This is a genomic window from Paucisalibacillus globulus (assembly GCF_900184735.1).
GTDB classification, from domain to species: domain Bacteria; phylum Bacillota; class Bacilli; order Bacillales; family Amphibacillaceae; genus Ornithinibacillus; species Ornithinibacillus globulus_B.
In genome coordinates this window covers 115,343-230,685 of sequence record NZ_LT855399.1, presented here as the reverse complement: position 1 = coordinate 230,685, position 115,343 = coordinate 115,343, and the positions used below count along the sequence as shown (strand labels likewise).

General features: G+C 36.9%; 130 protein-coding genes, 1 tRNA gene, 1 other RNA gene, 2 pseudogenes and 2 riboswitches (2 of these 136 running past the window's edge). Of the genes and pseudogenes, 35 read left to right on the top strand and 99 right to left on the bottom strand.

Going from position 1 to position 115,343, the window contains the following annotated elements; genetic code table 11:
• Window positions 1-2,271 carry the 5' portion of a 2-oxoglutarate dehydrogenase E1 component gene (locus BN999_RS17785; protein WP_096273658.1) on the bottom strand. 585 nt of this gene lie to the left of the window's left edge, so the window shows 2,271 of its 2,856 coding nt (coding positions 1-2,271); it begins with the start codon at window positions 2,269-2,271; the stop codon falls past the left edge of the window.
• A 466-nt stretch (window positions 2,272-2,737) separates the two neighbouring features.
• Between BN999_RS17785 and BN999_RS17780 the strand changes: the two genes are divergently transcribed.
• Complete coding sequence (locus BN999_RS17780) at window positions 2,738-3,400, top strand: hypothetical protein (RefSeq protein ID WP_096273656.1); 663 nt, start codon at window positions 2,738-2,740, stop codon at window positions 3,398-3,400.
• 17 nt (window positions 3,401-3,417) lie between these two features.
• On the opposite strand, the gene BN999_RS17775 is transcribed toward BN999_RS17780, so the two are convergent.
• The 5 genes from BN999_RS17775 to BN999_RS17755 all read right to left on the bottom strand — a co-directional run bounded on the left by BN999_RS17775 (window position 3,418) and on the right by BN999_RS17755 (window position 6,732).
• Window positions 3,418-3,891, bottom strand: a complete 474-nt coding sequence (locus BN999_RS17775) for a tRNA (cytidine(34)-2'-O)-methyltransferase (RefSeq protein ID WP_096273654.1) — start codon at window positions 3,889-3,891, stop codon at window positions 3,418-3,420.
• Window positions 3,892-3,948: 57 nt separating this feature from the next.
• Entirely contained in the window at window positions 3,949-4,791 is an 843-nt protein-coding gene (locus BN999_RS17770; RefSeq protein ID WP_096273652.1) for an amidase domain-containing protein, read from the bottom strand.
• 40 nt (window positions 4,792-4,831) lie between these two features.
• Window positions 4,832-5,344, bottom strand: a complete 513-nt coding sequence (locus tag BN999_RS17765; protein ID WP_096273651.1) for a methylated-DNA--[protein]-cysteine S-methyltransferase — start codon at window positions 5,342-5,344, stop codon at window positions 4,832-4,834.
• Window positions 5,345-5,355: 11 nt separating this feature from the next.
• Window positions 5,356-6,507, bottom strand: coding sequence for a tRNA epoxyqueuosine(34) reductase QueG (gene queG, locus BN999_RS17760; protein WP_096273649.1), 1,152 nt, complete (start codon window positions 6,505-6,507; stop codon window positions 5,356-5,358).
• 151 nt (window positions 6,508-6,658) lie between these two features.
• Window positions 6,659-6,732, bottom strand: a tRNA-Gly gene (locus BN999_RS17755).
• 255 nt (window positions 6,733-6,987) lie between these two features.
• On the opposite strand from BN999_RS17755, the gene dat reads away from it, so the two are divergent.
• The 3 genes from dat to BN999_RS17740 all read left to right on the top strand — a co-directional run bounded on the left by dat (window position 6,988) and on the right by BN999_RS17740 (window position 10,549).
• Window positions 6,988-7,860 (top strand): D-amino-acid transaminase, encoded by an 873-nt coding sequence (gene dat / locus BN999_RS17750; RefSeq protein ID WP_096273647.1) that lies wholly within the window; start codon window positions 6,988-6,990, stop codon window positions 7,858-7,860.
• A gap of 86 nt (window positions 7,861-7,946) precedes the next feature.
• On the top strand, window positions 7,947-8,465 hold the full coding sequence (locus tag BN999_RS17745) for an AAA family ATPase (protein ID WP_096273645.1): 519 nt from the start codon (window positions 7,947-7,949) through the stop codon (window positions 8,463-8,465).
• Window positions 8,466-8,551: 86 nt separating this feature from the next.
• Window positions 8,552-10,549, top strand: coding sequence for a S9 family peptidase (locus BN999_RS17740; RefSeq protein ID WP_096273643.1), 1,998 nt, complete (start codon window positions 8,552-8,554; stop codon window positions 10,547-10,549).
• Window positions 10,550-10,597: 48 nt separating this feature from the next.
• Here the strand turns inward: BN999_RS17740 and BN999_RS17735 are convergent, their stop codons facing one another.
• The 6 genes from BN999_RS17735 to BN999_RS17710 form a co-directional block, all read right to left on the bottom strand.
• A complete protein-coding gene (locus tag BN999_RS17735) occupies window positions 10,598-10,813 on the bottom strand; it encodes a hypothetical protein (RefSeq protein WP_096273641.1) in 216 nt (71 codons plus the stop codon).
• A gap of 130 nt (window positions 10,814-10,943) precedes the next feature.
• On the bottom strand, window positions 10,944-11,897 hold the full coding sequence (locus BN999_RS17730) for an alpha/beta hydrolase (protein WP_096273639.1): 954 nt from the start codon (window positions 11,895-11,897) through the stop codon (window positions 10,944-10,946).
• Between the two features lie 139 nt (window positions 11,898-12,036).
• Window positions 12,037-13,143: an ABC transporter permease gene (locus BN999_RS17725; protein ID WP_096273637.1), complete on the bottom strand. Its 1,107-nt coding sequence runs from the start codon at window positions 13,141-13,143 to the stop codon at window positions 12,037-12,039.
• Complete coding sequence (locus tag BN999_RS17720) at window positions 13,140-14,396, bottom strand: ABC transporter permease (protein WP_096273635.1); 1,257 nt, start codon at window positions 14,394-14,396, stop codon at window positions 13,140-13,142. Before BN999_RS17720 ends, BN999_RS17725 begins: the two co-directional genes overlap by 4 nt.
• A gap of 10 nt (window positions 14,397-14,406) precedes the next feature.
• Window positions 14,407-15,339, bottom strand: a complete 933-nt coding sequence (locus tag BN999_RS17715) for an ABC transporter ATP-binding protein (RefSeq protein WP_096273633.1) — start codon at window positions 15,337-15,339, stop codon at window positions 14,407-14,409.
• Between the two features lie 219 nt (window positions 15,340-15,558).
• Entirely contained in the window at window positions 15,559-16,365 is an 807-nt protein-coding gene (locus BN999_RS17710) for a cytochrome c oxidase assembly protein (RefSeq protein ID WP_096273631.1), read from the bottom strand.
• A gap of 607 nt (window positions 16,366-16,972) precedes the next feature.
• Between BN999_RS17710 and BN999_RS17705 the strand changes: the two genes are divergently transcribed.
• Window positions 16,973-17,794, top strand: a complete 822-nt coding sequence (locus BN999_RS17705; RefSeq protein WP_096273629.1) for an SDR family NAD(P)-dependent oxidoreductase — start codon at window positions 16,973-16,975, stop codon at window positions 17,792-17,794.
• 21 nt (window positions 17,795-17,815) lie between these two features.
• Here the strand turns inward: BN999_RS17705 and BN999_RS17700 are convergent, their stop codons facing one another.
• Both BN999_RS17700 and BN999_RS17695 read right to left on the bottom strand, forming a co-directional pair.
• A complete protein-coding gene (locus BN999_RS17700; protein ID WP_096273627.1) occupies window positions 17,816-18,445 on the bottom strand; it encodes a response regulator transcription factor in 630 nt (209 codons plus the stop codon).
• Window positions 18,446-18,447: 2 nt separating this feature from the next.
• Window positions 18,448-19,542: a sensor histidine kinase gene (locus BN999_RS17695; protein ID WP_096273625.1), complete on the bottom strand. Its 1,095-nt coding sequence runs from the start codon at window positions 19,540-19,542 to the stop codon at window positions 18,448-18,450.
• A 141-nt stretch (window positions 19,543-19,683) separates the two neighbouring features.
• On the opposite strand from BN999_RS17695, the gene BN999_RS17690 reads away from it, so the two are divergent.
• On the top strand, window positions 19,684-20,784 hold the full coding sequence (locus tag BN999_RS17690) for an SDR family oxidoreductase (protein ID WP_096273623.1): 1,101 nt from the start codon (window positions 19,684-19,686) through the stop codon (window positions 20,782-20,784).
• Window positions 20,785-21,895: 1,111 nt separating this feature from the next.
• Here BN999_RS17690 and BN999_RS17685 read toward each other — a convergent pair.
• Genes BN999_RS17685 through BN999_RS17675 form a run of 3 tightly spaced genes read right to left on the bottom strand, consistent with a single transcriptional unit; the run spans window position 21,896 to window position 23,657 of the window.
• The gene (locus BN999_RS17685) at window positions 21,896-22,399 is read right to left on the bottom strand and encodes a DNA-deoxyinosine glycosylase (RefSeq protein WP_096273621.1); all 504 of its coding nucleotides are present in this window, start codon (window positions 22,397-22,399) and stop codon (window positions 21,896-21,898) included.
• Between the two features lie 4 nt (window positions 22,400-22,403).
• On the bottom strand, window positions 22,404-22,967 hold the full coding sequence (locus BN999_RS17680; RefSeq protein ID WP_096273619.1) for a DJ-1/PfpI family protein: 564 nt from the start codon (window positions 22,965-22,967) through the stop codon (window positions 22,404-22,406).
• Window positions 22,968-22,982: 15 nt separating this feature from the next.
• Window positions 22,983-23,657, bottom strand: a complete 675-nt coding sequence (locus BN999_RS17675) for a RibD family protein (protein ID WP_096273617.1) — start codon at window positions 23,655-23,657, stop codon at window positions 22,983-22,985.
• 163 nt (window positions 23,658-23,820) lie between these two features.
• Between BN999_RS17675 and BN999_RS17670 the strand changes: the two genes are divergently transcribed.
• Window positions 23,821-25,875: a hypothetical protein gene (locus BN999_RS17670; protein ID WP_096273615.1), complete on the top strand. Its 2,055-nt coding sequence runs from the start codon at window positions 23,821-23,823 to the stop codon at window positions 25,873-25,875.
• Between the two features lie 43 nt (window positions 25,876-25,918).
• Here the strand turns inward: BN999_RS17670 and BN999_RS17665 are convergent, their stop codons facing one another.
• Complete coding sequence (locus BN999_RS17665; RefSeq protein WP_255247516.1) at window positions 25,919-26,194, bottom strand: DUF4190 domain-containing protein; 276 nt, start codon at window positions 26,192-26,194, stop codon at window positions 25,919-25,921.
• Window positions 26,195-26,370: 176 nt separating this feature from the next.
• Between BN999_RS17665 and BN999_RS17660 the strand changes: the two genes are divergently transcribed.
• Window positions 26,371-26,958, top strand: a complete 588-nt coding sequence (locus BN999_RS17660; protein ID WP_096273779.1) for a Maf family protein — start codon at window positions 26,371-26,373, stop codon at window positions 26,956-26,958.
• A gap of 23 nt (window positions 26,959-26,981) precedes the next feature.
• Here the strand turns inward: BN999_RS17660 and BN999_RS17655 are convergent, their stop codons facing one another.
• Complete coding sequence (locus BN999_RS17655; RefSeq protein WP_096273611.1) at window positions 26,982-27,350, bottom strand: cytochrome-c oxidase; 369 nt, start codon at window positions 27,348-27,350, stop codon at window positions 26,982-26,984.
• Window positions 27,351-27,529: 179 nt separating this feature from the next.
• Here BN999_RS17655 and BN999_RS17650 point away from each other — a divergent pair, with 179 nt between their 5' ends.
• Both BN999_RS17650 and BN999_RS17645 read left to right on the top strand, forming a co-directional pair.
• Window positions 27,530-28,099, top strand: coding sequence for a nucleotidyltransferase family protein (locus BN999_RS17650; protein WP_255247515.1), 570 nt, complete (start codon window positions 27,530-27,532; stop codon window positions 28,097-28,099).
• A 12-nt stretch (window positions 28,100-28,111) separates the two neighbouring features.
• Window positions 28,112-28,564 carry a GNAT family N-acetyltransferase gene (locus BN999_RS17645; protein ID WP_096273609.1) on the top strand — a complete coding sequence of 151 codons (453 nt, stop codon included), beginning with the start codon at window positions 28,112-28,114 and terminating at the stop codon, window positions 28,562-28,564.
• An 80-nt stretch (window positions 28,565-28,644) separates the two neighbouring features.
• Here BN999_RS17645 and BN999_RS20795 read toward each other — a convergent pair whose 3' ends face one another.
• The 8 genes from BN999_RS20795 to BN999_RS17605 form a co-directional block, all read right to left on the bottom strand.
• Window positions 28,645-29,109: a hypothetical protein gene (locus tag BN999_RS20795; protein ID WP_176482026.1), complete on the bottom strand. Its 465-nt coding sequence runs from the start codon at window positions 29,107-29,109 to the stop codon at window positions 28,645-28,647.
• An 88-nt stretch (window positions 29,110-29,197) separates the two neighbouring features.
• Window positions 29,198-30,487 carry a hypothetical protein gene (locus tag BN999_RS17635; protein ID WP_096273607.1) on the bottom strand — a complete coding sequence of 430 codons (1,290 nt, stop codon included), beginning with the start codon at window positions 30,485-30,487 and terminating at the stop codon, window positions 29,198-29,200.
• Window positions 30,488-30,570: 83 nt separating this feature from the next.
• A complete protein-coding gene (locus BN999_RS17630; protein WP_096273605.1) occupies window positions 30,571-31,524 on the bottom strand; it encodes an alpha/beta hydrolase in 954 nt (317 codons plus the stop codon).
• Window positions 31,525-31,618: 94 nt separating this feature from the next.
• On the bottom strand, window positions 31,619-31,987 hold the full coding sequence (locus BN999_RS17625; protein ID WP_096273603.1) for a VOC family protein: 369 nt from the start codon (window positions 31,985-31,987) through the stop codon (window positions 31,619-31,621).
• A gap of 199 nt (window positions 31,988-32,186) precedes the next feature.
• Window positions 32,187-32,373, bottom strand: a non-coding RNA gene (ssrS, locus tag BN999_RS17615) — 6S RNA.
• Window positions 32,374-32,454: 81 nt separating this feature from the next.
• A complete protein-coding gene (locus BN999_RS17610; protein WP_373453640.1) occupies window positions 32,455-32,712 on the bottom strand; it encodes a sporulation protein in 258 nt (85 codons plus the stop codon).
• A gap of 5 nt (window positions 32,713-32,717) precedes the next feature.
• Complete coding sequence (locus tag BN999_RS20370) at window positions 32,718-32,858, bottom strand: small, acid-soluble spore protein L (RefSeq protein ID WP_141249089.1); 141 nt, start codon at window positions 32,856-32,858, stop codon at window positions 32,718-32,720.
• A gap of 167 nt (window positions 32,859-33,025) precedes the next feature.
• Complete coding sequence (locus BN999_RS17605) at window positions 33,026-34,636, bottom strand: acyl-CoA synthetase (RefSeq protein ID WP_096273600.1); 1,611 nt, start codon at window positions 34,634-34,636, stop codon at window positions 33,026-33,028.
• A gap of 192 nt (window positions 34,637-34,828) precedes the next feature.
• On the opposite strand from BN999_RS17605, the gene BN999_RS17600 reads away from it, so the two are divergent.
• Window positions 34,829-35,329 carry a spore coat protein gene (locus BN999_RS17600; protein WP_096273598.1) on the top strand — a complete coding sequence of 167 codons (501 nt, stop codon included), beginning with the start codon at window positions 34,829-34,831 and terminating at the stop codon, window positions 35,327-35,329.
• Window positions 35,330-35,921: 592 nt separating this feature from the next.
• On the opposite strand, the gene BN999_RS17595 is transcribed toward BN999_RS17600, so the two are convergent.
• The 5 genes from BN999_RS17595 to BN999_RS17575 form a co-directional block, all read right to left on the bottom strand.
• Window positions 35,922-36,386, bottom strand: a complete 465-nt coding sequence (locus tag BN999_RS17595; protein ID WP_096273596.1) for an RDD family protein — start codon at window positions 36,384-36,386, stop codon at window positions 35,922-35,924.
• Window positions 36,387-36,398: 12 nt separating this feature from the next.
• Window positions 36,399-37,391: a signal peptide peptidase SppA gene (sppA, locus tag BN999_RS17590; RefSeq protein WP_096273594.1), complete on the bottom strand. Its 993-nt coding sequence runs from the start codon at window positions 37,389-37,391 to the stop codon at window positions 36,399-36,401.
• 201 nt (window positions 37,392-37,592) lie between these two features.
• Complete coding sequence (locus tag BN999_RS17585) at window positions 37,593-38,204, bottom strand: 3'-5' exonuclease (RefSeq protein ID WP_096273592.1); 612 nt, start codon at window positions 38,202-38,204, stop codon at window positions 37,593-37,595.
• A 215-nt stretch (window positions 38,205-38,419) separates the two neighbouring features.
• Complete coding sequence (locus BN999_RS17580; protein ID WP_096273590.1) at window positions 38,420-39,196, bottom strand: Cof-type HAD-IIB family hydrolase; 777 nt, start codon at window positions 39,194-39,196, stop codon at window positions 38,420-38,422.
• 110 nt (window positions 39,197-39,306) lie between these two features.
• Window positions 39,307-42,777 carry a hypothetical protein gene (locus BN999_RS17575; protein WP_096273588.1) on the bottom strand — a complete coding sequence of 1,157 codons (3,471 nt, stop codon included), beginning with the start codon at window positions 42,775-42,777 and terminating at the stop codon, window positions 39,307-39,309.
• Between the two features lie 147 nt (window positions 42,778-42,924).
• Window positions 42,925-43,026: riboswitch (SAM riboswitch) on the top strand.
• A 91-nt stretch (window positions 43,027-43,117) separates the two neighbouring features.
• Between BN999_RS17575 and BN999_RS17570 the strand changes: the two genes are divergently transcribed.
• From BN999_RS17570 to BN999_RS17550, 6 genes are all read left to right on the top strand, one after another.
• The gene (locus BN999_RS17570) at window positions 43,118-43,876 is read left to right on the top strand and encodes a cyclase family protein (RefSeq protein WP_096273586.1); all 759 of its coding nucleotides are present in this window, start codon (window positions 43,118-43,120) and stop codon (window positions 43,874-43,876) included.
• A gap of 23 nt (window positions 43,877-43,899) precedes the next feature.
• Complete coding sequence (locus tag BN999_RS17565; protein ID WP_096273584.1) at window positions 43,900-45,003, top strand: 5-methyltetrahydropteroyltriglutamate--homocysteine S-methyltransferase; 1,104 nt, start codon at window positions 43,900-43,902, stop codon at window positions 45,001-45,003.
• A 241-nt stretch (window positions 45,004-45,244) separates the two neighbouring features.
• Entirely contained in the window at window positions 45,245-45,418 is a 174-nt protein-coding gene (locus BN999_RS20790; protein WP_176482025.1) for a hypothetical protein, read from the top strand.
• A 105-nt stretch (window positions 45,419-45,523) separates the two neighbouring features.
• Entirely contained in the window at window positions 45,524-46,681 is a 1,158-nt protein-coding gene (locus BN999_RS17560) for a pyridoxal-phosphate-dependent aminotransferase family protein (RefSeq protein ID WP_096273582.1), read from the top strand.
• A complete protein-coding gene (gene serA / locus BN999_RS17555; protein WP_096273580.1) occupies window positions 46,678-48,264 on the top strand; it encodes a phosphoglycerate dehydrogenase in 1,587 nt (528 codons plus the stop codon). The genes BN999_RS17560 and serA overlap by 4 nt, the downstream gene beginning before the upstream one ends.
• A gap of 21 nt (window positions 48,265-48,285) precedes the next feature.
• Complete coding sequence (locus BN999_RS17550; protein ID WP_096273578.1) at window positions 48,286-48,882, top strand: hypothetical protein; 597 nt, start codon at window positions 48,286-48,288, stop codon at window positions 48,880-48,882.
• 34 nt (window positions 48,883-48,916) lie between these two features.
• Here BN999_RS17550 and BN999_RS17545 read toward each other — a convergent pair whose 3' ends face one another.
• The 5 genes from BN999_RS17545 to BN999_RS17520 all read right to left on the bottom strand — a co-directional run bounded on the left by BN999_RS17545 (window position 48,917) and on the right by BN999_RS17520 (window position 53,823).
• On the bottom strand, window positions 48,917-49,696 hold the full coding sequence (locus BN999_RS17545; protein WP_096273576.1) for an HAD family hydrolase: 780 nt from the start codon (window positions 49,694-49,696) through the stop codon (window positions 48,917-48,919).
• 9 nt (window positions 49,697-49,705) lie between these two features.
• Window positions 49,706-50,242: a nitroreductase family protein gene (locus BN999_RS17540; protein WP_096273574.1), complete on the bottom strand. Its 537-nt coding sequence runs from the start codon at window positions 50,240-50,242 to the stop codon at window positions 49,706-49,708.
• A gap of 385 nt (window positions 50,243-50,627) precedes the next feature.
• On the bottom strand, window positions 50,628-51,224 hold the full coding sequence (locus BN999_RS17530) for a short chain dehydrogenase (protein ID WP_096273570.1): 597 nt from the start codon (window positions 51,222-51,224) through the stop codon (window positions 50,628-50,630).
• Between the two features lie 63 nt (window positions 51,225-51,287).
• Window positions 51,288-52,325: a S66 family peptidase gene (locus BN999_RS17525; RefSeq protein ID WP_373453639.1), complete on the bottom strand. Its 1,038-nt coding sequence runs from the start codon at window positions 52,323-52,325 to the stop codon at window positions 51,288-51,290.
• Window positions 52,326-52,413: 88 nt separating this feature from the next.
• Complete coding sequence (locus BN999_RS17520; RefSeq protein WP_096273567.1) at window positions 52,414-53,823, bottom strand: DHA2 family efflux MFS transporter permease subunit; 1,410 nt, start codon at window positions 53,821-53,823, stop codon at window positions 52,414-52,416.
• Between the two features lie 222 nt (window positions 53,824-54,045).
• Here BN999_RS17520 and BN999_RS17515 point away from each other — a divergent pair, with 222 nt between their 5' ends.
• A complete protein-coding gene (locus BN999_RS17515) occupies window positions 54,046-54,813 on the top strand; it encodes an NRDE family protein (protein WP_096273565.1) in 768 nt (255 codons plus the stop codon).
• A 373-nt stretch (window positions 54,814-55,186) separates the two neighbouring features.
• Here the strand turns inward: BN999_RS17515 and BN999_RS17510 are convergent, their stop codons facing one another.
• Window positions 55,187-55,876: a CBS domain-containing protein gene (locus BN999_RS17510; protein WP_096273563.1), complete on the bottom strand. Its 690-nt coding sequence runs from the start codon at window positions 55,874-55,876 to the stop codon at window positions 55,187-55,189.
• A gap of 51 nt (window positions 55,877-55,927) precedes the next feature.
• A complete protein-coding gene (gene csaA, locus BN999_RS17505) occupies window positions 55,928-56,257 on the bottom strand; it encodes a chaperone CsaA (protein ID WP_096273561.1) in 330 nt (109 codons plus the stop codon).
• A 232-nt stretch (window positions 56,258-56,489) separates the two neighbouring features.
• Between csaA and pdxK the strand changes: the two genes are divergently transcribed.
• The gene (gene pdxK, locus BN999_RS17500; RefSeq protein WP_096273559.1) at window positions 56,490-57,308 is read left to right on the top strand and encodes a pyridoxine/pyridoxal/pyridoxamine kinase; all 819 of its coding nucleotides are present in this window, start codon (window positions 56,490-56,492) and stop codon (window positions 57,306-57,308) included.
• 246 nt (window positions 57,309-57,554) lie between these two features.
• Here the strand turns inward: pdxK and BN999_RS17495 are convergent, their stop codons facing one another.
• The 8 genes from BN999_RS17495 to BN999_RS17460 form a co-directional block, all read right to left on the bottom strand.
• Entirely contained in the window at window positions 57,555-58,316 is a 762-nt protein-coding gene (locus BN999_RS17495; protein ID WP_096273557.1) for an alpha/beta fold hydrolase, read from the bottom strand.
• A 179-nt stretch (window positions 58,317-58,495) separates the two neighbouring features.
• A complete protein-coding gene (locus tag BN999_RS17490) occupies window positions 58,496-59,782 on the bottom strand; it encodes a nucleobase:cation symporter-2 family protein (RefSeq protein ID WP_096273555.1) in 1,287 nt (428 codons plus the stop codon).
• A 3-nt stretch (window positions 59,783-59,785) separates the two neighbouring features.
• The gene (locus tag BN999_RS17485) at window positions 59,786-60,361 is read right to left on the bottom strand and encodes a xanthine phosphoribosyltransferase (protein WP_096273553.1); all 576 of its coding nucleotides are present in this window, start codon (window positions 60,359-60,361) and stop codon (window positions 59,786-59,788) included.
• A gap of 169 nt (window positions 60,362-60,530) precedes the next feature.
• A riboswitch (purine riboswitch) is annotated at window positions 60,531-60,632 on the bottom strand.
• Window positions 60,633-60,748: 116 nt separating this feature from the next.
• Entirely contained in the window at window positions 60,749-61,615 is an 867-nt protein-coding gene (gene sigJ, locus BN999_RS17480; RefSeq protein WP_255247520.1) for an RNA polymerase sigma factor SigJ, read from the bottom strand.
• A 31-nt stretch (window positions 61,616-61,646) separates the two neighbouring features.
• Complete coding sequence (locus tag BN999_RS17475; protein ID WP_096273551.1) at window positions 61,647-62,822, bottom strand: NAD(P)/FAD-dependent oxidoreductase; 1,176 nt, start codon at window positions 62,820-62,822, stop codon at window positions 61,647-61,649.
• A gap of 189 nt (window positions 62,823-63,011) precedes the next feature.
• Window positions 63,012-64,415 carry a S8 family serine peptidase gene (locus BN999_RS17470; protein ID WP_096273549.1) on the bottom strand — a complete coding sequence of 468 codons (1,404 nt, stop codon included), beginning with the start codon at window positions 64,413-64,415 and terminating at the stop codon, window positions 63,012-63,014.
• A gap of 167 nt (window positions 64,416-64,582) precedes the next feature.
• Window positions 64,583-65,281, bottom strand: coding sequence for an SRPBCC domain-containing protein (locus BN999_RS17465; RefSeq protein ID WP_176482024.1), 699 nt, complete (start codon window positions 65,279-65,281; stop codon window positions 64,583-64,585).
• Window positions 65,268-65,594, bottom strand: a complete 327-nt coding sequence (locus BN999_RS17460; protein WP_096273545.1) for a metalloregulator ArsR/SmtB family transcription factor — start codon at window positions 65,592-65,594, stop codon at window positions 65,268-65,270. The genes BN999_RS17465 and BN999_RS17460 overlap by 14 nt, the downstream gene beginning before the upstream one ends.
• A 167-nt stretch (window positions 65,595-65,761) precedes the next feature.
• On the opposite strand from BN999_RS17460, the gene BN999_RS17455 reads away from it, so the two are divergent.
• Both BN999_RS17455 and BN999_RS17450 read left to right on the top strand, forming a co-directional pair.
• A complete protein-coding gene (locus BN999_RS17455) occupies window positions 65,762-66,196 on the top strand; it encodes a DUF6376 family protein (RefSeq protein ID WP_096273543.1) in 435 nt (144 codons plus the stop codon).
• A 271-nt stretch (window positions 66,197-66,467) separates the two neighbouring features.
• A complete protein-coding gene (locus tag BN999_RS17450) occupies window positions 66,468-67,031 on the top strand; it encodes a DUF6241 domain-containing protein (protein WP_096273541.1) in 564 nt (187 codons plus the stop codon).
• 43 nt (window positions 67,032-67,074) lie between these two features.
• Here BN999_RS17450 and BN999_RS17445 read toward each other — a convergent pair whose 3' ends face one another.
• Window positions 67,075-67,527 carry a DinB family protein gene (locus tag BN999_RS17445; protein WP_096273540.1) on the bottom strand — a complete coding sequence of 151 codons (453 nt, stop codon included), beginning with the start codon at window positions 67,525-67,527 and terminating at the stop codon, window positions 67,075-67,077.
• A gap of 109 nt (window positions 67,528-67,636) precedes the next feature.
• Here BN999_RS17445 and BN999_RS17440 point away from each other — a divergent pair.
• Window positions 67,637-68,081: pseudogene (locus BN999_RS17440) on the top strand (GNAT family N-acetyltransferase).
• A 50-nt stretch (window positions 68,082-68,131) separates the two neighbouring features.
• Here the strand turns inward: BN999_RS17440 and fosB are convergent.
• The 5 genes from fosB to BN999_RS17415 form a co-directional block, all read right to left on the bottom strand.
• Window positions 68,132-68,554 carry a metallothiol transferase FosB gene (fosB, locus tag BN999_RS17435; protein WP_096273538.1) on the bottom strand — a complete coding sequence of 141 codons (423 nt, stop codon included), beginning with the start codon at window positions 68,552-68,554 and terminating at the stop codon, window positions 68,132-68,134.
• Window position 68,555: 1 nt separating this feature from the next.
• Window positions 68,556-69,023, bottom strand: coding sequence for a GNAT family N-acetyltransferase (locus tag BN999_RS17430; protein ID WP_255247514.1), 468 nt, complete (start codon window positions 69,021-69,023; stop codon window positions 68,556-68,558).
• Between the two features lie 14 nt (window positions 69,024-69,037).
• Window positions 69,038-69,544, bottom strand: coding sequence for a GNAT family N-acetyltransferase (locus BN999_RS17425; RefSeq protein WP_096273536.1), 507 nt, complete (start codon window positions 69,542-69,544; stop codon window positions 69,038-69,040).
• A 173-nt stretch (window positions 69,545-69,717) separates the two neighbouring features.
• Window positions 69,718-70,086 carry a YybH family protein gene (locus BN999_RS17420; RefSeq protein ID WP_096273534.1) on the bottom strand — a complete coding sequence of 123 codons (369 nt, stop codon included), beginning with the start codon at window positions 70,084-70,086 and terminating at the stop codon, window positions 69,718-69,720.
• Between the two features lie 16 nt (window positions 70,087-70,102).
• Window positions 70,103-70,975, bottom strand: a complete 873-nt coding sequence (locus BN999_RS17415) for a TetR/AcrR family transcriptional regulator (protein ID WP_096273532.1) — start codon at window positions 70,973-70,975, stop codon at window positions 70,103-70,105.
• A gap of 164 nt (window positions 70,976-71,139) precedes the next feature.
• Here BN999_RS17415 and BN999_RS17410 point away from each other — a divergent pair, with 164 nt between their 5' ends.
• Window positions 71,140-72,645, top strand: a complete 1,506-nt coding sequence (locus BN999_RS17410; protein WP_096273530.1) for a DHA2 family efflux MFS transporter permease subunit — start codon at window positions 71,140-71,142, stop codon at window positions 72,643-72,645.
• Between the two features lie 84 nt (window positions 72,646-72,729).
• On the opposite strand, the gene BN999_RS17405 is transcribed toward BN999_RS17410, so the two are convergent.
• The 9 genes from BN999_RS17405 to BN999_RS17365 all read right to left on the bottom strand — a co-directional run bounded on the left by BN999_RS17405 (window position 72,730) and on the right by BN999_RS17365 (window position 78,144).
• Complete coding sequence (locus BN999_RS17405; RefSeq protein WP_096273528.1) at window positions 72,730-73,275, bottom strand: hypothetical protein; 546 nt, start codon at window positions 73,273-73,275, stop codon at window positions 72,730-72,732.
• A gap of 279 nt (window positions 73,276-73,554) precedes the next feature.
• Window positions 73,555-74,478 carry a phosphotransferase gene (locus BN999_RS17400; RefSeq protein WP_096273526.1) on the bottom strand — a complete coding sequence of 308 codons (924 nt, stop codon included), beginning with the start codon at window positions 74,476-74,478 and terminating at the stop codon, window positions 73,555-73,557.
• Window positions 74,479-74,541: 63 nt separating this feature from the next.
• Window positions 74,542-75,051: a GNAT family N-acetyltransferase gene (locus BN999_RS17395; RefSeq protein WP_096273524.1), complete on the bottom strand. Its 510-nt coding sequence runs from the start codon at window positions 75,049-75,051 to the stop codon at window positions 74,542-74,544.
• A complete protein-coding gene (locus tag BN999_RS17390; protein WP_096273522.1) occupies window positions 75,051-75,650 on the bottom strand; it encodes a zinc dependent phospholipase C family protein in 600 nt (199 codons plus the stop codon). Before BN999_RS17390 ends, BN999_RS17395 begins: the two co-directional genes overlap by 1 nt.
• Window positions 75,640-76,527: a hypothetical protein gene (locus BN999_RS17385; RefSeq protein WP_096273520.1), complete on the bottom strand. Its 888-nt coding sequence runs from the start codon at window positions 76,525-76,527 to the stop codon at window positions 75,640-75,642. The genes BN999_RS17390 and BN999_RS17385 overlap by 11 nt, the downstream gene beginning before the upstream one ends.
• 7 nt (window positions 76,528-76,534) lie before the next feature.
• Window positions 76,535-77,023 carry an HIT family protein gene (locus BN999_RS17380; protein WP_096273767.1) on the bottom strand — a complete coding sequence of 163 codons (489 nt, stop codon included), beginning with the start codon at window positions 77,021-77,023 and terminating at the stop codon, window positions 76,535-76,537.
• A 19-nt stretch (window positions 77,024-77,042) separates the two neighbouring features.
• Window positions 77,043-77,447: a VOC family protein gene (locus tag BN999_RS17375; protein ID WP_096273518.1), complete on the bottom strand. Its 405-nt coding sequence runs from the start codon at window positions 77,445-77,447 to the stop codon at window positions 77,043-77,045.
• A gap of 21 nt (window positions 77,448-77,468) precedes the next feature.
• On the bottom strand, window positions 77,469-77,765 hold the full coding sequence (locus BN999_RS17370; protein ID WP_096273516.1) for a hypothetical protein: 297 nt from the start codon (window positions 77,763-77,765) through the stop codon (window positions 77,469-77,471).
• 43 nt (window positions 77,766-77,808) lie between these two features.
• Entirely contained in the window at window positions 77,809-78,144 is a 336-nt protein-coding gene (locus tag BN999_RS17365; RefSeq protein WP_096273514.1) for an HIT domain-containing protein, read from the bottom strand.
• Between the two features lie 97 nt (window positions 78,145-78,241).
• On the opposite strand from BN999_RS17365, the gene BN999_RS17360 reads away from it, so the two are divergent.
• Window positions 78,242-78,442: a DUF4177 domain-containing protein gene (locus BN999_RS17360; protein ID WP_217988499.1), complete on the top strand. Its 201-nt coding sequence runs from the start codon at window positions 78,242-78,244 to the stop codon at window positions 78,440-78,442.
• 332 nt (window positions 78,443-78,774) lie between these two features.
• Here BN999_RS17360 and BN999_RS17355 read toward each other — a convergent pair whose 3' ends face one another.
• The 6 genes from BN999_RS17355 to BN999_RS17330 are packed head-to-tail and all read right to left on the bottom strand — an operon-like array spanning window position 78,775 to window position 82,825.
• Entirely contained in the window at window positions 78,775-79,524 is a 750-nt protein-coding gene (locus tag BN999_RS17355) for a nucleoside phosphorylase (protein ID WP_096273510.1), read from the bottom strand.
• A gap of 12 nt (window positions 79,525-79,536) precedes the next feature.
• Window positions 79,537-80,361, bottom strand: a complete 825-nt coding sequence (locus tag BN999_RS17350) for a nucleotidyltransferase domain-containing protein (RefSeq protein ID WP_096273509.1) — start codon at window positions 80,359-80,361, stop codon at window positions 79,537-79,539.
• Between the two features lie 10 nt (window positions 80,362-80,371).
• Window positions 80,372-80,866, bottom strand: coding sequence for an NUDIX hydrolase (locus tag BN999_RS17345; protein ID WP_096273508.1), 495 nt, complete (start codon window positions 80,864-80,866; stop codon window positions 80,372-80,374).
• A 2-nt stretch (window positions 80,867-80,868) separates the two neighbouring features.
• Window positions 80,869-81,426, bottom strand: a complete 558-nt coding sequence (locus tag BN999_RS17340) for an NUDIX hydrolase (protein ID WP_096273506.1) — start codon at window positions 81,424-81,426, stop codon at window positions 80,869-80,871.
• Window positions 81,427-81,439: 13 nt separating this feature from the next.
• Window positions 81,440-82,147, bottom strand: coding sequence for a class I SAM-dependent methyltransferase (locus BN999_RS17335; protein WP_096273504.1), 708 nt, complete (start codon window positions 82,145-82,147; stop codon window positions 81,440-81,442).
• 3 nt (window positions 82,148-82,150) lie between these two features.
• Window positions 82,151-82,825, bottom strand: a complete 675-nt coding sequence (locus tag BN999_RS17330) for a hypothetical protein (protein ID WP_096273502.1) — start codon at window positions 82,823-82,825, stop codon at window positions 82,151-82,153.
• 157 nt (window positions 82,826-82,982) lie between these two features.
• Between BN999_RS17330 and BN999_RS17325 the strand changes: the two genes are divergently transcribed.
• Window positions 82,983-83,906: a glycoside hydrolase domain-containing protein gene (locus BN999_RS17325; protein ID WP_096273500.1), complete on the top strand. Its 924-nt coding sequence runs from the start codon at window positions 82,983-82,985 to the stop codon at window positions 83,904-83,906.
• 18 nt (window positions 83,907-83,924) lie between these two features.
• Entirely contained in the window at window positions 83,925-84,713 is a 789-nt protein-coding gene (locus BN999_RS17320) for a hypothetical protein (protein WP_096273498.1), read from the top strand.
• Between the two features lie 61 nt (window positions 84,714-84,774).
• On the opposite strand, the gene BN999_RS20905 is transcribed toward BN999_RS17320, so the two are convergent.
• The 15 genes from BN999_RS20905 to BN999_RS17245 all read right to left on the bottom strand — a co-directional run bounded on the left by BN999_RS20905 (window position 84,775) and on the right by BN999_RS17245 (window position 95,275).
• Window positions 84,775-85,668 carry a GNAT family N-acetyltransferase gene (locus BN999_RS20905; protein WP_217988498.1) on the bottom strand — a complete coding sequence of 298 codons (894 nt, stop codon included), beginning with the start codon at window positions 85,666-85,668 and terminating at the stop codon, window positions 84,775-84,777.
• A gap of 144 nt (window positions 85,669-85,812) precedes the next feature.
• A complete protein-coding gene (locus BN999_RS17310; protein ID WP_096273496.1) occupies window positions 85,813-86,367 on the bottom strand; it encodes an SLOG family protein in 555 nt (184 codons plus the stop codon).
• Between the two features lie 161 nt (window positions 86,368-86,528).
• Window positions 86,529-87,035 carry a CotD family spore coat protein gene (locus BN999_RS17305; RefSeq protein WP_096273494.1) on the bottom strand — a complete coding sequence of 169 codons (507 nt, stop codon included), beginning with the start codon at window positions 87,033-87,035 and terminating at the stop codon, window positions 86,529-86,531.
• A 105-nt stretch (window positions 87,036-87,140) separates the two neighbouring features.
• Window positions 87,141-87,701, bottom strand: coding sequence for a hypothetical protein (locus BN999_RS17300; RefSeq protein WP_096273492.1), 561 nt, complete (start codon window positions 87,699-87,701; stop codon window positions 87,141-87,143).
• Between the two features lie 157 nt (window positions 87,702-87,858).
• On the bottom strand, window positions 87,859-88,632 hold the full coding sequence (locus tag BN999_RS17295) for an ABC transporter permease (protein ID WP_096273490.1): 774 nt from the start codon (window positions 88,630-88,632) through the stop codon (window positions 87,859-87,861).
• Window positions 88,610-89,596 carry an ABC transporter ATP-binding protein gene (locus BN999_RS17290; RefSeq protein WP_096273488.1) on the bottom strand — a complete coding sequence of 329 codons (987 nt, stop codon included), beginning with the start codon at window positions 89,594-89,596 and terminating at the stop codon, window positions 88,610-88,612. Before BN999_RS17290 ends, BN999_RS17295 begins: the two co-directional genes overlap by 23 nt.
• Window positions 89,597-89,879: 283 nt before the next feature.
• Window positions 89,880-90,176, bottom strand: a complete 297-nt coding sequence (locus BN999_RS21285) for a TIGR04104 family putative zinc finger protein (RefSeq protein ID WP_176482023.1) — start codon at window positions 90,174-90,176, stop codon at window positions 89,880-89,882.
• Between the two features lie 95 nt (window positions 90,177-90,271).
• Window positions 90,272-90,670, bottom strand: coding sequence for a CPBP family intramembrane glutamic endopeptidase (locus BN999_RS17280; protein WP_176482022.1), 399 nt, complete (start codon window positions 90,668-90,670; stop codon window positions 90,272-90,274).
• Between the two features lie 305 nt (window positions 90,671-90,975).
• Complete coding sequence (locus tag BN999_RS17275; RefSeq protein ID WP_096273482.1) at window positions 90,976-91,455, bottom strand: hypothetical protein; 480 nt, start codon at window positions 91,453-91,455, stop codon at window positions 90,976-90,978.
• A gap of 153 nt (window positions 91,456-91,608) precedes the next feature.
• On the bottom strand, window positions 91,609-92,319 hold the full coding sequence (locus BN999_RS17270) for a class I SAM-dependent methyltransferase (RefSeq protein ID WP_096273480.1): 711 nt from the start codon (window positions 92,317-92,319) through the stop codon (window positions 91,609-91,611).
• Between the two features lie 274 nt (window positions 92,320-92,593).
• Window positions 92,594-93,022, bottom strand: a complete 429-nt coding sequence (locus BN999_RS17265) for a peptidylprolyl isomerase (RefSeq protein WP_176482021.1) — start codon at window positions 93,020-93,022, stop codon at window positions 92,594-92,596.
• Between the two features lie 152 nt (window positions 93,023-93,174).
• Window positions 93,175-93,666 carry a VanZ family protein gene (locus tag BN999_RS17260; RefSeq protein WP_096273476.1) on the bottom strand — a complete coding sequence of 164 codons (492 nt, stop codon included), beginning with the start codon at window positions 93,664-93,666 and terminating at the stop codon, window positions 93,175-93,177.
• A 117-nt stretch (window positions 93,667-93,783) separates the two neighbouring features.
• Window positions 93,784-94,236 (bottom strand): hypothetical protein, encoded by a 453-nt coding sequence (locus BN999_RS17255; protein ID WP_096273474.1) that lies wholly within the window; start codon window positions 94,234-94,236, stop codon window positions 93,784-93,786.
• A gap of 141 nt (window positions 94,237-94,377) precedes the next feature.
• Window positions 94,378-94,845: a UPF0158 family protein gene (locus BN999_RS17250; RefSeq protein ID WP_096273472.1), complete on the bottom strand. Its 468-nt coding sequence runs from the start codon at window positions 94,843-94,845 to the stop codon at window positions 94,378-94,380.
• Window positions 94,846-94,906: 61 nt separating this feature from the next.
• Complete coding sequence (locus tag BN999_RS17245; protein WP_176482020.1) at window positions 94,907-95,275, bottom strand: hypothetical protein; 369 nt, start codon at window positions 95,273-95,275, stop codon at window positions 94,907-94,909.
• 203 nt (window positions 95,276-95,478) lie between these two features.
• Between BN999_RS17245 and BN999_RS17240 the strand changes: the two genes are divergently transcribed.
• Window positions 95,479-96,318, top strand: a complete 840-nt coding sequence (locus BN999_RS17240) for a tyrosine-type recombinase/integrase (RefSeq protein ID WP_096273468.1) — start codon at window positions 95,479-95,481, stop codon at window positions 96,316-96,318.
• A 71-nt stretch (window positions 96,319-96,389) separates the two neighbouring features.
• On the opposite strand, the pseudogene BN999_RS17235 reads toward BN999_RS17240, so the two are convergent.
• Window positions 96,390-96,975, bottom strand: a pseudogene (locus BN999_RS17235) (GNAT family N-acetyltransferase).
• A 188-nt stretch (window positions 96,976-97,163) separates the two neighbouring features.
• Here BN999_RS17235 and BN999_RS17230 point away from each other — a divergent pair.
• On the top strand, window positions 97,164-97,370 hold the full coding sequence (locus BN999_RS17230) for a hypothetical protein (protein ID WP_096273466.1): 207 nt from the start codon (window positions 97,164-97,166) through the stop codon (window positions 97,368-97,370).
• Window positions 97,371-97,864: 494 nt separating this feature from the next.
• Here BN999_RS17230 and BN999_RS17225 read toward each other — a convergent pair whose 3' ends face one another.
• The 4 genes from BN999_RS17225 to BN999_RS17210 form a co-directional block, all read right to left on the bottom strand.
• On the bottom strand, window positions 97,865-98,650 hold the full coding sequence (locus BN999_RS17225; protein WP_096273464.1) for an MBL fold metallo-hydrolase: 786 nt from the start codon (window positions 98,648-98,650) through the stop codon (window positions 97,865-97,867).
• 20 nt (window positions 98,651-98,670) lie between these two features.
• Window positions 98,671-99,069, bottom strand: a complete 399-nt coding sequence (gene mscL, locus BN999_RS17220) for a large conductance mechanosensitive channel protein MscL (protein ID WP_096273462.1) — start codon at window positions 99,067-99,069, stop codon at window positions 98,671-98,673.
• A gap of 112 nt (window positions 99,070-99,181) precedes the next feature.
• The gene (locus tag BN999_RS17215; RefSeq protein ID WP_096273460.1) at window positions 99,182-99,331 is read right to left on the bottom strand and encodes a small acid-soluble spore protein P; all 150 of its coding nucleotides are present in this window, start codon (window positions 99,329-99,331) and stop codon (window positions 99,182-99,184) included.
• 282 nt (window positions 99,332-99,613) lie between these two features.
• Window positions 99,614-100,546: a manganese-dependent inorganic pyrophosphatase gene (locus BN999_RS17210; protein ID WP_096273458.1), complete on the bottom strand. Its 933-nt coding sequence runs from the start codon at window positions 100,544-100,546 to the stop codon at window positions 99,614-99,616.
• A gap of 163 nt (window positions 100,547-100,709) precedes the next feature.
• Here BN999_RS17210 and BN999_RS17205 point away from each other — a divergent pair, with 163 nt between their 5' ends.
• Window positions 100,710-101,816: an NAD(P)/FAD-dependent oxidoreductase gene (locus BN999_RS17205; RefSeq protein ID WP_096273456.1), complete on the top strand. Its 1,107-nt coding sequence runs from the start codon at window positions 100,710-100,712 to the stop codon at window positions 101,814-101,816.
• Window positions 101,817-102,029: 213 nt separating this feature from the next.
• On the opposite strand, the gene BN999_RS17200 is transcribed toward BN999_RS17205, so the two are convergent.
• Entirely contained in the window at window positions 102,030-103,727 is a 1,698-nt protein-coding gene (locus BN999_RS17200) for a diguanylate cyclase domain-containing protein (RefSeq protein ID WP_096273454.1), read from the bottom strand.
• 316 nt (window positions 103,728-104,043) lie between these two features.
• Here BN999_RS17200 and BN999_RS17195 point away from each other — a divergent pair, with 316 nt between their 5' ends.
• Window positions 104,044-106,044 carry a putative bifunctional diguanylate cyclase/phosphodiesterase gene (locus tag BN999_RS17195; RefSeq protein ID WP_096273452.1) on the top strand — a complete coding sequence of 667 codons (2,001 nt, stop codon included), beginning with the start codon at window positions 104,044-104,046 and terminating at the stop codon, window positions 106,042-106,044.
• Window positions 106,045-106,059: 15 nt separating this feature from the next.
• Here the strand turns inward: BN999_RS17195 and BN999_RS17190 are convergent, their stop codons facing one another.
• Window positions 106,060-107,025, bottom strand: a complete 966-nt coding sequence (locus BN999_RS17190) for a cation diffusion facilitator family transporter (protein WP_096273451.1) — start codon at window positions 107,023-107,025, stop codon at window positions 106,060-106,062.
• A 190-nt stretch (window positions 107,026-107,215) separates the two neighbouring features.
• On the opposite strand from BN999_RS17190, the gene BN999_RS17185 reads away from it, so the two are divergent.
• On the top strand, window positions 107,216-108,454 hold the full coding sequence (locus BN999_RS17185) for a putative glycoside hydrolase (protein ID WP_096273449.1): 1,239 nt from the start codon (window positions 107,216-107,218) through the stop codon (window positions 108,452-108,454).
• 270 nt (window positions 108,455-108,724) lie between these two features.
• Here BN999_RS17185 and BN999_RS17180 read toward each other — a convergent pair whose 3' ends face one another.
• Window positions 108,725-109,606, bottom strand: coding sequence for a DMT family transporter (locus BN999_RS17180; protein WP_096273447.1), 882 nt, complete (start codon window positions 109,604-109,606; stop codon window positions 108,725-108,727).
• Window positions 109,607-109,686: 80 nt separating this feature from the next.
• Here BN999_RS17180 and BN999_RS17175 point away from each other — a divergent pair, with 80 nt between their 5' ends.
• A complete protein-coding gene (locus BN999_RS17175; protein ID WP_176482019.1) occupies window positions 109,687-109,881 on the top strand; it encodes a gamma-type small acid-soluble spore protein in 195 nt (64 codons plus the stop codon).
• A 16-nt stretch (window positions 109,882-109,897) separates the two neighbouring features.
• A complete protein-coding gene (locus BN999_RS17170; RefSeq protein ID WP_096273445.1) occupies window positions 109,898-110,206 on the top strand; it encodes a DUF3892 domain-containing protein in 309 nt (102 codons plus the stop codon).
• Between the two features lie 43 nt (window positions 110,207-110,249).
• Here BN999_RS17170 and BN999_RS20900 read toward each other — a convergent pair whose 3' ends face one another.
• On the bottom strand, window positions 110,250-110,465 hold the full coding sequence (locus BN999_RS20900; protein ID WP_373453642.1) for an immunoglobulin-like domain-containing protein: 216 nt from the start codon (window positions 110,463-110,465) through the stop codon (window positions 110,250-110,252).
• On the bottom strand, window positions 110,441-110,584 hold the full coding sequence (locus BN999_RS21280; protein WP_373453641.1) for an immunoglobulin-like domain-containing protein: 144 nt from the start codon (window positions 110,582-110,584) through the stop codon (window positions 110,441-110,443). Before BN999_RS21280 ends, BN999_RS20900 begins: the two co-directional genes overlap by 25 nt.
• On the opposite strand from BN999_RS21280, the gene BN999_RS20895 reads away from it, so the two are divergent.
• A complete protein-coding gene (locus tag BN999_RS20895; RefSeq protein WP_217988496.1) occupies window positions 110,523-110,693 on the top strand; it encodes a hypothetical protein in 171 nt (56 codons plus the stop codon). The genes BN999_RS21280 and BN999_RS20895 overlap by 62 nt on opposite strands.
• Before the next feature lie 58 nt (window positions 110,694-110,751).
• Here the strand turns inward: BN999_RS20895 and BN999_RS17160 are convergent, their stop codons facing one another.
• The 3 genes from BN999_RS17160 to BN999_RS17150 all read right to left on the bottom strand — a co-directional run bounded on the left by BN999_RS17160 (window position 110,752) and on the right by BN999_RS17150 (window position 112,347).
• Window positions 110,752-111,285, bottom strand: coding sequence for a 2'-5' RNA ligase family protein (locus BN999_RS17160; RefSeq protein ID WP_096273443.1), 534 nt, complete (start codon window positions 111,283-111,285; stop codon window positions 110,752-110,754).
• Between the two features lie 41 nt (window positions 111,286-111,326).
• Window positions 111,327-111,788: a hypothetical protein gene (locus tag BN999_RS17155; protein WP_096273441.1), complete on the bottom strand. Its 462-nt coding sequence runs from the start codon at window positions 111,786-111,788 to the stop codon at window positions 111,327-111,329.
• Window positions 111,789-111,927: 139 nt separating this feature from the next.
• On the bottom strand, window positions 111,928-112,347 hold the full coding sequence (locus BN999_RS17150; RefSeq protein WP_255247519.1) for a YkvA family protein: 420 nt from the start codon (window positions 112,345-112,347) through the stop codon (window positions 111,928-111,930).
• A 210-nt stretch (window positions 112,348-112,557) separates the two neighbouring features.
• Between BN999_RS17150 and BN999_RS17145 the strand changes: the two genes are divergently transcribed.
• Entirely contained in the window at window positions 112,558-112,869 is a 312-nt protein-coding gene (locus BN999_RS17145; protein WP_096273437.1) for a hypothetical protein, read from the top strand.
• 91 nt (window positions 112,870-112,960) lie between these two features.
• Here BN999_RS17145 and BN999_RS17140 read toward each other — a convergent pair whose 3' ends face one another.
• The 3 genes from BN999_RS17140 to BN999_RS17130 form a co-directional block, all read right to left on the bottom strand.
• Entirely contained in the window at window positions 112,961-113,935 is a 975-nt protein-coding gene (locus tag BN999_RS17140; protein WP_096273435.1) for a quinone oxidoreductase family protein, read from the bottom strand.
• 120 nt (window positions 113,936-114,055) lie between these two features.
• Window positions 114,056-115,153, bottom strand: coding sequence for an ABC transporter permease (locus BN999_RS17135; protein WP_096273434.1), 1,098 nt, complete (start codon window positions 115,151-115,153; stop codon window positions 114,056-114,058).
• Window positions 115,153-115,343, bottom strand: the end of a protein-coding gene (locus tag BN999_RS17130) for an ABC transporter permease (RefSeq protein ID WP_096273432.1). The gene runs 1,069 nt beyond the window's last position; the window shows 191 of its 1,260 coding nt (coding positions 1,070-1,260); its start codon lies off the right edge, out of view; its stop codon occupies window positions 115,153-115,155. The genes BN999_RS17135 and BN999_RS17130 overlap by 1 nt, the downstream gene beginning before the upstream one ends.

The following is a 115,343-nucleotide window of genomic DNA, read 5'->3' as shown; positions in this document are numbered from 1 at the left end:
TGTTACATATGCAACAATCCAGTTATTCTCAGCAGCCATTTGTAAGAACCGTTCTAATCTTGCACTTGAGTGCTCTGGTCCAGCTCCTTCATGTCCATGAGGAAGTAATAATACCATATTGGACTTATCTCCCCATTTAGCACGAGCGGATGAGATGAATTGATCAAAAATAGTTTGTGCTACGTTTGCAAAGTCACCAAACTGTGCCTCCCAAAGAACTAGTGTATTAGGAGATTGAACACTATATCCATATTCGAAACCTAATACCGCAACTTCAGAAAGAGGGCTATTACGTATATCAAACGATGCATTAGCACTTAACCCGTGAAAGATACTATATTTTTCATTTGTCACAGCATCATTTAGTACCGCATGACGGTGAGCAAATGTTCCACGCTCTGAATCCTGACCAGTTAAACGGATTGGAATACCGTCTTTTAAGATGGAGGCATAAGCAAGCGCTTCCCCTGCACCCCAGTCAACATAGTTTCCTTCTTGCAATGCTTCTTTACGTCGTTTGAAAATTCTTGCTAGCTTTTTATTTTCTGTAAAGCCTTCAGGACGTGTAAATAGTCCATTATTAAGCTCTTCCAGTTCTTCCTTCGCTACCGCAGTTTCATATTTTTCTAAGTCGGTATTTAAAGCATCAGGCATATCTTTACATTCGACTTTAACAATTTCAGTTTCATCCATGCCATCAATAATAGCTTTTAAGTTTTCTTCAATCTTAGCTACCATTTGGTCAAATTCTTCTTTAGAGACAATTCCCTTCTCTGCCAATTCATGAGCAAATACATTAGCTGCTGTAGGGTGTTTATCAATCAAACCATAAAGTTTAGGTTGTGTAACTCTTGGCTCATCCATTTCATTGTGACCATAGCGGCGATATCCTACTAAGTCTATTAAAATATCCTTATTGAATTTTTGACGATAGTCATAAGCAAGTTTAATTGCAGATACACATGCAATTGGATCATCCGCATTTACATGCATGACTGGAATCTCAAAGCCCTTTGCTAAGTCACTTGCATAGCGAGTAGAGCGACCATCCTCCTGGTTTGTTGTATATCCAAGTAAGTTGTTCGCAATGATGTGAAGTGTACCACCAGTGCGATATCCAGGTAGATTTGCAAGATTAAGTGTTTCAGCTACTACACCTTCTCCGATAAAAGCAGCATCCCCATGAATTAATACTGGAATAGCTTTTGAGACATCTTGTTTTGGATAACCACTTTCTGAACGGTCATCCTGTGCTGCTCTAGCAAACCCCTCTACTACAGGATTGACAAATTCTAAGTGAGATGGGTTGTGTGCAAGTGTGATTTTAATCTTGGTTTCGTTACCGTCTTTTACATCTTTAACAGCACCAAAGTGATATTTAACGTCACCAGTCCAACCATAGGTAATTCCTCTAGAACCCTCAGAAGGCATCAATTCCTTATTAGGTGAATGATGGAATTCTGAGAAAATTTTATCCATTGGTTTTCCTAACACATGGGCCAATACACTTAATCTACCTCGGTGTGCCATCCCCATCATAATATTTTCAACTTTATCCTCTATTGCGTACTTAACAATGTGATCAAGCATCGGAACCATAGCTTCAAGTCCCTCAATAGAGAAACGCTTTTGTCCAACAAATGTCTTTTGAAGAAATGATTCGAATCCTTCAACATTTGCTAATCGATCTAGTAATTGTTTTTTCTCATCATCAGATAGATTTAATCGAGCTTTTCCAGATTCGATATAATTCGATAACCAGTCACGCTCTTCGTCACTATCTACATGGTCATATTCAAATGTAATCGTGCCAGTATAGTATTTTCGTAACTCTTGCACAACATCAAATGCATTATCAACACCAGCTGGTGCCTTTTCCCATACCCAAGAAGCAGGAATTTCTTTTAAATCTGCTTCAGTAAGACCATAATTCCCCGGATTGAGTAATTCAGATTTTCTTTCCTCATGAATACTCACTGGATAAATATCTGCTTCTAAATGACCGAAACGACGAATAGCCTCAACTAATTTCACTGTTGAGGTAATCTTCTTGACATCATTAATAGAAGTACTTCCAGAACTTTCTTGTACCGTATTGGTTGAAGTATTCAACCAAATAGGAGCTCCATGTTGATCAAATAATTCTTTTATACTAGGATCAACTGCTTGAGGGTCCTCTTTATACAACTCATATTGTTCTTCTAAATATCCTATATTAGGACCATGAAACTCTCCCCAGAATCTTTGTGAAGATTCGTCATTTTGTGCCACGTCTTATACCCCCATTAGAAGTTAACTTTCTCCGTTTGAAAACGGTTATTATTCGACAATTCTTATTATAGAACTGACATCAAACTTCATCAACTAATATACCTTATTTTTCATAGGAGAACAATATATCTTATGTGCCTTTACACAGAAATGTATCAAATTACAAAGATAGTGAATTTTCTAATTTATACATTCATGATTTTGTAACCATTCTTAGTTCACTTTCTGTAATTTTTTCGCTATAATGGGGACAGATATGATAAGCTCATCTTTACATATGGACTTTATTAAAGGAGGATTACATATGAAATTAGCACTTCTAATGGGTGTTATCGTGACATTCCTAGTATCAATCTTCGCTGCTGGATATGATGCAAAGCCAGGAGTACCAAAGAAAAATCAATAATGTTGGTAAAACTAGCTCTTTTTGGAGGGGCTAGTTTTTTTATTTAGTGTGGGTAATCGGGTGCTTGTGACTGATACTAGAAACCTTGCGACCGAGGGGCTAGTGCTTGTGACCGATAACTGCAACCTTGTGACCGGGAATTCGGTGCTTGTGACTCATACTAGAAACCTTGCGACCGCGGGGCTGGTGCTTGTGACCGATAACTGCAACCTTGTGACCGGGAATTCGGTGCTTGTGACTCATACTAGAAACCTTGCGACCGAGGGGCTGGTGCTTGTGCCCAATACCAGCAACCTTGTGACCTTGTATCCAGTACTTGTGCCCAATACCAGCAACCTTGCGACCGAGGGGCTAGTGCTTGTGACCGATAACTGCAACCTTGTGACCGGGAATTCGGTGCTTGTGACTCATACTAGAAACCTTGCGACCGAGGGGCTGGTGCTTGTGCCCAATACCAGCAACCTTGTGACCTTGTATCCAGTACTTGTGCCCAATACCAGCAACCTTGCGACCGGGAATCTGGTGCTTTTACCCGATAACAGCAACCTTGTGACCTTGTATCCAGTACTTGTGCCCAATACCAGTAACCTTGCGACCAGAAATCCGGTACTTGTGCCCAATACCAGTAACCTTGCGACCAGAAATCCGGTACTTGTGCCCGTTACCTCCAATCTTCTACCCAGAATCCACAACAAACCAAACAAAAAACGCTACTCAACATAGTGAATAGCGTTCAAATTTTAAGTTAAATGAGGAAAACCTTGTTGCCTTAATACTTCATAAACAATAATTGCAGCTGTATTTGATAAATTTAAGGAACGTACTTTATCATTCATATGAATTCTGAGGCATTGATCCTCTTTGCCTACCAATAGATCCTTTGGTATTCCGGTAGATTCTTTTCCAAATACAAAGAATAAATCTTCTTCTGTGTTACTAAAGTCGAAATCGGTATAATGCTTTGTCCCGAAGTTTTCAATATAATAAAACTTACCCTCTGGATATTGCTCATATAAGTCAAAAATGGTTTGATGTTCCTCAATATCAACATCTTTCCAATAATCTAGACCTGCTCTGCGAACTGCTTTATCTTCTGTAGAGAATCCAAGTGGATGGATAAGATGAAGTTTTGTATCTGTAGCTAGGCAAGTTCTTCCGATATTCCCTGTATTGGCTGGGATTTCTGGTTCAAATAATACAACATGTACACTCACAATTCATTTCTCCTTGCTCTTTACCTTTCTATAATCAACTTTATTATTATATCACTTTTATCCGATACGGAAAAACTTATATTGGATATTTGGTGTGTAGGCTGTGGAATCCTCATAGGACCAATAACGTTGTCGGCTATTAGATGTATGCGCATTAACAAGTGGCATACCATAGGCATCTTTTGCGACAACAATCGTATTATGATTCCACCTACCATCTCCTTCAAAGTCGTAACAGATAACATCACCAGGTTGTAGTTCAGCTGGAGAATCTACTTCTGTTCCGGTTAACCCTTGTGTAGACCCTGCTAAGTACCACCTTAAGGAGTGGGCTACTGCCCAACTATAACTCCAATTGCTCCCTGAGTACCACCAACCCTGATTTCGATTTGGTGCCCCCCTCATCGGAGCACCTCCTGCACGTAAGCATTGTGAAACATAATTCGTGCAATCTACTTCGAATTTACGATATTGGGGATTATAACTATTCCACCATCTTTCTGCATATTGAACAGCAGCAAGGCGGTCATATACAAACCGTTCCGATTTTTCACCTTTTCCTACATCAGGAAATAACTTTTCCGTCGGTTCAACTTGTTCATTTATAACAGTCGGCCTATGATCCATAATCTCACCGGCCCTTAGTCTGAATTCATATGGAATAGTTCGTTCTTCTCTAAAAAAATGTTTGCCCTGTTTCATCAACATGGATAGATGTAGGTGATAATATACTTTTTCCTCCTGGTCATATTTCATTCGTTGGTATATATGACCCTTCCCGTTTACTTTGACTAGCTTCGCATTTCGCTTTTCATTTAATGCCTGTTGCCTTTCCCACCATTCTAATCCTTTAGATTTCGTTTCAAAAATTTCTTTCCAAAACTCTTCTAATAACTTCATAAAAATCCCCTCCATTAGAATATATGGAGGGGAGACTTGTCTAAATCAATATTTCTTCGTGCTTTAATAAGTATTCTTTTTTACTTAAACCACCATTATACCCTACTAATTTTCCACTTGTTCCTACTACCCGGTGACAGGGAACTACAATAGAGAATGGGTTTTTATTAATTGCCCCTCCAACCGCTCGAACAGCCTTTGGATTACCAATAGCTATCGCAATATCTTTGTAAGACTTTGCTTTTCCGTATGGGAGTTCATCTACTAATGCTTGCCACACTTTCTTCTGGAATTCCGTACCATAGAATGAGAACCCAATTTCAAAGGACAATCTTTCTTTATCAAAATACTCTTGTAATTGCTTGTCCACTAAAGCAACCATTTCAGGTGCATGGATGAAGTGACCTTCTTTAATATACCGTTTCACCCAATTCATCAGTTTATCTTGATTACCGGTAAACGTCCCATAATCAATTCGAACTATCTTGTTACCATCACTAACGGCTATTAACATTCCTATAGGTGTGTTGATTTCGCCATAATAAAGGTTCATCATCTTCTCCCTTATTTTTTTGTGAGTTGTATTTCACGAAAAGCTAATCCCTTTTCCATTTCGAAGAGTACATCCGAATCTTTTTCTTTATGCATTGCTTGTTGTATTGCAATAAATGCTTCTTCTGTACCTATTTTCCCAAGGGACCATGCAGCAGTACCACGAATCACTGGACGTGGATCGTGTTGCATGATAGCTATTAAGTCATCCACTGCTGTTTTATCTTTATAGTGACCAAGACCAATAATGGCATTACGCTGAATTGGCTTCTTACCTCTCCAAGATCCTGCAATATGGCCAAATGTTTCTTTAAATTCACGGTTGGAAATGGATAGCATAGGCTTCAACTTTGGTTTTGCAACATCATCTTCCGGTTCAAATTCAGGGTGAATATGAAAATCTATCTTTTTATTTTTCGGACAAACTAATTGGCAGGTATCACAACCATACACTCGATTCCCTAGCTTACTCCTGAACTCATCTGGAAGGAAATCCTTTGTTTGTGTTAAGAATGCAATACAGCGCTGCGCATTCAATTGTCCGCCTTGGATTATGGCACCTGTTGGACAAGCATCAATACATTTGCGACAATCACCACATCCATCTTCGGCCGGAGAATCTGGTACAAATGGTATATTGGTCATCATTTCACCAAGGTAAACAAATGAACCATATTCTTCCGTTATCAGAATGGTGTTTTTTCCAACGAAACCAACCCCAGCACGCTCTGCCACAGCCTTATCTGATAATTCCCCAGTATCAACCATTATTTTCGTAACCGCATCTTTTACCCGCTCATGTATAAAGGTCTCTAATTTTCTTAACCGTTCGCGAAGAGCATCATGATAATCTACTCCCCATGACGCACGACAGAAAAATCCTCTACGTTCTTCCTTCGTACTCTTTGGTGCATCTTTTCTCATTCTTGAAGGATAGGCAACTGCAATAGAAATGATCGATTGAGCCTCTGGTAATAATCGCCTTGGTTCTGTACGCTCTTCATTGGAGCCCTTTTCAAAACCGGATTGATAGTTTAATTCTTGTTGGCGTTTTAGACGTTCTTTTAATTCGCTGAAAACATCAGCTGTTGTAAAACCAATTTTATCGATTCCAATTTCTTTACTGTACTCGATGATTTCTTGTTTCAACTGATTAGTATTCATTTGCAGCGCCTCCCTTCTGATGTCATATTTTACTAACTCTAAGATACTACTTGGAAATAAGTTTGTTAAGTGTTCTGAGGATTTTAATGAAGAAATGGAAAAACGCAACACTTCGTAAGTTTTTACGAAATACTGCGTTAGGACATATGTATGGAGCGGGTGATGGGAATCGAACCCACGACATCAGCTTGGAAGGCTGGAGTTTTACCATTAAACTACACCCGCAAATTTTATTAGAATAACTGTTCATTTTTCGAACGCAGAATTTATTATATCAATAACTTCTTCACTTGGCAAGGGAAAATGTAAAACTTTTGATTGAATTATTGAATTCGCCCTATCTTGTAAATGATTATAAATACCTACACATAATCTGACACTTATAACAGATAGTTTTCGAATGAATAGTATATACAAACAAACATTTACAACCGCATATGGAAGTAATAAAATAGTCATAACAATAAGGAGGCGAATAGCTTGTCAGTATTTCCAGTTATTTTATCACAAGATAAATTCATCCATCGCGACAGTTTGAAATTCCCTGTAGAGGAGCGTGCTCTTCAGTTTGGGGATGGAGTATATGAAGTAATACGGATATACAAAGGTAGTTACTACTTACTTGATGAGCATATAGACCGTTTATATCGTTCTGCTGAAGCTATTAAAATAAAACTCTCCCAATCCAAAGAAGTCTTAAAAGGATTATTACTAGAGTTATTGAAACGAAATAACATAACCGAAGATGCAAAGCTGTATATGCAAGTATCTAGAGGTTCAGCACCTAGGGACCATATTTTCCCAGAAGGTGTCGCACCCAATATTTATGCCTATGTCCAATCCTTCCCTCGTAATCTATCATCCTTAAAAGGCGGTGTCTCTGTGATTACACACCGTGATATGCGGTGGGAGAATTGCTATATTAAGAGCCTAAATTTATTGCCAAATGTCATGGCAAAACAAGTTGCTAAGGAGCATGGATGTTATGAAGCAATCCTTCACCGGAATGGTCTTGTGACAGAATGTTCTGCTTCTAACGTATATCTAGTTAAGGATGGGAAGATTTTCACACACCCTACAACGAAAAACATCTTACATGGTTGTGTCCGCATGGCAATTGAACGATTTGTACAAGAACTTGAAATCCCACTAGTGGAGGAAGCCTTTTTAATTGAAGATATTTTTGAAGCTGACGAGATCTTCTTATCCAGTAGTACATCGGAAATCACACCCATTGTTTCTGTAGACGGTCACCAGGTAGGGGACGGTAAGCCAGGTACCATTACGAGAAAATTACAAGTAGCCTATGAAAAGGATGCTAACATTCAAGAAAATTTAATTGCAAACGTCTAAAACAAGGCTGTCTCAGAGATAAGGTATGAGACAGCCTCCTATTTCATGATACGTATTCTGAATATTCCACTTTAAAGGAGGAAGAGATGAAAAAAATAACCATTCTAGGAAACCCTGGAGCGGGTAAGTCTACCCTCGCTAAGAAACTGGGACAATTATTAGATATACCGGTCCATCATATGGATGCCCTATACTGGGAACCAGGTTGGACACCTGCAGAAGAGTCTATTTTACTCAAGAGACATGCAGAGCTTCTAAAACAAGATAGCTGGATCATTGACGGAAACTATGGGATTACATTACCAAAGCGCCTGGAGGATGCTGATACTATTATCTTCTTAAACTACTCTACCCTCCGATGTTTATATGGAATTACTAAAAGGCGAATCATGTATAGTAAGAAAACACGACCCGACATCGGCAAGGACTGTCCTGAAAAATTAGACTGGGACTTTATTTTATGGACTAAGAATTATAACAAAAATAAAGCACCCAAAATGCATGATAGACTAGCGAGATTACAAAATAAAGACATACATATTTTTAAAAACCGCATTCAATTAAACAAGTTTTTAAGGAGCCTTGAATATAATCTAAAAAACTAGTATTTTCTAATTGCTTCGTAACCCGAAATAGTTTAGAATAAGAACAAGTTTTCAAAATACTACTTATATTTGGAGGTTTTTCTCGAATGGCTAAACGTGCTATAACTACCGAAGACTTTATGAATCTTGATGTATTCAGCGACCCACAGTTTTCACCTGATGGAACAGCTTTTGCATATGTTTCCACCACTGTAAACGATAAGAAAGAATATGAATCAAATTTATTCGTTCAAAATGTGGACGAGGAGAATTCAAAACAATGGACATTTGGCCATGATAAAAACAGTAATCCTCGCTTTTCACCGGATGGGAAATCAGTAGTGTTCCAGTCCACTCGAAGCGGGGTACCACAATTATGGTTACTACCACTAGATGGCGGAGAAGCTAAGCAACTTACTACTTTCAAAAATGGCGCAGTAAGTCCAACATGGTCTAAAGATGGAAAGTACATCATCTTCACGGCTTCATTAGAACAAGGTGATGATGTCACAAGTCAAAAAGAACTTTCCAAAGAAGAAATGAAAAAAGAAAAAGAGGAAAAAAGCAAAAAACCTCTACATGTAAAAAACTTACGCTATAAATCAGATGCTCAAGGGTTTTTAGATGATAAAAAGTCACAGATTGTCCTGTATGATGTAGAAGAAGAAACCTTCACACAGTTAACAAGCGGAAATCATCATCATGGATTTCAAGATATTTCACCTGATGGTTCGACTATTCTATTTGCTGCAAACTTAAGTGAAGATGAAGAATATGAGTTAAAGAGTGATGTATATTCATTAGATGTAGCAACAAAAGAGATTACCAGATTAACAGACGGTGAGGGTTCTTACTATACAGCTAAGTTCTCTCCAAGTGGTAAAAGAATTGCTTATTTAGGTCATAAGCAAGAATTCCTAAATGCAACACTCACCAAACTATATATCTATGATGTTGATTCAAAAGAGCACACTTGTCTAAGTGATGGCTGGGACTTCCAATTAGGAGATATGATTGCCGGAGATACTCGCTTAGGTTCTTCTGAAAATGGTCCTGTTTGGTCTAAAGATGAAAACCGTGTATTTTTCATTGGCTCTGACAAAGGTGCAACGAACCTATATGAAGTAACTCTACAAGGTGAGTTAAAAGAACTTTACAATGTGGATAGCCATGTATTTGGTTTCGCTTACGATCCAACTAACGACTCTTTTGTAATTGGTGTAAGTAGCCCAGTAGAACCTTGTAACTTTTATCTATTAGATGCTAAGTTAAATTCAAAACAACTAACAGATGCCAATAGAGATTTCCTTGATGAAGTGGAAGTAGGTAAACCGGAGGCAATTTCCTTTAAAGCTGAAGATGGCTGGGATGTACATGGATGGTTGTTACGCCCGTATGGTTTTGAAGAAGGAAAAAAATATCCAATGGTACTAGAAATTCACGGTGGCCCACATGTCATGTACGGTCAAACATTCTTCCATGAAATGCAACTATTAGCTGCACAAGGATATGTAGTTCTATATACGAACCCACGTGGTGGACATGGATATGGTCAAGAATTTGTAAATGCATGCCGCGGTGATTATGGCGGTGGAGATTATCGTGACTTAATGTCTGCTGTAGATTATGCTGTTGAAACATTCGACTTTATTGATAAAGAACGTCTAGGTGTTACTGGAGGAAGCTATGGTGGATTCATGACAAACTGGATTGTTGGTCATACTAACCGATTCAAAGCCGCAGTTACACAACGTTCAATCAGTAACTGGTTAAGCTTCTACGGTGTTAGTGATATTGGTTACTTCTTTAATAAATGGCAACATGGTTATGATCTACTTGATGATCCAAAAGCTCTATGGGATATATCTCCATTGAAATATGCAGACAAAGTGGAAACACCACTATTAATCTTGCATAGTGAAAATGACTACCGTTGCCCAATTGAACAAGGGGAACAATTATTTGTCACATTAAAACATCTTAAGAAAGAAACTGAATTTGTTCGATTCCCTGGTTCAAACCATGAGTTAAGCCGTAGTGGTAAGCCTGAATTACGTATTGAACGTTTAAATCATATTTGTGATTGGTTTGAGAAGTATTTGTAAGATTAATTGTAGCGGATGTCTCTAAAGATTTAGAGACGTCCGCAATTTTTAACCCACTTTCTTCTTCAAAAATACTTTTATAAAAAAGAAGAATATTAATACTCCCAATAGGCCAACTACCAACCTATTAACAGTATTTGGTTCGCCAAATATCATCGTAATAACATCAGCAAATGAAGGTAAGCCAAGCCATTCTAATATCCCTGGCAATATAAACAATCCGATTATGATACCTATAGTAAAAAACAACGTATTCTTATTCATCATATCCCCCCTGGACCACATTTAATTAAGTTCACCTATCATTTTATCATAAATTTATGAATTATTTGTATATTTAAAAAATAAGGATACAAATCGATAGATTCATATCCCTATGTAACAAACTATATTATTAATCCAAATTTTCTTCCAAAAAGTCATTCAACACGCGAATGTACTTCTCCTCATCCATCACAAATGACTCACCGTGATTAGCTCCATCAAATGTGACGATTTCAGCTTCACTACCGGTATTTTCATAGAGTTCATGAGCCATTTCTGTAGGGACGAATGTATCCCCGTTCCCTGTAATATACAGAATAGGAACTTCTGCTTTTTTCACTTGTTCCAATGCAGATGCCTCTTTAAATGAATAACCTGCTTTGGCATTTGTTACGATACTAGTTGTGTGAATGAAAGGAAATGGTGGGAGCTTAAACATTCTTTTAATCTGATAAGAGAATAAATCATGAACACTTGTATAAGGGCTATCAGCTATAACCAATTTTACATTCTCTGGAAGCTCTTCCCCTGCCGCCATCAAGACAGTTCCAGCACCCATAGATAATCCATGCAAAATAATTTCAGTATCAGGTCCAAGTTTTTGTATCATTTTATTAATCCAATCCAGGTAATCTAATCGATCTGGCCAACCAAATCCGATGTAGTCCCCTTCACTTCTCCCATGTCCACGGGAATCGGCGGTAAAGAAATGGTATCCTAATTCCTCATAATAATATTGCCCATAGAGGCCCATATCACTTCCACGTCCTAAGTATCCGTGTGCAGCAATGACGAGTTTATTAGTTGGTTCCTTTGCCTCAAGAAAATATCCTTGTAAAAGTAAGCCATCTCTTGATGTCATTTCTAAAGATTCAAACTCCTGATTAGCTACCCAATCACGCCAACCACCATCAAGCAAAACCTCCATGGTTTCTGCCGATACTTCTAAATCCTTATTCCCACTAAGGAAATCCTTTGGGCCTCGATTGATAGCAAGATCGTAAAAATAAAAACTCGCAATAATATCTATAATGAACAGTATGACAAAAAGCCCTGCTACGATTTTAAATACCTTTTTCTTCACCTTACTTCCCCCTAGATGTGCTCTCTTGTTGTCTATAATACTATTATACTAAAAATTTTCACACTATTTCATTGGTAGATATTTGAAAAGGCACCATATTGTGTGATGGTACCTTTTTAAACATTATTACTTCTATTAATCAAACATGTCTTCTCTCCATCAAATGAATCCCAATCCCCATCATCACTACCCCCATTAATATCAAGATACTTATTGGGAATAATAGTTCTTCCATCGGATATCCGTAGACCGCTACCCCGTGCAGTACTTCCATTCCATAGGTTAGAGGATTAATCTTAGACAACATCAGTAAAAATTTTGATTCTACAATTTCAATTGGCCAATATGCTCCACCAATCATGGCCATGCTAACTGCAAGTATTGGTAAGGCGGCATTGAACTGTTGTACGTTTTTGACAATGGACGAGATTAACATAGCAAGTGCAACTACTGAGAATACATATGGAATTAAAAGTATTAGCGTTTCAAAGAACCTACCGTGAAAATCAACACCAACGACATAGCGGAACATGAGAAATATAACTAATACTTGAAAGTAACCAGTTATAAAGCTATACAATAAATTAGCTACATACATCTCTGACTTTTTCAGTGGAGACAAAATCATTCTATCCCAAATACCCTGTCTCTTTTCAATCAGTATAGGCAATACATTATAAGCGATTGTGTAAATAACAAAGAATAATGAAAAGCCAAATACTCGGTGTAGGGAATTATCGTATACAAAAGCCCCTTCCCCACGAAAACTTGCCGATTTTATTTCAAAAATAGGTTGCTCCATGGCTAAATCCATTTCATTTAATATATTTTTTTCATCGGAAGAATTCTGACCTGCTGCTAATAGAATTTGTTCTCGTTCCAATTTTTCCTGATAAATACCAGAAATAATTTGCTGTACTAAATCGGCATTAAAGGAATCTACCCCAACGATAATTGAAAAATCATTATCTCCTAGAACAACTCCAATTTCTGCTTTTCCTGACTCAATCTTTTCCTTTATTTCTTCTTCAGTCATCCAACTAAACTGAAAGCCTTCCAGTTCTTTAAGTTCTTGACCAATAAAAGAATCTTTTATCTTTTCATCTCCGTGGATGGGAACATAGGCCTTATCAACACCGGTTCCACCGAAGATAAAAGCCATAAGCATTGACATGCCGGTAAATATGACAAAAGTCCAAGGGTTACGAATGAATCCTTTAAATTTAGCTAATAAGATTCCAATCATGCCGATACTCCTCTCTTCGGAAAACATAGTGCTGCTACTACTACAGTCATTAATGCGAAGATTACTAGATACATAAGATTATCGCTTATTCCAGCAATCCCTTCTCCTCTTAATAGTGTTAAATAAGCTGTTAAACCCGCACCATTAGGAGTCATATTTCCAAGCGTTTGAAACAAAGAAGAAAAATCTCCAATAGGATAAAAACTCCCCCCAAGAACCGCTAACAATGTAGCAATAATATTCATAAAGAAATTGGTAATTGTCTCGGAATTCAATCGGTAATTTAATGCTGACAATAGAACTGCAAGACCACCAATAGCAAACGAGTATGCTACGGTTACAACAAGGAAATCAAGGATATCAGGGAAACGGATACCATAAACAAGCCACGAAAATCCAAATATTATCAAGCTCTGAATAAAAGCAAAGATTGTGCCCGACGCCAGAACCCCTGAGAAGTAAACCCATCTCGAAATATTCGCCATAATAATCCGATTAAATACATTTATTTCTTTCTCATAATATGCATAATAACCAACGGCTCCAGCTAAGAATAGGACATTCATAACCGTCATTCCAATTGTGTAGTATGCGCTTGCTGAAACTGGCTTTTGCTCATTGATTGAAATAACTTCGCCATTAACTTCCTGGTAATCGATAGCGGATAAATCAATCCCTTTTTCACCTAGGAAAGTTCCTAAAGTTAGCTGCTCCTGAAACTGGGTAAAAAAACTTGAAACAATACTTGTTCCAACCTGCTGTTCCTCGTTATAAGTTATGAGGAGAGTTGGAGATATTACATTGTTAAATACCATAGATTCAAGAACATCATAGGAAAAACCTTCTGGAACCTCTACAATAGCAGTATACGATTCATCATCGACTATCACACTTTTCTCCGAAGGATCCATATAGGTGATTTCCAAGAACTCCTTCACTTCTTCACTTTCTAGTACTGCTTTGATATTGGTTATCGGTGCCATCATATCGATATTAGACTTAATTTCATCAACGACTCCACTTGGAACCTGTTCCTGTAAATCAGTAAGAAATTGTTCAATCTGATCTTGTTCTTCTACCTGTTCTATAAATGCAACCTTCATCTTAATAGGACTACTTTCATTATCAAAACCACTACCTAAAGCAGCTCCTAATATAGCAATCAAAATAATAGGTAATGCAATAAGAAGAATTAACTGCTGCTTATTACGCCAGAATAATAGCCCCTGTTTTTTAATAATATGCCAGATCATTATCTCACCTCTAATCCCTTAAGGCTCTACCAGTTAGATGTAAGAATACATCCTCAAGGGTAGGTGTTTTGTTATCTACAGAATTTAACTCAATACCAGTAGATTCTGCTAATCTGATAATCTCAGAAAAGACATTAGCATCACGGGGAACTAAAATTGTTACCTCTTTTTCCCCTGTAGTTACGCGATTTACCTGTGGATTTTGTTTTAAAACTTCTACAAACTCATCATTTAATCGTTCCATCGTTATAGAAATAGTTTTTTCTGATGAAAGGATTTGCTTAATCTCATCCTTTGTTCCTGAAGCAATGAGGTTCCCTTTATCCATGATATAAATGCGATCACAAAGAAACTCCACTTCCTCCATATAATGACTGGTATACAATACGGTCATGTTTCTATCTTCATTCAGTCGTTTGACCGTCTCTAATATATAATTTCTTGATTGTGGGTCAATCCCAACAGTAGGTTCATCCATTATCAGTACTTCAGGATCATGTAACATAGCCACACCTATATTAAGTCTTCGTTGCATCCCACCCGAAAACTTCTTAACGACATCCTTTCTTCGATCTGTAAGGCCAATTTGTTCTAGTACTTCATCAACTTTGCGCTCCAATTCTTTCCCATGTAGTCGATAGATTCTTCCGAAAAACAATAAATTTTCTTCCGCAGTCAAATCTGTATATAATGCAATATTCTGAGGGACCATTCCAACGACTTTCCGGAAAGGGGCAGGTTTTTTCAAGATACTATTATTTTCAAACCGAACATCACCACTAGTTGGCTCAACTAATGATGATAGCATCGATATGGCAGTTGATTTACCCGCCCCGTTTGGACCTAATAACCCAACAATTTCTCCTCGTTCAATAAACATATTTAAATTCTTCACAGCGTACATTTGTTTAAATTTCTTCGTTAAATCTACTAATTCGATCATTCGATTCCCCTCCTACCATAAGAATACGGCTGTTTGAATAAAATCAATACTATCTGGAGTCATAACAATTAGAAATTGGAACATGACTCCAGTCACTTTTTTCCAGAATTACAAATTATCATCTCTTTATCCCCGGATATATACACTAGCTCTAAATCATTTATCGAAACTCCACTCAATAAAAAAAGCCCCCTATTAATCAAGAGAGCTACGAGTAAATCATTTCACTATTATTCTATTAACCAGTAACGAGATACTAAAGATGACTAGTCCAGCTACTACCCAAATTATCCCACCTGTATATTGTTCTCCAATTGGTTCAAATGGCAATAGCAATAACACTAATTCCGGGGAGAGTGTCTGCCCTGTTGGTAAGCAGACTTCTAATGCCTGGGTAAACGTCGTTAAATCTGTATAGGCTTGATATAATATCTCTTTTGAAAGAAGCAAGATACCTCCAAGCGGCAAAATAAAAGCCATGCAAATGAGATGATAAATAGTCAACATTTTTTTGGTATTTTTCTTCGATAAGATGGGTACCCATAGGAGAATAGCCGTTAAGAATAAAATGAATAAATATAAATAATTCCCATATAAGTCTACTCTTGCCTGATCAAAGATAGGTGGATGGTGATAGCCGTAAAGTGCTAAAAAGAAAAGTCCAATCGTAACAACTGGTTTGGTAATAAAGTCAAAAATCTTAGCAAGAATCTTAATTTTGAAAGCTTGAACCAATATTCTTCGCTTCATTCCAATAATCAGAAGTGGTGGTGCAATAAACACAAGCAAAACAATCTGCACGATATGAGCACTAAACTGAATTCTACCAATAATGTTCAATGGACTAGCAGCACTGAAGAATATAACAACAAGACCAATAAAGAATACTGCCGACTTCCAAAATGGGTGTTTCTTTTCCTGTGGTAGGATAAATAAATAAATTACAGCAGAAAACGCTAGGAAAAGAAATATCCCTGAATTCCATAGTGAGGAGAAAGGAAATTCCTCCAACATAATATCAAGCATCTAGAAACACCTTCTTATTTAGGATCCATACTGTCATTATAATAGAAAGTTGCGCCTCTAATTTATTCTAGATATTACAAATTATTGAAGAGTAACACACTTAGGATAAGACACTTGACATACTAAATAATTATTTAAGTTGTTGTTACGAAATATGACAATAAAATGAATTATGACCGAAACCAACTTTGTAATATTGAAAATTGTGTATAATTTAATTAATAAGATTATTCAATCTAAGTTATGTTTATTTGTAAATCTATTTTAAAAAGGCTATTTTCAAAACGGTTGTTGTCACTCTGGATAGATTAAGTTAACAAATAGTATGTTAGAAACTGTGCGGTACATCCACCGTAATTAAAGTGGGATAGTGGGACGATACCGCTCCGGCAGAATACTTCGCTTTCCGCGGGCATCGGTGAGACCCCGCAGTGCGCTAGCACGAGGAGGCTCACCAGCCGCCCGCGGAAAGCGGAGTGTATTTCCGTAGCGGGTATGCTGCTCTATACAAAATGCTTATTTACTGTGCAGTTTCTATCAAAACAGCAACAAACTATACGTAAATATCCTTAATGAAAATAGTACACCATTAAAGGAGAGGTTGTGGATGGAGGGAACGAGAAAAGTTGCAATTGTAACTGGTGGTGCATCCGGTATAGGAAAGGAAATCTGTAAAGAATTAATGGCTCAAGATGTATTTGTCATAATCGCAGATATTAATGAAAAGAATGGGTTAATCCTTGAAGCAGAACTCAATCATGAATTTAAGACGTCTAGATTTGTTCGTTTAGATGTAACCAACTACGAGAACGTAGAGAATGTAATTAAAGGAATATATCGAGAATTCGGTAGGTTAGATTACCTCTTTAACAATGCTGGCATAGCTATGTATGGTGAAATGTATGACGTGACATTAGAAGACTGGAAGGAAATCATGGATATTAATTTATGGGGTGTCATTTATGGTACAGAAATAGGTTATAAAATAATGAAAGAGCAAGCCTTCGGACACATCGTTAACACATCATCAGCTGCAGGTCTCGGTCCCTCTCCTCTTTCTTCAGCCTACTCTACTACAAAGCATGCAGTTGTAGGCTTAACGACATCTCTCCATTATGAAGGAGAGGAATTTTGTATAAAAGTAAGTACACTTTGTCCAACATTTGTTGATACTCCCATTTTTAAAGAAGCAAGGGCTATTAAAATCGATAAATCTGTTATGACCAAACAATTGGAAAAGCAGAAATTGATGTCTCCTCAAAAATTAGCAAAGATGGCTATTAAGGGTGTTCATAAAAATAAACCTATCATATGTCCAATGCCCATGAGAAAAACAATGGACGTCATCTTTGCAATTTTCCCTCCATTACACCATTCATTAATGCGATTAGTCTGTAAAGTAGGGAGAAAAGCCCGAATCTCAAATTAGCATACTCAGGGTAGGAGCATTTTATAAATCATGTTTAATTGCATAAATTGCAAGCTGTGTTCTATCTCGCAATCCTGACTTTTGAAGAATCTGTGTTATATGATTTTTTACTGTTCCAATAGATAAATAAAGCTCGTCGGCAATCTCCTTATTTGTCTTTCCCTCCCCTACTAACTTCGTAATGGTTATTTCTCTCGGGGACAAATCGATGGATATTGCCTCCTTTTGTTCACGTTGTAGTAATCTTGGCATCACTTTTGCTGCTACTTCATCATGAATCGTTAAACCACCACTCATACAACTATATACCGCATCAATCAACTTCTGGGAATCAGCTGTTTTCAATAGAAATCCATTCGCCCCTTCCTTTAAGGCTTCTAGGGCATATTCGTCATCATTAAAGGTAGTTAAGATCAATATTTTCACTTCTGGCCACTGTTTTTTAATTATTCGTGTGGCCTCAATTCCATTCATCACAGGCATTCTAACATCCATCATGATAAAGTCAATCGAATATTGATTCAATATTTCAATTGCCTCTTCGCCATTCTCAGCCTCATGTGTTACCTTTATATTCTCATCTTGCTCTAGAATTACCTTTAAACCCTGTCTCACAATTGCCTGATCCTCTACCAACAATACTCGCCACATAATTATCCCCCATTCACGGTCACGGCTGGAATAATACCCATAATGGTAAATCGGTTCTCTTTCTGGAATACATCCAAGCGACCATTTACCTCTTCCACTCTTTTTTTCATATTTATTAAACCAAAGCCCAATACAAACGACTTGCTCTCATAAACAGCATTGGATACCTCGAATGTAACATCACCAATAGCTGATTTCCCTAATATTACCTGAACTTCCCTAGAATGACCATGTCGCATAGCATTTGTCAAGGCCTCTTGTATAACACGATATAACACAACACTATTTTGATTAGATAAAGGAACGGTTAGTACCCCTTGTTTGATTGTAAACTGGATGACAATTTGATTCTCTACTTCTAGCTTCCGAATTAGATTCACCACAGCAGCAATTCCTTCATTATCATCTGCTTGCAATGTTTTAACCGCATGCCGGGTTTCATCTAGACTTTCCTCTGCCATTTTCTTTAAATCACGATACTCCTCGTTTTTATTCTGAATTGCCAGCATTTCAAGCTTCATGATTAATGCAGTTAATCGATGGCCCACAGAGTCATGAATATCCCGTGCAATTCTGTTCCGTTCCTCTGTCCTAGCATCTTGTTCTGCAAGTAAAATAACCCTTTTTTGCTTACGATATTCGCCAAGTAATTGCTCATATAGAGTCCGTTGTTCAGTTAACTGAACTTGTGACTCACTTAATGCCACTATAACAAAATAAAGTAATATTGAGAGTAGTACAATACCTATAATTTGGTTCCCTTGGATGTATCCAATGGTTATAGAAAAAAACAAATTAATACCAAGATAGATTAATAGTTTTTTTGCACGTAAACGGAAGGAAGCTACAATCGAAACATAAAACAATAAAATGATGGTGAATAGATTTCCGTCCGTAATTAGAACATCGTGCAAAACGATGACAACCGACAAAAGTATGTATAAGGAAACATAGACCTGTTTTAAAGACAGGAAGAAAAAGACCCCCAACGCCCCTGCAAAAAACAATATACTTATTCCAAAATGGTTACTGTATTGAAAGATGGAATAGGTCCATAGTGCAACAAATACGATGAATCGAACCCAAAAGTATTTCATAATACCCTACTTTCCTAGCCTTATAATTTTATAAAATATTAATATTATTTTAACATAGGACATCAAATTAAGAATGTAAATTTTGACAAGAAAGGAAATTCGTTTGTATTTGTCGAATTATTAAGGTAAGGGGGTAATATCATGAATTATTCATTTTTTATTACTGGTTTTCCAGGTTTTCTTGCATCAAGTTTAATAAAACAGATGATACAGGATCATCGTGATGATATACAACATATGTATCTATTAATCTTACCCAGCCAAAAGGAGCTTGCTAAAAGTACTCTAGATGAGATTATTAATCAAACAGGTGTCTCGACCGAACTATTTATAATAGTGGAAGGGGATATTACTAAACAAGACATAGGACTTGGCACAGCTATTTTGGAAACGCTATCAAAACAAATCACTCATGTCTTTCACCTAGCCGCTATTTACGACTTGGCAGTTCCGAAAGATATCGCCTATGAGGTAAATGTTAACGGAACTAAGAATGTAAACAAGTGGCTAACAAAACTACGTAATCTTAAACGTTATATTTACTACAGTACGGCCTATGTATCCGGGAAACGTGAAGGGAAAATTTATGAGAATGAACTTAAAAAAGGACAAGAGTTCCGGAATCATTATGAGTATACCAAGTACTTAGCTGAACTACTTGTACAAGACATCATGAAAGATATACCAACTACTATTATCCGCCCTGGTGTTGTAAAAGGTCATTCTAAAACTGGAGAGACCATTAAGTTTGATGGCTTATATTTTCAGTTGAATGTTTTAGACAGATTGAAATTTTTACCAGTCATCCCGTACTTTGGGAAAGGAACTGCAGAAGGGAATTTCGTCCCCTCAGACTATGTACTGAAAGCAACTAGTTATTTGGCCATTCGTCCAGTAGGTGAAGGGAAAACGTATCATTTAACAGATCCTAAACCATACAAGATGTGGGAACTGCAGAAAATGCTTACTGAAGAATATTTAGGTAGAACACCGAAGGGAAGAATCCCACTATCAGCAACTAAGGCATCACTTCGTTTAAAGCCAATTAGAAAGTGGTTACGAGCAGAGGCAGAAGCATTAGATTACTTCACGATTCACTCGTCATACGACTGCAGTGAAACTATACGAGATTTAGAGGGGTCTGGCATCAGTTGCCCCGATTTAAAAGACACATTGGAACCAATGGTAAGTTTCTACCGAAAATATAAAGATGATAGTAGTAAGCATATTAAAATTAATTAGATACAGATGACCGAACCGTACTTTTCATAGAAACTGTGCGGTAAGTAAGTATTATGGATAGAGCTTCATACCCGCTACGGAAATACACTCCGCTTTCCGCGGGCGGCTGGTGAGCCTCCTCGCGCTTACGCACTGCGGGGTCTCACCGATGCCTATCCTCCCGCAGGAGTCTCCGTGTATTTCCTTCGCTAGTGTAGAGTGAATAAGCTTATTTTCATATCAATAATAAACAGAATCTAATACTACCTAGGAATAGAAGATCAAAACCAGCGCAGGCAGAATACGGAGACTCCTCGAAAATAAAGAACAATTTTCTTCGTGCGATGTTTATGCTGCAGAAGCATTCCTTGTCCTGCGGGAATAGCACGTGTCCGAAGACCCCGTAGAGGCGAACTTTCCTCGAGGAGGCTGAGGCCGGGCCCGCGGAAAGCGGAGTATTCTGCCGGAGCGGTGTCGAACAGCTATACCCAATAACTAATTCTGTTTTAATTAAACTAGTTACCACGCAGTTTTTATCTATTGTAAATTAGCCAGCCTAAGATAAGTGGAGATACTTTACTTCATAAAACCGCATAAAAAAAACTATGCAGACATTCTAGTCACATAGTCCCTCGTACGACAACTTTCTCTTAAAACCGCTATAGGTAGGTATTTTTCAGTAGCAACCTAAAATTATGAGAATATTTTACCATTTCGCAATAATCCCGATACGAGACCCCTTCAAATGTAGTATAATAAAGTGGACAATACTGTAGGCGGAGAACCGACTTATCAAATTGGCATATCGGCGGCTTCAAAAAATCCCCCATGAAAGGGGCTGAAGCTTGTGATACCGATTGACAAGACTATTGAGCTGATGATTATGTTCTCAACACTTGTATTGTTAGTTGTGAACACCCGTGAAAAAAAGTAATCACCCTGTATCTCATACGGAACCAGGATAATTACCTTTTTCACCAAGAACGGAAGTCGCCGCAGCCTACGAAAATTGTCCGAGTCGTAAGTTGCAGCTTACGACTCGCCCTACTTTTAGGCTCGCGACACTCCCAAATTCAATTATACCGAATTGAATATGTCCCATACAACACTTTTTTGAAAATTACATATTTTTCTATTGATACTTTAGTATTTGCTTCCAGATTTCCAGCTTTTCCTCAAATGTTTTGTTATACTTACCTGGAACCGGACTAGATGATGGGAGTTGAATAACCTGCCTACCTTCTAGCATCTCTGGTGAAAAATACTTTGTTAAGGTTTTATACGATTTAGTTCCATTACAAGCAATGAGTTTAATCGAAGGGTACTCTTGGAGAAAGCCCGGAATATTATTTGGCTCTTCGCCCTTGATAGAAGAGTCTAGACTCCCCTCTCGGTAACATGTTCCAATTGTATCCCAAAGTGCAATGCCCTTTCGCTTTACAAATTCGATTTTTTCCTCATAAGTATGCGGTATATCTTCTTCAAACAACCCATAAATAATCCTCCAAAAATGATTACGTGGATTCCCGTAATATTCTTGATTCTCAAGTGAAAGTATACTTGGCATAGAACCTAAGATGATAACTTTTGCATCTTTTGTTACAATTGGTGGCAGTCCAAAAATTTTATCAGTCAAGGCTTTAAACTTCTCCTTTGCAAAATTTCAATGCTCCTTCTCGTTGCTCTTTATTTTTCCATAATCCTAATTGATCTATTACAGCAATGGTGAACTCCGGAAATGCTGTTCCTTTAGCCGTAATGATATGGTCTGTTTTTTCTATACGATTTCCAGTATATTCTGCATCACTAAAAACATTCCTAAACAACTCCATTGTGTTTGGAGCACAAGTAAACTTTCTCCCTTTAAGCAGTCCTGCTTTTCCAAGTAGTGTTGAGGAAGCACATATTGCTGCAATTGGCTTTTTAAGGTTGTTGTAATCGTTTAGAAATTCTTGTATTGAAATATCATCCAGAACCTGTGCCACTCCATCTCCACCAGAAATTAGAAGCAAATCATATTCCGTAGGATCCACATTTGATATCTCGGTTTGTGCTTGAGTGATAATACCACCAAGGCTTTCAACCGGCTTACCATCTACAGTAGCTGTCGTCACCTTAGCCTTGCCAAGTTTTCTTAGAAAGTAAAGTGTATGTCCAATTTCAAAATCTGCATACATTGGATAAGCTAAAAATAATACCTTCATTTTGTATTCTCCTTTTTATTGTTTTACAAGATAATGAAGCCAAACTGTCCCGCCTCTTAGTTTCTTCATGTCTAATAATTCTAGTTTTGCAGCATCATCTAAAGTTTCTAGCTCAGGTCCGTCAAAAATAGAAGGCGTATTAGAACCTCCAATTGCCAGTGGAGCGAAGAACAAGCTAACCTCATCAATCAGGCCTTCCCTTAGAAAAGCACCATTCATTAAAGCACCTCCATTTAACCCCAATCTTCTGAAGCCCTTTTCATATAATTTTTCTAGGGCGAGATGTAAGTCTATGTAATCTCCCTTCCCCGCTTGAATATAAGGAATTTCTTTTTCCTTAAGTTGCTGTATGTAATCATTTGATACGTCTTCTCTTGTAACCACTAGTAACCCATCACTCTGATACCAATTAATTCTTCCCCTACCATCAAAAACGATATATGCCTTTGACTTCTTTGGTTCATATAAAGGCCTATCCAACTCTACCCAGTGATTTCCAAATACCATTAATGTCTCACTTCCAGAAACTAGTCCATCACAATTTAATTCATCATATAGTCGGTTCGTATATTCGTGAGCGTCTCCGTCCAATCCTTTAGCTGTCCACTCTGTTACATTCCGGTCTCTTGCAGTAGTTGTTTTCCCATCCACCGACGAAAAAATATTTAATATTATTCTTGGCCGTTTCATGGTTTCACTCCCTTTAATTTTTATTATATAGTAAATTTTCTGTATTTGTAGATTAGAATACTTTATTAGCACAATATTCCCTAGGCAGAAAAACAATCATCCTACTTTCATAAGAATAGACTATCTTTAGTAAGGGGGTGAAACTATTAAGACACTGCCTTTTTTGTTAGCAGGTCCGATTGTAAGGCGCGTCGAAAAAAACTGCGTATACATCTGGCTAACAACTAGTAATAATATAAAACCGGAAGCATCACTGTATGAGGTTGAAGAATTAGAGAGCAAATCAGTAACCTATAGTCCAATCGATACCAAAACAGATTTTGAGATGATTCGTTCAGGCAAGCAATTATACACCTATCTATTAAAAATAACTCCGAGAGCTAATTCTTTTCCACTAGACACATTACTTGGTTACAATATTACATTTACTAATAGGGATGGCCAAAAGAGTCTTACTGACCTTGGTCTACTCTCCAAAGATAACCCAGATAATATCGTGTATGGGAACCTTCAATATCCGACATTTATCATTCAACAGGATAAACCTTCAAACATTCTTTATGGCTCTTGCCAAAAACCGCACGGGAAAAAACTAAGCGCTATTGTAAAAGCAGATGCTAGGATTGAGCGAAATGCTCTCAATCTTGAAGAAAGGCCCAACACCCTATTTCTAATGGGAGATCAAATATACGCAGATGACGTAGCTGTTCCACTTTTTTATAAACTAAAAGAGGTAGCCCAAGAGGTAATTGGAGAAGAGATACACAATCTAGAAGACCTTGAGCCTGAACTAAAGAAGTCACCATTTAACAAAAGAATCGATCAATTAAATGGTCGCCAATTTATTATGGAGACTTTCGCTAACTTTACGTCTAATAATGCGGGAAATCACTTAATCAGGTTTCAAGAATACGCAACCATGTATCTACTAACCTTAAGTCCCTCTCTTTGGGAGAATAATAGTGGCTTCCCAAATTTTGATACACTGATAAAACATGATGAATACTATGTTATGTTTTCAAATCTCAATGAAAGAAATAGAAAAAGAGAGATAAAACGATTAAAAAAGCAATATAGAACCCAACTTAAAGAATTAAAGAGATTTATCCCAACAGTTTCCTCTACCCGAAGAGTTCTAGCAAATACACCAACCTTTATGATATTTGATGATCATGATATTACCGATGATTGGAATATATCTAAGGAATGGATTGATCGTGTTAATCTAACAACTTTAGGAAAACATACTGTTACGAATGGGCTAGCGGCGTACTGGCTATTTCAAGGTTGGGGCAACGACCCCAATGCTTTCCAAGCAAACCTTCCCTATTACTCTTCCTTCTTCAGATATCATCTGAATCATTCAGTATTTCCAGATAGATGGACAGAGCAACTACCTAATATGAAGAATTGGTGTTTTGTTACTCCGACAAGTCCTAAAGCGTTATTTCTGGATATTAGAACCATGAGGGAATATGATTATCACCCAAAACCGCTTAGAGTAGGAACAATCTATCGTGAAGGAAATACAGCTCCACAATTAATTGGTAAGAAGGGATGGAGTGTCGTATCAAGAACCTTGTTTAACAGTAGATGGAAAACAGGTGACCCATTAATTATTGTATCACCGACACCGCTTTATGGATTGGGAATAATCGAATCCTTTCTAAAACGATTTGTTTACCCTCTAAGAGCTTTAGGACTTCCTGTTCACTATACCCTCGATTTTGAAGCTTGGAAATATAATGGGAAAGGGTTTAATCAATTTATCCAACATTTATTGAGATGGAGACCTGACCCTTGTATCATTTTGTCAGGAGATGTCCACTATTCTAATGCGGTACGATCTACTATTTATAGTCAAAATAAAAAACGCTTAACAATCAACCAATTTACAAGTAGCCCAATTCATAATATGAGTTTTTCTGGAATTTGGGGACAAATTCTTAAACTAGTAGTCTCCTTGAAAACGTATAGTATAAGAAGCAAATCTATTATTCGTTCTTGTGACCACAATAATAAGTTAACAATCGAAAAACATCCTAAAGCGCAAAGTAAGAGGATATTATGGCATGAACTAATTAAGTATTTGTCTGCACCAGATGGTACGGTTTTGCATAATCAAAACAACATTGGACTATTGAAAATCACCAATGACTTTATGCAAAATCTACTTCTAAAGGAAAATAGTACCATAACCTATAAGAAGAGCAAATAAAAAGGGAGCCATAATGGCTCCCCTATTATATTTGATAAGTTTTTTACCAATAATATGGATCTGATGCTATTAATACAAAACCAATAATTAAAAAGATAAGAATAATTCCCCAAATACAAATACCAACAATACTTGTTACTCTTCCAGCAATAGCAAGTCCTCTACCGCCCTGATTCGTTAGGGTGATTTCTTTAAGGCTACTACCAGCCAACACTAGGCCAACTATTCCAATAATTAATCCAATATAAGGAATTACAATTGCCAAAATACCAAGTACTAAAGCAGCAACTGCTTTTCCATTCGTTTCTTGCGTCTGCACAATGCTCCCCCTTTTCATTCATAAAATACATTATTATTAAAATATCAAAGTTTGTCGATTATGTATATAGTAACTTTTATTTCCCTTCGTACCTATTTCAAATTTGTACTCATTTTGAGTATACTAAACGTATCAAGAGATTATGTTAGATTTTAGTAGGAGGATATATTATTTTGATCCCTGAATTAATTTTAGCTTCTAACTCACCCCGACGAAAAGAATTATTAGAGCTTGCACAAATTCCATTTACAATTCGAAACCAAACAGTGGATGAATCAGTCATCACAACCATTGAACCTGCTCAAATGGCAGAGAAACTAGCCTTACTTAAAGCATCTCAGCATGTTCCCTTTCAAAACGACCACGAGGTCATTCTGGCTGCAGATACTGTCGTAGCATATAGAGGAGATATTTATGGTAAACCAAAAAGCCACGATGAAGCATTCCATATGCTCTCCAATTTAAGTGGTGAAAAGCACGATGTTTATTCCGGTGTAGCCATTGTATCCAAAGACAAGAAAATTTCATTTGTGGAAAAAACAACAGTTGAGTTTTGGCCCCTAACAGAAGCAGAGATCCATGCGTATATTTCAACTAAGGACCCATTTGATAAGGCTGGAGCATACGGTATTCAAAGTAATGGGGCAGTTCTAGTAAAACAAATTATAGGTGATTATTTCAATGTCGTTGGTCTACCCATATCACGTGTTGTTCGAGAATTAAAGAAATTCAACATAAAAGCTGTCTCTAGTGATGCAGAGTAACATCACAGAGTCAGCTTTTCATTTTAGTTTTTACTTAAATTAGCTAATACATTATATACAAAGAATACGATTCCTAAAACAACAACCATACTTCCAATAGAAACTAAAACGACTATTCCACGATTGCCTAATAGGACAAGTGTCAAACCACCCATCATGACTGGAAGACCTAGATTATGTAACCAAAAATGAATCTTTGCGACAGCCGTATTTTCTAAATGAGGATATAACTTATAGAGGATACCGGCTACCACAAGCGACATCCACCCTAACAAGTTAATATGTACGTGCACGCCTGTTAACATATAATTATGTGCTATAGACATGTATAACCCTAGAAAAACACCGATTAAAAAATAGACAACAGAGATTTTGATTAACTTATCCCCCATTTGAATCCTCCTAAAAAAATAATTGGTTTCTCCTGAGAAATTATATGTTTGTTTCATGACAAACATACTATAAAACTGGTAAAAAATTGCTCTAATTAATCAGTAGGAAATTTAAGATTAGTAGTAGCCACCACCATAGAATTGGTGTATGATATTTTTGATTAACGGAGGGAGAACTCGTGATACTAGCAAATGAACAAGCCATAGTAGATTTATTGTCTAGTGATAAGGAAACGATGTCTGCACTCAGAATAGTTCAATCGCTAGACCTTCCAGACTGGTGGATTTGTGCAGGATTTGTTCGTTCCAAAATATGGGACAAGCAACATGGTTTTTCACATACCACTTTGGTAGATGATGTGGATGTGGTCTACTTTGATCAACATAATACCGATGAGTCAATAGAAAAAGAGTTAGAACAAAGATTAAGAAGCACTTTACCAACCATACCATGGTCAGTAAAAAATGAGGCACGGATGCATCATGTGAATGGATTAGAACCGTATATTGATACGATTGACGCCATTTCAAAGTTTCCAGAAACGGTTACCGCAATAGGAATTAAATTAGACACAAATGACTCACTGAGATTAGTAGCTCCACACGGTGTTGATGATATATTAAACATGGCAGTCCGTCCAACACCATATTTCACAGATTCTAATCAAAGAATGCAAATCTATCACCACCGAATACAAAAGAAAAAATGGCACAACAGATGGCCTAAGGTAACTTATTTAGTAGAGTAGGAGACTAATAACATGACGATAGAAATCAAAGCTATAACAAAAGAAAATATTCGAGATTGTGTAAGGTTGGAAGTGTCAGAGGATCAAAAGGAATTTGTAGCCAGGAACATCGCAACAATTGCTTGGGCCTATGTAGACGAAACCTTCACACCGTATGCAATCTGTCACCAAGATAACGTGGTCGGGGTAGCTGCAGTTGAATACATACCAGGTAATGATCTGGAGGATAAGCACTGGATACCACGATTTATGATTGGAGAACAATTTCAAGGGAAAGGTTTTGGAATGCTTGCCATGAAAGCATTAATTGATATGATTTCCAAACATGATGACTGTGAACGGATTCGATTATCCGTTGTACCTGAAAACAAAGGAGCAATCGACTTTTATAAAAAAGTTGGGTTCATCATGACAGATGAAAAAATTGAAGATGAGTTAGTAATGGAGTATTTTATTAAGGAATAAGTAAATGGAGCCGTAAATAATTGCGGCTCCATTTACTATTATACGTAAGGCAACACGTTGTATGGGTTTGTTAGAGAGTGCTATAAGGATAATCCTTTTTTCTTAACATCGGCATCTAGACCTGATCCAATTGCCACGCCAATACCTATTCCCAGTGGTAATCCGAGTGCAATATTATCAAATAATACCAATCCAAATACTATCCCTAAACTGGTACCTATCGACATATATATCCCCAGATAATACCCACTAGGTACTAGCTTATGCTGCTTTTGCAGATGAGAGCTAATGTTACTTACGATTTGTTTATGATGTTTAATATCATCTGCTGTAAGTTCACTTTTCTTATCCTTAAGGGATGTAACGTGTTTTTCCAAATCTGTAAAGTGTTGATAACATACTTCACACTCAGTTGAGAAAGAGCTCAACCTATTAATGATTCGTTTACACTTATCTATTTCCAATTTAGAAACAACTTGTTTATCAACAGTGTTTATAATTTCTTCCAGACTCTTGTATAGGTCCTCAACTCTTTGGCTTTCCACAGTTATTCCTCCTACTGTCAAGCTCCTTATCTTATTTGTAACAGTTATCATACGTTCTAATACTATTAAAAGTTTCGGTATGATACGATTATTCTTCGTTTAGCTCTCTAATCGATGTTACCAACTCCTCTAGTTCCTCTCTTAACGGGACGATTTCTTCCTCTAGCAGCGTCTCCAGATCTTTCCCCTCACCATTTTCAAAATAGTATTTGCCTAAATCTATACTATTAAAAAGCAATTCTGAGGCCATTAATAGTTGATAATATTCCTCTACTAATTCCGTTTCTTCTGGAAGTATATATCGCAACATATTAATTCTTCCGTTCACTTTATCATAATACAATTTAGCGTTTGAATTAGAAGCTCCAGGTACATCATTTTCGTATATTGAAATTAAATCAGATGATTCCTCCAGAAGATTCCCAACTTGTTCGTCTAAGTCCTTCCAGATTGATTCAAGATCATCTTCTTCGTTATCTGGTTGTTCTATTGCCCATCCCTCTGCCGATTCCACTTCAATTCTAATCTCTGGAACAACATAACCTCTGATAAGAAAAGAATGGTCTGTGTATATTTCGCATAATCCATCCTCACATGATGTCACTAAGACCTTATTATCAGTGACTTTAGCAATATCAACATTCCCTAGTATAAGCTTCTTAATATTTCTATCTTTTACTTCTTCCATTTTTTCTTGATTGTCCGCCTCAAAGTGTCGCTGCCACTCTTTGGCATCTTTTTTTGATAAGAATATTTCTAGTGCAATATCTTGTAAATGATAAAATTGGAAAGGTACAACTTCTTTCTGTTTATCTTCTGGTTCTGGATTTATTAATTCCTCATAGGTCAATGTGCGATCAACTATTGGAAACAAGTGGTATTCCCAGTTCGTTCTGCATTCATGGAATTTATAAAAGCCTTGTTCCATATCTTTAGACATATACCAACATTGTTGAGGTGCATTATAAAATACATCCTGTGATATTACTTTTGATTCATCAAAGTATTCCAAATCTGGTTCTACTTCAATCCAAGCTTGATTGGCATTTTCATCATACCTTGATTGCAGATTAAAAATAAGTACGCCTTCAGGCTCATATTTTACAATTCTAATCTGGCTTTCATTGTCTTTTCCGTTTGCGCCCGCAGTCTCAATAAAGTTTTCTAAGGCATCCTTATTTCTTAGTGCATCATTTTTGAATACAACATCGGTTTCTTCTGGAATATATTCCTTGGTTTGCGTTTCTACTTCTTCCTCGGAGGTATCCTTTCTGTTAGTATCTCGGTTTGCTTCTTGTTTTTCTTGTGTGCAACCTACTAACACGAGTAAGAGAGCAGTTACAAAAAATATGATCTTACCTGTTAGCCTTTTCCTCATAACGTACCATTCCCTTGGCAGTTGAATTTAAAATTATAATCATCTTATCCACATTATTCTTATACTAGAACAAAAAAGTCTACCTAATTATCTATTGTCTTATCAATAAATAGTTGTAATCTACTTTGAAACTCCTCTGTTGCAATGGAGTAAGCCTTTGTATGACCAGCATTTGGGACAATCCAAAGTTCTTTTTCTCCACCAGCTGCCTCATATAATTCATAAGCCATTTCGGTCGGAACTAATTCATCTGCATCGCCATGAATAATAAAGAGTGGCTTCGTGTTTTTCTTCACCTGTTCCACCGCTGAAGCCTCCCCGAAGAAGTATCCAGCACGAACTTTAGTAATCATACTAGTTACATCTAAAATCGGAAAACTTGGTAGATGATATAAGTGCTTTAATTGATGTTTTAACTCTTCCTTAACCGAAGTATACCCACTATCAGCAATGATTCCTTTTACTTCATCAGGCAATTCTTCCCCACTTGTCATTAACACAAGTGAAGCTCCCATTGAATTGCCATGTAATAAAATTTGTTCTGCATCATGTTCTTCAATTAGTAAATCAATCCATGTTAAATAATCGAGTCTATCATGCCAACCATAACCAATATAATCACCTTCGCTTTTACCGTGCCCTCTGGAATCTGGCATTAGCACATCAAACCCTTGATCATAATAGAATTTTACTAAGTCATCCATATGATCACGTGTACCGCGGTAACCATGTGCTAGAATTACTACTTTCCCTGTTTCTGCTTCATTGTCAAAAAAGCCCGCCTTTAATCGTAAATCATCATAGGAAACAATTTCTAATTCTACAGGATTTTGAATGGAATACCATTCCTCCGCTTCCTCGATAATTGATAAAGCCGTTTGAGTTGCCTCTCTATTAACACTCTCTAGCTCTGTATGTAATTCTACTTCTGTTCCACGTTTAATCCCTTCACTGTAGAAATAATTCCCGCCGATTAATAAGACAACAACTAATATGGTAAAGATACTTCCTCCTATAATTCCTATTTTCTTCTTCAACTTATTTCCCCCTGGTACCTAAAGAATAAAAACTTTTCAAACAATTTTATCATAAAAATAGGGATTTCTCACTAGTAGGAGAAATCCCATGCCTCTATTGCCACTCTAAAAACTCTAAACGATTGCCAAACGGGTCATGCAAGTAAAAACGGTTTGCACCAGGCAAATCATGATCGACTTGATATGCTACTTCTTTACTTTTCAAATACTTTTTCATTTCCTCAATATTCTTAACCCTAAATGCTGGATGTGCCTTTTTTGCGGGCTGGAATGGTTCTTCAATACCAATATGTATATGGATTACACCATCTGAGAACCAAACTCCCCCACGCTTTTTTAAGTTCTCCGGTTTCTCTACTTCTTGAAATCCGAGTAGTCTCTCATAAAATGCACGCGCTTGGTCTTCTCCACCTCTTGGAGCAGCCAACTGTATATGGTCCAATTGTTCATATCGAAATTTCATCTCCAGTCCCCCCTCTTGCTTCTATTATAGTATTACATACAGATAATTTATAATACTTAAAACAAATACCATATGAATGATTTTGCTTATCAGCTTTTTGAATTGAAAAGAAAATAATTGTTGGATAACCATGGTATGGTGCCTGGAGAATAAGAAAATGACCAGTCTCCATTAGGAAACTGGTCGCTCAAGTTCATTTTTATCAGCCACATATGCCGTATTTGTCATAAAAAGTTTTAAACCACCACTTCACTAAGTGGGTGTTCGCAGAAACCTTCCTGCCTTCCGCTAATCCATGGCGGCTCGGCATTAGAGCTTCAATTTAAAACTCCCTATTATCGCATTAGAGGTTAAAACTTAGTAAAACACGTACATCGTAGCTTGTATCCTTATATTACTATTTCGAAGGTAAAATATCAATGTCAATGTTATCCAATTGACAAAAATAGGCTATTAAACCTAGTGTTCTAAAAGATGATTTCATAGACCTCTCGTAATTGTTGGACTCGCATATCATCTTGAACGTTTTCAGCATAACTAATTTCACGTGCTAGTATTTTGTCTAAATACTGCATCTCTCTATCATCTAAATCCTCAACAAATTCTCTTTCACTCTGATAGTTCTTATTTTGTAGCTTTTGATGAATAGACTGACTCAACTCATTACCCTCGTAATTGGATAATGATTCACGTAAGTATAGTAATGTATGGTCGATTGTCTTCACCCGCTTTAAACTTTAGTATTTCTTTTCTTTGCACGATCTTCTAACTGAGACTTTGGACGGTGATCTGCCGTTTCCTCTGTAAGCCCTTGTGGGTTAACACTTGAAATGGGACGTCTCTTGCTCCAGTTATCGCTTTTTTCTGCCATTTAGGACACCTCCATTTGTTATTATTGCTAAAATAAATGGATTTATCCTAAATGAGATCGGCATGTTTTCTTCTGTACAAGTTATATACCCGTTATAAGATATTTAAAACCACTAATTAAAAAGGAAGTAAGAGTCCAAACTATTTTGACCTCACTTCCTTTTTAAACTATTCCTCTCCTAATCCCTCATATTCATCACGTAACTCTCGTTTTAACACTTTACCACTTGGATTTTTTGGAAGAGAATCTGCAAAAGCAACATATTTAGGTACTTTAAACTTTGATAACACACTACGGCAGTAATCCACTACTGCTTCTTCCGTTAAATGAGCACCTTCTTTTGGAACTATAATGGCTGTTACTGCTTCAATCCAGTACTTGTCAGGAATCCCAATTACAGCAACCTCTGAAACTCCATCTAATTGATAAATGGTTTCTTCCACTTCTCGACTGGATACATTAACACCACCTGTGTTAATCATGTCCTTTTTCCGATCAATAATGGTGATAAATCCCTCTTCATCCATCACCCCAAGGTCTCCACTATGGAACCATCCACCCCGGAAAGCCTCAGCTGTTTTTTCAGGATCAAATAAATACCCTTTCATGGCATGTGGTGTTCGGTGTACAATCTCTCCAACTTCTCCTCGTGGAACTTCTTGATCCTGTTCATCTACAATTTTTGTTTGCATATTTAACGTTGGCTTTCCGGCTGAACCAAGCTTACGTAATTGATCCTCGGGTTGCAATGCCGTAGCTAACGGTGCTACTTCAGTTTGCCCATAGAAATTCCAGAACTTCGCGTTAGGCAGCCGTTCTGATAACTCTTTCAAAATTTCTCTTGGCATGATGGCTGCACCATAATAACATTTTTCTAAAGTAGATAAATCTCGTGTGTCAAATTCTGGATGTCTTAGTAAGGCAATCCAGACAGTCGGTGGACAGAAAAGTTGTGTTGCACCTTCTTTTTCAATAGTTCGTAGAATGACCTCAGGACTAGCACCATCTAGAATGATCCCACTGGATCCTAAATATATACTCGGACCTAAAAAGCAGTGTAGCTGTGCACTATGATACATGGGCAATGCATGAATCAATACATCTTTTTCATCCATATGACCATCTACGATACAACTCACATACTCACTTACAATACTTTTATGTGTCAGCATGACACCTTTTGGCTTCGATTCCGTTCCACTCGTATAAAGTACATGAGCAAGAGTTTCATCAGATAAGTCACAGTCAACAAAATCTGTTGGCTGCTCTAAGCGAACATCACGTAATATAGTCCAATCATCTAAGCTTTCATCGGGCATCTCTCCCTCTTCTATATCCATTAAATAACGGAAGGAAATCCCCTGTCCTATAGAAGCCTGATCTAGGACCTTAGCATATTCCTCAGAAGCAATTAACCCACAAGCACCCGCATGTTTTATAATAAATGCGACATCTTCCTTCGTGAGCATATAGTTGATTGGAATCATAACTGCCCCTATACGAGCAAGTGCAAAGTTCACAATAACAAAGTCTAAGCTATTTTTGGACATGACTGTAATCATATCTCCCTTTTTCATGCCCCTTTGCCTAAATGCAATTGCAGTCTGATTTACTAAATCATCGAGTTCTTCGTAATTTAAACGCTTATCCCGGTAAGCAAGAGCAAACTTATCCGGCATTCTATCACTTGTTCTTGCTAATATATCTCCTAATGTATTTCTACGTGCACGTTCCAATAACCTATCTAGTCCATCAATTACATTTGAATCTGTGTTCATCCATCACAACCCCTTCAAATAATTTGATGTCTTATAAGTCATAATATTCTATCTATTATATTAATTCAGTAAACTAAAGGAAGCAATATACTTGTCAAAACTTCATGATATTCGCCTAATTTCGACCTAACAAGCTACTTTACGAACCAGCGCTTCATATAGTTAACTGACTACTTACTAGGGGGAAACAAAATGGAAGAATCCATGAACAGACAGCCACAGCACTTGGCATATCATGAAACATTGGAAATACATGAATTGGTTGCTTTTCAATCCATTGGATTAATGAAGCTAAAAAAAGCAATAGTGGACGTACAAGATGAGAACCTACGCACATTATATCAACGAACTATCGGGGACCTAGAAAACAATTTAAAAGAACTACTCCAATTTTATGGAATGGCACCAAGGGCTGAGGCAGCAAATCCACTGGAGCTAGGTACTGGTTTCTATGCTGGTGATTTATTAGCACTAGCGAAGACTTCTGTTCGAAATTACGCAATCGCCATAACAGAAACCGCAACACCAATGGTACGAGAAACGTTAACCAACCACTTACAAAAAGCCATTCAATGCCATGCAGATGTATTTAACTTTATGTATGAGAATGGAATGTACCCAGCCTATAATCTGGAGAAGCTTTTAGAAAACGATATGAACATGGCCAATATGGCTATTGATATGAACTATTAAAGTAGTGATAATTATTGGCAGAGAATTCGTCATTTCGTACTGGAGTTTGGGTTGAAATGATGAATAGGGGGGCTATTCGCCTTATTGAGCTGAGGTTTGGATTGAAATGATGATTAGAGACGGCCTTTTCGCCTTTTGGAACTGGAGATTGGATTGAAATGATGATTAGAGACCGCCTATTCGCCTTTTGGAACTGGAGATTGGATTGAAATGATGATTAGAGACCGCCTATTCGCCTTTTGGAACTGGAGATTGGATTGAAATGATGATTAGAGACGGCCTTTTCGCCTTTTGGAACTGGAGATTGGATTGAAATGATGATTAGGATAGGTCTATTCGCCTTTTGGAACTAGAGATTGGATTGAAGTGAAGATTAGGGACCGCCTATTCGCCTTTTGGAACTAGGTATTGGAAGGAAATGATTATTAGGGGAGACCTATTTGCCTATTTGTATGTGAGTTTAAATTGAAATGTTGAATAGAATTGCTATTCATCATATTGTAGTGATTCTTAACTCTAGCTCTGAATCACATTCGGAAAACTTCACCCAAACAAACATAAAGAAGACACGGTTTGCCCGTGTCTTCCAATTTTATCGATCAAATACAACTCGTGTATCTGCAATCATATCATGTATACCTTGTTTTTCATCCATAAACCCGACAACGATATATAAAACTGCTAAGAACCAGAATGCTCGGTAAAGGAATCTTCCCACTAGCTCCCTGAAAAGTACATCGCTCCATCTAAGGGGTTCTTCATTTTCACGGATTACTCTAATGCCAAGAATCATTTTACCTATGGTCTGACCAAAAAACTTAGTCATTAGAATAAAGTATAGATAAAAGACAATCGCACTGATAATTCCAGGAACGGTCCAGAACCCAACGCTTATGGCAATGCCATCGTTGACAAACTTAAATGGAGAAACCAAAATTCCATTCAAGCTACTGATCACAATTAAATCAATCAGAAAAGCCCAAAACCTCATCCAAAAACCAGCATATCGATGCTCTGAAGCACGGGCCTCATTTGCATATATTACTTGTTCACTCATTATAAGGCCCCCTTAATTAGAGTAAAGATACATTGCTCTTGGTGTATTAGATTCCTTAACTATTTCTAAGACACTCATTAATTCTTGATCCTTACCTACAAAGTTCTGTACAGACATACCTAATAGTTGTTCGAACCCGAGTGGTTTGTTATATTTCACAACGGTTGCATTATCAAGTTCGTAGTCTTTCTTCATTAATGCAATGGTATCGTCTAATGACCCTAGTTCATCAACAAGTCCATTTTCCTTTGCTTGGTTTCCAGTGTATACTCGCCCATCACCAAGCTCACGAACTTTCGCTTCCGACATTTCTCTTCCATCGACAATGACTTGAACAAACTCTCCATACATGTCATCAATCATCTCTTGAAGTAATGCCCTTTCCTCATCTGTCATTTCACGGAAAGTAGACATAATGTCTTTATGTTTTCCACTTTTAATTGTATTAACATCCACACCTAATTTTTCTGTTAACCCAGCAAGATTATACCCTTGCATAATAACTCCGATTGAGCCTGTTAATGTAGCAGAATGGGCCACAATTTTGTCTGCAGGGGCAGCAATATAATAACCACCTGATGCTGCGGTGTTCCCCATTGATACATAGATTGGCTTTTCATATTGTTCTTGTATTTCTACTATCTTATCATGTACTTCAGCACTTTCAACAACACCACCACCTGGTGTGTTCACGCGCAATATAATTCCATCTACATTAGCATCCTTACCGGCCTCATCTAACATTTCTAAAAACTGACGATGATTATAGGATGTCGTATTAAGTAAAGTGCTTGGTGCCGTATCTTGAATGACACCATCCAGATGTAAGACAACAATCTTACCATTTGCACCTTCTTCTATTACTTCTTCCTGGAATTTACTTTCGGGAAAAGCAAACAACTGTTCAAAATTTGTACTGGCAATACTAGTTACGAATTGAAAGCCTAGTGAAACAAAAAATAGAACAGCAGCTGCAAGTATCGCAAACCAGCGTTTCTTATTCATGAAAAATCCTCCTGTTTTACCAAAAATATCTACAGTAAAAGGATACACTATTTAATTCCGGATATCTAATCATTACTCAAAAGTGCATTTCAAATTGATTATCTTCCAAAAACAATAAAATCAATCGTTCATAACAGAATTTAAGAAATAGCCATTAACTACAAAAGGAGAAGCGAATCTAGATTTCGCTTCTCCTTTAGATTATATATACAACTTTGTATGCTTCTTCGTCCGTTTTACCTTTGGTGGATAATATCCTCTTTCATATATCCTACCTTTAGATATCTTGCAACGTTCAAGGAACATATCAATTGAATCTGATTCATACAATTCCATGGCTTTTTGCATAACCCTTGCTGCAACACGAGCATCTTCTAACGCATTATGGTGATTAAATTGGATACCATGATAATCTGCTAGAGTATTCAGCTTATGATTCTCTATATCTGGCCAGACTTGTTTTGCAATATTTGCAGTACAAAGATAATCCAACTCTGGATATGTAAGCTTATCTCTATCCAATGTTTGGCGAATAACACTCATATCAAAACTTGCATTATGTGCAACGACTAAATTGCCAGAGAGATAGTTTTCCATTGTTGGCCAAATCTCTGAAAATGTCATTGCATCTAAAACATGCTCCTCACGAATTCCGTGAACCCGGATATTGAACGGGTTAAAATACGTTTCGGGATTTATCAGGCTATAATATTCATCTAGTATTTCTGTTTCATTGGCAATGACAATACCAACTGCACATGGGCTACTACGTTTTTCATTTGCCGTTTCAAAGTCGATAGATACAAAGTTCATTTCAATACATTCCTTTATGAATAACTTTATTACCATGATAACATGAACAGCTTTCGGGCTGTAACTAAAAATACTAATTTCTCGGAAATGATTGATGTATAATTGATAGAAACTGTGCGGTAACTAATAGTTATTGCTAGCGCAACATACCCGCTACGGAAATACTTAGTTATAGCGCATTTTTCTATCAACCATAAAAATAACGACAAACAGTTCTAAAGCAGTCCAACCATCTTCAATCCGTGATAAATTCCATCTTCATCAACAGGCTTGGTTACATATTTTGCACATGCTTTAACTTCGTCCACTCCATTTCCCATAGCCACACTATTCTTTACCATAGAAAGCATTTCTACATCATTTAATCCATCACCAAAAGCATACACTCGCTCGGCTGGAATCTGTAATTTTTCTAATGCTTTCTCAATCCCTTTAGCTTTAGAGCCATCTTTGGGTAATACATCTGTAGATAGTGGATGCCATCGAACAAAATCAAATTCAGGAAATGCATCTATATACTGCTTTTCATCTTTTTCTTCACAAAATAATAGAGTTTGGTAGATAGCATTGTTTTCATAATAAGATGGATCATAAGTTGGAAAGCCCATCTTTAATGTTTTTATACTTTCCGTAATATAAGAATGTTCCGGGACATTTGCCTTCATTACGTCTGGGTCTAAGAACACAACAGGAGTATTATTCTCCAAAGCATCTTCCGTTAGATTTTTCAATGCTGCTTTTTGTAAAGGATTAGAGTATACTACTTCCCCTTCAACCACTACATATTGTCCGTTATAGCTTACATACGTGTTAATTCCTAGCTTCTCACGAATTTCCTTATACATAAAAGGCCCACGTCCAGTTGCGATTGCAACAATATGACCTTCACGCTTCAACTCTTTTATCGCTTCTACTGTTGAGCCTGGTAACTCTTTATTATGATCAAGTAATGTACCATCAATATCAAAGAAAATTATACTTTGCTGTGTCATTCATCTGCTCCTTTTTATCTGCTATCTATACTTCCCCCATTCTAACCTATGAAAGGCTTTTCAAGTCAAATCTAACAAAAAGAAGCTTGGATAACCAAGCTTCCGAATAATTAATCCCATTTCTTAATTCTTTCAATCACATTTTTCTTGAATTTGGATACTAACGTTTCTTTTCCTTCTGAACTTTTTTGCTTTTGCCATTCATTGTAGCTAGCAACCGCGATTAAGATAGAACCTGCTATTAATAGATATCCCCACCATGGTAAGTCACCCCAATATGGTCTTGTTTGCATAAAGACATTAAATAATAGAACTCCCGTACCAACAAAGAAGAATGACTTTATCTGGTACATCATGCCTGCAATAAGTGAGGCAAGTGAAAGTACCCCTACAATTAGTGCGTCATAAATGGTATTACTTGCAAGACCATCCTGAACAAGTAGCAACGCAACTATTACGAGTACTGCCCACTGAAGATATCCCGTAACCGCAGTGTTCTTCTTCATCACATAGCTACGTAGACCAATTACAACAGCAATCCATGGTAATACATAAAATTCACGTTCAAACAACGCTGGCAGTTCGAAATGTCCTAACATTGCATAATATGGCTGTAACAGGTAAACAAATGCAATAAATATCAGCCATTTGGATGATAAATCTGCGACTCTATTCCGATTAAGGAAAAGAAGTATGACGATTAAAATTCCTGGTAGAACCTTTTGGATTAAACCATCAAAACTATATTGATATAGATTTAAATAAACAAGCAATGCCAAAATGGTATACCAATCTAATTTATAAGGGGTTTTCTTTAACTGATATAGAGACTTGTAGAATACCAATCCTAATATCATTAAGATCACACCAAAAATCGCATGCTGTATCGGCTCAAAATCTGACCGGTATTCCGTCACATTCACGTTTGTGACTGCAGCGTATAATAGCAATAATGGAATAATAGATAGAATATCCCATTTCATTCGGTGTAACACAAACAAGACAAGGACTCCATACAAGATGGTCATAACAAACAATAACAGATCATATGGATAGTTTAAAATAAAACTCAACATACCAATACTTGAAAAAGGAAGGAAATAGTAGATAATACGTTTCTTCCATATATCGTTACTAGCCTGCCAACCTACAAATAGAATCATACTAATGATAAAGAATGTGTAGGCTATGGAATCATACCAATCTAGTTTTATAAAGACAAGGAGTAAGAATGCCCATAATGTCGTTAAACCAGCATAAAAGAATGTGTTCGTCTTCCACTCCGACTTCATTAACCTTATCGTAACTCCATAGATACCCGTAGCAGTGAGAAATGCCCATATTGCATCTTCTCCATTACTAAGTAGACTTAATAATAGCGCTAACGGCATAAAGATTTGACCAATACAATAATATGCTTTCGTTATTAGTTCGTCTTTATCTCCAATCACAAGCCCAATTCCAAGTAATAATAATGTTCCAAGAATAAATTCAAACCATTGAAAAACAACAGGTACTGAAGTAAATCTATCGTGAATAAGAACTAATAAACTGAGGTAGAACGTTAACGTCATCCCACTCGTTACATAAGGAATTGCTAGCCAACTTGTTTTTCTGTATAAAAGAATTGCCATACCAATTCCACCTAGGGTTATCAATGCTCTTGTAACAGAATCTGTTTCAAACCCCAGACTCAATAGAATACCAAATCCATAGTATAGTTGAGCCAGATAGAAGCTACTATCTGAGAATTGTTGTTTCTTCACTGCACTCCAACCATAACTTAGCAGTAATACTGCCAAACTACCGAAAATGATTTCCTCTGCTCGTATCGGATTATACATATACACCAATTCGTTATAAGGGATGAAATGGTCATATAATGCCATAACAGCTAACCCAACAGAAACCCCATGTAACCATGGTGCAATTCGTACAAAGATTGCGCGAGTTTCAAAACGCTCCATCACGATAGCTAAAGCAGCAAACAATCCTAACATAGCACTTAGCTCAATTTTCGTTACATCCACTACTCCAAATAACAAACTAAATAGTAATATTAGCCCACTTATATCTCTAGTGCTTTTCCGTAATGGTTCCCATCGTTTCACTTTTATCAGGCAACCTCCAACCAGATAAAGCACAGAAACTAGTATAAAGAATGGTAGAATGATGGAATCATATCCCATCCATTCTTCTCCAAGTAAAGCAAGCTGATAAATCGCACTAATGAAAAAGATCGGACTTAAGTATGTGAAAAGTTGGTTATTAACGGTTGAAGCAAGATACGCGAAGTTCAATGCAATAATCACATATGCAATTACTAAAACTAACGACCCTTCCCCCATTTGTAATAACATACCTTCAAAGCTTATAAATAAAAAGGCAAGCGATGAGACAATTGCACTGGTAATCTGGAAAACCTTCTTTAGAGAACCAGTGTCTTTTATAAGTTTTGGAATAACCAAGAAGATCACTCCAAGTAATGCATAGGCAATCTCTCCCACACCTTCTAAGATGGAGTTTTCAACCAGTTGGTATGCCCCGTAGATGAGCATAGCAGTAAATACAAAATGATAGGATTTATGGTTGGTTACATAAATCATCGAAAAGTAAATAACTGCTGTTAAAATTAAATTAAAGCTATACATTAATTCATTATCATAAAAAACAAGCATTAATAACGTAGAAAGAATGATGTTAGCTTGTATAAATGGGATAAATTCATTTATGAATCCTTTCACCTTATGATTGTTTTTCAGTCCTCGGTATCCGAGAATCAGTGCAGCATTATACAACATAATCCCCAAATAAAATCCATCAATTGGGAGGTATAATGAAGCAATTAGCAGTCCAACAAATACACTAAATGAAATGTATGAGAACCATACGAATAGTCGTGATGCGAACTTTATAGCTAAAAACATATAAATTGGCAATACAATCAATGTTCCAATCGCCCCGAATAGATACTTCCCATCACCAGAGAATGATAAATAATGGCCAAACAGTTCAAAGTATCCAGCGGAAACGACAACAATTGGTAGGAATAACCCACCTAATACTAAAAACGCAAAAGCCGTTTTCTTAATATGTAGTACTCGATTGGTTAACCACGCTAATGCAAAAAACAGAACAGAAACTGCTGTTATTAATCCTGTCTTCATCCAGTTTCCTAATATATCCCACGTACTTGTAGCAAGTACTAATCCCCCTAAAAGAACTAGAATAACCCCAAGATTGAGTGCCCAAGTAATATTTCTTTCTCTTACTTGTTGTGCAGTTAACGTCTTTTGTGGCTTTTTAGTTGTTTGAATAGTAGGTTGTGTAGTCGGTGTTATGGTTGTTTCTTTTTCCCTTTTTTCCTGTTTAACAACATTAACCCGAGTCTCAGTCTCTGGTTGACGTGGTTTTTCTATTTCCTGTTTAATTTGATTCACTTTTGGAAGATTTTGATAATACTTCGTATGTGCATTAACTATCTTAGCAGCTATGTTCAACGATATGTATCGTGCTTTTACAAGTCGATGGAGCTCTTCCCGAACAATCTCTCTTTTTTCTTCCGGACTAAGTTGTGTCATAATACCCCCACCCTTCATCAATTTTTGCTACATCCATCATAACAATATATCTATACATATTCATCATAATTTTTAATTTGCAAAAAATTCACTCTTGACATTATTTCAGAGTGGGGGTAAAGTAATGCTAACAATTAAATTACCGATTTCTTATCCAGAGAGGTGGAGGGACTGGCCCTTTGAAACCTCGGCAGCGGACTTATATGAGTACTGTGCCAATTCCAGAAGTGTAATGCTTGAAGATAAGAAGAGAACGTATCATTAATTATTGAGCGGAACCTCTTCTTATTTTTAGGAAGAGGTTTTTTAGTTGTTCAAATTAATGATGAGGTGATTCCAAATGACAAAAGAAAGCTTACTATCTTCAAACGAGTTATTGAAGGCGATTCAATTATTAAAGGAAAAAGAATGGGTTGATTTAACCCATTCTTTCGGTCCAGATTCTCCGCATTTCGCTGCATTTGAAGCAGCAGAATTCAAAACACTATTCACACATGACGATGGTTTTTTTGCCCAAAGCTTTACATTCCCTGGGCAATACGGGACACATCTTGATGCTCCAATACACTTTGTCCGAAACCAGCGATATCTCGATGACTTAGAGTTGAAAGAGTTAGTGTTACCACTAATTGTAATTGACAAATCAGAAGCAGTATCGCGTAATCATGACTTTACCCTATCCGTAGCTGATATTCTTACATTCGAAGAAGAATACGGCCGTATAGAAGCAGGTAGCTTCGTTGCTCTTAGAACGGACTGGAGTAAACGATGGCCAGACCATGAATTATTCAATAATAAGGATAAGGATGGAAACTCGCATGCTCCTGGTTGGGGATTAGAAGCATTAAAATTTCTCTTTGAAGAGAGGAAAATCAAGGCAGTCGGACATGAAACGTTTGATACTGATTCCGCTATTGACTATCAGCGAAATGGAGCCCTATTAGGAGAATACTATGTGTTAGAACAAGATACATACCAAGTGGAGTTACTAACCAATTTAGACAAAGTTCCCGCAAAAGGAGCGGTAATCTTTAACATTGTTCCAAAGGCTGAAAAAGCATCCGGATTCCCAGTACGCTCTTTTGCATTACTACCATAACTTAAAGAAAGAAGGAATATAGAATGAGCCAAAAAACGATTACAGCACCATTTAGAGCAGACCATGTAGGAAGTCTATTACGTCCAGAGAATCTATTAAAAGCTAGAGAAGACTATAAGAACGGAAACATCACAAAAAATGACTTACGTGCTGTTGAAACACAGGAATTAAAACGTATCGTCGAAAAGCAAATTGAGGTTGGATTAGAACTTGTTACTGACGGGGAGTTCCGTCGTTCATGGTGGCATATTGATTTTCTTGAAAACTTAAACGGGCTAGAAGGTTATGTACCTGAGCGCGGTATTCCATTTCAAGGTATAGAAACTGAACCCTATGACGTCCGCAATATCGGTAAAATATCATTTAATCCGGATCATCCGTTTTTGGAAGACTTTAAGATTTTCAATGAAATCGTAGATGGGCGTGCTGTTGCAAAACAAACCATTCCAAGCCCCAACCAATTATTCCATAGGGGAATACGTAATACTGCAGTTTATCCTTCTGTAGAGGAATATGCGAACGATATAGTTCAAACATACCGTGATGCATTGAAAGCATTTTATGATGCAGGTGTCCGCTACTTACAACTAGATGATGTCTATATTGCGGGGTTAAATGCTGACAGTCTAGTAGCTTATGAGCCAGATCTTTCACGCCAAGAATTAATTGATTTAGCTCTTCGTGTCATGAATGGTGTATTAGAGGAAAAACCTGAGGATTTATATGTAACTACTCACCTATGTCGTGGAAACTATGAATCTAGATGGGCATTTGAAGGAAGCTACGCACAAATTGCGCCCACCCTATTTGCTAAAGAAAAGGTAAATGGCTTTTTCTTAGAATATGATGATCATCGTTCTGGGGACTTTAAACCTTTAGAATACATCCCTAATGGGGGTGCTAAAGTCGTATTGGGATTAATAACATCAAAATTCGGGGAATTAGAAAACAAAGAATTGATTAAAGAACGCATACAAGAAGCAACTCAGTATGTACCTTTAGAACAGTTAGCTTTGAGCCCACAATGTGGATTCTCTTCTACCCATCACGGGAACAAGCTAACAGAAGAACAACAATGGGAAAAGTTAAAATTCATTGTAGATATTACAAAAGAAATATGGGGTTAAGTAGTTGGGGGGACTATCCCCCCAACCATTTTCTGCAACTACTTTCTATACAATATTCAATTTGTACTTCTAAAAAGGTAATTTCCCCTTTTTGTCCACTGCCCTTCCCCACTAAATTTTATACTCTTTAGGTAGAATAATAAGAATAAATAAAAAAACTATAAAATAATTCCCAGAACTTTGGTAAAATGGAAGATAATAATATTTTTTCTACATATCTATATTCAGGAGGAATCTCCCTATGTGGTATTGGATTGCAGCAATCATTGTTATATTAATCATAATAGAAGAAGGTCTATACTTCCTCTTTAATCGTTTAGCATTTAAAAAGCAACCAAAGAAACAATTACATGATACCCCCGAAGAAGAGTCTGCTTCACCAAAGCGACGACGTTTCAGACGACAAAAGCATTAGGTTTAAGCCTGATGTTTTTTTGTAGCTGGACGTGGCAGTTGCTACAAGTAAGCTTTATAAGCCCTAAACAAAGGCTAATGTCCAGATATAAAAGGAGTGAGTATCTTGTTACAAGACTATCAATTGCTACGGATTCCTGGCCCAACACCTATTCCACCAAGTGTTCAACAAGCCATGATGAAACCGATGACCGGCCATCGAGAACAGGACACAAAGGACCTACTTAAAAGAGTTCAACCACGACTAAAAAAAGTTTTCGGTACCGATGAAGATGTTGTCATCATTGCTGGTAGTGGAACTTCAGGACTGGAAGCAGCTGTAGTTAATACTGTTGCTGCAGGAGATGAAGTACTAGTTATTGTTACGGGTTCTTTCGGTGAACGATTTACTGAAATTTGCAAAGCTTACCATCTTCATGTTCATACTCTTCACTACGAATGGGGAAAGGCACTTATTCCAGAAGAAGTAGCATCTGTCCTTGCAGCCAACCCTTCTATTAAAGCAGTATTTGCAACCTATTGTGAAACTTCAACAGGAGTAATTAACCCAATTGAAGAGCTAGCAGCAACCATTAAACAATCTTCAGAAGCATTAGTCATCATTGATGGTGTATCTTGTGTTGGAGCAGTAGAAACAAAGCTGGATGAATGGGGAATCGATATCTGTGTTACAGGTTCTCAAAAAGCTCTTATGCTACCTCCTGGACTATGTTTCATTGCAGCTAGCAAAAAAGCTTGGAACATAATCGAAACTAACCAACAACCACGGTTCTACTTAGACTTAAGAAAATATCACCATACTTCCCTTGAATTCTCGACACCTTTTACACCAGCACTCTCATTACTTTACGGGTTAGAACAATCCCTTTCCTTATTAGAATTAGAAGGACTATCTCAAGTTTATAGAAGACATCAAATGATGAAACAAATGACTCGGGCTGCATTTAAGTCTCTTGGTATCCCGTTACTAACAACAGATATGTTTGCATCTCCAACCGTAACTGCAATAATACCGGATGGAGATGAACCAGATGCATTAAGGAAAGTCCTAAAACAAGATTTTGGGATTGTACTCGCTGGTGGGCAAAACAAATTAAAAGGGAAGATTTTCCGAATTGGTCATATGGGTTACTGTACTCCAGCAGATATCTTACAAATAATCAGTTGTATAGAGATTGGTCTGTTTAAAATCGGAACTATACAGGAGACAGGATTTGGCGTGATGGCTGCCCAGCAAGCATACCTACAGGGGGAAAGCATATGACATACCATATACTAATCTCTGATCCATTGAATGAGGATGGCATTCAACCGCTTCGAGCTGCTTCTAATGTGAATATTATGTTCCAGACCGAATGGACCACTGAGGAGTTGTTAAAGAATATCCATAAGTTCGATGCGTTAATTGTAAGAAGTCAAACCCAAGTTACTCGTAATTTGATTGAAAGAGCTACCAAATTAAAAATAATTGGTCGTGCTGGGGTCGGTGTGGATAATATCGATGTTGATGCTGCGACCGAAAAAGGAATTATCGTTGTCAATGCCCCGAACGGGAATACAAATTCTGCTGCCGAGCATACAGTGGCCATGCTCATGGCATTATCTAGAAAAATCCCACAAGCATACCTTGCTTTGAAACAGAAAAAATGGGAGCGAAAACATTATATTGGAGTTGAATTAAAGGGTAAAGTACTTGGTGTCATTGGTCTTGGTCGAATCGGTCGTGAAGTTGCTTATCGTGCAAGAGGTCAGCGCATGAATGTCATTGCATATGATCCATTCTTAACAAAGGAAAAAGCAGAGAAAATGGGAATTGAATATGGAACAGTTGATGATGTATTAAAGGTTGCAGACTTCATTACAGTCCATACCCCCTTACTAAAAGAAACAAAACATCTTCTTAATCGAGAAGCGTTCGAGAAAGTGAAAAAAGGTGTACAAATTATCAACTGTGCTCGGGGTGGCATTGTTGATGAAGATGCCTTGTACGAAGCAATTGTCTCTGGAAAAGTTGCAGGAGCTGCACTAGATGTTTTTGAGGAAGAACCCTTTTCCAATCACCCGCTCTTAGATTTACCTGAAGTCATTGCTACTCCACATCTAGGGGCAAGCACCATCGAAGCACAAGAAAATGTAGCGATTGATGTAAGTCAGGATATACTACGATTTTTCAACGGGGGAACGGTTAGAAATCCAGTTAATATGCCGTCACTGGATAGTGAATTACTTCAAAAGATAGAACCGTATTATCTCCTCGCAGAAAAGCTTGGAGAATTCCTCATTTATTTAACCGATGATGTAGTGGAAGAAATCACCATCTCTTATGCGGGTGAGTTAACTAATCAAGAACTATCTCCATTAAGCAGAAAAATAATAAAAGGGATGTTAAAAAGACATCTTGGTACACATGTCAATGAAGTGAATGCTCTTTTTCTTGCTGAAAAGAAAGGTATACAAATACATGAAAACAAGACTAATAAGAAAAAGGGATTCTCTAATCTTATTACCGTAAGTTTAAAAACAAAGAGCGGGGTCAGAACGGTAGCTGGGACCTTGCTAAGTGGGCTTGGTCCACGTATTGTAAGAGTCGATTATTACCGAGTGGATATCACTCCAGCAGGCCACATTATTGTCATGCACCATACCGATCAACCCGGAGTTATCGGGCGCATGGGAAGTTTGCTGGCCAAACACGAAATTAACATTGCCACCATGCAAGTTGATCGTTCTGATATGGGTGGAGATGCTATCATGATGCTTACCGTTGATAGACACATTGGAAATAATATTATGGAAGAACTTCTTTCCTTAGGAGATATACATTTTGTTAGAACAATAGACTTGTAGTTTTGATTGAGAGGGAATACTATGAAAGGTCAACGGTTTTATAAAGTAGTTTTTATTTTCATTTATATTGTCCTAGTCTGTACGATTTCCAGTACAGTTTTTGCTGCTATGGATCCTGTAGAGGTCGAAAAGAGAAATGCACAAGCACCCTATCAGATTTCCGGTAAAGTAACGTCAGATGTTTTACACAAAGATGTAACTGATAATAATAAGCACCCTCAACAAATAAGAAAAGTGACCTTAGAAATTTCAGACGTAATAAAAGCTCCGACCGAACTGGAGGAGAATAATACAGTAGAACTATTTTACCACTATATCCCATCTTGGGATGCTAGTGAATATGTTGGTGGAACAAGTGTCGATCTTGCCATTGGGGATGTGATTACCATTTCCCTTTCCAATGGCGAGTATGGATGGGAACCTACTATTGGTGGGAATTCCATTAAGCATATAACCTATTCGGAGGACAGGGTGGATTATATACCTGAACCATTTTTGCATAGGATTTCCGGTATGGTGAAAAGCTTAGGGAATACGAATACTGATGTATTGGTATTATGTGGTCTTGTTGCTATTTTAGGTTTGGCAATTTTTCGTGGTTTACGAAAAGCTATTTAGGATAATAATAGAAAAAATCTAGCATGATTCCATGCTAGATTTTCTTTATAATTGGAAGAAGTTCTCCCAATTGTTTAATCTCATAGGTTGGTTGAATATCCTTTATTTCCATCTGGTTACGATTGACCCAAACATTTTTCATTCCAATACGGTTAGAACCTAGAATATCCGTATTCAAATTATCTCCTACCATTATCGCTTGTTCCTTCGCCAAGTTGTTCCGTTCTAATATATACTGAAAAATCGAAGGATCCGGCTTTCCAATTCCAAAATCCCCAGATATAAGAATATCATCAAAATAAGCAACTAACTCAGAGGTAATTTCAAGCTTTGTATGTTGTAAAGAAGGGGATCCGTTCGTTAGCATTAATAATTGATAGTCCTTTTTAAGCTCTTGTAAAACATGAAAGGTATCATCAAATACGAAAGGAAGCTTTTTTCTAAAAATCGGGAATGCTTCTGCTAACTCTACAGCTAGCCCCGCGTCTTCTATCTGTAGAGCATGTAATCCTTCTTGCCATGTATTCTCTTGATATGTTAAAGCAATATCATGTAGAGCTTGGAATGCCTCTCCATCATCAAAGGTACCCCATAACCCTTCAAAGGCATTGATACCAATCTCTTGCGTAAAATTATATGTCTTATAGGAAGAATAAAGCTTTCTTGCATGCCTTCTTACTTGTTCCTCTAACAAGGCAGGATTAATAGTGTGCTTCTCAGCAGCTATTTCACAAGTTGCCTTAAACGCCTCCTGAATACTTTTCCTGTCATTTAACAGTGTATCATCCAAATCAAAGATAATGGCTTTTAACATCATACTCTCCTATTTTGATTGTTTTCCAAACTTTTCATAAAAGATAACTTCTTCTCTCGGAACATGTTTTTTCGGGCGTGGTGTCATTGCCGGATATCCGAGCCCAAGCACTGCAACAACTCGTTGCTCTTTTGGAAGGTTTATGAGTTCTCTAACATATCCCTCTCGCTTCTTAGACTCCTCAACATCTTCAGAATGGTAAACCGCACCAAATGCAGAACCAAGTCCTACCTCAACCGCTTCTAACCAAATGAAAGCACAGGCAAATGAAGCATCCTGTAACCAATACTTACTCACATCCGGTTTCCCAGTCACCACAATACCAGCCTGTGCTTCCTTTAACCATTTCATATAAGGAGTTGTTTCCGCTAACTTGTTTAACATATCCCTATCTTCTACCACGATCATATTCTTTGATGGAAGATTATTTCCTGTAGGTGCAAAAAGACCAGCATCCACAACCTTATCTAATATAACTTCAGGAATTGGCTTACTCTCAAACTTAGTAATCTCACGACGATCTTGAATAGCTTTGAAAACATCCATGTTATCTCCACCTTTCTTAATTTAAGTTTATCATAGATTGATGGGAGGTATGATGGGAATGGTTCATAGACTGGGATTGGGAACATGGTTCTCTTCTTTGGGCTCATGATCCCCGAGCGTGGGTACATGCTTTGCTTCCTCGGGGTCATGCTCACTGCGCTTGGGCACATGGTTCTCTTCTTCGGGCTCATACTCCTCCTGTTTGGGCACATACTTTGCTTTCTCGGGGCTATGCTCTTCGCTCAGGGGCGCATGGTTCTCTTCTTCGGGCTCATGCTCCCTGCTCGCGGTCGCATGATTCATCCGTATGTGCACAATCCTCCCTCAAGCAAAAAGACGTCAATGCAATCTACTCTGCCTTGACGTCGTTCTTAATCCTATCATTCTAGTATATCTCATAATTCTGCCCAGTTTGTGCTCCTTCCACACTCTTCTGAAAGGCTAGCGCCACACGACTAGCTGGAACTGGTGAAAAGCCTACGAAGTATTCTTCCAATCTAGCGAAGGATTCTTGTACTATGGTTGGGCTCACACTATTGATTCGGATTCCTCTAGGCATCTCGATTGATGCTGCTTTTACAAATGATTTCACACCACCATTAGCCATTGCAGCTGATGCTCCCATTCGGATTGGATCATCCATCATGACACCTGTTGTTAATGTAAAGCTACCACCATCATTAACATAATCTAAGCCTAGTAACACTAAGTTTATTTGGCCTTTTAGTTTACTTTCTATTCCTCGCTCATTTAATTCAGGAGTTAATTCCGATACCGAAGCAAAGTTTGCTCCACCGGCTGCATTTACCACAGCATCTACTTTTCCAACTTTCTCATACATTTGCTTGATGCTTTCCACTGATGTATTATCCACGGTAACATCTAATCCGTTACGCCCTGCCCGTATAATTTCATGATGTTTAAGTGCTTTACATATTTCACTACCAATAGTTCCACTGGCACCTACAACTAAGATCCTCATCGGCAATTCTCCTTTATTTTTTAAATACCTAATACTTCATAACTATGTTGGACAGTTTGGAAACTATTCCACCGCATGATCAATAATTGAAAAAGTCTTCTCATCACAATTAATTTCAGCCATTCTCCCATAAGGTAATATACATTTAGGCTCTGTATGGCCGAAGTTCATATTATATAAGAGTGGCAGGTTCTCAAGTTGATATTCAGTGAGCACCATGCTAATTTCTTTCTTGTATTCTTCATAATATTTTTCATGAATTGGCTTACCAAAAATGATTCCATTTACTTTCCCTAATATTCCTTGTGCCCCGTAGTTACGAAGCCAATACCGGACCATACTTGGTTCTGGTGTATCTTCTGATGTTTCAAAGAAAAGAATGCTATTTTCAAATATATTCGCTTCTGGCCAAATATTCGTTCCTTTCGCCATTTCGAGCACTTCTATACATCCACCTATTAAATGTCCTTGAGTACGACCTTTTCCCTGAAGTACCTCATAACCAGCATTAGGGTTCATAGTACGTATTCGGTCTTTATTAGACTCTTCCCAAGCGATAAATTCACTTGTCCACTCAGTTGCTGATTCTATGTTTCCTATTAATTGATTAGAAAACAAGGTTCTTTCAATCGCATGAACAGTGTATTCATGCATTGCTCCATTCTCTGCAAAATCTGTTAAGATAGCTGGTCCATAAAAGGATGAAACACCTGCTTTTAGACATATTAAATGCGTGATTGTCGTATCCGAAAATCCCATGAAGATCTTAGGGTTTTTACGAATGACATCAAAATCGATATATGGCAATAAACGAATACTATCATCCCCACCTATATTAGAAAAAATAGCTTTAATACTGGGATCAATAAATGCCTCCATTAAATCCTTTGCTCTAGCTTCGGGGTTTTGATAGAGAATATCAGAACCCTTTAAACTGTTAGGCATTGCCACTACTTCAAGGCCAAAATTTTCTCGTAAACGAGCAATTCCTTGTTCATACCGCCATCTTAAATCAGGGTCTCCTGCCCCACCCCACGACAAACTAATAGTGGCGACTTTATCTCCTCTTTTTAATTTCTCTGGTCGTTTTAACAATCTCATCCCCCCTCATACATTATATTTCGATATGGTGATGTCTTTTCCCTTTTTTAAAAAGAAGAAGCACTGAAAAAAATTCAGTGCTTCTCTCTTATCTTCTAGCTCTACGCGGATCATCATATTTAATAAAGAATGTGATTACCAACCCAATAACAGCGGTAATTCCTGCTACTGAGAATGCCATATTGACACCATGTATTGCTCCACTCAATCCTTCTTCAGGGATTGAAGTTGTTGTCATAATGGTAACAAGGAGTGCCGTACCAATTGCACCAGCAACCTGTCTGAACGTGTTATTCATGGCCGTACCATGTGGTAACATTTCTGGTGATAGTTGGTTAAGTCCAGCTGTGGTAACTGGCATCATCACCATTGCCACTCCTAACAAGCGAAAGGCATTAACGGTTGCAATATAAGTAAATGTCGTCTCCGTTGTTAAGATGGCAAACAAGAATGTTGTAGCCGTTACAAGAATTAACCCGATAAGGGATAGCCACTTTGCGCCGAACTTATCAAAGAGTCGACCAGTAATTGGGTTCATTATCCCCATAATAATTGCACCTGGTAATATAGCTAAGCCTGATTGCATCGGGGAGAATCCCAACATATCTTGCATCAGGAGCGGTAATATAACAGCCCCACCAATCATCGCAAGAAACACCGTCATTCCAAGAGCAGTAGTTAACGTAAATACTTTATCCTTAAATATCCGAAACTCGAGTATCGGTTGTTTAATCTTAAGTTGTCTCAAGATAAACCAAGTAAGTGTAGCTAAACCAACGACCATGGAAAGAATAACTTCCATACTTACCCAACCTGCAGAACCAGCCGTACTGAACGCAAATAATATACCACCGAAACCTAATGTTGATAAGATAATCGAAAGGATATCCAATTTGGGAAATGTTTGTTTAGTTACATTCTTTAATACAAAATAAGCTAGAATGATGTCAATTACAGCAATCGGTAACACGATGTAAAATAACCATCTCCAAGGATAATGTTCCACGATGTAACCTGACAGAGTTGGTCCTATTGCTGGAGCAAAGGCGATAATTAGCCCAAATAGCCCCATCGCAGAACCTCTTTTTTCTACAGGAAAGATTAAAAACATTACGGTTTGCATTAGAGGCATCATAACTCCAGCTCCCGCAGCCTGAAGTACTCTCCCCATTAGCAACGTGAAGAATTCAGGAGCAATCGCACAGAGTAGTGTACCGATAGCAAATGATCCCATTGCAAACAGAAATAATCCTCTCGTAGTGAATCGTGCAATTAAAAAAGCAGTAATAGGAATCATAATTCCGTTCACTAATAGAAAGATGGATTGCAACCATTGAACAGTAGAATCATCTATCTGAAAATCCGCTTTAATAACAGGTAACGCGGTTACTAACAGAGTTTGATTTAATATTGTGACGAAAGCTCCAGTTAGTAGTACAATGATAAGCGGAACTTTACGTATTGGTTCAGTCGGCTGAACTTCATGATGATGCACCATGTTTATATCCTTCTTTCTCTAATTACTCTTCTTTATTGATACCACAAGAACAATATTTTATGTCCATTACGTACTAGGAATGATAAATTCCAGGATAGGGTCCAATTATAGCAAAAAATACTTCGGTATACGAATCATTTAGCTCCATTTATCAAAGTACCTTTTAATGCTTTTTGAATTAAAACGCTTTATAATGAGTAAAAAAGGGGATCGATTATACTTATGTGCTTAATTCTTTTTCATTTACACGAACATACAAATTATAAATTAATCCTAGCTGCAAACCGAGATGAAGCATACAATCGTCCCACCGCACAGGCTAACTTCTGGCAAGATTATCCGAACATCTTAGCTGGTAGGGACTTAGAACAAATGGGGACATGGCTTGGAATTACAAAAAGTGGCAAAGTTGGAGCGTTAACGAATTATCGTGATCCCGCCCATATGAAACCTGGTAAACATTCACGCGGAGAAATAGTCACGAATTATTTAGCTCAAGGGGAAACTGCAGATAGCTTTTTACAATCGCTAAGTAGAAGAAAAGCTAATTATGTTGGTTTTAATGTACTCTTAGGAAGTCCAGACGAGCTGTTCTATTATAATAATATTAACGATACTGTAACAAAACTTGAACCTGGAACACATGGCCTAAGTAATCATTTTCTCGATACACCATGGCCAAAAGTCGAAACTGGCAAGCAGCGATTACAGAGCTATGTTAAAAACACAGATCATGTTGATCCGAATACACTGTTTTCTATTCTTGCTGATACAGAAGAAGCACCTGAGGAGTCTCTACCTGATACTGGCATCGGGTTAACACTAGAAAAAAAACTTTCCTCCCTATTTATAAACCTCCCAGATTACGGGACGCGTTGCTCAACCGTGTTAACTATAGACCGTCATGATAATGTGCTTTTTATGGAAAGAACCTATAAAGCTGGAGAATTCGTTGATGAAGTGAAATTTGAATTTAAGGCTAGTACATAACTAGAGACTGTTTTCATGCAGTTAGTTGTATTTGATAGAAACTGTGCGGTAATTTTTAACTTACACAGTTCCCTGGGGCGGGCGCATGTTCTGGGTTTTCGAGCACATGGTTCGTTGGGGCGGGCACATGCTTTGGATTTTCAGGCACATGGTTCTCTGGGGCGGGCACATGCTTTGGATTTTCGGGCACTTGGTACTTCGGGGCGGGCGCATGGTTCTTTGGTTTAGGCGAACCAAAATTTTTATGTTACCGCACAGTTTCTACCTACTATTTATTAGACTAAGCTAACAAAAAGCAACAATCTTTTAGAAAACTGTCTAACTTAAAAAGAAGTTCAAACGTCTGTCTCTGGTAACGTTTGAACTTCTATTACTATTTTATCCCCATGATATCCCAGGCTGTGATAATCCCAAGCAATTGATCATCTTTCTCACCATTTCCAGTAATGAGCAATGCATCTATGCGATTACCTTCACCAATTTTCTCCTTGAAAATCTCTACGGCTTGGTAGATAGAAGTGTCTTTGGAGATAATTTGGTGATTATTATCTTTTTGGTAAGGCATAATTTCTTCAATCGTTGTCTCTCGAATAGTGGTATCTTTATGTTTTGCAAGCCACTTGGTAATACCACTTTCGGTTATTAGCCCGGCAAATTCATTACCATTATAAACAGGGAATTTAGAGTACCCTTTTTCATGTATTGCATCTAATAGATTAGAGAGTGAATCTTTTAAATCAAATCGCTGTACCTTCTTCTCAAACGAAGGAATGACAAGCTGAGGACTTGTAATCTCCCTCTCAATCTGTTCAATTTGCTCCACAATCGAATCATGTGGCTCCGCTATTACAACTCCAGTATCAATACGATTATGTACAATGGCATTTCGTAGCTCTGCAAACTCTAATAACTCATCTTTATACCGGCGAACTACTGCATTGTATTTCGTTAGGATTCGAACCGATTTTGAAAACCCAATGCCCCTACTATTATTTAGTTCAGTATCCATTGCTTTGTCGATTCGATTAAAAGCTGTAATAAATCGTTCTGAGTTTTTTGGCATCTTAGAATCTCCTTTGTCCAAAACAGGAACTACAAAATTGTCCGCTGATTACTATGATATTTTTGTCCCATTCTCAACAATTTCATCTGGGCTTAGTAACACAACATCGTCTTCTCCTGGCATGCCTCCAAGGACAAGTACCTCCGATTTATATCCAGCAATTCTTCTTGGTGGAAAATTGACTACTGCTACCACTTGACGGCCAATCACTTTTTCCGGATTATAGCGCTTTGTGATTTGTGCCGATGATTGCTTCACACCCAATTCACCAAAGTCAATCTCCAATTTTATAGCTGGCTTTCGTGCTTCTTTGAAATCTTCTGCTTTCACAACAGTGCCAATACGCAAATCAAGCTTCATAAAGTCATCAATTGTTGCCATCCATCATACCCCCATCATTTTAAAAATAGCCTCCAATGCTTTATCTGCTATAACATGGAGGCGATCACTTTTTCTTCAGTATCTTCTATTATTACTATTGTACAAGCTCTTATACTTTTGATAAAGTATTTTGTTAGGGGAATCATAACCATCGAAGCTTTTATTCTTTATTTTGTAAAAAAAATGATTTATCCTAGTTAACGAGTAGGAATTATTTTAGGGGGTATTATACATGACAATGAAAAAGGCATTAACCCTAGCAGGATCAGATACTAGTGGCGGAGCAGGAATCCAGGCAGACCTAAAAACATTCCAGGAGCATGGCGTATATGGTATGAATGCACTTACTTCTATCGTGACCATGAATCCGAATGGGTGGAATCATGATGTTACAACGATTGATGTTGGCGTAGTGGAGAAACAGTTGGAGACTGCACTTTCCGTTGGCATCGATGCAATGAAGTCTGGTATGCTTGGAACTGTTGACGTTATCGAACTTGGTGCAAAGAAAATTAGAGAACATAACATTGATAAATATGTACTAGACCCTGTCATGGTATGTAAAGGGGAAGATGAATTACTATTACCTGAGAATACAGATGCAATGCGAGAAGTATTGCTTCCGTTATCCCTAGTAACAACACCAAACCTTTTTGAAGCTTGGCAACTCGCACAGACTTCTGGCCCAATTAAAACAATTAAGGATATGAAAGAAGCAGCTGTAAAAATCCATGAATTAGGCGCGAAGAATGTTGTTATAAAAGGCGGACGAGCTATTCAACATGAAAAAGCAGTTGACTTATTCTATGATGGTAAAGACTTTACACTACTTGAAAGTGACAAGATAGATACAACTTACAATCATGGTGCAGGATGCACATTCGCAGCCGCAATCACTGCAAACCTAGCAAACGGTGAGTCTGTAAAAGACGCTGTAATCCATGCGAAGAAATTTGTTTCCGCTGCAATTGAACATGGTTGGAAACTTAATGATTATGTAGGACCTGTCATGCACGGTGCTTATAATAAATTGAAACTTTCCGCTAAGTAAGGTAAGAACTTAGTGAGATAAATATTGAATCAATTAAAAACAACCCTATTCACCTTCTAATAGATTGAAGGGAATAGGGTTGTTTTTTTTGTTGTTTGTTTTGACCTGGAATTGTGTTTGAAATGCAGTAAAGCAGCTCTCTATTCCTCATTTGCACCTAAAATTAAGCTTGAAATAAAGAATAGATAATTAATCAAAAGAAAAAACCACAGCAACAAATCACACTGTGGTTAGCTTAAGGTTATCTTACTCTAAAAATAAATCTATTAATTCAATAAATGCTTCTTTTTCCTCCACGTTTGGAGCGTGTCCTGAATTTTCAAAGATGACAAACTGGGCGTTTGGTATATGCTCTGCAATCTCTCTACCATCTTCTGGTGGATTTAGCCCATCATGTCTCCCATTGATGACTAATGTTTTGGCAGTTACTTTATGTAATTCTGGGCGAAAATCAAATTCTGCTAGGGCATTAGCTGCACTTTCTTGTTGCTCCCCAGTTAATCCACCTGGAATACCTTGAAGCCATTTTCCAACTGTTTGTAAATCATGGAAGATATGTGAAGCTAACTTACCCATTTGTTCTTCAAAGGTAAGACCTTTTAATTCGTCTGCATGTTTTCCTAATAAACTAGTGGATGAATCTTTTGCATGTGAATTCCCAGAAACTAGAATTAACTTATTCACGCGATCAGGTATTGCAATTGCTACACCCTGAGCAACATAGGTACCCATTGACATACCAAATAGCGTTGCTTTTTCAATCCCGAACTCATCCATAAAAGCGATCACATCTTGGATATGGTCATCTAGTGTATAAGCTAGTGGCTTGTCCGATTTTCCATGTCCACGAGAATCAATTCCAATCACGCGAAATCGATCCTTCAAATAGTCCATTTCTTGTTTAAGCATCAGATGATTGCTAGTTAATCCATGGAGAAAAATAATCACTTCTCCATTTCCTGCATCCTCATAGTAAAGTTTAATCCCATTTACTAACACTTTTGGCATCATGTTACCTCCAAATGAAATGATACATTCATTATAACAAAAGAATGATGCAAGGTATGCTTTGGAAATAGAAATAGTCAAAATAGTACGTCTTTACAAGAAATATTCTAGTAATTAGCAAGGGAGGAGTAAATACGAATGATTTACTCCTCCTCCTCTAAAGTTACCGATTCTTCAGGTTAAGCTTCTTTCTCTTGCAAAATAGCAACCGTTTGTTTAGATGGTAGCATATTAAAGATAATATTTAATGCAATCGCAGTAAGACTTCCCGCTACAATACCATTGCTTGTTAGAATTTGAATCCCATTAGGAAGCTGAGCAAATAATTCCGGAACAACTGTAACGCCCAATCCCATTCCAACAGAACAAGCAACAATCATAGAGTTCCCATTAGACTTTCCAATTTCCTTGCTTAACATTTTTATCCCTTGAGAAATAACCATACCGAACATCGCAATACACGCTCCACCTAATACTGGAGTTGGGATAATTGTGGTAAGTGCAGCAATCTTAGGAATAAATCCTAATACTACTAGCATGCCTCCTGCAATCATAACAACCTTTCTCGTTTTCACCCCTGTAAGCTGAACTAATCCAACGTTTTGTGAAAAAGCTGTATATTGAAGGGCATTGAAAAAACCACCGATAAAAATCGCTAATCCTTCTGCTCGATATCCCTTGGAAAGATCACGTTCAGATAGTTTTCTATCCGTCATATCACTTAACGCGAAATATACTCCTGTTGACTCTACTAGAGAAACCATTGCAACCAGTGTCAACGTTAAAATGGCCGACCATTCAAATGTAGGCATTCCAAAGTAAAATAATTCGGGTAAACGAAAATATGATGCCTCGCCTACTGCAGTGAAATCAACCTTTCCCATAATGGTTGCAGCAATTGTACCAATGACTAATCCAATTAAAATAGAAATTGAGCGGATAAAACCTTTAGAAAAACGATATAACAAAATAATAAACAACAACGTTCCAAAACCTAATGCGATATTAGCTAAAGATCCAAAGTCGCTTGCACCTTGGCCACCACCAAGGTCATTAATAGCAACAGGAATTAAGGTAACACCAATTATGGTAACAACTGTTCCCGTCACAATCGGAGGGAAGAAGCGTACAAGTTTGCCGAAGAATCCACTAATCAGTACAACAATTAACCCAGAAACTATAATGGCACCATACATGGCATTAATGCCGTACTCCCCACCAATAGCAATCATAGGTCCAACAGCAGTGAACGTACAACCAAGCACTACAGGTAACCCAATTCCGAAGAATCGATTTGAAACCACTTGTAACAATGTTGCAATCCCACACATTAAAATATCAATTGCAACTAAATAAGTAAGCTGTTCTGCTGTTAAACCAAGCGATCCACCGATAATAAGCGGTACTAAGATAGCACCTGCATACATTGCTAAAATATGTTGAATTCCTAGTGTTACATTTTTCATAGGTTATTCCTCCCGAAAAGTAATTTGATTATGTTGTAAGGATTCTATAATTGCTAACGACTCTACACGAACTCCTTGTTCCCTGAGTAAGTCTCCACCAGCCTGAAATCCTTTTTCAATCACTATTCCTACTCCAGTAAGCGTTGCTTTAGCTTGTTTAATAATCTCCATTAGACCTCGAACAGCCTGACCATTTGCCAAAAAGTCATCAATAACCAAAACGATATCCTCTTCATTGAGATATTCCTTCGATACGGAAATCTCATTTGTTTCTTTTTTCGTAAATGAATGTACTTTGGCAGTTAAAAGATCGTCTACTAAAGTTAGTGATTTTCTTTTTCGTGCAAACACAACTGGAACACCCAGTTCTAGCCCTATCATGATAGCAGGTGGGATACCAGAAGACTCAATGGTAAGGACTTTTGTAATGCCTGCTTCTTTAAATCTATCCGCGAATTCTCTGCCAATTTGCTTCATAAGTTCAGGATCAATCTGGTGATTTAAAAATGAATCCACTTTTAGGACATCCTCCGACAATACCTTACCTTTTTCCATAATGACCTGTTTTAATAGTTCCATAGAATCCTACCTTTCCAGCTCAATAAACCATTAGTTATTACATATGGTCATGAATAAATTAGTTATCAAACAAAAAAAGCTCGAAAATATGCTTCTCCCTATGAAGAAAGCATATTTTCGAGCAAAATGGTTGTCGAAAAATAGAATGAACTACACCTATAAGATGTAACATCATTCCGATACTTTTCATAGTCAGCTCATTTACGGTAAGCTGGTAGAAACTTGCAGGCCATATCCCCGCGATTATATGAAAATAGTATTTAATTGTTTTTTAGTATACCGATATATGTTGGTAAAATCAACCCTAATTCCGAATAAAAAAAGATTCTGATAGTTACATTGTATAGATTTGGTAAAATATACCCTGTTTTCCATAGATAAATCTGCTTATTCCAGTTGCTTTCTTAACATTTCAAGTTTATCTGGATTTCGAATAAAGTAGATATTGCTAATTTTATTCATCTCCATGTTGAACAATGCCAATAGAATAACATCTTTTCCAGAGCGAACCATGATGCCCTCTTCCCCATTTACTATAACCTTTTCTATGCGAGCATCTAATCCAAATTTAGGCAGGCGTTTTAATAATCCACCAAGGAACCTGAGAACCTTCTCTGGAGTTTGAATAGGATGGATAGCTGCTGGAACTTTACCGCCACCATCCGAGATTACCGTTATATCTTCTGCAAGAAGTGGCAGGAGTTTTTCAACTTCCCCCTCTTTAAGCGCCATGAGCAATTCATTCATCCACTTGTTATCAGGTTGGATTCTAGTGGTTTCTTTTTCACCTAGCTTGAACCTAGCCCTGCTAAATATTTTTCTGCAGTTAACTTCACTCTTATCTACCAAGCTTGCAATAGTACGGTAATCAAATGCGTATGCCTCTTTTAGTAGAAATACCGCCCGTTCTATGGGGGTTAGCTGTTCCATCAGGACTAGCATTGCATAGGATAACATATCATTCTCCACGACAACATCACTAATATCATCCGAAATAATAATAGGTTCCGGCAACCAAGTCCCCACATACTGTTCTCTCTTTTTCCGTGCAGATTGTAAATAATCCAGGCATTGATTTGTCACCATCTTACAAAGATATGCTTTTGGCCTATCTAACTTTTCCATATCAATGTCATGAAGCTTAACAAATACATCTTGAACAAGGTCTTCCGAATCAGCGGTAGTCCCCGTTAATTGATAGGCTAGTGTAAAAAGTAATGGCTTATATTGGTCATACAGTACATCAATTTCCATACACCTCACACGCTCGCTTCCCATTTTTCTTCTATTTTACCAAACTTGCAATATCCCAAGTTATCTTTCTAATCCAATAGCCAAGTTTTCCAGACAGATAGATGTTTAGATTTGGAAGGTTCACCCAGACTAATCCTTGCTTTTCACCTAGGCCAAAGCAGTATGTTGTTAATGGTGTTTTATGGATGGGAGCCCTTTTATGATGAATATCCGCTCTCATGATTTTACCTAGCCTTCTAGCTTGAATGGTAGCTTCCTTACAAGTCATTCGATCTTCTATACCAGTCCTAGGGTCAACAATCCGCGCGCAATCACCAATACTATATATCCCCTCCGTCCCAACAACCCGATAAGAATCATCTACGAAAACCCTACCATCCGTTGTCAGTGAAATATCCCAATTTGATACTTTTGGGTTCGGGACTAATCCAATGGTCCAAACACTTAAGCCAGATAGAATCCTTCGCCCAGTATTCAAATCTATAATTCCATCATTCACTCGTTCTACCCTTGTATGATGCAAAACCTTTACACCCATTTTCACAAGTCTGCTCTCTAGCTTCTTTCCCAACTTACCTGGACCTTTCGTGAATAGATTGTTGCTAGAATTAATTAGAAACACCTGAATATCTGTTGGATCCAAATCCATACTTTTGGCAACTGTCTTCATTTGTTCCGCCAATGCTGCAGAAGTTTCAATTCCACTTATACCTGCCCCAATTACGGTTGCAGTCATTAATTTCTTCTTTTCTTCAAGACAAGTTGCTTTTGAGGCTAGTTTTAAATTCTCATTCCATTGCTTATAGATATGCTCAGCATTTTCGGGGCTTGAAAGAGATATGCCTCCATGAGCCGAATTAACTTGTTGAAAACTACTACCAATAGCTATTACTGCCTTATCATACTTTAGTTTTGACTCTTCCTTCCGGTTGTTTAGAATGATGATTGTTTTTTCTTCCTTATTGATGCTCGTTACGACTCCTTGGACAACCTCTACACCAGATGGGAAAATTCGTTTCCAAGGTATTTTAATATCTTCCTTTCCAACTGCTGGTTTAAAAAGAAGTACCTTTTTAACATGATAAGGATTGGGATCTATTAATATGATTCGTATTGATATTTTTCTTCCGATATTTTTCTGTATAGACTTTATCGTATGAATTCCTGCATACCCGCCGCCTATAACAACACAAGTATATTTATTCATTTTGCCAACTCCATTCCACTTTTACTTATAGAACGAATCAGTAAATGAAATTGTGACTAGAAAACTTGTCGTTCATAAGATTTTAGGAATATGCTTTAGTTACCACTAACGTAGACGGGAAAGATTTAAATTCTTTCCTACTTAAAAAAAGGATAAGAGGAATTTCCCCTTATCCATTATTTCTAAATATTAGTGCGCGAAGGCCGATTCCACCGCATTATACGCATTTACATAGCCTGCGCCAGCTTCCCAAGCTTCATACCCTGGCATATCAGTAGCAGTCTGTTGTAAAATCCCCTTCACTTCTGCAGGTGTGAGGGTTGGATTTGCTTCAAGCATAAGAGCCACAATACCAGCAACGTGCGGTGTTGCCATCGATGTACCGCTCATTGTTGTATAAAACGGTAAATGCTGTGGAGCAATTAGAGCCAGATCCGTTGTAGTAGCTAATAACGGAAGCGGCGATACTCCACGAGCTGAAATAACATCCACACCAGGTGCTGTTATAGTTGGCTCATCTTTCCACTCCCAAGTTTCACCATCGATAACAAACGTTCCTCCAACACCAGCTGTACCACGAGATGAAAAGTCTGCTAATGTCAATCCGTCTTTATTTCCTGCTGCTACGGATATGACCCAAGGTGCTTTGGCATATGGATTATGCGTATTTTCCCCAGGTCCTTCATTTCCAGCAGCAAATAGTACTGTAATGCCAGCATCATATGCCTTTTTACTAGCTATATTAATCGGATCATTTGGATCAAATTCACCAGAAGCTCCCCATGAGTTCGTGATTACTTTAATGTTATATTCATCTTTATGCTCAATCGCATAGTCAAATCCCCCAAGACCATCCAGCATCAGAATGGCAGCGCCAGAACCATAGCCGATCAAATTCGCTCCAGGTGCAACACCTTCGTACTTACCACCTGAAAGCTCACCTGATCCTCCAACTGTAGCCGCAACATGTGTCCCGTGTCCGGAAAGCACATCAGTACTTGGTACATTTTCCAAATAAGTTACTGGTAAAAGCCCAGGTGCAAGGGCACCCAAATTAACATTAGCAGCAACATTTTGCACTAAATTATCCCCATATTGAACATCCATGTGAAGTCCATCCACCCCACTGTCATTCACAACAACACCAACACCTTCACCAGTAACTGGAAGACCACCATTTTGATTGGTCATGTTGGCATCATTTCTAACATCCATAACACCAGTGATATTACGGGAATCTTCATTGAAATACTCCATTTTTCTATTTAAGTATATAGACTTAACAGAGTCATCGTTTTGCAATGCTTCAATTTGAGATTCGGTTAAAACCGTTCCCACCATCGGTAAAGAGGAAAGGGATATTCCTTTTGAAATGCCTAGACTTTCTAATAAATTAAAGTTTGATGCGGTTGGTTCATCATCCCCCTCAAACGTTATAATAACCTGATATTGACTTAAGCCTTTAGATAGTTCATCAATCAAAGCTGGTCCAAGTTTTGATAAATCTAACTTAGCATCAGCATCTTTTGTGTTCATAGAAAAAAATAGGGCTATAACACCAATCATCATTCCAACTTTAATAAGTTTCTTCATCCATTCTCCTCCTACGTATAAAATATTCACACTATTAAGTATGGAGAATGAATAAGAATCTGGCTATCCACCATTAGTATTAAAAGTGTTTTACATGACATACTTTCGTAACGATTCTTTTGTATCCTTTTACATTATTAGTGGTTCCTCCGACCAAGGATTTTATCTTAATATGTAACAGGATATGGTTCTACCAAACATTCTATTTCCAATTCTAGCGTATCACGTAATACCCTTAACAAAACAAATTCATGGACAGTCTCTCCGTTTAGTCCTGTTTCAAATGAATCATAACCGCTTATCTTAATATTATTTAGGTGTGTGATGATATCGCCTGGCTTTAATCCAGCTTTTTCAGCAGCGGTTCCTTCTTTAATAGTCAATACCTTCGTACCGGTTACCGTTTGTTCTGTCGTATGCGTAATACCAATCCATGCTCTCCACAGTTTCTCACGAACATCTAGTCCCAATTCATATACACTTTTAAGATTATCTAGAAATTGTCCTGTTCCAAATAACATATTTTCTTTTATCGAATCATTCATTTCCGCAATAAAGGAAGCTTGGTATTCGATAGAAACTTTGACTCCATTTTCTACTTGTTTTAATTCAGTAATCGTTCTAAAATCTCCATCGGACCCTTGTAAGACAAAACGTTCCATCGGTTCAATTTCGGTATATATCCCTTCTGATGTAGAACCCCATCCATGGTTCATGAAACCTTTTCCACCAACCCTGAAATCAATTGATGCTTCCTTCGTATACCACTTGTTCAAATGCTCTTCTTTCGTTAATGCAATCCAAACCTTCTCCAGTGGTGCATTTACTACAACTTCTCGTTTAACGGAATCTTTAACTTTTGTCATGTCGCTCTTCTCCCTTTTCCACATAATTTTTCAAACTTTCGAGCTGATCATCCAGTAAATCTCCGATGTACTTTAGCATCTCTTGGTAGGCAATTTGTAGTGATTCTTGATTCAAGGTGTAAATACGATACTTTCCTTGAATGGTTGCTGAAACAATGTTTTCTTCCAATAAAATGGTTAAATGCTTCTTAATGGCTGGTTGAGAGATATCGAATGCCTCAACTATTTCTTTTTGTGTTCGATCTGCATCTTTAAGCATGTTAAGGATCTGTCTTCTTGTTGGATCTCCTAATGCACGGTAAACGTCAGACATTTTATTCTCTCACCTCATTGTATAACCAAATGGTTATATGTAATATAACAAGTATCTTTTCGTTCGTCAAGAAATTTTTGGAAAATTAAATAGACATTCCTAACAAGACATCTAATCTCTCACATGTTATGCTTACATCAAGGAAATTTTATAGAAGGAGATCCTATATGAAGAAAATTATTTTCTTACTTATGTTATCAACTATAATCTTCATTTCTGGTTGTGGAATATTAGAAGAAACACAAAATACACTGAATTACGCTACAGAGGCAACAGAATATGTAAATGAAATGAGTACGTATGGTGAGGAAGTTCAATCCTTATTAAATGAGGGAAATGTAGATATTGCTGAGGTTGAGACTACATTAACGGAATTAGAAGGCACCGTCGAGGAATTTAATAAAATTGAAGTACCTGCAATAGCAGAAGGGATCCATAATGACATCTTAGCAAATAATGAAAAACTTCTTGATATGATTAATCAAGTACAAGAGAATGGCGAAATTGCAATTGATGAATTAAAGAATTCTGAGATATTCCAAACAATAGAAAGTATCACTAACTTTATGAATCAAATTGAACAGTTAGGGTTCGAATCCTAAAATAATTTAATACATGCTATAAAAAAGGAGCTATTAGGCTCCTTTTTTAGTTTCCTCTTCTTCTAGACACCCACTAATAATCCCTTCCTTTTGCCAAGATTTATAGCAAAAAAAACTTTAAGTACGAATAAAACAAAATAAACTTTATGAATATAAAATTGCGTACAAATATGATTAATAGTAACATGGATGTGAAATGGTAAAATAATGGTAGAAACATAGATTGTCTATTATTATTTGTTGGAAAAGGTACCAGGGGGAAATAAATAGCATGGTTAAGAAAATTATGGTGCCAATTATCATAATTGGTTTAATTGCACTTATAGGGTTTATCGGTTGGTCTTTTTACCAGGAAATAGGTACGAACAAACCGGTTGAGGCCTTATTAGAGGATGAAACAACTGAAGAAGAAAAAGATACCAATAGTAAACCAACCGTTAGAAAAGGAGTTAATCCATTTGGTGATGTCATATCTAAAAAAGGATTAGATAGAAAAATTGTACTAGAGTATATTCATTATATGTCACACCAAAAAGTCGACGCTAAAGCTAAATGGGGATTCTTCGAGATGACGGAGGAACGCATTAATTGGTTACATGATGCTGTTCAAAAATATAATAATCAAATAGGACTAACTAAAGCAGAAGTAGCTATTTTAGATCGTTGGGCGAAGGGTGACTTTTCTAATATTATCTATGATCATAATTTAGTACATAAAGTAGTCTCCTCGGAAGGCATCGCTGTAGAAGGCGGGAGAGCTACAGGTGTTTTAAGTGAAAAAGAAGAAAAGGCCTACATAGAAAACACTACAGAAATGGACGAGGTTAGAAATTAACCTTAGTCCATTTCTTGATTCAGATGATAAATCAACCATTTAACTATGCGTTATTTAATTTCTCATTAATTTGTTTAACATGATGCTTATCATGTTTTAAGAAAATAGTTGTAAAACTTTCTCTTGAGTACTGACGCTTGCCTTTTCCTATAAAAAATCTTGTATCCTCAGGAATGGCAGCTAAACTCTCTACTAATTGTCTTCTAGTCTCCACAAATAAATCTATGATGTTTCCCACTGATTTATCACGCAGATAATGAATCCCCTCTTCATTATGAAGGTCATGATCAGGAAACTCTGGTAACCTTACCCCGTCACTCATTTTAGGGACCATCTCTTCTAAATTAAATTTATCCCAATAATAGAGATGTCCAATAATTTCACGAGTTGACCACTTTCCACTCCTTATTGGTTCAGTCAGCTTAGATTCTTCCACCTCTTTTAGGATAAGTATCTCTTCCATTGTTTTACTGAATTGATTTAACGTTTTATTCATATAGTTATCCTCTTTTCCAAGTATACTTTTACTAAAATTCTATATTATTGTACTATTCTAGTAGAATAGTTTTTATCTAATAAACATGGTGAAGTAAAGGAAGTAGATTATGAAGTTAGAAACAAAAAGGCTAATCATGGTGCCCTGTACAGAACAATCCTTGTATAGAGTAGAATATGAGATAGGTCCACACATACAGATGCATATGGAGAAGCTAAAACGTGATGACACTTTTTTAGGTTGGGGCCCATGGTTCGTTTTAGACAAAGGAAATCATAAAGCCCTAGGTGATGTAGGTTTTAAAGGGAAGCCAAATGAAAAGAAAACCGTTGAAGTGCGCTTGCATTTTACCTCTATATCAAAATCAAGGCTTTGCAACCGAAGCAGTTAAAGAGGTAGTGAGGTGGGCATTCTCTTCCGGTAAGGTAGAACGTATAGTTGCTGAATGCCTAGTTGATAACTCGGCATCAGTAAAAGTTCTGCAGAAGTTAGGAATGAGGAGAATCGGCATAGAAGGCAACATGATTTATTGGGAACTAGAGAATCCTTACTAATTTAGGCGTGCGAGAATATGCACGTCTTACCATTACACCAATGATTGTCCTCAATTAAAAAACTCCAGATGTGGTTTAGCTTCCATATAATATTGTAAGCGATCATTTAGCGTACCCGTGTGAAATTCAAACTTATGTCCATCCAGATCTATAAAATAAATTGATTGTTTGTCCCGAATATCTCGCTCTCTTCCCGGCAGTATCGTCACCCCTAATTTTTTCAACTTATTAACATAGGCATCAAACTCTTCTTCTTCTACTGAGAACGCAATATGAGTGTAAGACTTATGTATGTCTCTACGGGGAATGTCCTTTTCCTCATTTAATGCTAGCCATAGTCCATTTAAATCAAAGTAAACAGTACTTTTTCCTTTTAGCAATGGCTTAGCATTAAAAACTTCCATATAAAACTTCATCGATTTTTCTAAATTTGAAACAGAGAATAACAGATGATTAATTCCACCTAATTTCATCTCAATCCTCCTTTACCATGACAATAAATTTCATATCATTACGTAGGAAAGTATGTCTTTCCACGAAGTTAAATTTCTCATACAGATGAATTGCTCGTTTATTAAAATCTGCCACAGTTAACCTGATGCAACCTTTATACTCCGCTTGTAGTTCTTTCAAAATATAGTGCAAAAACTTATTCCCTAACCCTTTACCTGTTAAATTGGGCCTCATCCCCAATCCAATGTCAATACAATCATCTTGATATGCGCCAACTTCATGACCAGCAGATACTTGTGCATCTATTCCCGTACAATAGAATCCCACTATTTTCATCTCAGATAATATTGCTTTGTAAGAATGGCGAGTTAACTCTAAGATTGCTTCCCCTGATAAGACATTATTATATAGATCGTACGGTTGCTCATATTTCCATCCAAGAATTTCTATCGCGTATCGTTCTGTCATCTTTCTAGTTGAAAATTCCAATTCTATCCCACCCATTAGGAATCTAACGATAAGGACATGTATTCCTCATCAAAATAGACATTTTTTACTTTTAATGCTTTCTCTTCCAGACCATAACTTTCAAAACCAAAACTTTGATAAAGTCCTTTTGCACCATAATTAATGGAAACCACAGTTAGATTAATCTTTGTAATACCATCTATTTTACGGGCTTGTGTGATTGCTGCTTCAAGAAGTGCTTTCCCTATCCCACTTCCCCTTTTCTCAGGAGTCACATACATAGCAAAGATATTTGCCTTATGCTTTAACTTATCCATTGTTTCAGGAAGTAATGTTACCATTCCTATTAACTTCTCATTTTCGAATGCTCCAAAATTGTATTGGTTAGCTAGTCCAAATGTTTTTTTATATTGTTCTACTGGATTGGGCTTACTGATTACTTCTTCATAACTTGTTGCAAATGCTTCCGGATTCTCTTTTAACGCCTCTAAACGTAGTTCAAAATACTGCTCTGCGTCCATAGGTTTTAGTAGTCGGATCATTTTCTCACTCCTAAAAACTGTTCCTAATTCTAATATTCTAGTTTATACGTTTGAAATCCTTCCAAAGTTGCAAAAATGTCGAAAAATAACAAAAAGCCACATCCATCTATGGATACGGCTAACATCTTCATGATATATTGTTGCAGAAATGATGGATCTGGAATCTCTTCACCTTATTTTATAGTACTCAGATGTTCGTGAATAAGCCTCCAGTTCCCGTCTGAATTCTTCTTAAAAACATTTGTAGCTCTTCCGCTCCCCTGTATAAATTCCTCCTCATAATATCCTTCAAATTCATAAGTATAAATACAGGTAGCCGTGTTCTCTTCCTCTACTAACCAGTGAACATTAGTTGCCCGATATACTTCATTTTTAATGGTGTTCCAGGCATTCTCAAAGTACTTACCAATCTCATCGATTGTGTTGCAGCTTTTATTTGAAAACCAATATATTGCCTTATCATCTAATAGTCTTCTTACGTTTTTAAAATCATGTGTATTTGTCGCAGCAATATAATCGTTTAAAGCCTTCTCATATCCCATATAATCCCTCTTCTTTTCATATATTTTTCAAGTACTTTTCCGCTAATTGAACCAACTGTCTGCATTCATACTCCTGCTTTGTTTCCCTAAACATATTAGTTAATGATAATATAACACTTTCGATTAGAAATTTTCTTGGCGTATCAGATTGGAATTCTTCTTTTAAAAAGTGCAGATATTCAACCTTTTCATCCTCTACCTTATCTTCTAAAATATCTATTTTATCTACTAACCGTAGTAGGATATCTTCATTAGATAAGTCGTCCAATTCAACACCAAACCAATCTCTAGTAAAGAACGGTTCACCGGATTGGATTTGCTCGTGTATGATCGGTTTCAAACGGTTTAAAATAAACCGAATAACTTTCTCTGATTCTAATTCCTCTTCTGCCTGCATCTTCCATACATACAAAAAATGTTGGAACATTCCAAGAAACATAACGGCATGATCTAAGGCATAATCACAATTCTCTGGAGAATATACTTCACAGATTCGATTAGCTATCCAATGAACTTCATTCCGGTACTGGTCTTCTAAAAATGATTTTACTGCTGGCTCTTCCAAATGCATAATGGATTCAAATAAAATAAGCATATTATATTTTCTATTTATTGTAGACCTTACAGCAATTTGTTGGATAAATACCTCTTCATCCTTTTTCGACTTTCCTAAAGAAAGCTCGATTCGCTTTTGATCGCCTTCTTCTTGGACACTTTCCATTATAGCAAGTAAACATTCGTGCTTTGACACAAAATAATTGTAGAATGTTCCTTTTGAGATATTCGCTTCACTGATAATATCTTGAATGGACGTTGCATGGAATCCTTTTTCAACAAATAATCGATGGGCAGCGTCTAATATGTTATTTTTCCGTTTATTTTCACTCATCACAATCACCTTAATAGAACAATAGTATAATTAATTTTACCACCTGGAATCCTTTTAAATCAACCTATCAACTATTAGCTAAAAATAAATATTGCTTTTTTTATACTATCGGTATAAAATACTAAAGTGCTTTATTACGTATACGGAAAGTAGGTTTGATACTTATGTCTGAAAATATATCTCAAGAACAAAAAGCTCCTTATGGAGTTATCGCTATATTATTTATAGGCGCCTTTGTAGCTATTCTTAATGAAACCTTTCTTAACGTAGCATTACCTTCTATTATGACTGATTTCCAAGTAAGCCCAGCAAAAGTGCAATGGTTAGCAACTGGGTACATGCTTGTGAACGGGATACTGATTCCGGCTAGTGCTTTTTTCATTCAACGTTTTACGAATCGTAGCATTTTTATTACCGCTATGGGCTTATTCACACTTGGGACACTGTTAGCTAGTATTTCACCAACATTTGGGGTGCTTTTGGTAGCTAGATTAATCCAAGCTTCTGGTTCTGCGATTATGATGCCGTTATTAATGAACGTCATGCTTGTTGCATTTCCAATTGAAAAACGCGGTCAAGTAATGGGATTCTTTGGATTAGTAATGATCGTTGCTCCAGCTCTTGGACCAACTTTATCAGGATTTATAGTAGAACATTTTAGTTGGAGAATGCTATTTAATATCGTATTACCATTTTCTGTTTTATCTTTAGTGTATGCTATTTTCAAACTCAAGAACTTTACCCCACAGAATAAGATTAAATTAGATATTCTATCTATTATTCTTTCTAGTATCGGGTTTGGAGGACTTTTATACGGATTTAGTTCTGCTGGAGAAATGGGATGGAGTAATCCTTTAGTTTATGGAACGGTTATTGCTGGAACTATTGGAATTGTATTACTTATCCTTCGTCAATTCCGTCTCAAAGATCCATTACTTGAATTTAGGATTTTTAAATATCCAATGTTTGCACTATCGTCAGCAATATCGATTACCATATCTCTTGCCCTTTTCTCAGGGATGATATTAATTCCACTTTACATCCAAACGGTACGTGGGTTCTCACCAACAGAAGCTGGTTTATTAATGCTTCCTGGTGCTCTTGTAATGGGGGTAATGTCTCCAATTTCAGGTAGACTTTTTGATAAACATGGTGCAAAAAACATGGCCATTATTGGGCTTGTCATTATGACAGTAACAACATTTTTATTCAGTAAGTTGACTATGAGTACACCTTACTTGTTAGTTGGACTTATGTTCTCGGTGCGTGCATTTGGTATGTCCTTGGTCAATATGCCTGTTATGACAAATGGGTTAAACCAACTACCAATGAAAGATTATCCACACGGAACTGCAATGAATAATACGTTATCACAGGTAGCCGGTGCAATCGGATCTGCGTTAATGGTTACGGTTATGAATAGTCGAATGGAAGCAAGACTTACTGAAATAAGTAAAGAGCCTATCGACATGAGCATGATCGATGCGAATTCTTCATTGTCAGTACCTAAGCAGCTTGAAAATCTGGCAATGCTAAATGGAATTAACTTCTCTTTCTTTGTTTCAGCACTAATTATTGTGATTGCATTGATACTTGCATTTTTCATAAAGCGGGTACCAATTGACAAATCGGAACCGAAGTTAGATTTAACTAATACACCTAAAAAGTAATGAAAAACACCCTTTGCCATAATTTGCAAAGGGTGTTACTTTTTACCGTACAATTTCTATTTAAGTAATAACTCTAAACAGCCATTAATTATAACTAAACAATATATTTCCTTCTTTATCCACAACATCAAAAGTAACCGTATGGGAGTCTGTTACCTCACTTGTTAGAACATCAACAAATACGTGCTTCTTATTGATGTCTACAAGATTCTCTACGACCATTTCGTTTCCGCTATGAACTTTATAGGCGATTTGTTCGGCATTTGGATAATGAAAAACTCCGCCCCAGACAATATTTAATGAATTATCTGTATTAGCGCCAATAGTATCTAGTTGAATAAATTCTAACTTATTACCGATATCAACAGTCATAATATAGTCATCTTCCGTATCCAATACATACCGATTAAAGTTATTTTTTTCATATGAACTCCGACAAATAATAAAATCGCCTTTATTATCTTTCGTCAAAAAAATAACTACCCCTACTTCATCATTATGATACAAGATTTCTGGTTTGTCATATTTACCATATTCACTACTACTAATAGCATCCTGTAGGGTTTGAGATGAACAACCCGATAAAACAACTACAGCAGCAACCACTAAGATCGACAGTAACTTTCTCATTTTCTCCTCCCATAAAAGAGCATGATCAACCCATCATTCTCTATTTATATAACTACGTTACGTCTAGTTACCAACCTGAAATATATCTTACAAAGATTGAAACCTATGTATATTAGAGTTGCGTTTTTTCTCTCTTATATATAGACGTTTGAAGGAGCAAAAAGGTTTCAAATAATTGGAAAATAATTTATAAAATCTACGTGATGTTTAGGTCAATCGTCTCATGTAGAAAAAGAAAACCATTGTGATCTTGGATTTAGTGAAGTATAGATATTCTTATTAATTTATCGTATAGTCAGAGCCCTCAAGAAAGACTTGGATTAAACTTTGAAACAAATCTTGTTGAGCAGGATTTTGCCAATCCTCTTCATATTCAGCCATTAACCACATCACTTCATCAAGAAAGACATGTCGTATTGCCTTGTCCCATAATACCTTTTCCTTCTCTGTTAGAGTGACATACTTGGTATAGCCTGCAAGAAATTGTTGCCATTCTGGAACAGTGAATATACGTGTTGGTGCAGTTTTGTGCTCATTATGAAAAAGTAATAATACTAACGCAAGGTCAAAGATTCTTGGTATCCAGGTTGCATTATCTGGATCGATTAGGTATGGTTCTGGGGTCAGAACTAAATTATTTGCCTTAAAATCGTGGGGTGTTGCAATATGTGGTAATTCTATATGTTGCAGTTCTTCTTGATGACCAACACTATCTAGCAAAAGTTGTTTCAAACCTTCCACATCAATCTCAACATTTGCATGTTTAGCATGTTGAGATATTGCTTCCATACTTTCGGTTACCTCATCTTGATTAAAGTCATAAACATCATATTCCAGTAGGTCGTATGCATTGGTGCTTGGGGATAGACTGTGAATCTTACCTAACAATTTTCCTGCATCGAAGATTTCCTGTTCCTTCCCTGAATAGACTGTTCCGTTTATATATGGGTATACAACAAAGTTGGTATCCTCGATTTGTTGTGGGTTATCTACAGTCAATTTTACTGGTGTCACTACATCTATTCCATTGTCTTTTAACATTTCTGTATATTTCATTAGAGAACCTGCTCGACTTTGTGTTAGCTTCACGATCACATCTTGATCTCCATTTTTCACTCGATAAACTGGCGAAAATGGATATATGCTTTGCGGTTCTTCTGTTACGATAAAGCCAAATTTACTTAATATCTTTATTCCATTCATTACAGTACCCCTTACTTTACTTGTTCTAATTCTGGTACTTTGTAAGATAGTAAACTCCTTCTGTTAAAGGTTTATTATTTTCCCCATGATGACATATGGCTCTGCTTTATCTCGGGGGTAAAAGTTCTCCTTTACAATTTCCCAGTTTAACTTTTTATACAAATTCCTAGCTGAAATATTATCCATTTGTGTAGTTAGTACTGCCTTCTTATTATGACTTTCTTCGAGTAATTTGGTTGCAAGTTCTTGTCCTATATTTTTTCTTCGGTACTTCGGGCGAACAACTAGTTCTACAAACTCAAAGCAGTCCTCTAGCCAGCATTCTTGATTGGAGTTTGTAAGTTCCATTCGAAGTAAATTATGATAGTACTGTCCAGGACTGGAAGTATATCCATAAGCAAATCCTGAAATATCTTTCCCCTTATAAGCAACGACTCCCTGAAAACCGGGATATGTCGATTGCCGTTTAAATCGCTCTAAGAAATCATTAGGATTTCCTCCCCATACTTCATGGTAAATACGTACCATATTCTGAAGTTCTAATTCCGTTAATGAAACAGATTTTATTTCCATTAGTCCACACCTAACTCCTGCAGCTTAAGTAGTCCGCGCTCAATACATGTCTCCACGTAACCCACCATTTGAAAAAATGTAAATACCTTGAGTTCTTCATCGAGATGTTCCTTTGGATAATTCATGTCTTCTTTCACATATGGGAAGAAGGCTTTAACATCCTCCACTTTTACTTCTTCTAAATCATGAACGCCTTCATAGTTAAGGTTATCGAGAATTCTCTCGTCAATCTGATAATGATGAAGTAATTTTGCATTGAGTAGCCTGAAATCACCGTGATACCTTTCATATAGCGTATCATCTGCGACCATTCTATTCCTCAACCATCCCTGATAGAAACCCTTTAACCACACATAATCTGCAATAAGATGCGTGTAATATCCAAGTACATAATCGGTTCTAGGGTACTTATCTAAGAACTTTTCAAATTCTACTGTTGTCGTATAATCTTTCTCGTGTCCGATGAAAAAATGCGATTTTCCTTTTGGATAGACAGCATCTGGTGCAACACCACCAATGAAAAATGCATGCTTATCCTGAACATTTATTCTTTCGGCTATTTGTTTTGCTATGATTAGGTGCATAATTCTAGAACCCATTTTGATAACTCCCTTGCTTTTTTTGATAAGTGTTCAAAACTGGACTCCTTGGGAATTCAAAATAGTCAAGCACTCCCATTGCATATGGATCAGTAGTATCGAATTCTCCTTCCAGCTTTTTATACCCTTTCCTATGAACATATTCAATTTGGCTGGATATCAATAGATTTATAGTATTGATATCTGACTTTCTTCTTGTTCCTCTCCAGCCGAATTCTACCGTATCATCATGTTCTGATTCATGTAGTAGTGAGTAAGCAACCACTTCTTTCTTCACATCTACAACAACATAACTTCCTTCTATAATTAAATCCTCAGCAAAGATCAACTGCTTCCACGTATCAATATCGAACTCTGCAACTGGATTTACTAAATGAGTCTCTTCATATATTCTCTTGGCAAGATTTATTAGTTGCTCCGTTTGAGTTGGCAAAAGCTCTCCAAGAGTTTTCATTTGAAGACTTGTAGTTTCCCTAGTCATATTTAGTATGTAAGGGAGATGAATCGTGGGTAAGTAAGTTTTCCGTATTCTTTCAAAATTATTTTCCTGATAATAGTTATCGAGAATAGAGTGCTCATATACCCCAGTTTGTAGTGGGTAATCCTTTTCATCTAAGTTCTCTACTAACGCTTCAATCAATTCACCAATACAATTCATGTGGTTAGGATGATGAACAATGTCAAAATAAGTACAGTATGGGTGAAAACTGCTTTTCCATGCCACTAGAAACCCTAGCATTTTTTCTTTATCATAAGCCACCAAGGCAATTTTACAGTTTGGGGATTCAGCAATATGTATGGCATTTGATTCCTTGTCTAGATAGGAAATCAGTTTCTGTAGTTCTTTTTTATCAGCTGCAGTATAGTTATTAATCATTTTTTCCTCAATCTACTTTTAATGTTTGCGATAAGACATGAATAGCTTTCTTTACTTCCTGAATATTTTCATCGTGATTCATATTTTCTCTTGCATGGAGAAGCACTGGTCTTACCGACTCTACTGAACGACCAAATTCATACATCCACTCATATCTCGGTACCATCCATGTATGAAAATGATGTGTTGTGTCCTCATTGTAAAAATAGTAAACATATTCAATTCCTAGCACTTCCCGTTGTGCCTTACGAATCTTAGTAAGAATATCTATGTAATCTAGTTTTTCTTCATGAGTTAATTCATCAAAACTGGTAATATGTCGCTTGGAAGCTAATATAACTAATCCTTTTATTGGATAAGCTACATCTTGGTGTGCATGAAAATACTCTGTTTCCACTACTACCCCACCATCAGGTTCAATTAATCCATCTACAATGGCACAACTAAGACACTCCACTTCTATCTTCTTTCCGTTCGAAAGTGTTATTTTCCTAATGAAACTCACCCCTCAAGTTTTAAATCCCTTCCGTATTCATTAAGACAATTCTCCATCCATCCGGATCTTCGATGGTAACACCTTTTTCTTCCCAGTAACCATTCTCTGGTTCTACTTCGGGGTATCCCATTTGATTAAGTCTTTCTTTTACATTTTCTATTTCCACTTGATTTGGAATATAGAAAACTAGCAAATTATCTTTTGTTGGTGCAGGACAAGGAGAGCCCTCAACATGCTTGGTGAATTCCAGGTGATACGGTGCATCTGGCAATCCATAAATTACCCCAGTATATCCCCGATGACCAGTAAAGTCTGTTAATCTTTTTAACCCTAATCCACGTTCATAGAATTCTATTACTTCCTCATATTTATCTGTTGGTCTTGCAATTCTGACTTGAACTGCTGAAAAGTTATTAAAATCCATGGCTTACTCCCTCCGATGCAACTATTCTTTTATTTTTTCTAAAAGTGCTCGTTGTACTGGAAAACCAGCGATAGGATGGTTCACTTCTTGAAACGAATATGCTGACTCATTAATAATGAATATCCCGTCTCCTTTATAATGCGCATCCATGCCCCTTTTTTCTAATTCATCTTGAACTGCTAAGATAAATTCATTGCGGTCCGAATAGCGATCATCCAATTCAACTCTTATAACACCATCTCGGTACCCATATATCCGAAAAAGCCATATCCCTAGCAGAACGACAACCACTATCACTATTGCTACAAAAATCTCCATATTGTCACCCCTTCATTAAATATAGATTGTTAAAGGTAGACCTTTAATCTTTTCTAATTTTATCACCAGACACGATATGCCAATGTAGATGCTTTGACTCCTGATAGTCTCCTAGATTAGTTATCACCCTACAAGCACCATATTTCTCTTCCACTTCTGCTGCTACCTTTTGAATAACCTCTATTAATTCAAACAATATCCCCTGATCACTTTCCTCAATATTTGTTAAAGATGGAATATGTTTCTTAGGAATGGCAACGATATGTACTTGATAGAATGGTCGTGTGTGATAGTATGCTAGCACATTATCTGTTTCAAACACTTTGTCTACATTTGTTTTTCCACTCATCACTTCATCACAATAAAAATCGCTCGACATAATCAGTTTCCTCCTATTAAAGAAATATTAAAAACATTATAACATTATTTATGATACCATAGAAAAAAACAGGGTATTTTTACCAAGGAGGCAAATGATGAACAATTGGGAGTATATGGTAGAAAACTGGACAATACCTATTGATACCACTAACCGGGAAGAATTTGAAACAGAATTAAATGAGTATGGAAAAGATGGCTGGGAATTAGTTACAATCATCCCCAAATTGGGCGTTATTGATGAGTTACAAGTAGTAAGCCAATTAATATTTAAGCGAAAAATTGAAGTAGAATTATGATTGATGGTGCGGTAAGAAGTTATCTAATTATTGTTTGAAACTAAGTTTTGCTTTTGATTTTAAATACTATACGAGCGAAGGTAATGAGCCGAGACTCCTTGAAAAAAAGATCACATTTTCTGCTTACGATGTATCGCTTTCGTAGCGTTGCTTAGGACTGCGATTACTCCCCCCATCGAAAACCATTGTCCTGTAGGGAGATAGGCATAGGTGAGACCCGCGGGGAGCTTTAGCTCTGGGAGACTCACCAGCCATTGGCAAAGTAGACACATAGTTTTCATCTGCTATTAGATTAAACTATCTAGAAAACATCACCTAGGAAAAATACATTATTAATCATTCAAGGAAGCCAAATACAACGCCAATTCTCTTATTCTACTATCAGTCTCATCCATCATGTTATCTAATTCCTCTGGCCTAGTATAAAAGGTTTCCCCTTGTATAATATGATCGGATAAATTTAGTAACCCGATTGCGCTTCGATTAAAATACTTGGCAATGGCAAATGTAGTAGCTGTTTCCATATCCACACCCAGGTGCCCATCCTCTGACCAGTTTTTAACAAGTTCTGTCGTTTCCATATACATAGCACTCGTTGACATAACAGTTCCTGTCACATAGCGATAACTTTTTTCCTTACAGAAAGTTATGGCCGCTTCCACTAATTTTTGATCTGCATGAACTAATGTATGCCTTGGTAAATACCACTGCGATACGCCGTCTTCCATATAGGCGCCTGTTACAATCAAAATGTCACCATATTGTACATCACTGGATAATCCACCAAAATATCCTGTTTGAATGAATTTATTGGTGCCAAGTACGGCATAACGGTGTGCCGTAATAGCGGCGGAAGGACCACCAAACACATTAGAAAAACCTATTCTATTCTCATGCCTATTTCCAATAACCGTATTCCAATCGGAAATCCATTGCTCATCCGCTAATATGTTCTTCCAACGGTCCAGATTTTCTTGATGTTCCCATTCCCCATGTAGGATAAATGATTCTGGAATACCCTTTTCTGAAAGCTTTAGAGCTTGCATCCAATCTTCTTTTGTAAAGTCGCCATATAATTTCATGTTCGTTCACCCCTACATGATTAAAGCAAATACTTTCTTGCATAGTTGTTGTTCTTCATCTAATCCTACTTTCTCTGACAATACTCTATTAAGCCGAAGAAATTCTGGGTAAATAGAAGCAATCGTTTGAAGTATTTTCTCAGAATCACGGTGAGAATCCCATTCCGCGAGCAAACCAAGTTGACTCTCAGATAAAACAGTTCCTTGCCGTTCTATCTTTGACCAAACCAGGTAAGGACTGAATAGATGCTTGTTCTTTTCAGTGTACCATCCTGAAGCTATTAGCCATTTTAAAGCACTCAGATTATCTAGGGCATAATTTAGTTCGTTCCGCTTAGCTGCCCGGTATGTTTCATGAGCAAAGGCGAACACTTTCTCTCGCCAATAAATAATTTCCTCTGATGATACCGAAAAAGATATTTTTCTAGATTGTGAGATTACATGGTTAATAATGTGTTCCGGGTCGTAATATGCTTTAATATCTTGTAGCCATATTGATGATTGTAACTCATCAGCCTCGTGATACCAGGAATCCATTTTTACAAAGCAATCATAATGCGTGACAATATAAGGAGCTCTATCTGTTCCTTCAAAAAATAAAACATTTCCCCATTTCGAAGCACGTCTTTTCTTCTCGGCAATAAACTCTTGCTTTGTATTAGATTTGACCACAATATGTAAATCAATATCCGAGTAGGCATCATAATCCCCTCTTGCAAGTGAACCACCTTCATAGATACCAATAACATTCGGATCGGCAATTAAATCTTCTAAAGCTGCTTCTAGTAGCTTGGTTCTTTCATTTGGTAGAGTTACATCCCTTTTCTTAAATCCCACACATACATCATCAACTCCTAATTTCTAGTTGGATAGCGTGATCGACCATTGCTTGCCGTATATTATCCATTTCTATATATTGTTTCATATCACCAGGCTCTACAAAAATTCTTCTGTGAGATTCAAATTGCGCACTGAATGGCAGAATTCTTTTTACATCCATTCGATAAAACAATTGATACCCCACAAGTGGATATTTACTCGTTTTATCCCAGTTTGGATTTTCATGATGATCCACTTCAACTGCACCAAGAAGGATACAATCCCCTTCAACATACCCTTCCTCAAATGCCTCTCTTTTAAAGCATTGTTCTGGTGTTTCCCCTACTTCCATATGACCACCTGGTATATCCCAACCACGGTGGTTCAAATCAACAAGTAAGACTTTATCATTATAAAAACAGATTCCATGAACACTCGTAATTAATTCAACAGGTGGCATATAATCTTGTTTCCAAGTTAACTTGATTATTCCATCGCCCCAATTTGCATAGTTAAACACCATAACTAGTTCTCCTTTAATCGATTCATCATAAAAGACTTCACCATATAGTAAGCACTTGCAGTAAATAACTGATTAACCTCACCGTTAGCAATCAATCTATCCATATCATCCAACTCAACCAAATGAACATCAATAAATTCAGTAGGATCTAAGTCCTGTTCATATGCTTGATACGCATCCAAAAATAAGTAGGTAATCACTTTATTAGTTTGCGTTGCTGGATTAACGAAAAACTCTCCCAACTTAATCGGCTCGTAATCCGTAGTATAGCCAGTTTCTTCTCTCACTTCTCGAATAATTGCTTCTTGGTGGGATTCATTTGCTTCAGGCTTTCCAGCTGGAATCTCTAAAAAGAATTCCTGTGCCCCATGTCGATATTGTCTCACTAATACAAGATGTTGGTCCTTTGTTAGCACGATTGCATTCACCCAGTCGTCGTATTCATTTACATAGTACGTATCGATGAGATTTCCGTCCGGTAATTCCAACTTATCTTTACGAAGATTTCCAAAGGGTGACTTAAATACATAATCTGAAGATAGTTTTCTCCATTTCCCCATCTTTTTGACCTCCTTATTTTTTTGCTACATATGTAATAGCATTTGTTTTTAACAAGACTTCCCGATGCCCTCTAGTAATCTTATATTCTAGTGGTTTAACCAATTTCTTTAGGACAGTCCATCTTGAGAAAGTATCTAATAAAACCTGGTTCATCTCTTCAGTCTGAAGATTTACCTCTATATGAACTTCCAGGTTCTCTCCGGATTCGCAATCCATTTCTTCTATTTCTGAATTGATAATGAGACAAACTATCCCACCAGTTTTCGTCCCTCTTTCTATTTCGTTCAATACTAACCTGAGATGTTCTTCAGACTCAACATGCTCCAGGCTAGAGACGGCAACGACTAAATCATAATCTTCCTCCATTATGTTAAAGTCTTCAATGGAGGATTGAATTGGCTCAATGTATTGTGAAACATGAAACTCCTTGCAATAACTAGTTAATCTATTAATTGCAGATTCTAGAAAATCAATACAGATAACCTTGCCTTTCCGATTAGAATCTCGAATCCATTCTGCAATCGGGATAGCATTCCTTCCTACCCCCGCACCAAGATCAAGAATCTTAACCTCTTCCTTATCCGCTAAGAGAGGCAACAGTTCCATTACCGTTTGAACAGGTTTGTGTAACCATGATCCGGATTGAAATAATTTATAATTATCATAGCAATAGTCATGATAGTCTTTTTCTTCTTTCCGTATATTTTGAATTCTCCCCATAGTCTACATCCTCCTCCTCCTTTTTGGAAAAAGCAAATGCCGAACCAAGTTCTTTATATGTGAAGTATCTTCGCGATGTCTTAAAATGAAATCCCGAAAAATAAAATCCTCTGGAGAAACACGAACCTTTGCTAACGGATATACCTCTTTTTCAGAAATCCACTCATTCTTCGCCCCACCTGGTTTAAATCGGTCCTTAGGAAATAGATATATCATTCCACCCTGCCATATTTCACCCCTAAAATCCTCATTTAACGAGAAATAATAATACCGTTTCACACCTTTACTTGTTTGTGCAGTTAAGCAAAGATTTCGCAATGAACCATAATAATCGTTCCTATTAATGACAGCAAAAAACAACGACCATGTTGCATCAGAAGAAGCAAAAACAGCCTTTACTTTTTCTCCAGTGAACAAGGTAGAATTCCGTGGCTCAAAAGCTTCAATATCCGGGTTATTGGAACCGTGAACAAGAACGTTCTTGTTCTCAATAAGATAGGTTAAAAACTTATATTTCTTCTCTTGCAATAAGTAAGGGAACTCATCCCCTACACCGTTTATAATATAGTTCTCATACAATTCATCAAACAGTTTCTTCTGTTCATCTGTTAGTTCTAACTCATCCAAACGCAGAAAATTTAATCGGTTTAATAAATAGGTACGTGCAACATTATGCATAATTCCACCACCTTACACACGCTATTACTTTTTAATTCGACAAATGATTGCTTTTTTCCTGCCAGAATTTGCAAGGGATGACAGTACATTACCATGCCCACACTCCTACCCTCTCCCATTAATAGAATGCTATAGGGGCTGAAGGGAGGTTAAACCTATGAGAAAATATGAACTAATCACCCTGATTAGTTTGGTTCTTGTCATCGCCATCCCCGTATTAATATTGTTCGTTTACAATTCACAAGAAACCACCGAACAGGCAAAGGACCCCAAAACCGAAGAAACTGATAAGAAAAATCAAGACAGTGAATCGGATAATAAAGATGAAGATAAAGACAATAAAGATAATAACGGCGATAGTAATAAAGATAGTAATAAAGAAGACCAAGACAAAGAAGAGGATAAAAATAAAAATGATGAAGCAAGTAAAGAAGATAAGAGCAATGAAATCCATTGGGGCGTTGACTCTGCGAGCTACACCGATGAGGAAATCCTTGGTTGTGTAGTAGACAATTATGGTAAACCAGTCATATGGGGACGTTATCTTGGAGAAAAAGAAGGCATTTCAGCAGGACTTGATTCCGAAGAGGTCAAACTTTTACATGATAATGATATTAAGATTCTAGTAATCTACAATCATGTGGAAGACGCACGTGGTCATGATAATGGGGTAGAACATGCTAAACAAGCAATCTCCATGGCCAAAGATCTTGAAATTCCAGAAGGTGTAGCAATCTTTGTAGATATCGAACCAGAATACCCTGTAGATGCCGCATTTATGGAAGGATGGTACACAACACTAGCAGACTCAAACTATGAACCAGGTGTATACGGAGTTTTCAGCGAAGAAAATGAATTGCTACATGCTTACAACGATATGGAAAAAGAAGCGAGTGAAAACACCATCGTATGGACCGCATATCCTCAAGAAGAAATCACCACAAAAGAAGATGCCCCAGAATATAACCCACAAGGACCAGAAAATGCTAAAACTTACGGTTGGCAATACGCTATTGACGGGGAAACCTGTAATATAGATACAAATCTATTTAATGGGAATATGATGGATTTTGTTTGGTAAGTAGATTGTGAGAGTTTATTGGTTGAATGGGCGCATGGTTCTCTGATTTGGGAGCATGCGCTTGTTGCTTGGGCACATGGTTTCCTGACTTGGGAGCATGCGCTGGTTGCTTGGGCACATGGTTCTCATTTTTGGGAGCATGCTCCGGTTGCTTGGGCACATGGTTTCCTGACTTGGGAGCATGCTCCGGTTGCTTGGGCACATGGTTTCCTGACTTGGGAGCATGCTCCGGTTGCTTGGGCACATGGTTCTCATTTTTGGGAGCATGCTCCGGTTGCTTGGGCACATGGTTTCCAAACTTGGGAGCATGCTCCGGTTGCTTGGGCACATGATTCCCTAGATCGGGAGCATACTCCGGTTGCTTGGGCACATAGTTTCCAAACTTGGGGACATACTCCGGTTGCTTGGGCACATGGTTTCCTGACTTGGGAGCATACTCCGGTTGCTTGGGCACATGGTTCCCTGATTTGGGAGCATGCTCCGGTTGCATGGGCGCATGGTTTCCTGACTTGGGAGTATGCTCCGGTTGCTTGGGCACATGATTCCCTACATTGGGAGCATACGCTGGTTGCTTGGGCACATGGTTTCCTGACTTGGGAGCATGCTCCGGTTGCTTGGGCACATGGTTCCCTGATTTGGGAGCATGCTCCGGTTACTTGGGCACATGGTTTCCTAGATTGGGAGCATGCGCTGGTTGCTTGGGCACATGATTCCCTAGATTGGGGGCATGCTCCGGTTGCTTGGGCACTTGGTTCCCTTACTTGGGGACATACTACAGATAATCAGAAACATGGTTCCCCAAATTAAGTGCATGCACCAGTTACCCAAGCACACAAAAGAACCAGCCTCGTTCCGAGACTGGTTCTTTTCACTCCCAAACCTTATTCTTCTGTAATGAAGGGGGACAAGCATAGTTATAGGCTTTAATTTTTTTATTAATTTCTTTAACCATCTTGCGCTTTTCTTTCCCCTCTAGTTCCTCAAGCTTCTCTTTTAAAGAGTCAATTTCATTGGCTAGATCAATCCAAGGAGGCAATACATGATTATCTTTTAGGGTCTTGTATAGCTGTGCTTCAGATGGATTAACAGAACTAGGTCCTAAATCGAGCGGTTTGCCTTTTCCAGGAAGATTATCAAAGTCTCCTGCTGCTTCAGCTCGTTTCACTATCTCTGTTAAGTGGTCGCGATACGGACCGGGAGTTTCATCTGCATATTTTCTACGTCGCCAATCTGGTTTAAGCATGGATAGTACGTAAGCGTCATGGAATTTATTATGTTGAAATAAATACCCTCGCAGCAAACCTTCCCTTGTAAATCCTGCTTTTTCTAGCAAACTATTGGAAGCTACATTTTCAGGGTATGTTATAGCTCCCATCCGATGTATTCCTAACTCAACAAAGCAGTATTCTAGTACACTAGCTAGCGCTTCTGATAGAATTCCTTTTCGCCAATATTCTGGTTGAAGTTCAAATCCTATCTCTGCTCTTTGAGTATGAGGGCTATAATTGTGTATTCCAATAGTACCAATAAATTCGGCGTTGTTCTTCGTGGTAATTCCCCAACGAATTCCTTTTCCCTCTCGATAAAGCACTTGAAAATGTTCGACCAAATCTTCTGCCTCTTCCACGGAATTCATGCTTTCCCTTCCGTAGTATTTCATCACTTCATCCTTAGAGAAAATTTCAAAAATAGCATCTGCATGACTAGGTAATATTTCTATTAACTTAAGACGAGTTGTGTAAAGTAATGGAAACTTTTTCATGGATTTACAGCTCCCCTTCAAAAGGATCAGATTGTTATAACACTATATTCTATGTTAAAAACACAAATCCCTGCTATATGTTGACAGGAAAAGGTATTATTCCACAATTGTCAAAAAATATTCATAAAGTTATCTCACTAATTATCAATTCCAATAATCTGGATCTGCCATCCTCATTTCTTCTACCATTTCATCTAGATCAGAAGGAGTGATTAAATAGATTGGATAATTCTTGTTGGCACGCTTCGCCTCTTCGTAGAAGAACTTATTACTACCAGGATACTCATCATCAAGAAGGATTAAGCAAGCATCACTCTTTTCTACCAACCACTTGTTCTTTGCACGGAATTGATATGGTCCTTTATATTCTCCATTATATAACGGTTGATAAAAGTCCACTATCATGGTTAATTCTTCATATTTAAGTTTTAAATCCTCGGGCCAACGTTCATCCTGTTTCTCAAATGGTGGAATAACCGCAACCTGAATATCGTATTCATCTTTCAGGTCCATTGCAACTTCTGCGGTCCATAACTCCACACCCATCTGCCCCGATATCAAAATCCACTCCAGCCCTTCTTCTATAAAACCTAATAATTTCTTCTCAATAGCTGCCTTAATAATAGCTATTTTAGGGTCATTTTCTTTAAAAATATTGATTTCTCTAGGTTTGTATCCTGTAACGGTTAGTACTTTCATATGTAACTGGCACATCCTTAAACCATAATCTTCTAATATTAAATCATTTAGCTACTAAACATAGATACTTGCCTTCACAGTACGTCGTCCAATCGAATAAACTTTTAGTAGCTAAACCTTTATAAAAGCTAAAGAGCCGGCTATGCCAGCTCCTTACCATGTTAACACCAATTGTTTGGCTTTTTCCAGTTGTTTGGTCCCATTCCTTGGTTACCCATTGGTCCCATGCCAGGATTCATACCTGGATCCATTGCACCTGCTACTTGATTTGGTGTTTGATTGTTGTTACCTAGTACTGGGTTCATCATACCAGGGCCAATGCCTTGCCCCATACCGGGTGCCATTCCTGGTCCCATTCCTGGTCCCATCATTCCCGGGTCCATTGCGCCTGCTACTTGACCTGGTCCTGGTCCTGGTCCCATCATGCCAGGGCCACTTGGTACATTAAATGCTCCACCAAACTGATCAACACTATTCACTGTATTTTGAACGGAAGTTGAGTGTGGGAATACATGATTATTCTTGATTAGATGATGATTCATGATAGTTGTATGAGATGGATGAACATGTTGAATAGTTTCCTCAGTACAGTGATGAACAACATTATGCTTTGTTGGATGAACTACACATTTTGGGCATCCACAATTTGGTCTGTGTCGATGTCTCATTATTTTTCCCCTTTCTGTGATAAGCTACACTAATAACCTATGACAGGTGACGGATACTTGTATCAGACACGTACCTATTTTAAGGGAAAAAGTTTGATATTTGCCCTAAGAATCTTTCTTCTTGGAGTTCCGTAATGCTAAAAAGATGACAAGAAAGAATATACCAAGCCCAACATAAAGACCAACCACAACGATATTGGGTAATGGATTATGTTCCCCCATTTCACCAGGTGTAAAACCCTGTCCAAGAACTACCATATCATCTTGTGCCTGCTTCATCACAACTTGACTTGTTCGATCACAGATCCCAGTCATCAAGTTGTCACTAGTATAGGCATCATTAATTCCAGCATACACTAAGTACTCTTTTCCAACCTGAAAATCAAAGCCACAAGCTGCCCCATCCTTTCCTGTTCTGACCGTTATCTCAGACTCCCGAACACCTTTCCATACCTCGTTAACCGATAGTAGCACTTTTAAACCATGTTCATGATCATCAGCTTTCCTTATTTCTTTAACCTCACCACGGAAAACTGCCGAAGACCGGTCCAACTCGCGATTAGCAGACAATGGCTCCTCACAAGTACAAGCAGAAGAATAAATAGGAAAAATTAATAAAGAAAAAACAATTAACACAACCCCCACAAAAACACGCAAAAACCTCACAAGCCATCCCCCCTTCCATATAGCCTAGCAAAGTTTCTAGGTGCCTGTCACTACCCGGTTTTTGACTAATTTTGACTAATTTTGTCGAATGCATCAAGTGTGATTTACTTCCCAATAAAAAAGTGGTATCAGCCCAGGTAGCCAATACCACTTTAAATTAATAATGTGCAAGTAATCCCTTATGCATTGCAAAACGCTCACAACGTAAGAAAACAAATAATCCAATTCCGAAATAAAATACGGCATTAAACACTAGTATCGAAATATCTGCTACCGTAAACTCGGTTAAGGTCATGCCATTAATCATAATTTCACGAACCATATCTATCCCCTTAACAAATGGGAAAAACGCTAAAAATGGTGCGACAGATAACGGTACAAACGTAAGACCAGCAAGAATGAACTGTAATATTTGTAAGAATGCTTGAATCTGCTTCAATATCATCGTAAATCCTGCGATGATCAACCCTAACCCAAACATACTAATAAGCGTTAAAATTAATACCGGTAATATCGATAGCACATCTACATTTAACCATTGGCCAGCTGTAAACATACTTAAGTAAAGTAAGGCAACGATAATGACAAATTCAATCAATGTGGAAGAGAGCAATCGAGATAACATAATTTTCCAAATCCCCATTGGAGACATTCCTAATTGCTCCAGAGTTCCTTGCGTAGCTTCATTCGTAATTTGCCACCCAATATCATTGACCACAACCATGGCCAAAAACCAGAAAATATAGTTCACAATCACATATTGGATATTCGTATCCTGTGTGCTCGGATCACCAATTAACGAAATCCCTGCAAACATCCCCAAAAATAGCACATAAAACGTAATTAGCATCGCAATCGTATTGGGCAAATACCGCTTTAACATAATATATTCTCGACGGATATTTGCCTTAAACACGTTCAGAAAGCGCATATTCTTTCTCCCCCTTTACAATCTTCATAAAGACCTGTTCAAAGTTAATTGTTTTCCGGTCAATGGTGTCCACTGGAATTTGCTCCAATTTTAAAATGTCAAATAAATCATAGATTTCCTGACTTTGTGTTAAGTCCACTTCTAGCACAGACTGATATGTTTCCGGAGTGTATGTAAGCTGAGGAAATTTTTCAAGCAATAATTCATGCTGCTCTTCACTTAAATGTCCATCTAACTTCACAGTATAGGATCGTACTTCAAACAATTTCATCAGATTCTCTACACGATCATTGGTTACTACTTTCCCACTATTTATAATGACTGTACGCTCACATAAATCTTGAATGACATCCATATCATGCGAAGTTATGATAATCGTTTTATCCTCTGTTCTCACGATTTCACGAAGCAGCTCACGTACCTCATATCCAGTTTCAATATCGAGACCAAGTGTTGGCTCATCCAGTAAAATAACCTCACTACCTGCAAGCATTGCTACTGCAATTGCCAATTTCTGCTGCATCCCTCTTGATAGGCGATTGACCATCTCATTTTCTTTATCCTTTAAGCGAAACTGTTTAAGTAGTTCGTCAATCTGGCCTGCAACTTCTTTTCTTGATTTCCCGCGATTTCCTGCAAAATACTCCAAGTTTTCTCGAACAGTCAAACGCCAATAAAGATTCCGATTTCCTTCTAGCACAGCACTAATATGTTCCTGTGCCTGAAGTCGCTTGTCCTGATTATCGATTCCATTAATCGTGATGTTTCCGCTGTCAGGACGAACCAAACCACAAATCATTTTAATCGTGGTTGTTTTCCCAGCTCCATTTGGCCCTAGCAATCCAAGAATCTCACCCTTATTAACGGTGAAAGAAATTTGATCTACGGCAGTAATAATTTCCTTCGTTTTTCTTTTTTTATAAGACTTCTTAAGGTTCTTAACCTCTACAATTGGTTGAGTCATTCCTCTCATCCCCTCTTCTTATTCTATCTTTAGTTTAAATAATTTCGAATACTCCTACTACGGGCTGAGGTTCGAAAAAGTTTCAGACTTTAGACGGAGAGCGTTCTAGTTTGGAAGGATGATAATGAAAAAGGAACAAAATGTTTCTAACGGGTTCCATTATGAGGTGCTTCGAGCTAATTCTCATCGTAATTCACAAAATCAAAATCAATATTTCTATAATAAATAAAATAGGCGATTGTCCTTAATGAACAATCGCACCCGATAGTGAAATAACCTTAATTTAAAATAATGGTTGTTCCTCATCCGCAAATCTTAACTGGTAAGGTAAAATAATAAAATAATTCATTATTAAAGGAATAGAAATAACGCAAATCCATAGCCAAGGTACACTGAGAATGTTTAATATAATTGGAACAAATGGCAAAGGAGCACCTATGACACCTATTTTCCAATTACTTTCTTTAGTAATGTGTTGGATTTTATTACAATTAGGACACTTCTTTCGTCTTGTAAAAAACATCGAATCTCTCCACTTAAAAGCATAGTTACAAGACCAACACTTAGGTAACCAAAACAATCCCTCCTTGTTGAACTGAGCTGCCCCAATAGTTGAATAAAGAATGCGTCTTCCTTATTGAAGTAACACATCCTATAAATTAAGAACAAATGAAGCTAAATGTAGTTAAAATAAAATAGTGAAAATATATTCCAAATAACATGAATAAGTATTGCGGGAACTATTGACCTTGATAGTTTGTATGTAAAACCAAATGAAACGCCCAATACAAAACCAAATAACGGATATTCTGGATGTATAAATCCAAATAAAATGGATGAGATTAATAGTGCTAAAATAAAGTAAGTTAATCTATTCATCCAAATAGATATTGGTATTCTAAACAACACTTCCTCCATAATGGGAGCTATTATTACGGTATAAATGAGAAATTGGAATAACTCGATATTATCCAACAAAGATGTATAGGAATAGGAATATTCCCTTGTCCAAAAATCAAACATAGAGGTTAATGTACGATTAAAGATGATTAAATTCGCAATGAAAATAGTCATTAATGCGATAAACATTATGAGATAGGTTTGAGGTTTTTTTAGAACGCTGAAGTCGAAAGCCCTATTAATAAATATGCGAGACCTTGGGAAAAGGAAGATTAAAAGGACTATACTACCGTATATAATAATTGACCAAACCAATGAGAAACTCTGTATTTGCAAACAACATCCCCCCGATAGCCCAATATCTATATCCCAGTGCTAACATAATATTCCAAAAACATTATTTTAATTTTCCTATAAAAAAAGCGATCAATCAAATAATCACCTTCTTTCACAATGGCACCTGTTAGTTCAGGAAGATTTTATAATAATGGAAGAATATCAGACAAATCGATAAATTCTAGTTCCGTTTCTGCATCTGCTTTCGAACGATAAACGGTAATTTTATCATATGGTTTCATGTTCTCTTGCCATGATTCAACGTTGCTCAGAAAATCTTTTCCGTTTTCAGAAATTTTGAAGCTCTCCAACTCCTTATTGATATAACAAATTGGTGCATTACTTTCTAGGTCACATTGGTGGTCAACAGTTCCGATAAATCCACCTTTACTATCTTGTGCCATAATATCAACATGTGGAACCGTAAAAAACGCTATACGTGGAATATTATCGTCAAATATAAATTGAATATCATAATAGTTAGCGTATCTTTGATATTCCTCATTTCTATCATGAACACCCATTGAATAAATGGTTGTTCCTGCTGATATAATCTCAGTATCTTCTAAATTAACAATCATAGCTCCAGGTAATGCTGTTCTATCTTGATAAACTTTTCGCATATAACCCCCCGTTTAATCTTATTTTAAAGTAAATTTTCATTACTTTTGTGATTTCTTATTCAACTAAACTGCCCCATTAGTATAGTATGCAGTTGATTATATTAAACTAATTCACCCTTTGAATAGTTATACTAAATCCAAAATAGATTTTCATTACTTTTTTGACGCAGCTTTCACTATAAGAAAATGAGGTTTTGTCATGAGATAGTAATAAGAATCTTCTTTTTCAGTTTTCATCTTCTCTATCGGTTTGGGTTCAATCAACTGATCGAGATTGAAAAATTGGGTAGTTTCATTTACAATGCTTTGCAGGGGCCTTCTGTAAAAACTCACATCAATTGTAATATTAGGTTTGTTCCAGGTTTCTGATAATAATTGGGTTTTAAAGTAATCCTCACAATCAAATCTTGTATAATCCATAAATGGGTGATGAACCGAAAATAAAAAGGTTCCGCCTGCTTTTAGAATGCGGTTGAATTCCTGAAATGTGTAAGTCCAATCCTTTAGATAATGAAGCGTAAGTGAGCTTAAAATCACATCGAAGGAGTCGTCTTTAAACGGAAGGCGTTCTTGAAGGTCGTGACAAAGGAATGTCACCTTCTCCCCCAAACGTTGATTCGCTACTCTCACCATTTCAGGACTTAGATCTACACCAGTCACTTTCGCTCCTTGTTGCAATAATTGGGAAGAATACCACCCAGCCGAACAACCAGCGTCAAGTACCTTTTTACCAGATAGTTGAGAAGGCAAAGCCTCCATCATGGCTGGGCGTTCATAATAACTGTTATAAGGACTCCCCTTATCAACATCGTTTTGATATGTAGAGGCTAACTTATTATAAATCTCTCTCGTACTGTTACTCACTTCATTCCCTCCGTCAGATTCTTGATTTTAATATGATAATTACAAGTTCATTTTTTTGTAAAAATAACTGCTCTTCTTCCACTAACCTGCCTATAATAACTTTCATCTAAACACCAACATTAGATTCCAAAAATAAAAACGATATTTTAATCATAAGAAAAAAGCGATACCATTTGGATCACCTTGTTTAACTATTGCACCCGTTAGCTTAATAAGGCTTCCCTTTGTTTTTAAATTATATTAAGTTCAACTTAGTAGAGAATTGCCCCGTTGCTTATTGAATTGTTACGTTATCAAAAGGTATTGATTCACCATTTACCAGAACATCTATTTTATTGGGTTCTGGTCCTGTCGTTAAATAGTATGTATTTTGCTTTAAAACATCATCTTGCAGATTGGTTACATTAATCTTTATTGTTACAGTATCTCCTTGTGTTTCTAAATCAGTTTCTACATCTCCACTTGAATGAAAAACAATATAATATCCTTTCCCACCATCAGTGATTGATTGAAGTTTTAAATTGGAATCAACTTTGTCTTGCACATTATTAGGTACATTTTCAATTTCACTAAAACTCAATTTTGATGAATTACAAGCCGATAAAATTAAAACTAACAAAAATACTAATACAAATATTTTCCTCAAGCCTTTCACTCCTTCTGCATTATAATTTGATACGGTTGAAAGAAGTTTATGTTCCACTTCTTGATAAACTTTCCAAACAGAAGTACAAATAGTTCATTGGTGCTTCTTCAAAACTGCCCCGTTAGTAAAGCAAAAAAATAAACAGGAATTATCATTAATGATGATCCCTATTGTTTAAGTATTGCACCCTTTAGTTTAAGAACATTTCTTCACAAACTATTAGATTGAAATGAAGTTCTATTTATCAATTTTTGAATAGAATTCATCTTCCAAATTGAAAAACCAATCAAAGCTCCAAACATATTAAGAATGAAGTCATCAACATCAAAACTTCCTCTTCTTGTAACTATTTGTATTACCTCAATAACGAATAACAATATAACCATTGCAAATGCAAATACACTTAATTTGTTTACTTTTCTTAAAAAGGAAGGCAGGTAGATGCCCATTGGTAAAAACATAAAAGCATTTCCAAACAGGTTTTTAATTGGTATGTCTATATTCATACTACCGTCAAAAATTGCCTTAATATATGTACTTATCGTTTTAAATGGAACTAAATTTGAAGAGCTTTTAACATATTCAATTAATGACATTCCTGCCATCATATCTCCTCTTGAACCTAAGAATAATAAAACTATCAGTGCTAATAAATAGAATACAAAACTTATCCTTAAAACAAATTTACCTACTCTTTTCATTTTAGACCTCCCTATAGATAATTATCGTAACATTACAGTGAGTAGATATTATTTTATGTTCAATTAAGTAAAAAAGCGACTGTTCCCATTAAACAATCGCACCCGTTAACTCAATATCTACTTACAATATTTGACGTTACTTTCTAATATACTGGGTCCTAATTTTTCTGTTTTTGAATTAGATAGACGTAGCTGAACTTCTACATTCTCAATTTTCGCTGTAATTTCATCAAACCTTCCAGCCCAAGTTGGACTATCTTGTTCTGGCGATGGGTATAGCTTGAAACGCCAACTAATTTCTTCTGGTATGTATGCAAAGCCTTCGTAGCTATCGTAATTTCCATAGGATGATGGTTCAGGAAGATGGACCCCAAGAATACTTATATTTGTTCTTTCAAAACTTGGTGGACGTAACTGAACTTTATAAACCAAAGCTACCCCCCTTGCGTTTTTCAATTCTTTATCAATTGGGTTTAAAACCATACTACAAGGCGTTGTTATTGCATTTGAATATGTAGGACAAATTACTAAAAAAGAGACAGTAAACATCACAAGTACAAATTGTTTCATATTACACCTCTTACATTCTTTTTTTAAATTTGCCCTTATTACCTTCTAAATATTAGATAATCCTTCTTAAACAAACCTGCCCCTTTACTTTAATAAGAAAAGGGGGTTACAATTTGGTTCAATAATCACCCCTTGTCATCTCTATTCAAAAAAGTTTATTTTATTTTCCTGACACCATTCAATCGCAATTTGTTTAAAACTCTCGTCACGGTATGTATACCATTGTTCTTCAATTTCAAAATCAATTATTTTGTCCTTAAATCTTCTAAAGGCACCCTTTCCCTTGATTGCCCTTAATAAGGATTCTTGCTTCTGTTGATCACTTACAGTCGAGCAAAAGTTTTCCATTATTTCATATTCATTCACTTCATATTTAGTAGGTAACTCTATATAATTTTCAAAGTTTTCAACCACATCAATTGCAATCTTTCTATTTTCTTGTTCCCATTCAGGTAAATGTTCAAATGGTTTTTCGTCTTCAGCAGCTCTCAAGTCCTCCGATGTTACTAACACTATTTCACCCGTTTTCATATTTAATAATGAAAGTGACTCTTCAAATTGCATTTCCATTTCTTCAATTATATCTTTCAGTTTGACTTGTATATTCACTATTAGATCACCTTTTTTATTTTTAACTAATGCACCCGTTTGTTTAATAAAGCCATCATAACTATTGTGAAAATACCTCTATTTTATTGGTAAACAATACAGGGGGTTGGGATTCTCCAACATCACTATAGTAACCGATGATTCGTTGACCTATTTCTAAGTTCCATTCTTCGTACTTTTCTTGGGTAACTCTATAAAAAGCACCATTATTTTCTACTGCTAATTCAATCAATTCATCTCTTGTTTTATCTGAAATGTTAATGCCTTCTACACTTGGTAAAGTTAATATGAGGTAGTAATTCTCATCAGAGGTCTCCTTCTTTATATCAACAATGATGCCTTCGTCTCTTTCTCCAGAGGTATCATTCTCTTGCTGACTACAAGCTCCCAAAATCACAACAAGTAAAATTATTATTAATACCCTTTTCAAAAAAGCACCCCCAAATAATTTCTTCAAATAAACTCTTTGAACAAATAAATACTCCTTCTTCAAGGATTCTGCCCCTTTAGTTGAATAACCTATCTTAATTCTAACATTAAATTCCATTCAATTCATCAGAATATTATCAAAACTAATTTTACTCAACTTGATGGTAAAGATGTTGATAATAATATTTTTGGGAGTGAGCAATTATGTTATTATCAAAAGCCGCCAAGAGTTATGAGGCAGATAAGAGAATTGAGGGTTTTTCTGTACACACATTAAATGCTTATAGGTTGCAAGCAAAGCTATTAATGGATTACTTAGGGAATATCGACATAAGTAAAATATCAACCCTACAATTGAAGGATTATTTAGCTGAATCGAGCAATAACTTAAAGCCTTCAAGTTTGTCGCATCGTATTAGATTTTTACGGTCCCTATTTCGTTGGTTACACGAGGAGGGTTTCATTGAGTTAAATCCTGCTAGTAAAATAAAGGAACCGAGAGTTGGAAAGAGGATTCCCAAATTCCTTACTGAAAGAGAAATTGAATATCTTAGAGATGCTTGCTTTTCTCCAATGGAAAAAGCCTTATTTGAATTTATGTTTTCTACTGGTTGTCGAATAGGAGAAATTGTTACCTTGGACCGAAATAGTATTAATTGGGGAAGCCAATCTGCCATTGTTCGTGGTAAGGGTGATAAGGAGCGAGAAGTTTACTTTAATATACGTTGTGATATTTGGCTGAAGAAATATTTAGATAACAGATACGATAACGATCCAGCAATATTTGTGACAGAACGCTCTCCACACAGAATGAGCATTGCTCAGATGAGGTATATCATTAAACGTATTTCCAAACGAGCAGGAATAAATAAAACAATTCACCCCCACCAGTTAAGGCACAGTTATGCAACACACCTGTTAAATAACGGTGCCCCATTAGAAGTTATCCAAAGCCTATTAGGACACGAAAAAAGTGAAACTACAAGGATATACGCAGAACTAAGTGGTAGACTGCGACAAGAGCTTTATAGAAAATATTTCTAAAATATTAAAGAGCAACGCAGATTATAACAGCGTTGCTCTTTTCAACTCTTGCACCCTATAGTTGAAGAAAGTTATTTGAGATTTTTTTCATAACAATTACATTCGTGAACCCTATTATATTTAGTTTTGACCTTATCTTTTTTCATCTCCAGAATAATGAATAAAAGCCTGCATAACCTTAAAATTAGGTTTGTCTACTCTCACTACATCTTCAACTTCCTTACCTTCAAGAAACAGATGTAAATAGGAGTAAACTTTGGCAAATCCATTCTTTTTATACCACTCGTTAACCCATTCATCATCTCTGGTCCACGCTTCAAGGTAGTCTAAGCCCTTTTCTTTGGCAATCTTTTCTGCTTTTTCTAATAGCTTTGTTCCGATACCCCTTCTTTGATAATCGGGATGTATTGCAATATGCCAGATCATACCACCAAGTCCCTCACCTTTTGTACATATTGCTTTTTCACTATTATCATATTCAATATCCAGCAGACCTACAATTTGTCCTTCCTCTACTGCTACCAATTCAATTGCGGGATTCTGATAATCTTCCTTTTTGTTTAAAACATTATCAAAATACGCAGTATCCAAAAATGAAAGAACTCTACATCGCACCCAACCAATTTCATCTTTGGGATTATATTGCCTTATTTCCATCTCAATCCCCCCTGATTGTTTATAAAAGAACTATAAAATAACAATTATTAATTTAACTCTTGCACCCATTAGTTTAAGTACATTTGTTCACAAGTTTAAAGTTTTTAGAACCTGCCTGTTATTTTTTGCGTATAAGTTTAAATGCCGTTACAAATAATACCCCTATAACAAATGAGGGGGTCAACAAAATGGAAGAAGCACCTACAAGTAATAATGGAATGAACACAAGCAATAATGGAATGAGTACATCTAATAATAAGATAAACCTTTCAGGTCTTGGTGTTGGAGCAATTGTACTAACCACTGTTTATACGGCGGTTTTGGCTTCACAGTTAATGGCTACCAAGCATAAAGTCGATTACCTTTATTACAAAGAATTAACACAAAATAAATAGCTAATTATAGACGGTGCGTTTTCACCGTCTTTTATTTATATAAAACAGAATTTGAACTAACCTGCCCAGTTACTTTAAGTACATCTTTTCACAATATCTTTATTTATTTTATCATACTATTCAAACAAATTTAGTGAAGGATTCTAAAAGTAATGTATTATTTAAATTCACAACCCAATTCGCGAACTTTCCACACGATGATTGACATACCCTACAATATCTATTTCAGACCATGTAAATGGGAGTGTGAATTTAGTATACAATTTCATTAAGAATCTTAAAATAACAATAAAATCGCACTATGAATGTTAATTTTAATCACAATGCGATTTAGTATGTGAATGATATTGTGTGCACCTATAAACGGAACCCGTTAGAATGTTTCTATTCCTTTTTCCTTTTGAAACTATGTTATGGTTTAATGCCTTTGTCTCCATCAAGATTAGACTTCTTATGATAATTCCCCATAAACCACGCTAAAGAATCAAACATCGTTAGAACCTCACACTAAACGACTTAAACTCATGAAGCCCTGTCCCATGCCGTACAACATCTTTCCGGCGCAATTCATAAACCGCTTCCTGTACTTCCAATAATACACTCGGGTCAATTCCCAATGTATTATGAGCACCGAATATCCTCCCAACCTCTAGATAAGAAATTCGCTCCAACGAATCCAACAACTCTACAGGATCTGTCGTAGGGAAAAATGCATAAATCGGTGTATCCAGATAGAATAGGTCTCCTGTAAATAGATATTCCCGGTCATTATCCAACACACAAATATGCCCTGGTGAATGACCTGGTGTATGAAAAATAGATAATAACCTATCACCAAGATCAATTAAGTCTCCATCTCTTAGGAGACCAGTTGGGTTTCCAGTATAAGGAGTGTATTTTTCCGGATCGAATCCAACTGGAGTTTGTCCAGTTATATCACGGCACATCTCTTTTCGGATTTGATCAATGGTTAATCCTTTGATCCCACTCACTAACCAGTCCTCTTCCGCCTCATGAACTAATATCGTCTCATATTCGCCATGGCTTCCTATATGATCAGCATGCACATGTGTCGTTATCACCACAATAGGTAAATCCGTTAGTTGATCTGTGATTCGCTTTATGTTATCAATACCTAAACCAGTATCGATTAAAGCTGCTTTTTCTTTGCCTAATAATAAAAATGAATGCACTTTTTCCCAATGCCCATATTCACTTATTGCATATGTAGTAGAATCGATTCTCTGTACTGTAAACCATGGATTTTGAATAGTAACCATGAAAATCTCCCCCAGATTATTTATTTTTTATTTTGTTCTAATAAAATATCACGAATCTCTGTTAATAGTTTCTCTTGTGGGTCAACTTTAGGTGCTTCCTCTGCTACTTCTTCTATCTTCTTCTTACGCTTTAATTTTGCTAGTACACGAATAAAGAAAAAGATTGATAAAGCTATAATGAAAAAGTCGAAAACAGATTGTAAGAAGACACCATACTGAATTTCCACACCGCGAACTAGCCATACCTCATTTTTAAAATCTACCCCATTAAATAATATTCCTACTAACGGTGTAATAATGTTTGCCACTAAAGAGTTAACGATCGCACTAAACGCTGTCCCAATGACAACAGCAACAGCTAAATCAAGTACATTTCCCTTCATAGCAAAAGCTTTAAATTCTTCCCAAAAATTCTTCATTTCTCTTAGCCACCTCTTATCGTTGTTATACGTTTTATAATAGGTTAACTAGGAAACATAATCAATCTATTTCAATAGAGAAAAGACAGCCTATTGACTGCCTTTTCGGTTACTACATATCATGATGTGGATTGTTTTTTTGACGAGAGTGATTTCGGTTCTTCACCTTTTTAGATCCATCTATCCCTTCACCATACGGCATTTCTGGTCCTAAAGGAAGATTAGGTTGTTTTTGTTGTTTGGGCCCTTTTGGTCTACTCATGATTACTCCTCCTTTCTAGGTATGTCATTAGTTTCGGGTGGAGTGAAAATTTTATGCAAGAAACAAAGCAGTAATCTCGTACCACTGCTGCAGACTCAGGGACATTTTAATAAGAGTATGGTTTGGAAAAGTCTTTGAAAACCCTGCTCATGCACTTTTCACTCCAAGCCACCAATCGAAATGCCCTAGACACCCTCGCACACACACTATTACCACGAACTTAAATTAAACCACCAAACAAAAAACACCCCCAGCAATCGCCAGAGATGTTCCTATAGTATATTACTTTGTGAATGCATCTGTTAATGCTGTTACAATTTGTTTTTTACGAGAAACTACACCTTTTAGTAGGGCACGGTTATTTGCATCAAGTTCCACTCCAAATGCTTCTCCAACTTTCGCAATGCCACCACCACGAGCTAATACTTCAGAATCATTATTTAGGATATCTGTTACTGCAAATAAGAAAAGATCTAAACCTTTATCACTAATTGCTTTATCCATTTCCGCTTCTAGTTCTGCTTGTAGTTCATATACTTTGCTCGCATCTACTGTATTCACTTGAGCGATTTCCACTTTTGCGTCGCCCATTGCGAATTCTTTCGCATCCATTGTGATTAATTCAAGTGGAGATTTATCACTTAAATCAGCACCGGCTTGGAGCATATCTAGACCATACTTCTCTAATTCAACACCAGCAATTTTAGCAAGTTCATGTGCTGCATCTACATCCTCTGGAGTACATGTTGGTGATTTTAATAATAGAGAATCAGAAATAATTGCAGACAACATTAGTCCAGCAATTTCCTTTGTAACTTCTACTCCGTTTTCTTTGTACATTTTATTTAAGATAGTTGCTGTACAGCCAACAGGCTCCGCACGGAAGTAAAGTGGTTCCTTTGTTTCAAAGTTAGACACACGGTGATGATCGATTACTTCTGCGATACGAACATCTTTAATGTTGCTAACACTTTGTTGAAATTCATTATGATCCACTAAAATAACATCTTTTACATCGGCTGGAACTGCCTCAATATAAACAGGTGCTTCCACTTGGAAGTAATCTAAAGCAAACTGTGTTTCTTTATTTACTTCACCAAGTCTTGCTGCCTCAGCGTTAACACCTAATTTATTTTTTAAATTGGCATAAGCAAGTGCCGAGCAGATTGTATCTGTATCTGGATTTTTATGACCGAAAACTAATGTCTTTTCCATCTTTCTATCTCCTTTATATGTATTACATTATTAGACAATGATATCCAACTACAAGATTACCATAAATTTTTGTTGGAATGAATAATTTCACAGCTTTATTTTACATTTTCCCTCATTATTCTTATAGTAAGTTTAGAAATTAAAAAAGAAAAGAAGGATAATCATGAAGAAAAAATTTATTATTGTTGGTGCTGGAATCCTTGGTGCCACCACTGCATATAAGCTTGCTAAAGCTGGTTCTGAAGTAGTAATCATAGATAAAAGTAATATTGGCCAAGCAACCGATGCCGCTGCCGGTGTAATCTGTCCATGGCTCTCCCAAAGACGGAACAAGGCTTGGTACCACCTTGCCAAGAACGGGGCAAAATATTACCCAGAGTTGGTAGCTGAACTTGAAAAAGATGGCGAAACAGATCATGGCTATGCCAGAACTGGTGGACTTAGCCTCCATCAAGATGAGAAAAAGTTAATCGCCATGAAAGATAGAGCTATAAAAAGAAGAGAAGAAGCACCAGAAATAGGTGACGTTACCCTTTTAAATACACAAGAAACTGAGGTACTAATTCCTTTTGTAAAAGAGGGATATTCTGCTGTTCATATTAGTGGAGCTGCTCGAATAGATGGACGCGCATTCCGCAATGCATTACTAAGGGCAGCGGAAAAATTCGGGGCAACGATTATCCATGGAAATGCGAAATTATCCCCTGATTGCAAAGGGGTATATGTCGATAATCAATTGTATGAAGCAGACAAAATCATCGCTACTTGTGGAGCATGGATGCATGAATTCCTTCTACCAATCGGTATTAACTTCCAGTCGTCAGGGCAAAAGGGACAGATTATTCATCTGGAAATGCCAAATGCCACAACCAAAGATTGGCCGGTATTAATGCCCCCAACTAGCCAGTCCATTGTTCCCTTTGAAAATCACATAGTCGTAGGCGCAACACATGAAAATGACACTGGATTCGATTCTAGAGTCACGGTAGGTGGAGTTCACGACATTCTTTCTAAAGCCATCGACGTTTTCCCAGGGCTAGTTGATAGTACCATTCTAGAAGCACGTGTTGGATTTAGACCTTTTACACCAGGATTTCTTCCCGTTATTGGTCCCCTACCAGAAAAAGAGCAAATACTTCTTGCGAATGGTTTAGGTTCTTCTGGTCTCACAACTGGTCCTTATCTTGGTGCACAATTAGCAAAACTAGCACTAGGCGATGAATTGAAAATTAATTTAGAAGATTATCCTGTAAGTGGAGCAATTGAATAAGAGTATTTACTTTAATTAATAGATTTGCTACGCTAAAAGCAAATAGCAAGTTCGATACAAAAGGGTGGGTTCTTTTGAAAGGAAAATATATTGTATTAATCATGATTGTTATGACTTTAATAGCAATGGCGTTAGCAGTTTACTTGTTAGATGTTTACACATCCTAGTAAAAATAAAGGCAGTGTCCGAGGGAATTTTCCCTTGCACTGCCTTTTACATTTTAATTGAGTATTGGTTTCCACCAGCATTTTTAGCTTCGTATAATGCTTGGTCAGCGTTTTTATAAAGAGACTCGAATGTATTTGGTTGATCCTTATTTAATAATGAGATTCCAATGCTCGTAGTTGTGACAAACTTGGCATCATCGATTTGCCATGGTTTTTGAACGGCTTCAATAATAGAATCTGCTACTTTTATTACCTGTTCTTTCGTTTCTACTCCTCGAAGTAGAAGGACAAATTCATCTCCACCAAGTCTAGCCAATGTATCAACACTACGTATTCTTTTTCCTACACGTAAGGAGAATTCTGAAATTGCTTTATCTCCAATGTCATGGCCGAATGTATCATTTATGGACTTAAAGTGATCCAGATCCATTATAATGATGGCAAATCTCTCCCCTGTGCTTTCGTGATCATCCAGGGCTTCCTTTAACTTAATATTAAAAAACCTTCGATTCGGAATTCCTGTTAAAGTATCATGGTAAGCAAAGTACTTTAGCTTGTCCTCATAATTTTTCCGTAATGAAATATCCCTGGACAAGACAACCATCTGTTTAAACGTTTTCTCGTGATTGTATACTGGAGAACCTCGTAGCTCAGACCAAATCCATCCTAATTTTTGATGTTTTTGCCTAAATTGAGCTACCCATGCTTTGCCACTCGTTTTGGATTGTTCAAATGACTCAATTAAAGGTGGTATATCATCTGGATGAACATTGTGATAAAAGTCTTGGCCTATATATTCACTTGGTTCAGCATGAAGCACATCTTGATAAGACGGTGAAACATACGTAATCTTACCATGTTGATCTAACATCGTAATCAAGTCACCAGAATTCTCCGCAATAATCTCAAATTTGTTTTTACTTTCGGTATATTTATGTTGAATCTTTATTTGTTCAGTCATATCTTTACAAATCGCATAAATCCCTACTGTTTCCTCATTGACAATAATAGGGGTGAACTTAACAATCATCTCAATATGCTTACCTTGTTTACTTCTCATACGGATACTGAATTCTTCAAGTATTCCATTAATCGCAATTTCAAAATAAGCTTCCACTTCTGGCACATCTTCTGGCTTTACAAGTGATGTGTAATGAATACCTTGTAGGTCCTCTTGGGTATAGCCCGTAGCTAATTCTAGTGAGTGATTCGCTGCAATGATCATGCCTTGTTGATCAATGGCTATCACCGTATCTAAATTGTAATCAAAAAGAGATTGATAGCGTTGTTTTCCTTCTAGTAGCATTTCATGTGCATCTTCTGCTGCTTCTTCAGCAATTCTTCTTTCCGTAATATCTTTTACAACAGCAACTATATGGGTACATCTGTTATCATCATCAAAAAGTGGTGTTAGTACATTCTCACCATATCTCGTTTCTCCAAGTGGGGATGGAAATAGATCATCATATATAATACAGTCTTTAGTGAGGACTGCCTCCTGGTATTTTCCAAATAAGAAATCAGCCTTCTCCACGTCCAGTACTTCGTGTAAGGTTTTTCCAATAATTACATCTGTTAATCCAGCCAATTTCTTAACTGCTAGATTAATAAAATGATAGACAAAATTCCCATCCTTCGTTACTTCCATGATATAAACCATGTCTTGTATTCCATTAAATAGGACATTATTTAGAAATTTTTCTTTTTGAATGATCATGTGACCCCACACTCTACCTTTTGACATATATTACATACTACTCTCAATAATGAACCAAATCTAGTTAAAAAATACTAAATTATACCCAGAAAAACAATAGGTCTTTTTACCTATTAAAAGTAATTCATACACTTCCCTAACACTTTATTATACATTAAAATCTCGAATTAGGAATAACTAGTTTTTGCTACTAATTCCATTTTATAGTAATACAAGAGTGGGGTTATATATAATGTTATGAAAATTAGTGAATTCACAAAATAATAATTTTTCAATTGTTATGTAATGTGATACACTACAAAGGAAGATACTGATTTCGACAAAATTTGACAGGTGAATATAAATGACTAAACTGGGCTTAAATAAAATTCCACTCCTTCTTTGGGTAATTGGAGTCCTCATCATATCCGCTTCCATTTACATAGAAACATCTACACCAATCGAAACTATGGGGCTATATTGGACAGTGAATATTATCCTCGTTGCATTATTTTCTTATTTTGGTGGGTTATTTAGTGGGTTAATCTTTTTCATGATTCTTAGTGGAATATATATGTTTATAGGTCTGATTACTACTCCGAATGAACTCACTTTAACAAATTCAATGCCACAAGTATTTGGCCTGTTAATTGCGATTACACTTGGTACACTAGGATCAAAAATAAGAATAAATGAAATGCAGTTAACAAAGCTCTTTGAAAATAATGATATCTCGTTTTGGACTTGGGACCTAGACACAAATGAATATACTTTCTCAGAAGGATATGCAGCTATATATGGTGTTTCAAGTGATGTTATTCATGATAACCCAGAATTATGGAGAGAAGCCATTCACCCAGAGGACAAAGCTATGGTGATGGATGCTCATGAACAGCAAAAAGCTGGGAAAAAAACAACCATTACGTATCGCTTTTTCCATAGCAATGGAGAGATGAGGTGGATGCAAGATCGAGCTACTCCTCAGAAGGACAAGAATGGAAATGTTACACGGGTAGATGGCGTAATTTATGACATTACAAGTCAGGTTAAAGCAGAACAGAAGATGAACCAACTAATTCATTATGATTCACTAACAGGACTTACTAATAAAAATTGGTTCCATAACTATCTAAATACCGCACTCATTTCGGCTAGAAAATACAGTCGCACTTTAGCAGTTATGTTTATCGACTTTGATAATTTCAAGCGAGTAAACGATACACTTGGCCATAGTGCTGGTGACCAACTGTTAATACAAATAGCTGAAAGATTAAAATCAATCCTTTTCGAAAATGATATTGTTTCAAGACAAAGTGGGGATGAATTCTTAGTCTTAGTTGAGGGCCGTAATTTAGAAGAGATAGAGGAACTTGCTAAAGATATCGTAGAGAAGATGAATGCTCCATATAAAATAGATGGTACAGAGATTATCTCTACACCTAGTATAGGCATTAGCATCAATCTAGATTGGGAAGATGATGCAGAAGTATTAATTAAAAAAGCTGATTTTGCCATGTTCTTAGCAAAAGAAAATGGCAAGAACAATTTCCAGTTCTATAATGATGAATTGAACCAAAAAATGAAACGTAAAATGATCTTAGAAACTTATTTACATAAAGCAATTGAGAATAATGAATTATCGGTACACTACCAACCGCAATTTGATATTGCTACCTTCCGAATTTCAGGTGCGGAAGTTTTACTTCGTTGGGAATGTGAAATGGGTCGAATCCCTCCAGATGAATTCATTCCAATAGCCGAAGAAAACGGATTAATTATTCCGATTGGTGAATGGGTTTTAAGACAAGCTTGTCGTGACATTAAGCGTTTTAAGAAGAATGGATTAGATTCCTTCCCGGTATCTGTTAATATCTCAACTAGACAATTAATGGCACCAAATTTCATCGATAGAGTTCAAACCATTATTCAAGAAGAACAAGTCGATCCGAAATATGTAACACTGGAGATTACGGAAAGTGCCTTTCTTTACTATGAGGATGCAAAGGATAATATCCTAGCACTTCGTAATTTAGGTGTTGGAGTTTCCCTAGATGATTTCGGTATTGGCTACTCGTCATTGAGCATGATTCGGAATATCGAGATTGATGAGCTAAAAATTGATCGTTCATTCCTAAATGATTCATTAAAAAACGACCGGGTACGCTCTTTGTTAGAAGCAATCATACAAATTGGAAAGAAGATTAATACAAAGGTTGTTATTGAGGGAATCGAAACAAAGGAACAGATTGAAATGCTATCTGTCCATAACCTATTTGGTCAAGGGTATTACTATAGTAAACCGATACCAATTGATGAATTTGAAAAATGGTGTAAGAATTCAGCTGAAAAAGCGAAGAGCTTCTAACTCTTCGCTTTTTCTTTATTTCTCTTCCTGTCTTTCTTCCCAGGTTAGCTTTTCATCATCTTCAATAATTCCTAGTACAACGTCTGCTATCTCTGGTTCACGAAGTAACTTGTCAGTGAGTTGGAACTTGATATCGTCCGCTTCAGCTAAAGTAAATCCTTTCTTCAGCTCAACCGTCACCTCAACATGATATGTTCTTCCCTCTTGAATGACACGTAACTTATAAATATCGACAACAACATCTTCTGCTAGTAAGTCAGTAGCAATTTTATTCTCTACATCTGACGGTGCTGCGACTCCAATTAAACCAACCATATTGTCATATCCAACTCGGTAAGCGACAAATAACATTAATATCCCGATAAATATCGAAATAACACCATCTGCTTGGAGAATATCAAAGTACTGCGACAATACAATTCCTATAATTGCTAATATAGCACTTGAAGTAGCAACTAAATCCTCGTAGAAAACAAGACGTGTTGCAGGAGATGCTTTCTTTGCCCCTTTAAAAGCAGAAACTAAAATGTTACCACCATCTTCTAACTTCGCTTCATGTTTGATTTCCTTCATGGCTTTAACCAAAATAAATCCATCCACTAGAAATGCGGCAACTAAAATCCCGATATTGAGCCAGAAGTTTGTGGCTTCTTGAGGGTGTTGAATTAAATGCCACCCTTCTTTTATCGTCTCATAAGCCATTACCGTAACTACAATAACAGCTACCATACAAAAGATATTAATCACACGACCGAAGCCAGTAGGGAATCGTTTGGATGGTTTCATTTCAGATAATACACTACCGAAAAATACAAATCCCTGGTTGATTGCATCGGCAAACGAGTGCATAGCAGATGCAAACATGGTACCACTACTACTAACACTAGCAGCAATAATCTTTATGATAGCTAAGAATAAATTTCCAACTGCGGCGATACCAGAAGAGGTGTTCCCTTTTTTAACAAGTTGCATAAATCCCATATACATTCCCCCTAAGGTAAATTTTTTCCATTAGGTTCCCTTATTCTTCCCTGAAACTGCACGAACATGTACTTGAAAAATCACACGCTTTTGCTAATTTATGACTCGAATCAAATCGATGGGTTGAGCACAACGTAATAACAAAACAACAAAGGGAGGGATCAACCTGGCAAAGAGAATTTTTTCCATAATGTTAATAATCCTGCTCATAGGATGTACAAACCAAGAAGCAATACCAGACAAAACCCCTACTGAGAATCAATCAACGTCCAATGTAGACGATCATATCAATAAAGACATCACCATCGGAAATAGTCCAAAAAGCACAACAGAAAATCTTGAAAACCGTATTAGAAAAATCTCTTCCACTGATGAAACAACGAAAAAAGAACAATCATTAGAAAACACCGTAGAAATACCCAAACCAAAAGCCACCAAAAAGCCCGATAAAGTTGATGTAAGAGGAATTTACCTTAACCGTACCTCCATAAGAGAAGAGAATGTTCAACACTTTATTGACCTGATTAAAAGCACCAACCTTAATGCTGCAGTTATTGATATCAAGGATGATTATGGAAAACTCACTTATGACTCCAATATTGATTTAGCTAACAAAATCGGTTCGGATTCTGGACCAGCAACAAAAGATTTAAAAAAGCTTGTTCAACGATTCAAAGACGCGGGTATTTACACCATAGCGCGTGTTGTAGTCTTTAAAGACCCCTATTTAGCAGAGAATATGAGCGACTACGCCATGAAACGAAAAAACGGAACGATCTGGCAAGATGCAGCAGGCACGAAATGGGTAGACCCATATAAAGAAGAAGTATGGAATTACATTACTTCCATTGCACAGGAAGCTAGCGACAGTGGCTTCGATGAAATCCAATATGATTATATTCGTTTTCCAGAAAAAGGTAAACAGGTTGACCAAGAAGTAACGTATGACAATCCAAATAATCTCACGAAGTCTGAAAATATATTAGCTTTCCTCAAACATTCCGAAGATCAATTACGCAACTACCCAGTATATGTTTCAGCAGATGTATTCGGTCTAGTTACAACAGCACAGGACGACATGGGCATTGGCCAAATATGGGAAAACATCGCAACACATGTTGACTATATCTCACCAATGACCTACCCATCACATTATGCACCAGGATCATACGGTGTCGCAAATCCCGACCGAGCTCCATATGAAATCATGCTACAGGCTATGATCGATGCGAAAGAACGAAACAAGGTTCTCGAAGACAAGGGTGAAGAGGCTGCCATTATTCGCCCATGGGTACAAGATTTTGACTACCTAAGCACTTACACTGCAACAGACGTTAAAAACCAAATCCAAGCACTCCAAGACCAGGACATTACGCAATATTTAATATGGAATGCTGGAAATGTCTATACGGTAGAAGCTTATAAATAAACGATTGAAAAACCGCTGAGTGATCAGCGGTGTACATAAGATGTCATGAACTTTTCTACTTGAAATTGCTTCAAAATGTCGATGAGAATACTCCTCATCATCTTTTCTACTCGAAATTACCTCAAAATGTCGATGAGAACACTAATCATCTTCTTTTCTACTCAGATTTAACTGTAAATGTTTATGAGAACACTAATCATCAACTTATAACAATAATTTTATTCTAAAAACCAAAATGGTATACACACTAAATCCACATATAAAGTTCCTTCAGGCTGCCCTTCTCCTCTTAAACGCAATCTCACTCAACATAGTAGACCCCAAGATTAATGCTCCCCCTAACATCTGCACAGCAGTCATGTTTTCACTCAGGAACAATGCAGCAAACACAACTGCAGAGATTGGGTCGATATAACTTAGTACAGCGATTGTTTGGCCTTTTAACTTTTTCATGGAAGAGAAATAAAGGAGGTAGGCTATACCTGTATGTACTATTCCAAAAATAGCAATTAATATGATGGATTGAATATCAATACCGCTATAATTCATTTCCTGTGTCAAGATAACATAGGGAAACATAACAATAGTCGCAATACTTAGTTGCATAATTGTCGTCTCAAAATCAGATAAATTCCGGATGAACTTATTAATTAGAATAACACTTGCATAAAGACCTGCAGCCAATAAACCATAGCCAATTCCAACTGGATGATTGTAAACATCAGTTAGATCAACAGCACCTGGTTTTATTACTAAATATAATCCGATAAATGCAAATACGATACTAATTGCTTTTTTGGTTGTCCATTTTTCTTTTAATAAAAATGGAGCTAATACCAACACAAATATTGGAGCAAAATAATAACTAAGTGTTGCATTTGGAATCGTTGTGTAACGATAAGCTTCAAACAAGAAAATCCAATTAAATCCCATCGCCGCTCCGGATAAAATAAGTAGTGTCATATTCCGTTTGGAGATTAACTTTACATTAACTTTTTGCTTGATGAAAAAGCTTGCTCCAATTAAAAACACACTACCGATTGCCCCACGAAACAAAGCAATCTCACTGGAGGATAGATCAATATTTTTCACAAATAACCCGAGACTTCCAAAAATAAGCATAACTACAATAAACGTTGCCTTTGCCCCCATGAATACTCCCCCCTACTTTTCCCAACATCATATTATTGAATAATATAGCACAAAATAACGAATGGAAAGGAGTAATACACATGCAAAACAACCGTAAATTAACCGTAGCTGGGACTGATGTTGAAGAAACGAAGCGAAAAAATGCGGAATCAGGCCTATCCTATAATGAGGTAAAAGCAATGCTTGCTCAAACTGGCGGATATGGAACAGCAAAATATAGTGATACCGATCCAAATGAAGTTAAAAGGCAAATTCAACAGGACTTATCCGAGTAATGAAGGAGGTTCCAAGATGACAGAAAAGGACTTTGAACAAATTTATAATGAATACAGAAATCAAAGCGAACAACAAGCCAATACAAACCAAGAGAATACACCTGGAAAGGAGCAGATTGTTGCCGTACGGAAAAATGATGATGGTGATATCATTGCATTTAAAACCGATTCTGGTAAAGAGTTGGATTATATTACTGCACTCGATGAAGCAAAGGCTGGAAACCTTGCCAATATTGATGTTTTCGACAAATATGGGCGTGACATCATCCGTAGTGAACCAGATGGTATAAAAGAAAATAATCTAGATAATTTACCAGAATTTTAAAAGGCAGCCTCCTATCCTTGAGGTTGCCCATCTCAATCCCAGTCTAATTCACTGTAAATTCACCAGCCAAATAATATTTATCATAATCACCGGGATTTTTAAAGTCCAATATATCTTTTACTATACGGTATTCCCCGGAAGTAAGACTGCCATAAAGCCATTCCCAATCCACTGTCCACTCACTAACTGATGAAGGATCCAAGTCAAAGCCAATATCATTAAACCCATAGCTCTCTAACTTAACAGGGATTGGAACCATTCTCCGTCCTTTTTCTTCTCCAACAAAAAGTCCTCGCCATAGATACATTGTTTGTCGGTGTTATTTTCAAAGGTAACGGTTAATCCAGTAGGTGAGACTGTTTCAGACTTAACAACCATAACTACACCATCCAGATTGTTTACTGTCTCATGTACGGTTGGTTCCCAGTCTGTTTCTTCTGGTAACTGGTCGTTACTGGAAGTACCACATCCTGACAATACGATTTAACATAGCACAATACTGTATATCGGGACTAAATGGCCTTTAATGTAATCACCCCTCTTCCTTAATGATTTAAAGGTACATCAAAATACTTCACATATACATGTGGTTCAACCTCTCGATAAACCCTAATAAAATCTACGTTAAACGAAGGATAAGGCTGTAGTTCCTCTTCTGCTAACCTTGCCATATCCTGAAGTTCTTCCGTTGTCATTCCATAATATGTTTTTCCTATAGACATATGTGGTACAAAATCCTCCAACTCAAAGTATTGCTTGATTGACTCAGGACTTGGAGAGATATTTTGAACCAATTTTTTATGTAATGTAAATAATTCTTTAGATTCGATACTTAGATAGACAATTGAATCAAAGAAAAACTCTGGCTTTCCTACTGTAATTTGAAAAGGTTCAACTGCACTACAAACCTGTTTAATCTTCGTAATCCACTTTTCATCAGGAGTCAATCCGCCTTGTGCTTTCAATGTAATATGAGGCTCAACCACTTTATTAATCCAGTGATTTGACCAACCTTCTCGAAACTTTGTTACCTTCTCTTTATAAGATTCTGGTGGAACAATCCCAATGAAATATTGCATCGTACCCCTCCTATCTTTTAGTACAATTATCACCTGAAACATCATTCAAACAAATCCATATAAGATAATATATGTCCTCTCACTCGTTTTTTCTCTTCGTTTGTTAGATCATCAAGAGAAAAGTGCTCTAAATTATCATCAGGAATTAGTATAGTAGAAGGTTTGGAAAGCTTTTTCTTACGTTCATCACCTTCTTCATAAAGTGTAACAAGTGATTTATTATAGTAGGAATGGATAACTTCTGTTCTGATATAATTTCCTTTGAGGTCATAGTAATCTTCAATGGCTTTTATATCTGTCTTAATCTGTTTATCACTCTCTTCACTACTATTAATAACATTAACTTTCTTATAACCATCTTTCTCCCATATACCTTCATCATTTTGTTCGAGTGTTTCAATAGTATAGACCTCGACATGCTGACCTTTCTGGACATCATTACATGCACCTAAGAGGACCATTACTGATAAAAGTAAGCTTACCTTTAACATCTTTTGCCTCAATTTTCTCCCCCTATTATATAAAATAATTCAATATTATCTCCCTATAACAAAAGAATCGCACAGAGCATTGAAATGCCTTCTGTGCGATTCTTTAGGTGTCCTATCATTATAAGCGACATTGCAGTAATATTGACTGTCACTACCCCTGTAACTTTGCATCAATATCCGATGTATCCACTTCTTGTCCAAACCACTTCTCTAGTTTTTCTCTAGCCTTTGTTTTCACTTCATCATCCACATGTACTGCAACTTGTATTAAGGCAGCTGTCAATACACCTAAGTCATCAATAAAACCGGCCCCAAATGCAACATCTGGGATTAAATCGATTGGTAAGATGAAATAACCAAGTGCTCCCAAAATAGTAGCCTTAACTTTCACTGGAATATCCGGCTTCTGTAACGTGTAATACAGAATCAAGACAGCATAAACCGCTGAAGCTCCAGCCTTCTTTGCAAATTTACGAACCTTATTCCATAGCTTTTCATCTGAATAATGCTTGCCATGTTTTTGTATTTCTTCCTCATTCATACCCTCTACTTCTTTGTTAATTGCTTCCATTTGATCCTTACCTATCTTTTTCTTCTTGAACTTTTCAAACATAATATCTCCTCGAATCAGTTCAGATTTTTATTGCTTGTCTTAGATAAATGATAATCCTTTCCGCTATACGAGTAAAGCGATATTTGTCAAATTTTGTTTCGACTGTTTTGCTAAACACCTTGTTTTTTGTTAACTTTCAATTATACTAAAGACAAGGAGGTGATAGGGATGGAACAGGAAACCATGTTTAAAGAAATATTAAATGCTTTCAAATTGCATGCGGAGAAAATCGATAAGCGATTTGAGCAGATTGATAAACGTTTTGAACAAATGGATAAACGTTTCGAACAAATGGATAAGCGGTTTGAACAAATGGATAAGCGGTTTGACGAAATGGACAAACGTTTCGACAGACTAGAAACAAAAACAGATGGTATTCGCATGGACTTAACAGATACACAAAAAACCACACATTTTTTACTACGTAAGGTTGCAGATCACGATGAGAAACTCCTTGAACTTTCCCAGCGGCAAAAGTAATTCCCCATGCTGCAAATACCAGTAATCTAAAATACCTTCACCCAAATTACTGGCGTGAAGGTATTTTATAGTTTAGTTAATTGCTTTTAATTTACCTAGTTACATCAATCAAGATTTTCCCCGTATGTTCCCTATTCTCTATTGCCTGATGTGCCTCAGCAACCTTACTCAGTGGATACTCTGCACCTATTACCATTTTCAAATCACCATTAGCTAATAATGGAATTACTCCAGCCGCTGCTTCTATTAACAAATGCGGTCTTTTCTTACGTGTATTCCCAAGACTAAATCCCAATACAGACCGACAACTAGCATGAAGGGCCTTCGTGTTAAAAGTTCCAACTCCACCACTTGAATTTCCAAAGTGGACTAATCTCCCGTATTCAGCTAAGCATTCTAAACTCTCCTCCGAAACCTTACCCGACATGGAATCCAGAATAACATCAACTCCAAATCCATTGGTTAATTCCAATGTGTTCTTTCGAAATTGATCATATGTAAATACATAATCTGCTCCAGCATTTCTGGCAACATCCATCTTTTGTCTATTTCCGACCGTACCAATTACCATTTTCGCTCCAAGAAGTTTTGCTAATTGAATCGCTGTTGTTCCAACTCCACCAGCTGCAGAATGAATTAGAACCGTTTCTCCTTTTATAAGCCTACCAACATCTTTTAGAAGCATATAAGACAAGAAAGTAACAATCGGGCTAGCTGCAGCAACCTCATCTGAGATAGTATCTGGAATTGGAAATGTTAACTGCTCAGTAGCGACTGCATATTCTGCATAAGAGCCAGTTTTAGGAAAAGCAATAACCCTCTGGCCAATTTCAAGATTATCTACTCCTTCTCCTACTTTTACAATCGTACCTACCAAATCTAAACCTAATATTAACGGAAAATGTCCTTTTCCCTTATTTCCATTTCTATTTTTGATATCCGCGTAATTTACACTCGTTTTGGAAACTCTAATTAATACGTCATGACTTGATAGTGATGGGTCAGGTACTTCTTTATACTGTAATACTTCAGGTCCGCCAAATTTTTCTATAATGACTGCTTTCATACACTTCCCCCTCGCAATATAAATGAATGGCTTTGGTTCTTATTATATCAAATATTAAAAAAACAAGGATTGTGTAAAATTGAAAAATGAGCACGGTTCCCCGTGCTCATTACAGAATCCTTATTTCTTTCGTTCTACTATATTTATCCCAATTCCCATAGCCAATACCCCAATCAATAACATAATGACAATCGGAAGTAAGATATCATTCCAACCTGCATTATATAAAGCAACATCCATCATAGCTTCCACTCCATGGGAGAGTGGGAAAATATCGGCTATGAATTGAAGGATAGGATTCGTTATCGTTCCTGGTTGCATATAGACACCGCTTACGACCGGTATCATTGGTATAAGAGAAGGGTACACCATATAGAACTGCTCCGGCGTTTTCACGAATCCTGTAATTAACATGGCTACACTAATCATGCTAAGTGTGAAAGCAGCCGCAATGGTTACAATCATCGCAAAATTCCCTAACTCGTAATCTAACACATACTTAAATATAAGAAATACAACCATCATTTGAAAAAATGCTACACAAAAACTATAAAACAAATGACCAATATACATATTCGTTTTACTAACAGGAGATAAGATTAAACGATTCCATATCCCACTTACTTTATCAGCAGTAATCCCATTCACTTTAAAACCGATGGTAAACATGGCTATAAATAGTGTAAAGCCAAATAATAGCTGCATTCCCATGTCATGATTAGCTAATTCTCCACCATCTAATGACTTCGTTTGTATGGTAATGGGAGGAGTCTTCAAGTATTCTCCAACTTCATTTCTCAACTCTGTCGTACTGTTCGTTCCTGCCGCCGCAACAAGCTTTGCTTCTTCCGTAAATACTTGATGGACATGTTGATTCACAATAAAGACTCCCGGCATTTCATTAGCAGTAATTATCCGGTAATCATTTTCCATTATTTGAAGTGCAACATCACTGTTCCCTTCTAGGACCTCTGCATGTGCTTTTTCCTGATCCATCCAAACAAACTCAATCGAGTCATGGTGGCCTAATAACTCCATCCATTTCTGCTCAAGTTCTTCTGCATTTGATTCCGTACTGTATACCGCGACGGTTGTTTGCTCAATTCGATCAATATCACCAAATATAATAGTTGCTAAGATGCTCAACCCGATGAATAAAAGAATAAGATACGGTTTACGTTTATCCTTCATCCATTGCGCTAAAAATACTGGGTACATTAGTTACGCCCCCTTCCAGGAAATATGGCCATACCTAAGACCAGAAAAACAAGGAAATATCCGAGAAGTATCACGATTGGTATGACTAAGTTCCCAGGGTTACTTAGTTGAATCCATTCTAATAGTACAGTTAGTGACATGCCATTAGGTGTCCATTCCCCAATACGTTGGAGAAATGTTGGTAGAATTT

Bases quoted from the DNA above. Each gene is read 5' to 3' on its own strand.
- BN999_RS17770 (WP_096273652.1), bottom strand. From the start codon at position 4,791: ATGAAGTTATTAGAAGAGTTTTGGAAAGAAATTTTTGAAACGAAATCT.
- BN999_RS17765 (WP_096273651.1), bottom strand. From the start codon at position 5,344: ATGAACCTTTATTATGGCGAAATCAACACACCTATAGGAATGTTAATA.
- queG (WP_096273649.1), bottom strand. From the start codon at position 6,507: ATGAATACTAATCAGTTGAAACAAGAAATCATCGAGTACAGTAAAGAA.
- BN999_RS17745 (WP_096273645.1), top strand. From the start codon at position 7,947: ATGAAAAAAATAACCATTCTAGGAAACCCTGGAGCGGGTAAGTCTACC.
- BN999_RS17740 (WP_096273643.1), top strand. From the start codon at position 8,552: ATGGCTAAACGTGCTATAACTACCGAAGACTTTATGAATCTTGATGTA.
- BN999_RS17735 (WP_096273641.1), bottom strand. From the start codon at position 10,813: ATGAATAAGAATACGTTGTTTTTTACTATAGGTATCATAATCGGATTG.
- BN999_RS17725 (WP_096273637.1), bottom strand. From the start codon at position 13,143: ATGATTGGAATCTTATTAGCTAAATTTAAAGGATTCATTCGTAACCCT.
- BN999_RS17720 (WP_096273635.1), bottom strand. From the start codon at position 14,396: ATGATCTGGCATATTATTAAAAAACAGGGGCTATTATTCTGGCGTAAT.
- BN999_RS17715 (WP_096273633.1), bottom strand. From the start codon at position 15,339: ATGATCGAATTAGTAGATTTAACGAAGAAATTTAAACAAATGTACGCT.
- BN999_RS17710 (WP_096273631.1), bottom strand. From the start codon at position 16,365: ATGCTTGATATTATGTTGGAGGAATTTCCTTTCTCCTCACTATGGAAT.
- BN999_RS17705 (WP_096273629.1), top strand. From the start codon at position 16,973: ATGGAGGGAACGAGAAAAGTTGCAATTGTAACTGGTGGTGCATCCGGT.
- BN999_RS17700 (WP_096273627.1), bottom strand. From the start codon at position 18,445: ATGTGGCGAGTATTGTTGGTAGAGGATCAGGCAATTGTGAGACAGGGT.
- BN999_RS17695 (WP_096273625.1), bottom strand. From the start codon at position 19,542: ATGAAATACTTTTGGGTTCGATTCATCGTATTTGTTGCACTATGGACC.
- BN999_RS17690 (WP_096273623.1), top strand. From the start codon at position 19,684: ATGAATTATTCATTTTTTATTACTGGTTTTCCAGGTTTTCTTGCATCA.
- BN999_RS17680 (WP_096273619.1), bottom strand. From the start codon at position 22,967: ATGAAGGTATTATTTTTAGCTTATCCAATGTATGCAGATTTTGAAATT.
- BN999_RS17675 (WP_096273617.1), bottom strand. From the start codon at position 23,657: ATGAAACGGCCAAGAATAATATTAAATATTTTTTCGTCGGTGGATGGG.
- BN999_RS17655 (WP_096273611.1), bottom strand. From the start codon at position 27,350: ATGGGGGATAAGTTAATCAAAATCTCTGTTGTCTATTTTTTAATCGGT.
- BN999_RS17645 (WP_096273609.1), top strand. From the start codon at position 28,112: ATGACGATAGAAATCAAAGCTATAACAAAAGAAAATATTCGAGATTGT.
- BN999_RS17635 (WP_096273607.1), bottom strand. From the start codon at position 30,487: ATGAGGAAAAGGCTAACAGGTAAGATCATATTTTTTGTAACTGCTCTC.
- BN999_RS17625 (WP_096273603.1), bottom strand. From the start codon at position 31,987: ATGAAATTTCGATATGAACAATTGGACCATATACAGTTGGCTGCTCCA.
- BN999_RS20370 (WP_141249089.1), bottom strand. From the start codon at position 32,858: ATGGCAGAAAAAAGCGATAACTGGAGCAAGAGACGTCCCATTTCAAGT.
- BN999_RS17605 (WP_096273600.1), bottom strand. From the start codon at position 34,636: ATGAACACAGATTCAAATGTAATTGATGGACTAGATAGGTTATTGGAA.
- BN999_RS17600 (WP_096273598.1), top strand. From the start codon at position 34,829: ATGGAAGAATCCATGAACAGACAGCCACAGCACTTGGCATATCATGAA.
- BN999_RS17595 (WP_096273596.1), bottom strand. From the start codon at position 36,386: ATGAGTGAACAAGTAATATATGCAAATGAGGCCCGTGCTTCAGAGCAT.
- sppA (WP_096273594.1), bottom strand. From the start codon at position 37,391: ATGAATAAGAAACGCTGGTTTGCGATACTTGCAGCTGCTGTTCTATTT.
- BN999_RS17585 (WP_096273592.1), bottom strand. From the start codon at position 38,204: ATGAACTTTGTATCTATCGACTTTGAAACGGCAAATGAAAAACGTAGT.
- BN999_RS17580 (WP_096273590.1), bottom strand. From the start codon at position 39,196: ATGACACAGCAAAGTATAATTTTCTTTGATATTGATGGTACATTACTT.
- BN999_RS17575 (WP_096273588.1), bottom strand. From the start codon at position 42,777: ATGACACAACTTAGTCCGGAAGAAAAAAGAGAGATTGTTCGGGAAGAG.
- BN999_RS17570 (WP_096273586.1), top strand. From the start codon at position 43,118: ATGACAAAAGAAAGCTTACTATCTTCAAACGAGTTATTGAAGGCGATT.
- BN999_RS17565 (WP_096273584.1), top strand. From the start codon at position 43,900: ATGAGCCAAAAAACGATTACAGCACCATTTAGAGCAGACCATGTAGGA.
- BN999_RS20790 (WP_176482025.1), top strand. From the start codon at position 45,245: ATGTGGTATTGGATTGCAGCAATCATTGTTATATTAATCATAATAGAA.
- serA (WP_096273580.1), top strand. From the start codon at position 46,678: ATGACATACCATATACTAATCTCTGATCCATTGAATGAGGATGGCATT.
- BN999_RS17550 (WP_096273578.1), top strand. From the start codon at position 48,286: ATGAAAGGTCAACGGTTTTATAAAGTAGTTTTTATTTTCATTTATATT.
- BN999_RS17545 (WP_096273576.1), bottom strand. From the start codon at position 49,696: ATGTTAAAAGCCATTATCTTTGATTTGGATGATACACTGTTAAATGAC.
- BN999_RS17540 (WP_096273574.1), bottom strand. From the start codon at position 50,242: ATGGATGTTTTCAAAGCTATTCAAGATCGTCGTGAGATTACTAAGTTT.
- BN999_RS17530 (WP_096273570.1), bottom strand. From the start codon at position 51,224: ATGAGGATCTTAGTTGTAGGTGCCAGTGGAACTATTGGTAGTGAAATA.
- BN999_RS17525 (WP_373453639.1), bottom strand. From the start codon at position 52,325: ATGAGATTGTTAAAACGACCAGAGAAATTAAAAAGAGGAGATAAAGTC.
- BN999_RS17520 (WP_096273567.1), bottom strand. From the start codon at position 53,823: ATGGTGCATCATCATGAAGTTCAGCCGACTGAACCAATACGTAAAGTT.
- BN999_RS17515 (WP_096273565.1), top strand. From the start codon at position 54,046: ATGTGCTTAATTCTTTTTCATTTACACGAACATACAAATTATAAATTA.
- BN999_RS17510 (WP_096273563.1), bottom strand. From the start codon at position 55,876: ATGCCAAAAAACTCAGAACGATTTATTACAGCTTTTAATCGAATCGAC.
- csaA (WP_096273561.1), bottom strand. From the start codon at position 56,257: ATGGCAACAATTGATGACTTTATGAAGCTTGATTTGCGTATTGGCACT.
- pdxK (WP_096273559.1), top strand. From the start codon at position 56,490: ATGACAATGAAAAAGGCATTAACCCTAGCAGGATCAGATACTAGTGGC.
- BN999_RS17495 (WP_096273557.1), bottom strand. From the start codon at position 58,316: ATGCCAAAAGTGTTAGTAAATGGGATTAAACTTTACTATGAGGATGCA.
- BN999_RS17490 (WP_096273555.1), bottom strand. From the start codon at position 59,782: ATGAAAAATGTAACACTAGGAATTCAACATATTTTAGCAATGTATGCA.
- BN999_RS17485 (WP_096273553.1), bottom strand. From the start codon at position 60,361: ATGGAACTATTAAAACAGGTCATTATGGAAAAAGGTAAGGTATTGTCG.
- sigJ (WP_255247520.1), bottom strand. From the start codon at position 61,615: ATGGAAATTGATGTACTGTATGACCAATATAAGCCATTACTTTTTACA.
- BN999_RS17475 (WP_096273551.1), bottom strand. From the start codon at position 62,822: ATGAATAAATATACTTGTGTTGTTATAGGCGGCGGGTATGCAGGAATT.
- BN999_RS17470 (WP_096273549.1), bottom strand. From the start codon at position 64,415: ATGAAGAAACTTATTAAAGTTGGAATGATGATTGGTGTTATAGCCCTA.
- BN999_RS17465 (WP_176482024.1), bottom strand. From the start codon at position 65,281: ATGACAAAAGTTAAAGATTCCGTTAAACGAGAAGTTGTAGTAAATGCA.
- BN999_RS17460 (WP_096273545.1), bottom strand. From the start codon at position 65,594: ATGTCTGACGTTTACCGTGCATTAGGAGATCCAACAAGAAGACAGATC.
- BN999_RS17455 (WP_096273543.1), top strand. From the start codon at position 65,762: ATGAAGAAAATTATTTTCTTACTTATGTTATCAACTATAATCTTCATT.
- BN999_RS17450 (WP_096273541.1), top strand. From the start codon at position 66,468: ATGGTTAAGAAAATTATGGTGCCAATTATCATAATTGGTTTAATTGCA.
- BN999_RS17445 (WP_096273540.1), bottom strand. From the start codon at position 67,527: ATGAATAAAACGTTAAATCAATTCAGTAAAACAATGGAAGAGATACTT.
- fosB (WP_096273538.1), bottom strand. From the start codon at position 68,554: ATGAAATTAGGTGGAATTAATCATCTGTTATTCTCTGTTTCAAATTTA.
- BN999_RS17425 (WP_096273536.1), bottom strand. From the start codon at position 69,544: ATGATCCGACTACTAAAACCTATGGACGCAGAGCAGTATTTTGAACTA.
- BN999_RS17420 (WP_096273534.1), bottom strand. From the start codon at position 70,086: ATGGGATATGAGAAGGCTTTAAACGATTATATTGCTGCGACAAATACA.
- BN999_RS17415 (WP_096273532.1), bottom strand. From the start codon at position 70,975: ATGAGTGAAAATAAACGGAAAAATAACATATTAGACGCTGCCCATCGA.
- BN999_RS17410 (WP_096273530.1), top strand. From the start codon at position 71,140: ATGTCTGAAAATATATCTCAAGAACAAAAAGCTCCTTATGGAGTTATC.
- BN999_RS17405 (WP_096273528.1), bottom strand. From the start codon at position 73,275: ATGAGAAAGTTACTGTCGATCTTAGTGGTTGCTGCTGTAGTTGTTTTA.
- BN999_RS17400 (WP_096273526.1), bottom strand. From the start codon at position 74,478: ATGAATGGAATAAAGATATTAAGTAAATTTGGCTTTATCGTAACAGAA.
- BN999_RS17395 (WP_096273524.1), bottom strand. From the start codon at position 75,051: ATGGAAATAAAATCTGTTTCATTAACGGAATTAGAACTTCAGAATATG.
- BN999_RS17390 (WP_096273522.1), bottom strand. From the start codon at position 75,650: ATGGGTTCTAGAATTATGCACCTAATCATAGCAAAACAAATAGCCGAA.
- BN999_RS17385 (WP_096273520.1), bottom strand. From the start codon at position 76,527: ATGATTAATAACTATACTGCAGCTGATAAAAAAGAACTACAGAAACTG.
- BN999_RS17375 (WP_096273518.1), bottom strand. From the start codon at position 77,447: ATGGATTTTAATAACTTTTCAGCAGTTCAAGTCAGAATTGCAAGACCA.
- BN999_RS17370 (WP_096273516.1), bottom strand. From the start codon at position 77,765: ATGGAGATTTTTGTAGCAATAGTGATAGTGGTTGTCGTTCTGCTAGGG.
- BN999_RS17365 (WP_096273514.1), bottom strand. From the start codon at position 78,144: ATGTCGAGCGATTTTTATTGTGATGAAGTGATGAGTGGAAAAACAAAT.
- BN999_RS17360 (WP_217988499.1), top strand. From the start codon at position 78,242: ATGAACAATTGGGAGTATATGGTAGAAAACTGGACAATACCTATTGAT.
- BN999_RS17355 (WP_096273510.1), bottom strand. From the start codon at position 79,524: ATGAAATTATATGGCGACTTTACAAAAGAAGATTGGATGCAAGCTCTA.
- BN999_RS17345 (WP_096273508.1), bottom strand. From the start codon at position 80,866: ATGGTGTTTAACTATGCAAATTGGGGCGATGGAATAATCAAGTTAACT.
- BN999_RS17340 (WP_096273506.1), bottom strand. From the start codon at position 81,426: ATGGGGAAATGGAGAAAACTATCTTCAGATTATGTATTTAAGTCACCC.
- BN999_RS17335 (WP_096273504.1), bottom strand. From the start codon at position 82,147: ATGGGGAGAATTCAAAATATACGGAAAGAAGAAAAAGACTATCATGAC.
- BN999_RS17330 (WP_096273502.1), bottom strand. From the start codon at position 82,825: ATGCATAATGTTGCACGTACCTATTTATTAAACCGATTAAATTTTCTG.
- BN999_RS17325 (WP_096273500.1), top strand. From the start codon at position 82,983: ATGAGAAAATATGAACTAATCACCCTGATTAGTTTGGTTCTTGTCATC.
- BN999_RS20905 (WP_217988498.1), bottom strand. From the start codon at position 85,668: ATGAAAAAGTTTCCATTACTTTACACAACTCGTCTTAAGTTAATAGAA.
- BN999_RS17310 (WP_096273496.1), bottom strand. From the start codon at position 86,367: ATGAAAGTACTAACCGTTACAGGATACAAACCTAGAGAAATCAATATT.
- BN999_RS17305 (WP_096273494.1), bottom strand. From the start codon at position 87,035: ATGAGACATCGACACAGACCAAATTGTGGATGCCCAAAATGTGTAGTT.
- BN999_RS17295 (WP_096273490.1), bottom strand. From the start codon at position 88,632: ATGCGCTTTCTGAACGTGTTTAAGGCAAATATCCGTCGAGAATATATT.
- BN999_RS17290 (WP_096273488.1), bottom strand. From the start codon at position 89,596: ATGACTCAACCAATTGTAGAGGTTAAGAACCTTAAGAAGTCTTATAAA.
- BN999_RS17280 (WP_176482022.1), bottom strand. From the start codon at position 90,670: ATGACTATTTTCATTGCGAATTTAATCATCTTTAATCGTACATTAACC.
- BN999_RS17275 (WP_096273482.1), bottom strand. From the start codon at position 91,455: ATGCGAAAAGTTTATCAAGATAGAACAGCATTACCTGGAGCTATGATT.
- BN999_RS17260 (WP_096273476.1), bottom strand. From the start codon at position 93,666: ATGAAAAGAGTAGGTAAATTTGTTTTAAGGATAAGTTTTGTATTCTAT.
- BN999_RS17255 (WP_096273474.1), bottom strand. From the start codon at position 94,236: ATGAAACAATTTGTACTTGTGATGTTTACTGTCTCTTTTTTAGTAATT.
- BN999_RS17240 (WP_096273468.1), top strand. From the start codon at position 95,479: ATGTTATTATCAAAAGCCGCCAAGAGTTATGAGGCAGATAAGAGAATT.
- BN999_RS17230 (WP_096273466.1), top strand. From the start codon at position 97,164: ATGGAAGAAGCACCTACAAGTAATAATGGAATGAACACAAGCAATAAT.
- BN999_RS17225 (WP_096273464.1), bottom strand. From the start codon at position 98,650: ATGGTTACTATTCAAAATCCATGGTTTACAGTACAGAGAATCGATTCT.
- mscL (WP_096273462.1), bottom strand. From the start codon at position 99,069: ATGAAGAATTTTTGGGAAGAATTTAAAGCTTTTGCTATGAAGGGAAAT.
- BN999_RS17215 (WP_096273460.1), bottom strand. From the start codon at position 99,331: ATGAGTAGACCAAAAGGGCCCAAACAACAAAAACAACCTAATCTTCCT.
- BN999_RS17210 (WP_096273458.1), bottom strand. From the start codon at position 100,546: ATGGAAAAGACATTAGTTTTCGGTCATAAAAATCCAGATACAGATACA.
- BN999_RS17205 (WP_096273456.1), top strand. From the start codon at position 100,710: ATGAAGAAAAAATTTATTATTGTTGGTGCTGGAATCCTTGGTGCCACC.
- BN999_RS17200 (WP_096273454.1), bottom strand. From the start codon at position 103,727: ATGTCAAAAGGTAGAGTGTGGGGTCACATGATCATTCAAAAAGAAAAA.
- BN999_RS17195 (WP_096273452.1), top strand. From the start codon at position 104,044: ATGACTAAACTGGGCTTAAATAAAATTCCACTCCTTCTTTGGGTAATT.
- BN999_RS17190 (WP_096273451.1), bottom strand. From the start codon at position 107,025: ATGGGATTTATGCAACTTGTTAAAAAAGGGAACACCTCTTCTGGTATC.
- BN999_RS17185 (WP_096273449.1), top strand. From the start codon at position 107,216: ATGTTAATAATCCTGCTCATAGGATGTACAAACCAAGAAGCAATACCA.
- BN999_RS17180 (WP_096273447.1), bottom strand. From the start codon at position 109,606: ATGGGGGCAAAGGCAACGTTTATTGTAGTTATGCTTATTTTTGGAAGT.
- BN999_RS17175 (WP_176482019.1), top strand. From the start codon at position 109,687: ATGCAAAACAACCGTAAATTAACCGTAGCTGGGACTGATGTTGAAGAA.
- BN999_RS17170 (WP_096273445.1), top strand. From the start codon at position 109,898: ATGACAGAAAAGGACTTTGAACAAATTTATAATGAATACAGAAATCAA.
- BN999_RS20900 (WP_373453642.1), bottom strand. From the start codon at position 110,465: ATGGTTCCAATCCCTGTTAAGTTAGAGAGCTATGGGTTTAATGATATT.
- BN999_RS21280 (WP_373453641.1), bottom strand. From the start codon at position 110,584: ATGGTTGTTAAGTCTGAAACAGTCTCACCTACTGGATTAACCGTTACC.
- BN999_RS17160 (WP_096273443.1), bottom strand. From the start codon at position 111,285: ATGCAATATTTCATTGGGATTGTTCCACCAGAATCTTATAAAGAGAAG.
- BN999_RS17150 (WP_255247519.1), bottom strand. From the start codon at position 112,347: ATGGAAGCAATTAACAAAGAAGTAGAGGGTATGAATGAGGAAGAAATA.
- BN999_RS17145 (WP_096273437.1), top strand. From the start codon at position 112,558: ATGGAACAGGAAACCATGTTTAAAGAAATATTAAATGCTTTCAAATTG.
- BN999_RS17140 (WP_096273435.1), bottom strand. From the start codon at position 113,935: ATGAAAGCAGTCATTATAGAAAAATTTGGCGGACCTGAAGTATTACAG.
- BN999_RS17135 (WP_096273434.1), bottom strand. From the start codon at position 115,153: ATGTACCCAGTATTTTTAGCGCAATGGATGAAGGATAAACGTAAACCG.